At 69.9% G+C, this 100,129-nt stretch carries 101 protein-coding genes and 1 rRNA gene; 47 read left to right on the forward strand and 55 right to left on the reverse strand.

What is annotated here, in order from left to right; all coding sequences use genetic code 11:
• Positions 1-78: ribosomal RNA gene (rrf, locus tag DMB42_RS49140) — 5S ribosomal RNA — on the forward strand; the annotation flags it as partial.
• 538 nt (positions 79-616) lie between these two features.
• Here the strand turns inward: rrf and DMB42_RS49145 are convergent.
• Both DMB42_RS49145 and DMB42_RS49150 read right to left on the reverse strand, forming a co-directional pair.
• Positions 617-2,437 carry a PQQ-binding-like beta-propeller repeat protein gene (locus tag DMB42_RS49145; protein WP_125648018.1) on the reverse strand — a complete coding sequence of 607 codons (1,821 nt, stop codon included), beginning with the start codon at positions 2,435-2,437 and terminating at the stop codon, positions 617-619.
• Between the two features lie 14 nt (positions 2,438-2,451).
• Positions 2,452-3,801 carry a hypothetical protein gene (locus tag DMB42_RS49150; RefSeq protein ID WP_125648020.1) on the reverse strand — a complete coding sequence of 450 codons (1,350 nt, stop codon included), beginning with the start codon at positions 3,799-3,801 and terminating at the stop codon, positions 2,452-2,454.
• A 322-nt stretch (positions 3,802-4,123) separates the two neighbouring features.
• Here DMB42_RS49150 and DMB42_RS49155 point away from each other — a divergent pair, with 322 nt between their 5' ends.
• Entirely contained in the window at positions 4,124-5,053 is a 930-nt protein-coding gene (locus DMB42_RS49155) for a class A beta-lactamase-related serine hydrolase (RefSeq protein WP_260478390.1), read from the forward strand.
• Here the strand turns inward: DMB42_RS49155 and DMB42_RS49160 are convergent.
• The 5 genes from DMB42_RS49160 to pstS are packed head-to-tail and all read right to left on the reverse strand — an operon-like array spanning position 5,022 to position 9,510.
• Positions 5,022-5,747 (reverse strand): response regulator transcription factor, encoded by a 726-nt coding sequence (locus DMB42_RS49160; protein ID WP_125648023.1) that lies wholly within the window; start codon positions 5,745-5,747, stop codon positions 5,022-5,024. The genes DMB42_RS49155 and DMB42_RS49160 overlap by 32 nt on opposite strands.
• On the reverse strand, positions 5,747-6,523 hold the full coding sequence (gene pstB, locus DMB42_RS49165) for a phosphate ABC transporter ATP-binding protein PstB (protein ID WP_125648025.1): 777 nt from the start codon (positions 6,521-6,523) through the stop codon (positions 5,747-5,749). The genes DMB42_RS49160 and pstB overlap by 1 nt, the downstream gene beginning before the upstream one ends.
• 15 nt (positions 6,524-6,538) lie before the next feature.
• Entirely contained in the window at positions 6,539-7,411 is an 873-nt protein-coding gene (pstA, locus tag DMB42_RS49170; protein ID WP_125648028.1) for a phosphate ABC transporter permease PstA, read from the reverse strand.
• Positions 7,408-8,388, reverse strand: a complete 981-nt coding sequence (gene pstC / locus DMB42_RS49175; protein ID WP_125648032.1) for a phosphate ABC transporter permease subunit PstC — start codon at positions 8,386-8,388, stop codon at positions 7,408-7,410. Before pstC ends, pstA begins: the two co-directional genes overlap by 4 nt.
• A gap of 6 nt (positions 8,389-8,394) precedes the next feature.
• Complete coding sequence (gene pstS / locus DMB42_RS49180) at positions 8,395-9,510, reverse strand: phosphate ABC transporter substrate-binding protein PstS (RefSeq protein WP_125648035.1); 1,116 nt, start codon at positions 9,508-9,510, stop codon at positions 8,395-8,397.
• A gap of 137 nt (positions 9,511-9,647) precedes the next feature.
• On the opposite strand from pstS, the gene DMB42_RS49185 reads away from it, so the two are divergent.
• From DMB42_RS49185 to DMB42_RS49195, 3 genes are all read left to right on the forward strand, one after another.
• The gene (locus tag DMB42_RS49185; protein ID WP_125648038.1) at positions 9,648-10,121 is read left to right on the forward strand and encodes a low molecular weight protein-tyrosine-phosphatase; all 474 of its coding nucleotides are present in this window, start codon (positions 9,648-9,650) and stop codon (positions 10,119-10,121) included.
• Positions 10,108-10,893, forward strand: a complete 786-nt coding sequence (locus tag DMB42_RS49190; protein WP_125648041.1) for a fructosamine kinase family protein — start codon at positions 10,108-10,110, stop codon at positions 10,891-10,893. The genes DMB42_RS49185 and DMB42_RS49190 overlap by 14 nt, the downstream gene beginning before the upstream one ends.
• A 164-nt stretch (positions 10,894-11,057) precedes the next feature.
• Positions 11,058-11,429, forward strand: coding sequence for an Rv3235 family protein (locus DMB42_RS49195; protein WP_125648044.1), 372 nt, complete (start codon positions 11,058-11,060; stop codon positions 11,427-11,429).
• A gap of 7 nt (positions 11,430-11,436) precedes the next feature.
• On the opposite strand, the gene hisN is transcribed toward DMB42_RS49195, so the two are convergent.
• Complete coding sequence (hisN, locus tag DMB42_RS49200; protein WP_396986218.1) at positions 11,437-12,270, reverse strand: histidinol-phosphatase; 834 nt, start codon at positions 12,268-12,270, stop codon at positions 11,437-11,439.
• 45 nt (positions 12,271-12,315) lie between these two features.
• Here hisN and DMB42_RS49205 point away from each other — a divergent pair, with 45 nt between their 5' ends.
• Positions 12,316-12,780, forward strand: coding sequence for a DUF4442 domain-containing protein (locus DMB42_RS49205; protein WP_396986221.1), 465 nt, complete (start codon positions 12,316-12,318; stop codon positions 12,778-12,780).
• 9 nt (positions 12,781-12,789) lie between these two features.
• Here DMB42_RS49205 and rsgA read toward each other — a convergent pair whose 3' ends face one another.
• The 3 genes from rsgA to DMB42_RS49220 all read right to left on the reverse strand — a co-directional run bounded on the left by rsgA (position 12,790) and on the right by DMB42_RS49220 (position 16,373).
• Complete coding sequence (gene rsgA / locus DMB42_RS49210) at positions 12,790-13,824, reverse strand: ribosome small subunit-dependent GTPase A (RefSeq protein WP_125648053.1); 1,035 nt, start codon at positions 13,822-13,824, stop codon at positions 12,790-12,792.
• A gap of 160 nt (positions 13,825-13,984) precedes the next feature.
• Positions 13,985-15,259 (reverse strand): 3-phosphoshikimate 1-carboxyvinyltransferase, encoded by a 1,275-nt coding sequence (gene aroA, locus DMB42_RS49215; RefSeq protein ID WP_125648056.1) that lies wholly within the window; start codon positions 15,257-15,259, stop codon positions 13,985-13,987.
• Between the two features lie 85 nt (positions 15,260-15,344).
• Positions 15,345-16,373, reverse strand: a complete 1,029-nt coding sequence (locus DMB42_RS49220; protein WP_125648059.1) for an NAD(P)-dependent alcohol dehydrogenase — start codon at positions 16,371-16,373, stop codon at positions 15,345-15,347.
• A gap of 77 nt (positions 16,374-16,450) precedes the next feature.
• Between DMB42_RS49220 and DMB42_RS49225 the strand changes: the two genes are divergently transcribed.
• Together DMB42_RS49225 and DMB42_RS49230 are read left to right on the forward strand one after the other, a co-directional pair.
• Complete coding sequence (locus DMB42_RS49225; RefSeq protein ID WP_125648062.1) at positions 16,451-17,194, forward strand: SOS response-associated peptidase; 744 nt, start codon at positions 16,451-16,453, stop codon at positions 17,192-17,194.
• Between the two features lie 159 nt (positions 17,195-17,353).
• Positions 17,354-17,686 (forward strand): TraR/DksA C4-type zinc finger protein, encoded by a 333-nt coding sequence (locus tag DMB42_RS49230; protein ID WP_125648065.1) that lies wholly within the window; start codon positions 17,354-17,356, stop codon positions 17,684-17,686.
• Between the two features lie 67 nt (positions 17,687-17,753).
• Here DMB42_RS49230 and DMB42_RS49235 read toward each other — a convergent pair whose 3' ends face one another.
• Positions 17,754-18,494 carry a class I SAM-dependent methyltransferase gene (locus DMB42_RS49235; protein ID WP_125648068.1) on the reverse strand — a complete coding sequence of 247 codons (741 nt, stop codon included), beginning with the start codon at positions 18,492-18,494 and terminating at the stop codon, positions 17,754-17,756.
• A 122-nt stretch (positions 18,495-18,616) separates the two neighbouring features.
• Between DMB42_RS49235 and DMB42_RS49240 the strand changes: the two genes are divergently transcribed.
• The 7 genes from DMB42_RS49240 (at position 18,617) to DMB42_RS49270 (ending at position 25,155) form a co-directional block, all read left to right on the forward strand.
• The gene (locus DMB42_RS49240) at positions 18,617-19,333 is read left to right on the forward strand and encodes a sigma-70 family RNA polymerase sigma factor (RefSeq protein ID WP_379478553.1); all 717 of its coding nucleotides are present in this window, start codon (positions 18,617-18,619) and stop codon (positions 19,331-19,333) included.
• Positions 19,330-19,596, forward strand: coding sequence for a mycothiol system anti-sigma-R factor (rsrA, locus tag DMB42_RS49245; RefSeq protein ID WP_125648073.1), 267 nt, complete (start codon positions 19,330-19,332; stop codon positions 19,594-19,596). The genes DMB42_RS49240 and rsrA overlap by 4 nt, the downstream gene beginning before the upstream one ends.
• Before the next feature lie 10 nt (positions 19,597-19,606).
• Positions 19,607-20,545, forward strand: coding sequence for an NAD-dependent epimerase/dehydratase family protein (locus DMB42_RS49250; protein WP_125648076.1), 939 nt, complete (start codon positions 19,607-19,609; stop codon positions 20,543-20,545).
• Positions 20,546-20,770: 225 nt separating this feature from the next.
• Entirely contained in the window at positions 20,771-22,126 is a 1,356-nt protein-coding gene (locus DMB42_RS49255) for an HD-GYP domain-containing protein (RefSeq protein ID WP_125648078.1), read from the forward strand.
• On the forward strand, positions 22,123-23,421 hold the full coding sequence (locus DMB42_RS49260) for an HD-GYP domain-containing protein (protein WP_125648080.1): 1,299 nt from the start codon (positions 22,123-22,125) through the stop codon (positions 23,419-23,421). The genes DMB42_RS49255 and DMB42_RS49260 overlap by 4 nt, the downstream gene beginning before the upstream one ends.
• Positions 23,422-23,521: 100 nt before the next feature.
• Entirely contained in the window at positions 23,522-24,901 is a 1,380-nt protein-coding gene (locus tag DMB42_RS49265; RefSeq protein WP_260478391.1) for an acetyl/propionyl/methylcrotonyl-CoA carboxylase subunit alpha, read from the forward strand.
• A gap of 41 nt (positions 24,902-24,942) precedes the next feature.
• Complete coding sequence (locus tag DMB42_RS49270) at positions 24,943-25,155, forward strand: biotin/lipoyl-binding carrier protein (protein ID WP_125648083.1); 213 nt, start codon at positions 24,943-24,945, stop codon at positions 25,153-25,155.
• On the opposite strand, the gene DMB42_RS49275 is transcribed toward DMB42_RS49270, so the two are convergent.
• The gene (locus tag DMB42_RS49275; RefSeq protein ID WP_125648086.1) at positions 25,145-25,528 is read right to left on the reverse strand and encodes a thioesterase family protein; all 384 of its coding nucleotides are present in this window, start codon (positions 25,526-25,528) and stop codon (positions 25,145-25,147) included. The genes DMB42_RS49270 and DMB42_RS49275 overlap by 11 nt on opposite strands.
• Positions 25,529-25,766: 238 nt before the next feature.
• On the opposite strand from DMB42_RS49275, the gene DMB42_RS49280 reads away from it, so the two are divergent.
• Positions 25,767-27,503, forward strand: coding sequence for a serine/threonine-protein kinase (locus DMB42_RS49280; RefSeq protein WP_125648089.1), 1,737 nt, complete (start codon positions 25,767-25,769; stop codon positions 27,501-27,503).
• Positions 27,504-27,512: 9 nt separating this feature from the next.
• On the opposite strand, the gene DMB42_RS49285 is transcribed toward DMB42_RS49280, so the two are convergent.
• The 5 genes from DMB42_RS49285 to DMB42_RS49305 are packed head-to-tail and all read right to left on the reverse strand — an operon-like array spanning position 27,513 to position 32,600.
• On the reverse strand, positions 27,513-29,159 hold the full coding sequence (locus tag DMB42_RS49285; RefSeq protein WP_125648092.1) for an acetolactate synthase: 1,647 nt from the start codon (positions 29,157-29,159) through the stop codon (positions 27,513-27,515).
• A gap of 39 nt (positions 29,160-29,198) precedes the next feature.
• A complete protein-coding gene (locus tag DMB42_RS49290; RefSeq protein ID WP_125648094.1) occupies positions 29,199-29,975 on the reverse strand; it encodes an SAM-dependent methyltransferase in 777 nt (258 codons plus the stop codon).
• A 50-nt stretch (positions 29,976-30,025) separates the two neighbouring features.
• Positions 30,026-30,799 carry a DUF4097 family beta strand repeat-containing protein gene (locus tag DMB42_RS49295; protein ID WP_125648097.1) on the reverse strand — a complete coding sequence of 258 codons (774 nt, stop codon included), beginning with the start codon at positions 30,797-30,799 and terminating at the stop codon, positions 30,026-30,028.
• Complete coding sequence (locus tag DMB42_RS49300; protein WP_125648100.1) at positions 30,796-31,449, reverse strand: response regulator transcription factor; 654 nt, start codon at positions 31,447-31,449, stop codon at positions 30,796-30,798. The genes DMB42_RS49295 and DMB42_RS49300 overlap by 4 nt, the downstream gene beginning before the upstream one ends.
• On the reverse strand, positions 31,440-32,600 hold the full coding sequence (locus DMB42_RS49305; protein ID WP_125648103.1) for a sensor histidine kinase: 1,161 nt from the start codon (positions 32,598-32,600) through the stop codon (positions 31,440-31,442). The genes DMB42_RS49300 and DMB42_RS49305 overlap by 10 nt, the downstream gene beginning before the upstream one ends.
• Positions 32,601-32,740: 140 nt before the next feature.
• Here DMB42_RS49305 and DMB42_RS49310 point away from each other — a divergent pair, with 140 nt between their 5' ends.
• A complete protein-coding gene (locus tag DMB42_RS49310; protein WP_125648106.1) occupies positions 32,741-33,316 on the forward strand; it encodes a hypothetical protein in 576 nt (191 codons plus the stop codon).
• A gap of 2 nt (positions 33,317-33,318) precedes the next feature.
• Here the strand turns inward: DMB42_RS49310 and bioD are convergent, their stop codons facing one another.
• Complete coding sequence (gene bioD, locus DMB42_RS49315; protein WP_125648109.1) at positions 33,319-34,026, reverse strand: dethiobiotin synthase; 708 nt, start codon at positions 34,024-34,026, stop codon at positions 33,319-33,321.
• A gap of 35 nt (positions 34,027-34,061) precedes the next feature.
• On the reverse strand, positions 34,062-34,781 hold the full coding sequence (locus DMB42_RS49320) for a GntR family transcriptional regulator (RefSeq protein WP_125648113.1): 720 nt from the start codon (positions 34,779-34,781) through the stop codon (positions 34,062-34,064).
• Positions 34,782-35,254: 473 nt separating this feature from the next.
• Between DMB42_RS49320 and DMB42_RS49325 the strand changes: the two genes are divergently transcribed.
• Positions 35,255-36,724 carry a PAS domain-containing sensor histidine kinase gene (locus tag DMB42_RS49325; RefSeq protein WP_125648116.1) on the forward strand — a complete coding sequence of 490 codons (1,470 nt, stop codon included), beginning with the start codon at positions 35,255-35,257 and terminating at the stop codon, positions 36,722-36,724.
• Positions 36,725-36,894: 170 nt separating this feature from the next.
• Here DMB42_RS49325 and DMB42_RS49330 read toward each other — a convergent pair whose 3' ends face one another.
• Both DMB42_RS49330 and DMB42_RS49335 read right to left on the reverse strand, forming a co-directional pair.
• Positions 36,895-37,149: a WhiB family transcriptional regulator gene (locus DMB42_RS49330; RefSeq protein WP_125648118.1), complete on the reverse strand. Its 255-nt coding sequence runs from the start codon at positions 37,147-37,149 to the stop codon at positions 36,895-36,897.
• Between the two features lie 274 nt (positions 37,150-37,423).
• Positions 37,424-38,389 (reverse strand): diacylglycerol kinase family protein, encoded by a 966-nt coding sequence (locus DMB42_RS49335; protein WP_125648120.1) that lies wholly within the window; start codon positions 38,387-38,389, stop codon positions 37,424-37,426.
• An 89-nt stretch (positions 38,390-38,478) separates the two neighbouring features.
• Between DMB42_RS49335 and DMB42_RS49340 the strand changes: the two genes are divergently transcribed.
• A complete protein-coding gene (locus DMB42_RS49340) occupies positions 38,479-38,862 on the forward strand; it encodes a hypothetical protein (RefSeq protein WP_125648123.1) in 384 nt (127 codons plus the stop codon).
• On the opposite strand, the gene DMB42_RS49345 is transcribed toward DMB42_RS49340, so the two are convergent.
• The 3 genes from DMB42_RS49345 to sodN all read right to left on the reverse strand — a co-directional run bounded on the left by DMB42_RS49345 (position 38,859) and on the right by sodN (position 40,611).
• Positions 38,859-39,638, reverse strand: a complete 780-nt coding sequence (locus DMB42_RS49345; RefSeq protein WP_185845276.1) for an RNA polymerase sigma factor SigF — start codon at positions 39,636-39,638, stop codon at positions 38,859-38,861. The two genes, DMB42_RS49340 and DMB42_RS49345, sit on opposite strands and share 4 nt — an antisense overlap.
• Positions 39,639-39,655: 17 nt before the next feature.
• Positions 39,656-40,081, reverse strand: coding sequence for an anti-sigma factor (locus tag DMB42_RS49350; protein WP_125648126.1), 426 nt, complete (start codon positions 40,079-40,081; stop codon positions 39,656-39,658).
• Positions 40,082-40,209: 128 nt separating this feature from the next.
• Positions 40,210-40,611, reverse strand: a complete 402-nt coding sequence (sodN, locus tag DMB42_RS49355; RefSeq protein WP_125648129.1) for a superoxide dismutase, Ni — start codon at positions 40,609-40,611, stop codon at positions 40,210-40,212.
• A gap of 89 nt (positions 40,612-40,700) precedes the next feature.
• Here sodN and DMB42_RS49360 point away from each other — a divergent pair, with 89 nt between their 5' ends.
• Positions 40,701-40,994: a S24 family peptidase gene (locus DMB42_RS49360; protein WP_125648131.1), complete on the forward strand. Its 294-nt coding sequence runs from the start codon at positions 40,701-40,703 to the stop codon at positions 40,992-40,994.
• Positions 40,995-41,028: 34 nt separating this feature from the next.
• On the opposite strand, the gene DMB42_RS49365 is transcribed toward DMB42_RS49360, so the two are convergent.
• Genes DMB42_RS49365 through DMB42_RS49380 form a run of 4 tightly spaced genes read right to left on the reverse strand, consistent with a single transcriptional unit; the run spans position 41,029 to position 43,941 of the window.
• A complete protein-coding gene (locus DMB42_RS49365; protein ID WP_125648136.1) occupies positions 41,029-41,457 on the reverse strand; it encodes a CGNR zinc finger domain-containing protein in 429 nt (142 codons plus the stop codon).
• Between the two features lie 55 nt (positions 41,458-41,512).
• Positions 41,513-42,256, reverse strand: a complete 744-nt coding sequence (locus DMB42_RS49370; protein WP_125648138.1) for an amino acid ABC transporter ATP-binding protein — start codon at positions 42,254-42,256, stop codon at positions 41,513-41,515.
• Entirely contained in the window at positions 42,253-43,080 is an 828-nt protein-coding gene (locus DMB42_RS49375) for an amino acid ABC transporter permease (RefSeq protein ID WP_125648141.1), read from the reverse strand. Before DMB42_RS49375 ends, DMB42_RS49370 begins: the two co-directional genes overlap by 4 nt.
• 3 nt (positions 43,081-43,083) lie before the next feature.
• The gene (locus DMB42_RS49380; protein ID WP_125648144.1) at positions 43,084-43,941 is read right to left on the reverse strand and encodes an ABC transporter substrate-binding protein; all 858 of its coding nucleotides are present in this window, start codon (positions 43,939-43,941) and stop codon (positions 43,084-43,086) included.
• A gap of 290 nt (positions 43,942-44,231) precedes the next feature.
• Between DMB42_RS49380 and DMB42_RS49385 the strand changes: the two genes are divergently transcribed.
• Positions 44,232-45,422: an NADP-dependent malic enzyme gene (locus DMB42_RS49385; RefSeq protein WP_125648147.1), complete on the forward strand. Its 1,191-nt coding sequence runs from the start codon at positions 44,232-44,234 to the stop codon at positions 45,420-45,422.
• A 276-nt stretch (positions 45,423-45,698) separates the two neighbouring features.
• Complete coding sequence (locus DMB42_RS49390) at positions 45,699-47,057, forward strand: hypothetical protein (protein ID WP_125648150.1); 1,359 nt, start codon at positions 45,699-45,701, stop codon at positions 47,055-47,057.
• A 150-nt stretch (positions 47,058-47,207) separates the two neighbouring features.
• On the opposite strand, the gene DMB42_RS49395 is transcribed toward DMB42_RS49390, so the two are convergent.
• From DMB42_RS49395 to DMB42_RS49420, 6 genes are all read right to left on the reverse strand, one after another.
• Positions 47,208-48,752, reverse strand: coding sequence for a serine protease (locus DMB42_RS49395; RefSeq protein ID WP_125648153.1), 1,545 nt, complete (start codon positions 48,750-48,752; stop codon positions 47,208-47,210).
• Between the two features lie 181 nt (positions 48,753-48,933).
• Entirely contained in the window at positions 48,934-50,538 is a 1,605-nt protein-coding gene (locus DMB42_RS49400; protein ID WP_125648156.1) for a hypothetical protein, read from the reverse strand.
• Between the two features lie 438 nt (positions 50,539-50,976).
• Positions 50,977-52,581 (reverse strand): serine protease, encoded by a 1,605-nt coding sequence (locus tag DMB42_RS49405; protein ID WP_125648159.1) that lies wholly within the window; start codon positions 52,579-52,581, stop codon positions 50,977-50,979.
• Positions 52,582-53,093: 512 nt separating this feature from the next.
• On the reverse strand, positions 53,094-53,888 hold the full coding sequence (locus DMB42_RS49410; protein ID WP_125648162.1) for an inositol monophosphatase family protein: 795 nt from the start codon (positions 53,886-53,888) through the stop codon (positions 53,094-53,096).
• Between the two features lie 45 nt (positions 53,889-53,933).
• Entirely contained in the window at positions 53,934-54,338 is a 405-nt protein-coding gene (locus tag DMB42_RS49415; protein ID WP_125648165.1) for a hypothetical protein, read from the reverse strand.
• Between the two features lie 75 nt (positions 54,339-54,413).
• On the reverse strand, positions 54,414-54,629 hold the full coding sequence (locus DMB42_RS49420; RefSeq protein WP_125648168.1) for a DUF397 domain-containing protein: 216 nt from the start codon (positions 54,627-54,629) through the stop codon (positions 54,414-54,416).
• A gap of 120 nt (positions 54,630-54,749) precedes the next feature.
• On the opposite strand from DMB42_RS49420, the gene DMB42_RS49425 reads away from it, so the two are divergent.
• Positions 54,750-55,001, forward strand: a complete 252-nt coding sequence (locus DMB42_RS49425) for a GntR family transcriptional regulator (protein WP_125648171.1) — start codon at positions 54,750-54,752, stop codon at positions 54,999-55,001.
• A 60-nt stretch (positions 55,002-55,061) separates the two neighbouring features.
• Here the strand turns inward: DMB42_RS49425 and DMB42_RS49430 are convergent, their stop codons facing one another.
• The 3 genes from DMB42_RS49430 to DMB42_RS49440 all read right to left on the reverse strand — a co-directional run bounded on the left by DMB42_RS49430 (position 55,062) and on the right by DMB42_RS49440 (position 57,857).
• Positions 55,062-55,256, reverse strand: coding sequence for a hypothetical protein (locus tag DMB42_RS49430; protein ID WP_125648174.1), 195 nt, complete (start codon positions 55,254-55,256; stop codon positions 55,062-55,064).
• Positions 55,257-55,400: 144 nt separating this feature from the next.
• Positions 55,401-56,561 (reverse strand): serine protease, encoded by a 1,161-nt coding sequence (locus DMB42_RS49435; protein WP_125648177.1) that lies wholly within the window; start codon positions 56,559-56,561, stop codon positions 55,401-55,403.
• Positions 56,562-56,759: 198 nt separating this feature from the next.
• Positions 56,760-57,857 (reverse strand): serine protease, encoded by a 1,098-nt coding sequence (locus DMB42_RS49440; protein WP_125648180.1) that lies wholly within the window; start codon positions 57,855-57,857, stop codon positions 56,760-56,762.
• A 199-nt stretch (positions 57,858-58,056) separates the two neighbouring features.
• Between DMB42_RS49440 and DMB42_RS49445 the strand changes: the two genes are divergently transcribed.
• From DMB42_RS49445 to DMB42_RS49465, 5 genes are all read left to right on the forward strand, one after another.
• A complete protein-coding gene (locus DMB42_RS49445; protein WP_185845277.1) occupies positions 58,057-58,446 on the forward strand; it encodes an SSI family serine proteinase inhibitor in 390 nt (129 codons plus the stop codon).
• Between the two features lie 289 nt (positions 58,447-58,735).
• A complete protein-coding gene (locus DMB42_RS49450; protein ID WP_125648186.1) occupies positions 58,736-60,175 on the forward strand; it encodes an acetyl-CoA synthetase in 1,440 nt (479 codons plus the stop codon).
• Between the two features lie 142 nt (positions 60,176-60,317).
• Positions 60,318-61,199 carry a hypothetical protein gene (locus tag DMB42_RS49455; RefSeq protein ID WP_125648189.1) on the forward strand — a complete coding sequence of 294 codons (882 nt, stop codon included), beginning with the start codon at positions 60,318-60,320 and terminating at the stop codon, positions 61,197-61,199.
• Positions 61,200-61,250: 51 nt separating this feature from the next.
• Positions 61,251-62,207: a zinc-binding dehydrogenase gene (locus DMB42_RS49460; protein ID WP_125648192.1), complete on the forward strand. Its 957-nt coding sequence runs from the start codon at positions 61,251-61,253 to the stop codon at positions 62,205-62,207.
• 75 nt (positions 62,208-62,282) lie between these two features.
• A complete protein-coding gene (locus DMB42_RS49465; RefSeq protein ID WP_125648195.1) occupies positions 62,283-63,140 on the forward strand; it encodes an oxygenase MpaB family protein in 858 nt (285 codons plus the stop codon).
• A 6-nt stretch (positions 63,141-63,146) separates the two neighbouring features.
• On the opposite strand, the gene DMB42_RS49470 is transcribed toward DMB42_RS49465, so the two are convergent.
• The 5 genes from DMB42_RS49470 to DMB42_RS49490 all read right to left on the reverse strand — a co-directional run bounded on the left by DMB42_RS49470 (position 63,147) and on the right by DMB42_RS49490 (position 69,534).
• Positions 63,147-63,875 carry a PadR family transcriptional regulator gene (locus DMB42_RS49470; RefSeq protein WP_125648198.1) on the reverse strand — a complete coding sequence of 243 codons (729 nt, stop codon included), beginning with the start codon at positions 63,873-63,875 and terminating at the stop codon, positions 63,147-63,149.
• Complete coding sequence (locus DMB42_RS49475; protein ID WP_125648201.1) at positions 63,872-64,675, reverse strand: DUF4097 family beta strand repeat-containing protein; 804 nt, start codon at positions 64,673-64,675, stop codon at positions 63,872-63,874. Before DMB42_RS49475 ends, DMB42_RS49470 begins: the two co-directional genes overlap by 4 nt.
• A gap of 99 nt (positions 64,676-64,774) precedes the next feature.
• Positions 64,775-64,954 carry a DUF6104 family protein gene (locus DMB42_RS49480; RefSeq protein ID WP_125648204.1) on the reverse strand — a complete coding sequence of 60 codons (180 nt, stop codon included), beginning with the start codon at positions 64,952-64,954 and terminating at the stop codon, positions 64,775-64,777.
• A 92-nt stretch (positions 64,955-65,046) separates the two neighbouring features.
• Positions 65,047-68,685: a multifunctional oxoglutarate decarboxylase/oxoglutarate dehydrogenase thiamine pyrophosphate-binding subunit/dihydrolipoyllysine-residue succinyltransferase subunit gene (locus DMB42_RS49485; protein ID WP_125648207.1), complete on the reverse strand. Its 3,639-nt coding sequence runs from the start codon at positions 68,683-68,685 to the stop codon at positions 65,047-65,049.
• A 204-nt stretch (positions 68,686-68,889) separates the two neighbouring features.
• Positions 68,890-69,534 carry a B3/4 domain-containing protein gene (locus DMB42_RS49490; RefSeq protein ID WP_125648210.1) on the reverse strand — a complete coding sequence of 215 codons (645 nt, stop codon included), beginning with the start codon at positions 69,532-69,534 and terminating at the stop codon, positions 68,890-68,892.
• A 75-nt stretch (positions 69,535-69,609) separates the two neighbouring features.
• Here DMB42_RS49490 and DMB42_RS55775 point away from each other — a divergent pair, with 75 nt between their 5' ends.
• On the forward strand, positions 69,610-70,215 hold the full coding sequence (locus tag DMB42_RS55775) for a helix-turn-helix domain-containing protein (RefSeq protein WP_125648213.1): 606 nt from the start codon (positions 69,610-69,612) through the stop codon (positions 70,213-70,215).
• Positions 70,212-71,501 (forward strand): MFS transporter, encoded by a 1,290-nt coding sequence (locus DMB42_RS49500; RefSeq protein ID WP_125648216.1) that lies wholly within the window; start codon positions 70,212-70,214, stop codon positions 71,499-71,501. The genes DMB42_RS55775 and DMB42_RS49500 overlap by 4 nt, the downstream gene beginning before the upstream one ends.
• On the opposite strand, the gene DMB42_RS49505 is transcribed toward DMB42_RS49500, so the two are convergent.
• Positions 71,449-72,294: a glutathione S-transferase family protein gene (locus DMB42_RS49505; RefSeq protein WP_125648218.1), complete on the reverse strand. Its 846-nt coding sequence runs from the start codon at positions 72,292-72,294 to the stop codon at positions 71,449-71,451. The two genes, DMB42_RS49500 and DMB42_RS49505, sit on opposite strands and share 53 nt — an antisense overlap.
• 45 nt (positions 72,295-72,339) lie before the next feature.
• On the opposite strand from DMB42_RS49505, the gene DMB42_RS49510 reads away from it, so the two are divergent.
• The 8 genes from DMB42_RS49510 to DMB42_RS49545 all read left to right on the forward strand — a co-directional run bounded on the left by DMB42_RS49510 (position 72,340) and on the right by DMB42_RS49545 (position 81,377).
• Positions 72,340-73,398 carry an MBL fold metallo-hydrolase gene (locus DMB42_RS49510; protein ID WP_260478392.1) on the forward strand — a complete coding sequence of 353 codons (1,059 nt, stop codon included), beginning with the start codon at positions 72,340-72,342 and terminating at the stop codon, positions 73,396-73,398.
• A gap of 56 nt (positions 73,399-73,454) precedes the next feature.
• A complete protein-coding gene (locus DMB42_RS49515) occupies positions 73,455-74,327 on the forward strand; it encodes an SDR family oxidoreductase (protein WP_125648224.1) in 873 nt (290 codons plus the stop codon).
• 179 nt (positions 74,328-74,506) lie between these two features.
• Entirely contained in the window at positions 74,507-75,664 is a 1,158-nt protein-coding gene (locus tag DMB42_RS49520) for an ROK family transcriptional regulator (protein ID WP_125648227.1), read from the forward strand.
• Between the two features lie 11 nt (positions 75,665-75,675).
• Positions 75,676-77,160, forward strand: coding sequence for a sugar ABC transporter ATP-binding protein (locus DMB42_RS49525; protein WP_125648230.1), 1,485 nt, complete (start codon positions 75,676-75,678; stop codon positions 77,158-77,160).
• Positions 77,160-78,167 (forward strand): ABC transporter permease, encoded by a 1,008-nt coding sequence (locus DMB42_RS49530; protein WP_125648233.1) that lies wholly within the window; start codon positions 77,160-77,162, stop codon positions 78,165-78,167. The genes DMB42_RS49525 and DMB42_RS49530 overlap by 1 nt, the downstream gene beginning before the upstream one ends.
• Positions 78,164-79,210: an ABC transporter substrate-binding protein gene (locus tag DMB42_RS49535; RefSeq protein ID WP_125648236.1), complete on the forward strand. Its 1,047-nt coding sequence runs from the start codon at positions 78,164-78,166 to the stop codon at positions 79,208-79,210. The genes DMB42_RS49530 and DMB42_RS49535 overlap by 4 nt, the downstream gene beginning before the upstream one ends.
• 11 nt (positions 79,211-79,221) lie before the next feature.
• The gene (locus DMB42_RS49540; RefSeq protein WP_125648239.1) at positions 79,222-80,376 is read left to right on the forward strand and encodes a Gfo/Idh/MocA family protein; all 1,155 of its coding nucleotides are present in this window, start codon (positions 79,222-79,224) and stop codon (positions 80,374-80,376) included.
• Positions 80,373-81,377, forward strand: a complete 1,005-nt coding sequence (locus DMB42_RS49545) for a sugar phosphate isomerase/epimerase (RefSeq protein WP_125648242.1) — start codon at positions 80,373-80,375, stop codon at positions 81,375-81,377. Before DMB42_RS49540 ends, DMB42_RS49545 begins: the two co-directional genes overlap by 4 nt.
• A gap of 552 nt (positions 81,378-81,929) precedes the next feature.
• Here the strand turns inward: DMB42_RS49545 and DMB42_RS49550 are convergent.
• Positions 81,930-82,679 carry a metalloregulator ArsR/SmtB family transcription factor gene (locus DMB42_RS49550; protein ID WP_125648245.1) on the reverse strand — a complete coding sequence of 250 codons (750 nt, stop codon included), beginning with the start codon at positions 82,677-82,679 and terminating at the stop codon, positions 81,930-81,932.
• 118 nt (positions 82,680-82,797) lie between these two features.
• On the opposite strand from DMB42_RS49550, the gene DMB42_RS49555 reads away from it, so the two are divergent.
• The 3 genes from DMB42_RS49555 to DMB42_RS49565 all read left to right on the forward strand — a co-directional run bounded on the left by DMB42_RS49555 (position 82,798) and on the right by DMB42_RS49565 (position 85,137).
• Positions 82,798-83,325 carry a DUF2231 domain-containing protein gene (locus DMB42_RS49555; RefSeq protein WP_125648248.1) on the forward strand — a complete coding sequence of 176 codons (528 nt, stop codon included), beginning with the start codon at positions 82,798-82,800 and terminating at the stop codon, positions 83,323-83,325.
• A 69-nt stretch (positions 83,326-83,394) separates the two neighbouring features.
• Complete coding sequence (locus tag DMB42_RS49560) at positions 83,395-83,844, forward strand: hypothetical protein (protein ID WP_125648251.1); 450 nt, start codon at positions 83,395-83,397, stop codon at positions 83,842-83,844.
• A gap of 72 nt (positions 83,845-83,916) precedes the next feature.
• The gene (locus DMB42_RS49565; protein WP_125648254.1) at positions 83,917-85,137 is read left to right on the forward strand and encodes an NAD(P)/FAD-dependent oxidoreductase; all 1,221 of its coding nucleotides are present in this window, start codon (positions 83,917-83,919) and stop codon (positions 85,135-85,137) included.
• Between the two features lie 135 nt (positions 85,138-85,272).
• On the opposite strand, the gene DMB42_RS49570 is transcribed toward DMB42_RS49565, so the two are convergent.
• From DMB42_RS49570 to DMB42_RS49585, 4 genes are all read right to left on the reverse strand, one after another.
• Positions 85,273-85,596, reverse strand: coding sequence for a hypothetical protein (locus DMB42_RS49570; protein WP_125648257.1), 324 nt, complete (start codon positions 85,594-85,596; stop codon positions 85,273-85,275).
• Between the two features lie 144 nt (positions 85,597-85,740).
• Positions 85,741-86,829, reverse strand: coding sequence for a Zn-dependent alcohol dehydrogenase (locus DMB42_RS49575; RefSeq protein ID WP_125648260.1), 1,089 nt, complete (start codon positions 86,827-86,829; stop codon positions 85,741-85,743).
• A gap of 22 nt (positions 86,830-86,851) precedes the next feature.
• Entirely contained in the window at positions 86,852-87,043 is a 192-nt protein-coding gene (locus tag DMB42_RS49580; protein WP_125648263.1) for a ferredoxin, read from the reverse strand.
• Positions 87,040-87,492, reverse strand: a complete 453-nt coding sequence (locus DMB42_RS49585; RefSeq protein ID WP_125648266.1) for a pyridoxamine 5'-phosphate oxidase family protein — start codon at positions 87,490-87,492, stop codon at positions 87,040-87,042. Before DMB42_RS49585 ends, DMB42_RS49580 begins: the two co-directional genes overlap by 4 nt.
• A gap of 73 nt (positions 87,493-87,565) precedes the next feature.
• On the opposite strand from DMB42_RS49585, the gene DMB42_RS49590 reads away from it, so the two are divergent.
• A complete protein-coding gene (locus DMB42_RS49590; RefSeq protein ID WP_125648269.1) occupies positions 87,566-88,207 on the forward strand; it encodes a class I SAM-dependent methyltransferase in 642 nt (213 codons plus the stop codon).
• Positions 88,208-88,214: 7 nt separating this feature from the next.
• Here the strand turns inward: DMB42_RS49590 and DMB42_RS49595 are convergent, their stop codons facing one another.
• From DMB42_RS49595 to DMB42_RS49610, 4 genes are all read right to left on the reverse strand, one after another.
• Complete coding sequence (locus DMB42_RS49595) at positions 88,215-89,183, reverse strand: DUF1702 family protein (protein WP_185845278.1); 969 nt, start codon at positions 89,181-89,183, stop codon at positions 88,215-88,217.
• 176 nt (positions 89,184-89,359) lie between these two features.
• A complete protein-coding gene (locus tag DMB42_RS49600; protein ID WP_125648275.1) occupies positions 89,360-90,415 on the reverse strand; it encodes a prenyltransferase in 1,056 nt (351 codons plus the stop codon).
• Positions 90,412-91,122: a class I SAM-dependent methyltransferase gene (locus DMB42_RS49605; RefSeq protein WP_185845279.1), complete on the reverse strand. Its 711-nt coding sequence runs from the start codon at positions 91,120-91,122 to the stop codon at positions 90,412-90,414. Before DMB42_RS49605 ends, DMB42_RS49600 begins: the two co-directional genes overlap by 4 nt.
• Before the next feature lie 46 nt (positions 91,123-91,168).
• The gene (locus DMB42_RS49610; RefSeq protein ID WP_125648278.1) at positions 91,169-92,440 is read right to left on the reverse strand and encodes a glycosyltransferase family 4 protein; all 1,272 of its coding nucleotides are present in this window, start codon (positions 92,438-92,440) and stop codon (positions 91,169-91,171) included.
• Between the two features lie 263 nt (positions 92,441-92,703).
• Between DMB42_RS49610 and DMB42_RS49615 the strand changes: the two genes are divergently transcribed.
• The 3 genes from DMB42_RS49615 (at position 92,704) to DMB42_RS49625 (ending at position 95,618) form a co-directional block, all read left to right on the forward strand.
• Positions 92,704-93,732: a GDP-mannose 4,6-dehydratase gene (locus tag DMB42_RS49615; RefSeq protein ID WP_125648281.1), complete on the forward strand. Its 1,029-nt coding sequence runs from the start codon at positions 92,704-92,706 to the stop codon at positions 93,730-93,732.
• A 496-nt stretch (positions 93,733-94,228) separates the two neighbouring features.
• On the forward strand, positions 94,229-94,786 hold the full coding sequence (locus tag DMB42_RS49620) for a transcriptional regulator (RefSeq protein ID WP_125648284.1): 558 nt from the start codon (positions 94,229-94,231) through the stop codon (positions 94,784-94,786).
• Entirely contained in the window at positions 94,779-95,618 is an 840-nt protein-coding gene (locus DMB42_RS49625; RefSeq protein WP_125648287.1) for an SRPBCC family protein, read from the forward strand. The genes DMB42_RS49620 and DMB42_RS49625 overlap by 8 nt, the downstream gene beginning before the upstream one ends.
• Before the next feature lie 73 nt (positions 95,619-95,691).
• Here DMB42_RS49625 and DMB42_RS49630 read toward each other — a convergent pair whose 3' ends face one another.
• Entirely contained in the window at positions 95,692-96,183 is a 492-nt protein-coding gene (locus DMB42_RS49630) for a MarR family winged helix-turn-helix transcriptional regulator (protein WP_185845280.1), read from the reverse strand.
• A gap of 126 nt (positions 96,184-96,309) precedes the next feature.
• Between DMB42_RS49630 and DMB42_RS49635 the strand changes: the two genes are divergently transcribed.
• Together DMB42_RS49635 and DMB42_RS49640 are read left to right on the forward strand one after the other, a co-directional pair.
• Positions 96,310-97,101, forward strand: a complete 792-nt coding sequence (locus DMB42_RS49635) for an LLM class flavin-dependent oxidoreductase (RefSeq protein WP_185845281.1) — start codon at positions 96,310-96,312, stop codon at positions 97,099-97,101.
• A 228-nt stretch (positions 97,102-97,329) separates the two neighbouring features.
• Positions 97,330-98,151 carry a hypothetical protein gene (locus DMB42_RS49640; protein ID WP_125648293.1) on the forward strand — a complete coding sequence of 274 codons (822 nt, stop codon included), beginning with the start codon at positions 97,330-97,332 and terminating at the stop codon, positions 98,149-98,151.
• A 107-nt stretch (positions 98,152-98,258) separates the two neighbouring features.
• Here the strand turns inward: DMB42_RS49640 and DMB42_RS49645 are convergent, their stop codons facing one another.
• On the reverse strand, positions 98,259-99,443 hold the full coding sequence (locus DMB42_RS49645) for a cytochrome P450 (RefSeq protein WP_125648296.1): 1,185 nt from the start codon (positions 99,441-99,443) through the stop codon (positions 98,259-98,261).
• Positions 99,444-100,129: the final 686 nt, after the last annotated feature.

Below are 100,129 nucleotides of genomic sequence, written 5' to 3' on the forward strand. Positions count from 1 at the left end.
CCGAACCCGGAAGTTAAGCTTCTCTGCGCCGATGGTACTGCACTCGGGAGGGTGTGGGAGAGTAGGTCACCGCCGGACAATCTTTGGGAAGGGCTCCGACCGTTTGGTCGGGGCCCTTTCTGCGTTTCCGGGGCATGTTGCCGGCCGTGCAGATCGCGCTGTTGGGCGCGGTTGCGGATGCGCGCCGGCCTGAGGTGCGGCACCTGTGGTGCAGCCCTGACGGTGGCTCGTCGGTGGCTCGACGGTGGGTGGTTCGGGGTGTGCTGGGGCGATGGCACCAGGGGCGGGGGAGCTCGTGGCTTGGGCAGGTTGGCGCCTGTGGGTTGGTGGAAGCTTCCCTCAGCCCGCAGCTGACATGGCGCCCTGCAACATGCAGCACTGCCAGGGCCTGAAGAACACCGCACGCCACTGACAGCGAGCTTTCCGGTGAGGCAAGAGCGCATGCATCCCCGGTCCGAAGCGCGCCTAGTTCAGCGCGGAAAGCGCCCTCGCAGCTCCGAACCCGGACGTCCGCCCTGCCAGGGCTCCAAGGCTGTGGACATCTGTTTCACCGGCCGAAGGGGAGACATGGGAAAGGCTCCGCGCATTGTGCGCGGAGCCTTTTTGGCTTTGGGGGTTAGCGGGTGTTGACGTAGCTGATGGCGTTCTTGGTGGCTACTGAGGTCCAGGGGATGATGATTACTGCGCCGTTGCGTTCGAAGACGCGGGCCTTTTCGGCCTCGGTGCCGTACTTCTGGGGGAGGGTGGCCAGTTCGGTTGCCTTGCCGGTGGTGGCGTTCAGGCGGATGAGGCGGGGGGCCAGGTCACGGCGGTCGCCGGTTTCCACGGCAAGCAGGCCCTGGTCGTCGGCGCGTACGTAGGTGAGGATCGTGTCGTGGGTGTCGGACGATTCCCACAGTTGTTTGCCGGTCTTCAGGTCGTAGGCCAGGGCCTTGTTGCTGGAACGCATTTGCTGCGGCACGTTCTGCGGGAACGAGGCGAGGTAGAGGCGGTCGCCGTGGATGACGTACCGGTGTTGTTCGAACATGCCGGTCACGAAGGCCACGGTGTTCATGGCGAGCATGTCTATCTCGGGGGTCTTGAATTCGGTGACCTTGGTGGCGGTGTCCGAGTAGACGGTGAAGCTGTTCTGGCCGCCGGACTCGTTCTGGACGATCGCGGGGTCGGCGGACAGGAGGCTGCTCATGAGGCCCAGGTCGCCGACGGGGGCCTGCTTGGTGACCTTGCCGGTCTTCGGGTCGATGAACTGGAGGCGGGTGCCGCCCCTGAACGTGCAGTCGAGGATGGCCGCGACGCGGGTGGGGGAGGCGCTGATGTCCTTCAGGTGGCAGCCGTCGTCCCGGGAGGCGGTCGCGCTCCACACTTTGCGGCCGTCGGAGAGGCGGTAGGCGGTCACCGTGTCGCTCAGCTCGACGATGGCCACGCCGTCGGAGCTCATGATGCGGGGGACGGTGAGGGAGTTCGAGAGGCGGGACTTCTCGGCGGGGATCTTGATTTTCCAGATGAGTTTGCCAGTGGCCGTGTCGACGCCGGCGAGGTGGTCGCACAGGGTGTTGCTGCCGTACGCGACGGCGGCCTTGCCTTGCGACAGCTCCGGGGTGGCGCCGCAGAGCTGGGCTCCCGGCGCGGGGACGCCCCAGGCGCGTTTTCCGGATCCGAGGTCGTAGGCCAGGACGCCGTCCTTCTGGGCGCGGATGACGACCTTGTCGGTCAGCCAGCTGCCGAAGGCCAGGCCGGTGGTGAAGTCCGAGCTGCCGGCGTTCGCGAGGGGGACGGCCCATTCGTCCGCTCCGGCGCCCGTGTCGTCGCCGGAACCGGTGCCGTCGGCGCCGGTGGTCGTTCCGGTTGTGGCGACGAACCAGGCGGTTCCTGTGCTGACGGAGAGGAGTACGACGGCCGCGCCGGTTGCGAGCAGGGCGGTCTTCCACTTCGGGCGGCTCTGGTGCGGTTGTGCGGGCGCGGGGGAGCCGCCGTACGGGGTGCCGGTGTCGGGGTGGTGCGGTGGTTGTCCGTATGGCGGCTGGTTGCCGAAGGTGGGGGTGTTCGGGGGGTATGTGGGTGGGGCTCCCGGTGGCGGTGCCGGTTGCGGGGGATAGGTGGCTGGGCCTGCTGCGGCTGAGGGGGAGAGGTAGGGGGTGGCGCCTGTGGCCGCGTTCCCCGGGGGGTAGGCGGCGGGGTCCTGACCGGGCGGGTAGGCGGCGGGGCCTGAAGGCGGATAGGCGACGGGGCCCGAAGGTGGGTAGGCGGTGGGGCCCGAAGGTGGGTAGGTCGCCGGGCCCGGGGATGAGGGGTAGGTCGCCGGGCCTGAGGGGGGATAGGCCGCGGGGCCTGACGGTGGGTAGGGCGCGGGGCCTGACGGTGGGTAGGGCGCGGCTGAGGGGGGTGGGTAGGCGGGTTGGCCGTACGGGTTGGGTGGGGTTTGGGAGTGGTCGGTCATTGTTGGTTCCCCGTTCAGGCCAGCTGCCGGCGGACGTACGACGCCCACTGCCGTTCGAAGTCCGCCTTGGTCACGCCCAGTTCCTTGAACAGCGCAGCCTCGCTGTCGTCGCCCTTGCCCCGGTAGGTCGCGACCACCGCGCTGGTCAGCTTCTTGTCGCCGTACCGCTGGGCTATGTAACGCATGGCCAGGTGTCCCATCAGGTAGTTCACGCTCGTCATGCCCTTGAAGTCCCAGAACGTGTTGTCGGGGAGGCGGCCGCTGAAGGGCGCGGCGAGGCTGCCGGCCAGGTAGGCGCGGCCTTCCTGGTAGCGGACGTTCCGGTTGATCGGGACGCCGCGGTTGGCGGCGTACTCGGCGAAGCCCTCGATGACCCAGTTCGGCTTGCCGAACAGGGAGAACTCGGCGCTGTCGAGGCCGGCGAGGAGGGAGTGGGCCAGCTCGTGCGTGCTGATCTCCTGGATGCCCGCCGAGGTGCGGAAGAAGGCGGTGGTGGTGTCCATGACCACGCGGGTGCCGCCGATCTTCACGTCGTCGCCCAGCGAGGCCCAGGCGGGCATCGGGATGGACACGCCCGCCTCGTGCGCCTTCTCCTTGCGGAACAGGTTGCCGAGCTGGCTCTGTCCCTTCACCAGCGCGACCACGAACCCGGCCGGTACGGGCGCCGCCGGGTCGCCGTTGCGCTTCCAGAAGTCCAGGTTCTTCTTGGCCGCCCCGGCGACCACCGGGGCGATACGCCTGGCCAGCGCGGCGTCCTGGGGGTGGGCCAGGACGACGCTGGCGCCCGCGCGGGCCACGGTGATGTCCGGCCAGATGTCCCACGGGCCCGGGTAGTACATGGATTTGGAGCTGCCGCTCAGCATGGGCGGCGGCGCGCCGTCCACCTTGGTGACGATCAGCGGCGCGCTCGCGGACGCCTTCTCCAGCGTCCAGCGGTACCACTCGGAGACCGGCCGCAGGTCGATGCCGGCGAACCGGTGAACGAACGCGACATCCTGCGTGAACTTCACGGCTCGTCCGAAGCTGTCCTCGGCGCGGCCCTCGCGGTGCAGCACCCGGTACGACACCTCGCTGAGCGGCACTTTGCGCAGGTTCGCGAAGACCTTGCGCTGGTCGCGGATGAGCGTCGTGTTGCCCTTGTCGAAGATGGAGGTGAACGCGTCGACGTTCCCGCTGCTCAGTGCCTTGCCGTGGGAGTCGACCAGCTTGTTGATCTCCTCGTCGGTGACGACCACGGCGTTCGGGTCGCTCTTGCCCGACGCCTCCTGGCGGCGCAGCGGGTCCTGGACACCGATCCGGCCCCGCAGGACGAGACCCACTCCCGCGCCCACGGCGATCGCCACCACGAGCGAGACGACGCCCATGGTCAGCCAGAAGCCGGTCCGGCGCCTGGGAGGGAGTGGAGGAGGAAGAGGAGGTGGTGGAGCTGATTGAGGTGGTGGGGGCGGCGGCATGGCTTGCCATGGTTGCTGCCCTTGCGGGTGGAACTGCGGATGTTGCTGCGGATAACTCGGCCCCGTTGTCACTTTCGCCCCGATAGTGCTGGGAAACCCCGAAAGAGGGGAATCGTATCAGCGGTCACTTCGCTTACTATCGGGCGGGTGCCCGTGCCGTAGGAGAAGCTGGCGAAAATGATTTCCAGCAACTTCTAGCGGGTTGTCGCCTTTTTTCGTGATAATGCACCGCATGATCGCGGGCGGCGTGTGCACGCTTCCACGGCTGGTCATCGGGCTCGCCCTCCTGATGCCACCGTTCGTCCCGGAAAAGACCTCAGCAGAGCCTCGGGCACGCCCGCAGGTGGCGACTCCCGTGCGGGTGCTGCGGTACACACACCCTGCCGCGCCGGTCGAGGCCGGGCGGGTGACGAAGCGGCGGCGCGTACCGGCGAAGCAGATCAGCGAGCGGCTCGACCGCTTCCTGGCGGGCCGGCCGGGCCCGGTCTCGGCCATGGTCGAGGACCTGACCACCGGGCGGGTCTACCGCTACCGTCCGGGCGAACGGCTGATCACGGCCAGTACGGCGAAGGTCCAGATCCTCATGGGATTGCTGCTCAGGACCCCGTGGCGCAGGCTTCCCGGGCCCGTCAGGCACGACGCCGATCTCATGATCCGCCACAGCGACAACCACGCGGCCGACCGTCTCTGGTTGCGGATCGGCGGCGCGGCGGGCTTCACCGAGGCCGGCCGGAGGTTCGGGCTCAGGCACACTCAGGGCGTCCCGGGAGACTGCGTCGACCTCTACTGCTGGGGCATCACCAGAACGTCCGTGGAGGACCAGGTTCGCCTGATGAGGGGACTCGTGTCCGGGAAGAGCCCGTTGGCGGCGAAGGAGCGTGCGCAGGCGCTCAGGCTGATGGGCGCGGTCGCCGGCGACCAGGACTGGGGCGTCTCCGCCGCGGCCTGCGAGGGCGAGCGCGTGCACCTGAAGAACGGCTGGCTGCGGCGCGTGTCCACCAAGCGCTGGGCCACGGTCAGCGTGGGGCTGATCCGGGGCCACGGCCACGACTACGCCGTGGCCGTCCTCACCGAGGGCAGCACCGACGTGCGGTACGGCATCGCGACCGTCGAGGGCATCGCCCAGCGTGTCATGCGGAGCTTCCGGAGGTGCTCGGGGTGACCAGCCGGTAGCCGACGCCGCGTACGGTCTGGATGAGCTGGTCGTCGTTGTCGCCCAGCCGCGCCCGCAGCCGTTTGACGTGCACCGCGATGGTGTTCGTCGAGGTGGTCGCGGCGGCGTTCCACACGTGCCGCATGATCTGCTCGCGGGTGACCGTACGGTCGGCGTTGCGCATGAGGTACTGCAGCAGCTCGAACTCGCGCAGCGGCAGGTGCACCGCGCGGCCCTCGACGCGCACCTGGTACGCCTGGACGTCCAGTTCGACGCCGCCGACGGCCAGCACCTTGCGGGTCTCGGGGGAGGCCGCCTGGATGAAGGGCAGCAGTTCCGGTACCCGGTACGGCCGGGCCACGCAGGCCGCCGCCCCCGCGGCGAGCGCGCGTACGGCCTGCTCGGCGTTCCCCTCGCCGACGCCGAGCAGGACCGGTACGGCTCGCGCGAGCCGTACCGCACGGACGAAGTCGACCGCGTCGATGACGGGGAGCGTGGCCGACACGAGCACCACGTCCGGCTGCAGCGCCCCCGCCTGCAGCAGCCCTTGGGCGCCGTCCGGCGCGCCGGTGACGGCCACGCCCTCACGTTCCAGCGCCGTGGCCAGGTCATCGACCACGGCGTCGTCGGGGTCGGCGATGAGCAGTACGGGCTTGGTCCTCGTGTCCCCGTTCATCGTGGATGCCGCCTGCTGTGGGGTCATCAGCCGAAGCGTCCCGTGATGTAGTCCTCGGTCGCCTTCTCTGACGGGTTGGTGAACATGCGGGAGGTGTCGTCCATCTCGATGACCTTGCCGGGCTTGCCCTGCGCGGCCAGGTTGAAGAACGCGGTCCGGTCGCTGACCCGGGCGGCCTGCTGCATGTTGTGGGTGACGATCACGATCGTGAACTCTTCCTTGAGCTGGGCCATCAGGTCCTCGATGGCCAGCGTCGAGATCGGGTCGAGTGCCGAGCACGGCTCGTCCATGAGCAGGACCTGCGGCTTGACCGCGATGGCGCGGGCGATGCAGAGGCGCTGCTGCTGACCGCCGGACAGGCCGGCGCCGGGCTTGTTCAGCCGGTCCTTGACCTCGTTCCAGAGGTTGGCGCCCTTCAGCGAGTCCTCCACGATGCCGTCGAGCGTGGACCTGCCGATCCGGCCGTTGAGGCGGAGCCCGGCGGCCACGTTCTCGTAGATCGACATCGTCGGGAACGGGTTGGGGCGCTGGAAGACCATGCCGACCATCCGGCGGACCGAGACGGGTTCGACGGTGGGGGCGTACAGGTCCTCGCCGTCGAGCAGGACCTTGCCCTCGACGCGGGCGCCGGGGATCACCTCGTGCATACGGTTGAGCGTGCGCAGGAACGTCGACTTGCCGCATCCGGACGGGCCGATGAACGCGGTGATCGAGCGCGGCTCGATGGTCATCGACACGTCCTCGATCGCCTTGTGCGATCCGTAGTACGCGTCGAGGCCCGAGATCTGGATCTGCTTGGACATTGTGGCGGTTACCCCCTATCGGCCCCTGGCGGGCCTGCGCCACCAGGCGATCAGGCGCGCCACCAGGTTGAGCAGCATGACGATCAGGATCAGCGTGAGGGCTCCGGCCCAGGCGCGGTCGATGGCGGTGTCGTTGGGACGGGCCGCCTGGTCGAAGACGAAGAGGGGAAGGCCCATCTGCGGCCCGCTGAACGGATCGTTGTTGATGGAGTCGGTGAAGAACACCGTCAGCAGCAGCGGCGCGGTCTCGCCGGCCACTCGCGCGACGGCCAGCATGACGCCGGTGACGATGCCGGTGAACGCGGTCGGCAGCACGACCTTGAGGATCGTGCGCCACTTGGCCACGCCCAGCGCGTACGAGGCTTCGCGCAGGTCGTTGGGCACCAGCCGGAGCATCTCCTCGGCCGATCTGACCACAGTCGGCATCATCAGGATCGACAGCGCGAGCGCGCCGGCGAAGCCGGAGAACGGGTTGCCCAGGAAGAGCACCCAGAAGGCGAGGATGAACAGGCCGGAAACGACGGAAGGGACGCCGGTCATGACGTCCACGAAGAAGCTGATGGCCCGGCTCAGGCGGCCGCCGTTGCCGTACTCGACCAGGTAGATGGCGGTGAACAGGCCGATCGGGACCGAGATGAGGGAGGCCAGCAGGACCTGTTCCAAGGTGCCGATGATGGCGTGGTACGCGCCGCCGCCGACGTCGCGGGCGCCGATGTTCCGCATCGAGTGGGTGAGGAACTCCAGGTCGAAGCGGGCCAGGCCGTTCGAGATCACCAGCCACAGCACCGAGATGAGCGGTACGACGGCCAGCGCGAACGCCAGATAGACCAGCCCCTGGACGAACCTGTCCTTGATCCGGCGGCCGGTCGAGATGTGCTGGATGGTCATGCCCCTACCGCCCTGAACTCCTTGCGCCGGTTGATCACCATACGAGCGCCCATGTTGACCAGCAGCGTGATCACGAACAGCACCAGACCGGAGGCGATCAGCGCGCCCCGGCCGACCTGCGTGGCCTCGCCGAAGCCGTTGGCGATGTTGGCCGCGATGCTGTTGGCGTGCGGGGTGAGGATCTCGAAGCTGAGGTCGAAGGTGGCGGGGAAGATCAGCGCGACCGCGATGGTCTCGCCCATCGCGCGGCCGAGGCCGAGCATGGCGGCGCTGATGACGCCGGGACGGCCGAACGGCAACACGGCCATCCTGATCATCTCCCAGCGGGTGGCGCCGAGCGCCAGGGCCGCCTCCTCGTTCATCTTCGGGGCCTGGAGGAAGACCTCGCGCGAGATGGCCGCGATGATCGGCAGGATCATGATCGCCAGGACGATGCCGCCGGCCAGCATGGTCTTGCCGCCGATGGCCCCCTCGCCGGAGAACAGCGGGAACCAGCCGAGGTTCTCGTTGAGCCACTGCGACGGCGTGCGCAGCAGCGGCACCAGGAACGTCACGCCCCACAGGCCGTAGACGACGCTGGGCACGGCGGCCAGCAGGTCGACCAGGTAGCCGAGCGGCCCGGCCAGCCGGCGGGGCGCGTAGTGGGAGATGAACAGCGCCACGCCGACCGCGATGGGGGTCGCGATGACCAGCGCGATCGTCGAGCTGAGCACGGTGCCGAACGCCAGCGCGCCGATGCCGAACACCTGGCTGCCGTTGGGCTCCCAGATCAGGTCGGTGAAGAAGTTGCCCTTGTTCGCCTGCAGGGCCGGCACGGCCTCGCTGATGAGGAACACGGCGATGGCCGCCATGATCGCCAGCAGCAGGACGCCGGCACCGGTGGAGACGAACTTGAAGGGGCCTTCACCATGGCTGCGCCGCGAGGCGGACCGGCCCGTGGCCGGCCCGCCCCCACGGGTACGAACGTTGGTCGTCATCTGCTGCTAGGAGATCGCGCCGACGGCGGTGCGGACCTTGGTGAGCAGCTCGCCCGCGAGCGGGGCGTAGCCGAGGTCCTTCAGCGCGGCCTGGCCCTCGTCGCTGGAGGTGTAGGTGAGGAACTCCTTGACGAGCTTGGCCTGCTCGGGCGCGAGGCCCTTCTCGCAGGTGATCTCGTACGTCACCAGCACGATCGGGTACGCGCCCGCCGTCTTGGTGGCGTAGTCGATGCTCAGCTTGAGGTCGTTGCCGGTGCCGGTGATCTCGGCGGTCTCGACCGTCTTGGCCGCGCTGTCGGCGGTCAGCTCGACGAACTCGCCCGCGCCGTTGGCGACCTTGGCCTTGCTGAGCTGGGAGTTCTCGGCGTAGGAGAGCTCGACGTAGCCGATGGAGCCCTCGGTGCTCTTGACGCTGGCCGCGACCTGGTCGGAGCCCTTGGCGCCCTGGCCCTTGGCCTCGGCGGGCCACGCCTTGGCGGGCTCGTACGGCCAGCCGGCGGTCGCCTTGAGGAACTTGGTGAAGTTGTCGCTGGTGCCCGACTCGTCCGAGCGGTGGAAGGCCGAGATCGGCGTGGACGGGAGCTTGGCGTCAGGGTTGTCGGCCTTGATGGCCGCGTCGTCCCACTTGGTGATCTTGCTGTCGAAGATGCCGCCGATGGTCTTGGGCGACAGCTGCAGACCGTCCACGCCGGGGACGTTGTAGACGACCGCGACCGGGCCGGTCACCATCGGGATGTTGATGGCCTTGCCGGTCTTGCACCGGGCGTCGGCCTGGGCGGGCTCGCCCTTGTCGTCCTTGAGTGCGGAGTCCGAACCCGCGAAGTCGACCGTGCCCGCGATGAACGACTGCACACCGGCACCCGAACCGCTCGGCTGGTAGTTCAGGCTGACGCCCGAGTTCTTGGCCTGGAAGTCCTTCTTCCACTGGTCGATCGCGTTGGCCTGGGCCGACGAACCGGCGGCGTTGAGCGTGCCGCTCAGGCCGTTGTCGTTGCCCGCGGCGGGAGCGCTGGCAGAGGTGGTGCTGTTCGTGCCCCCGGAGCTGTTGTCGTCTGTGCCGCACGCAGCGAGCGAGAGCGCGCCGACGACGGCGACGGCGGCGAGCCGGCCTGCATACTTCACGGTTGGGTTCCCCTCACTTGGTCCTTAGTCGTCCATGAAGTTATGCAGGCAAAGTGACTCAGACCCCCCAACAAGGGTGAACGTTCGGTGAACGCGCCTGGTCATCTCCATCAATGTGACCAGCGAAAATGGGATACATGAGCTATCGCGTGTGTCTCGTGTGCATGGGCAACATCTGCCGGTCGCCGATGGCGGAAGTGGTGCTCCGCCGGACCCTTGAGGAGCGCGGGCTCGGCGGCCGGGTCGTCGTCGAGAGCGCGGGCACGGGCGGCTGGCACGCCGGCGACCCGATGGACGAGCGGGCGCTCGGCGCCCTCGCCGAGCACGGCTACGACGGCGCCGCCCACCGCGCCAGGCAGTTCACCGAGGACTGGTTCGACCGCTACGACCTGGTGCTGGCCATGGACCGCGACAACGTGGCCAACCTGCGCCGCCTGGCGCCCACCGGAGTGGAGGTGCGGCTGTTCCGCTCGTTCGACCCCGGCGCGCCGGACGGCGCCGAGGTGCCCGACCCCTATTACGGCGGTCGCGAGGGCTTCGAGGAGGTGCTGACCATGCTGGAGACCGCCTCGGAGGGCGTGGCCAAGCACATCGCCGATGAGATCGGCTGAGGACCTCGGCTCCTCCCACGGCCGGCGGCTGCGGCGTGGCGTGCTGGAGGACGGGCGGCAGGTGTTCGCCAAGACCGGTGCGGCCTCCGACGTGTTCGCCTCCGAGGCCGCGGGGCTGAGGTGGCTGGGCGAGGCGATCACCGTGCCCGAGGTGGTGGAGGTCGGCCCGGACCGGCTGGTGTTGTCGTGGGTGCCGGAGGAGCCGCCCACCGCCGGGGCGGCCGGCCGGTTCGGCGCGGACCTGGCCCGCCTGCACCGCGCGGGGGCGGCCGGGTTCGGCGCGCCCTGGCCGGGGTTCATCGCCGACCTGCCCATGGACAACTCGCCCGCCGGCGACTGGCCGGACTTCTACGCGACCCGGCGGGTGTTGCCGTTCCTGCGCCGGGCGCGGCTGCCCGCCCGGGACGTGGCGCTGGTGGAGCGGGCCGTCGAACGTCTTCCCGAGGTGTCCGGGTCGCCCGAGCCGCCCGCCCGCATCCATGGGGATCTGTGGAGCGGGAACGTGTTGTGGTCCGGGGGCACGGGGGTGCTCGTCGATCCGGCGGCCCATGGCGGTCATCGGGAGACGGATCTGGCCATGCTGGCCCTGTTCGGGCTGCCGTACCTGGATCGGGTGATGCGGGCGTACGAGGAGGAGTTCCCGCTCGCGCCGGGTTGGCGGGAGCGGGTGCCGCTGCACCAATTGCATCCGCTGCTGGTGCACGTGGTCCTGTACGGCGGTTCCTACCGGGACGCGCTGATGAATGCGGTCACGCGGGTGTTGTCGCTCTGAACAACCGATATGAAAAAAAGGGATCCAGCTCCGGGACGCCTTTCTCCGCCCATGGGGACGAAATTGGACAAGGGCCGGGTAAAGTTGGCGGATTTCGTATCCGGCGGCCCGGCCCGAAAACTCATTAAGGCGTTTCTTTCTTCCCCCGAGAAATTGGAGGGCGCATGCCGGACGAGCCCACGCACGGCGCGCTGGCCCTGACCCCGCTGGTCTGGGGACCGGCCGGAGCCAGGCCCGACGAGCGCAGACTACGCCAGCTCGGGCAGGCGCTGGCCGAGGTGCTGACCGGCCGCCGGCCGCCGGAGTCGGTGGCCGACCGGCTCACCGCCCGAGCCTATCGGGATCTCGTCAGGGCCGGGCGGATGATTGTCGCCGAACGCCCGCCGTTCGTCGGGAGCCCGCACGTCAAGGAACCGCGGGAAGGGGCCGTGGAAATGTGCGTGCTGGTGCATTGCGGCGAGCGTAGTCACGTTCTGGCCGTACGCCTGGAGCGGCACGGCCTTCAGTGGTTGTGCACCGATTTCGAGACGGCGTGAACCGGCTCTAGGAGATGATCGTCGTGCCGTTGAGGCGGTTCAGGACGTCGTCGTGCAGGGCGCCGTTCGTGCAGACCAGGCTGCCGCCCTCCAGGCCGCGTACGCCCGCGAGGTCGGTCCAGACGCCGCCGGCCTCCTCGACGATCACGGTGAGGGCCGCCATGTCCCACGGTGACAACTCCGGCTCGGCGGACACGTCGACCGACCCCTCGGCGACCATCATGTGCGACCAGAAGTCCCCGTACGCGCGGGTGCGCCAGCAGGCACGGCCGAGGTCGAGGAAGTTGTCCAGCTTGCCGAGCTTGTCCCAGCCGCCGAAGCTGGAGTAGGAGAAGGAGGCGTCCTCCAGCCGGGTGATCGAGGAGACGTTCATCCGGGTGGCCTTCGTCAGGTTCCGGCCCGTCCACGCGCCGCCGTCGGCCGCCGCCCACCAGCGCCGGCCGAGGGCGGGGGCCGACACCAGGCCGACGACGACCTTGCCGTACTCCATGAGGGCGATCAGCGTGGCCCACACGGGGACGCCGCGCACGTAGTTCTTGGTGCCGTCGATGGGGTCGATGATCCACGAGCGGGCTCCCCAGCCCGTCTTGCCGAACTCCTCGCCCACCACCGCGTCGCGCGGCCGGGCCCGGCGCAGCGTGCCGCGGATGGCCTCCTCGACGGTGCGGTCGGCGTCGCTGACCGGCGTGAGGTCGGGCTTGGTCTCGACCTTGAGGTCGACCGCCTTGAACCGCCGCATGGTCAGGTCGTCGGCGGCGTCGGCCATGACGTGAGCGAGGCGTAGATCGTCGTTGTAACCCTGCACGATCGCCCACGCTACCGCGTCGGGGCCGCCGAACATCAGTCACCAACACCTGTTTTCTGGTAACTCCCCTTTCACCTACTGATGAGTAACATGTCTCCTATGTCCTTTGATGTAGGTGCCTTGCTTCTCGAAACCGTTCCCTTCGCCCGTACGTTGGGGATCGTGTTCGACTCGGTCGAGGACGGCCGGGCGGAATGCCGGTTGCCGGACCGGCCCGAGCTGCACAACCACGTGGCCGGGCCGCACGCGGGCACGCTGTTCACGCTGGCCGAGTCCGCGTCGGGGGCGGCGGTGTTGTCGCGGTTCGGGGATCAGCTCAGCCGGTGTGTGCCGCTGCCGACCACGGCGACGATCGAGTTCCGGAAGGTGGCCCTGGGGGAGGTGCGGGCCGAGGCGCGGGTGGCCGCCTCCAGGGAGGAGGTCGTCGGCAAACTGGACGCGGGTGAGCGGCCGGTCTTCGACGTGGTGGTCGACGTCCTGGACGCGGCCGGCACGCAGGTCTCCACCCTCACCGTCACCTGGACCCTGCGCCCGAACCGCCCCTGAGCCAGGGGATCAGGCGGGCGGCTCGTCGGGGGCGCCCTCACGGCTGGCCAGCAGGCGGCGCAGGGACTCGAGGCGGGCCGCGTCGGCGTGGCCCGCGGCCACCCAGGCGTCGAGCGCGCAGCCCTCGCCCAGGTGGGTGCAGCCCTTGGGGCAGGTGACCGTGCCCTCGACCAGGTCGGGGAAGGCGGCCCGCACGGTCTCGACCGACACGTGGGCCAGGCCGAAGCTGCGCACCCCCGGCGTGTCGATGATCCAGCCGCCCTCGGGCAGCTCAAGAGCGACGGCCGAGGTGGAGGTGTGCCGCCCGCGGCCGGTGACGGCGTTGACGTGCGAGACCGCCCGGTTGGCGTCGGGGACCAGGGTGTTGACCAGGGTGGACTTGCCCACGCCCGAATGGCCCACGAGCACGCTGATGCGGCCGGCCAGGTGGTCGCGCAGCTCGTCGAGTGAGCCGCCCTTGTGGACGACGATGTGGGACACGCCCAGCGGTTCGTACAGGGCCACCAGTTCGTCGGGCGGGGCGAGGTCGGACTTGGTGAGGCAGAGCAGGGTGTCGATCTCGGCGTCGAACGCCGCCACCAGGATCCGGTCGATCATCCGGGGCCGCGGCGGCGGGTCGGCCAGCGCGGTGACGATCACGAGCTGGTCGGCGTTGGCCACGACCGGACGCTCGATGCCGTCGGTGTCGTCGGTGTCGTCGGCCGAGCGGCGCAACATCGAGGTGCGCGGCTCCACCCGGACCACCCTGGCCAGGGTGTCGGGGCGGCCCGACACGTCGCCGACCAGGGCCACCCGGTCGCCGACCACGATGCCCTTGAGGCCCAGCTCGCGGGCCTTCATGGCGACCACGAGCCGGCGTTGTTGCTGCTGCTTGCGCTTGTGGCCGCGTTCGGGCTCGACCAGGGTCGTGTAGCGGCCCCGGTCGACGGCCACCACGAAGCCTTCGACGGCGTCCTCGTGCGCGGGACGGATGCGGGTGCGCGGGCGCGAGCCCTTGCCCGGTCTGACCCGTACGTCGTCCTCGTCGTACTGCCGCTTGCTCAGCGGTCCGCTCCCATACGCTCGCCCTCTCTCATGGATGTCGGAAGTCCTGGTCGCGGGGCATGCCCCGAGGTGGTCGCGCGGCGAGGGCGGCGTGTCACCACGGGCGACCCTCCTGCGACGTGCCCGAGCCGCCTGCCGCGAAACGCCTGATCGCCGCCGCTCATCGGGAGCCCAGCATCGCTGCCCACATCTGGACGAACTCGGGCAGCGTCTTGGCGGTCGTCGCGATGTTCTCCACCTCCATGCCCAGCACCGCGAGGCCGATCACGGCCCCCGCCGTGGCCATGCGGTGGTCGTCGTAACTGTGGAACACGCCGCCGCGCAGCGGGCGCGGGCGGATGATCAGGCCGTCGGCCGTCTCCTCGACGTCGCCGCCGAGGGAGTTGATCTCGGTGGCCAGCGCGGCCAGGCGGTCGGTCTCGTGGCCGCGCAGGTGGCCGATGCCGCGCAGGCGGCTGGGCGTGGTCGCCAGGGCGGCCAGCGCGGCGATCGTGGGGGTCAGCTCGCCCACCTCGTGGAGGTCGGCGTCGAGGCCCTTGACCTCGCCCGTGCCGGTGACGACCAGGTCGTCGCCGTCGCGGGTCACCGTGGCGCCCATGGCGGTGAGCAGGCCGCGCAGCGCGTCGCCCGGCTGCGTGGTCTCCTCCGGCCAGCCGGGGACCGTGACAGTGCCGCCCGTGACCAGCGCGGCGGCCAGGAACGGCGCCGCGTTGGACAGGTCGGGCTCCACCGTCATGTCCCTGGCCGCGATCGGGCCCGGCTCGACCCGCCACACGTCGCGCTCGGCGTCGTCGACCCGGACCCCGGCCTCCCGCAGCATGTGCACGGTCATCTCGATGTGCGGCTGGGAGGGCACCGGCGGGCCCACGTGGCGGATCGTGACGCCCTTCTCGAACCGCGCCGCCGTCAGCATCAGCCCCGAGACGAACTGCGAGGAGCCGGAGGCGTCGATCGTGACCTCGCCGCCGGTCAGCGGCCCGCTGATGGTGAACGGCAGCGCGTCGTTGTCGATGCGCGCCCCGAGCGCGCGGAGGGCGTCGAGGATCGGGCCCATCGGACGCTTACGGGCATAGGGGTCACCGTCGAAGAAGACCGGCCCGTCGGCCAGCGCCGCCATCGGCGGGACGAACCGCATGACCGTGCCCGCCAGCCCGGCGTCGACGCGCGCGCCGCCGCGGACCGGGCCGGGCGTGACCTCCCAGTCGACCGAGTCCGTGGTCTCGCGCACGGCCGTCAGCGTGGCGCCGAGCGCGCGCAGGGCCGACACCATGAGGTCGGCGTCGCGGCTGCGCAGCGCCTGGCGTACGACGCCGGGACCGTCGGCCAGCGCGGCCAGCAGCAGCGCGCGGTTGGTGACGGACTTGGAGCCGGGCAGGCGGACGGAGGCGATGACGGGAGCGGCGGCCGTCGGCGCGGGCCAGTGCGGAGCGGGCATGGTCAAAGCCTACTGGCCCGGGTACGGAGCGTTCACAGCCTGTGGACAACGCGTCGCGCCGCTCCCGAGGAGGGGCGGCGGGCGGTCAGGGGGTCAGGACCGCGCGGCCCTCGATCGTGCCGGCCTCCAACTCCGCCAGCACGGACGTGGCCGCGGCCAGCGGCCGGCGCTGCACACGTGCCCTGATCCGCCCCTGCCGGGCCAGGGCCAGCACCTCGTGCAGGTCGCGCCGAGTCCCCGCGTAAGGCTTGGTCACCGCCGCGCCCCACGGCAGTCCTTGGGGCGGGCTCGCGGCGGGGAACGCCAGAGTCCCGCCCGCCAGCCCCACGACCGTCAGGCACCCGTAGGAGGACAACACCCTGGCCGCCAGCGACAACGTCGGCCCGGAGCCCACGAAGTCGAGCACCACGTCGGCTCCCACGCCCTTGGTCAGCTCCAGCACGCGCCCGGCCGCGTCCTCGTCCGAAAGGACGGTCTCGTCGGCGCCGTAGCCCTCGGCGGCGGCCAGCCTGGCGGGATCGACGTCGACGGCCACGATCCTGCTGCCCGTGACCGCCCGCAGGATCTGCACCGCCAGGTGCCCGAGGCCGCCCACCCCGATCACCACCGCGGTCGCGGCCGGCGTGAGCAGCGCGCGGCACCGGTCGATCGCGTGGTACGGCGTGAGCCCCGCGTCCGCCAGCGGCGCCGCCTCCACCGGGTCGAGCCCGTCGAGCGGCACCAGCGAACGCGCGGGCGCGACCATGTACTCCGCCATCGCCCCCGGATACCCCAGCCCCGGCCCGGGGACGAGCCCACGCGGGAACCGTTCGCAGGCGTTCTCGGCCCCCTCGGCGCACCGGCGGCACATGCCGCAGCCCCACACGATGTACGCGAGCGCGCCCTGGCCGACCTCCCACCCGTGTACGCCGGCCCCCAGCTCCGCCACCGTGCCCGCGGGCTCGTGCCCGAGCGTCATCGGGTACGGCAGTCCGGAGGCGTGCAGCAGGTGCAGGTCCGAGTGGCACACGCCGCACCCGGCCACCCGCAGCAGCACCTCGCCGGGACCGGGCGAGGGCACGTCCACGTCGGTCAGCCCGGCCCGGCCCGGCGCGAGGAGCTGGTAAGCCTTCATGCGTGCACGCCTACCCCGTCGCGCGGGGGCGGAAGCAAACACGCGAGCCGAACCCGGGCGTGTGGCAATGTGGGGACATGTGCGGTAGATACGCCTCGGCGCGCAAGAAGCACGAGCTGCTGGAGGAGTTCCAGGTCGAGCTCGACGGCGAGCCCGACAAGGAACTGGGCGCGGACTTCAACGTCGCCCCCACCAAGAACGTCTACGCGGTCATGAGCCGGGCGTCCAAGGAGGACGAGCACCCGGTACGGCAGCTCAGGATCGTCAGGTGGGGGCTCGTGCCCGTCTGGGCCAAGGACCCGTCGATCGGCTCCCGGCTGATCAACGCCAGGGCCGAGACGCTGGCCGAGAAGCCGTCGTTCCGGCAGGCGTTCGCCAAGCGCAGGTGCCTGATCCCGGCCGACGGCTACTTCGAGTGGATGGCCGTCGAGGGCGAGAAGAAGAAGCAGCCGTACTTCATCCACCCGGAGGACGGCGGGGTGCTGGCCATGGCCGGCCTGTACGAGTTCTGGAAGGACCGCACCCGCGACGACGACGACCCGCTCAAGTGGCTGGTGACCTGCACGGTCATCACCACGGACGCGGAGGACCAGCTCGGGCGCATCCACGACAGGATGCCCATGATGATCGAGCGCGACCGCTGGGCCGACTGGCTCGACCCCGGCCTCACCGACACCGAGGCGGCCTCCGGACTCCTGGTGCCCGCGGAGGCCGGGAGACTCACGGCATATGCAGTTTCTACTGATGTCAATAATGTCCGGAACAATGGCCCGGATCTCATCAAACCGCTGCCCGATGAGGAAGAAGCGGGCCTTTTCTAAAGGTGTAAGAAGCGCGGTAAGTGGGCATTCGGTGAGGAAAGCGATGCGACCGTTCACTCGGTGTCACCGCCACAACATGCCCCTAATTGCGCCGGGCGGGACAACCGGGGAGTCCCAGCCGCGGGCTGCTCCCCCCTTTGCACCCGGAGGTGCGGATTCGTGGACGTCACGACCGCTCGTAAGCGGCTCCAGGACATGCTCGCGGAGCTGGACCGTTCGATCGGGGTCCTCCAAGGCGACCCCGTCGCGATCCGTGAGCACTCGGCGGCCGACGCGGGCTCCGACCTCACCGACGCCGACCGAGCGCAGGCCATGATCACCGTGGCGAACGCGCAGCGCCGCGCGGTGACCGAGGCGATGGTACGCCTGGACGAAGGCGCGTACGGCAGGTGTGTCGACTGCGAGAAGCCGGTGCCGGACGGCAGGCTGGAGGCCCGCCCTGAGGCCGCCCGCTGCGTGCAATGCCAGGGAAGACGCGAACGCCGCCGCTGACCGCGCGGAGCCGCCGCCGCCGTCCACGGCGTGCCGGGGGACGGCGGCGGCTCGTCCGGTGTGTCGCTCAGCTCTTGCGGGCGCTCGCCACCAGGTGGATCCCGACCGTGTCGTCGTCGTCCGGGTGGGCGTCGAGCTCAGTGCGCACGAGCCATGTCAGGGCCCGCCCGTCGGACCCGAGCACGTGGTCGACCGTGGACGGCGACAACACCGTGCGCGGCCGCATCCACTCCACCTCCAACCCGGCGCCCATCAGCAGCTCGCGCAGCTGACCGCTGCTGAAGCAGCGCGTGATGCTGCCGTCGGGCCACGGCACCAGCATGACCTCGCCGGTCTGCCGCAGGTGTTGCCACTGCTCCTGCTCGGCCAGGATCGCCATGCCGAGCACCAGCGAGTCGACGCACACCAGCGCCCGCCCGCCCGGACGCAGCACCCGGGCCACGTCGCTCATCGCCGACTCGGCCATGAGCTCGATCGACATCGCGCGTTCCTCGGCGAGCACCGCGTCGACGCTCGCATCGGGAAGAAACGCCAGATCATCGGCGCGTACGTGCCGGACCCGGTCGGCGTCCCGCAAGCGGGACTGCGCGTCCACGGTCCGGCGGAAGTCGAGCACCTCGATCACCCGGTGTCCCGCCCTCGCCGCCTGGCCGGACCAGCGCCCGCGGCCGCCGGACAGATCGAGGATCACGGAGGGTTCGCCGGGGAGCCAGCGGTTCAGTTGTTCGGCGGCGACGGCGCGGTAGAAGGTCCAGTACGGCCCGAGCGTCCCTGAGCCGTTCAGTTCCTCGGCCGGAATGGGCAGCACACGCGACTCCTGAGTTCCGGAAAAAGGGCTACCAGCCGGTACGTATGACGTTCCCCGCACCGGGTCCTCTGTACCTTCTATCTTGCGGGAACAGACAAGGGCGCGGGTGTGTTGCGACGAGCATGCTCATATTGGAAAGACCGCGCCCCGATGACCAGGTGGTCATCGGCCAGCGGGTATTCTCCCCTGAGTACGGTGTACCGCCACAGCCGGCCACCGGTGATCTTAGGGGGGTGGGTCCGGTGCCCGCGACAGGCGCGGAGACTCTGGAGCAGCGCAGCGAGCGGTTCGAGCGCGACGTGATGCCGTATCTCGAACAGCTTTACTCCGCCGCGCTCCGGATGACCCGGAACCCCGCTGACGCGGAGGACCTGCTTCAGGAGACCTTCGCCAAGGCGTTCGCGTCGTTCCATCAGTTCCAGGAGGGCACGAACCTCAAGGCGTGGCTCTACCGGATCCTGACGAACACGTTCATCAACAGCTACCGCAAGAAGCAGCGTGAGCCCAAGCAGTCCGGCACCGAGGAGATCGAGGACTGGCAGCTCGCGCGCGCCGAGTCCCACACCTCCAGCGGGCTGAAGTCGGCCGAGGTGGAGGCGCTCGAACACCTCCCCGACGGCGACATCAAGCAGGCGCTCGCGGCGCTGCCGGAAGAGTTCAGGATCGCCGTCTACCTCGCCGACGTCGAAGGCTTCCCCTACAAGGAGATCGCCGACATCATGGGCACCCCCATCGGCACCGTGATGTCCAGGCTGCATCGGGGACGCAGGCAGCTCCGGGGCCTCCTTGAGGACTACGCCCGCGAGCGCGGCCTGGTCCCATCGGAGGGATCGAAATGAGCTGTGGCAACCCGCACGACACCGACTGTCGCGAGGTGCTGGACAAGGTCTACGCCTACCTCGACGGCGAGCTGACCGAGGGCGATGTCTCCGACATCCGCGTGCACCTCGACGAGTGCAGCCCTTGCCTGAAGGAATACGACCTGGACAAGGCGGTCAAGGCGCTCGTGGCCAAGCATTGCGGCTGCGACCCCGTCCCCGCCGACCTGCGGTCGAAGGTGCTGGAGAGGATCGCTCAGGTGAGGGCGGACCTGGCGGACTAGGATTCACGCCATGCGCGTGCTAGTCACCGGTGGTGCCGGTTTCATCGGGTCGAACCTCGTCGACCGCCTGCTCGCGGACGGACACGAGGTCGTCGCCGTCGACGACCTGTCCTCTGGGAGCAGGGACAATCTGGCCAGTGCGGCCGAGAGCGACCGTTTCAGCCTGCACGTGCTCGACGTGCGCGATCCGGCGATCATCGGGCTGGCGGCCGAGCTGCGGCCTGAGGTGATCTGCCACCTGGCCGCCCAGATCAGCGTACGCAGGAGCGTCGCCGATCCCGTCCATGACGCCCGGCTCAACGTCGAGGGCACCGCGTCGGTGCTCACGGCGGCCAAGGAGGGCACCACGCGCAAAGTGGTGTTCGCCTCGTCCGTGGCGGTCTACGGCCGTCCGTCCACAATTCCCGTGCCTGGTGACGCGCCGACCGACCCGCGCTCGCCGTACGCGGCCTCCAAGCTGAGCGCCGAGATCTACCTGTCCACCTTCCGTGCCCTCTACGGCCTGGAGTACACCACGCTGGTGCTCTCCAACGTCTACGGCCCCCGCCAGTCGCCCGACGGCGAGGCCGGCGTGGTGTCGATCTTCACCGACGCCCTGCTCAACGGCACCCCCACGGTCCTCTACGGCGACGGCACCCAGACCCGCGACTACGTCTACGTCGACGACGTGGTCGACGGCTTCGTCAGGGCCTGCGGCCAGGACGGCAACGGCCGCCGCTTCAACCTCGGCACCGGCATCCAGACCGCCGACAGGCGCCTGCACTCGCTGATCGCCGACGCGGCCGGGGCCCAGGACAAGCCGGGGTTCGCGCAGCCGCGCGTCGGCGACCTGCCCGCGATGGCCGTTGACCCGGTGCCCGCGTACGAGGGGCTGCGCTGGGAGCCGCGTACCGACCTGCCGACGGGCGTCAAGAACACCGTGGCCTGGGCTCGGAGTCGCGCCAGGTAGTTGCTTGATTACACTTTGCTTGCGATTTCCCACTCCGCCCGTACGGTGACGTCCTCTTCTGTAGCGTGAACGTCAGCAGACGACGTGGAGGCATGTGGGATGTTGAAGGACAGGATCGCCCGGTCGCTCGCAGCCATCATCCTGATCACCTCGGTGGTGGCCCTGACCGGCATCGGCGCGCTGCCCCCCGGGGTTTCCTGGACCTGACCGCCGTAGGGGGCCGCAATGCGTGACCTGCCCTGGCCCGCGAGGGTCTACCTGGTCGCCGTGATCGCGGCGGCGGCCGCTCTCATCGGGCACAGCGCGATGGTCTCCGGCCCTCTCGTGGCGCCGGAGAATCTCGACATCCTGCTGGTGCTCGCGCTGCTCTTCCTGGTGTGCGAGTCGATGCCGACGTTGCTCAACGTCGAGCAGTTCGCGGTCTCGGTGAGCTTCTCGGCGTCGCTGGCCGCGGTCGTGCTGATCGGGCCGGAGGGCGCGGCGCTCGTGGGCCTCACCGCCGCGGTCAGCGTGCGGCCGGGGTTGCCGCTGATCAAGCGGCTGTTCAACGGCGCCCAGTTCGCCGTCTGCGGCTACGCCTCCGGCTGGGTCTACGAAGGGCTCAACGGCACGATCGGGGTGCCGCGGGTCAACGAGTTCGACAGCCTCATCGGGCCCTACGCCGCCGCCACCGCCGTCTTCGTGCCGCTCAACATCGTGCTCACGCTGACCATGATCAGCCTGGCGACCAGCGTGCGGGCCACGGAGGTGCCGCTGCGCGGCATGGTCCAGTTCCTGCTGTCCTACCTCGGCTACGGCACGTTCGGGTTGCTGGTGGCCGGGCTGTGGGCGACCGTGCAGTCGATCTCGGCGGTGCTGGTGCTGATGCCGCTGTTCGTGGCCCGGTGGGCGTTCGGCCAGTACCACGCCCAGCAGCGCTCGTACGACGCCACCATCGCGGCGCTCTGCCAGGCGGTCGAGACCAAGGACTACTACACCCGCGGCCACTGCACCCGCGTCTCGCTCGCCTCCAGCATGATCGCCCAGGAGATCGGCATGGGCCTCGAACGTGTACGCGCGATCCGTTACGCCGGCATGCTGCACGACGTCGGCAAGCTCGGCGTGCCCACGAAGGTGTTGCAGAAGGACGGGCCGCTCACCGAGGCGGAGCTGGCCGCGATCCAGCTCCACCCGATGCGCGGGCTGGAGATCGTCCGCGGCATCGGCTTCCTCGACGAGGCCTACGCCGGGATCATGCACCACCACGAGCGCCACGACGGCACCGGCTACCCGATGGGCCTGGCCGGGGACGAGATCCCCGAGTTCGCCAAGGTGATCGCGGTGGCCGACGCGTTCGACTCGATGACCTCCGACCGCTCCTACCGCGGGGCGCGGCCGGTCGAGGTGGCCGTGGAGGAGCTGCGCAAGTGCTCGGGCACACACTTCGACCCGGTCATGGTGGCCGCGTTCATCAGGGCGCTGGAACGTAATCCGTGGCAGCCGCCGCGCCGCGTCGAGACGCCGCCGCCCGACGCCGCCGAGGCCGCGATCAAGGACCACGACGACCCGACGATGCCCATCCAGGTCGTGAGCGGGCCATGACGACCGCAGAGCGCGTCCGGCGCAGCGACAGGGCGGCGACCACCGTCCTGCGCAGGCTCGACTCGGGCCAGTTGTTGCTGATCTGCGCGGCCGGCCTGGTGGCCGTCGCGGGCGTGGCGCACACGGCGGCCGTCGGGCTCGACCGTCCCGAGATCGCCATCGGGTTCGGCGCGCTGATCGCGGTCGGCGAGCTGGCCCGGCTGACCATGCCGGGCAACAGGGAGGTCGCGCCCATCGGCGCCGCCGCGGCGCTCGGCTACACCCTGCTGCTCGACCTCAGCCAGAACCAGTTGCGCCACTCCGCGTTGCAGGTCGTGGCCGTGATCGCGGCCGGGATGATCGCCGGGGCGCTGCCCCACCTGGCCGTCGGCCGCCCGCCGCGGCTCGACGCGATGGCCCGCCGCCTGCTCACCGGCGCGCTGCTGGCCTTCGCCTTCCGCCCGCTGGCCGACCCGCTCTACCAGCTCACCAAGCCGCCTCCCGGGCCCCACACCTGGTGGCCGGCGCTCGTGGTGATGGTCTCGCTGATCACGGTGACGCTGCTGGTCGACGTGCTGATCGCCGCGCTGCTGCGGGCCGAGCGGCTGCGCACCGCGTTCCGGGTGGCCGTGCGCGACGAGATCAACATGGCGTTCCCGCTGGGGGCCGCCGTGGCCGCCTCCGGCGTGCTGCTCGCGCTCGCCACGCACAGCATGGACCTGGTGGCGCTGCTGGTCTTCGCCGCGCCGCTGCTGGTCACGCAGGTGGCCTTCCGCAAGTACGCCGGCATCCGCGCCACCTACCTGCAGACCGTACGCGCCCTGTCGCGGGTGACCGAGGTGGGCGGCTACGTCGAGCCCGGCCACTCGCGCCGGGTGTCGCGGTTGTCCGTGGCAGTCGGCAGGGAGCTGGGCATGGCCGAGCCCGAGCTGCTGGAGCTGGAGTACGCCGCGCTCATGCACGACATCGGCCAGCTCTCGCTGCGCGACCCCATCCCCGGGGGCGCGACCGTGCTGACCGATCCGGAGCAGGCACGGCGCATCGCCGAGCTGGGGGCCGAGGTGATCAGGCAGACGGGCGTGCTCGACCGGGTGGCCGAGGTGGTCCGCCGGCAGTGTGAGGAGATCGCCGACGACCCGCCGCTGTCCAGCCGCATCATCAAGGTCGCCAACGCCTACGACGACCTGGTGGGGCCGTCCACCGATCGTGACCGGTCCGGGGCGGCGCTGGAGCGGATCAGGCTCACGGCGGGCAGCTCGTACGACGCCGACGCGCTCGACGCCCTCGCCCGGGTGGTGGGCAGGGGCCGGATCTGACCGGTATGCCGGCCTTTGTGGGGTTCCTACAGAACGTGCTCTCCTGATCGGTGCGCCCGAGGGAAGGGGACAGCCCGGCGGCGGCCATAGGGTTGTCCGCGTGATTGCTGAGACGCTCGGACCCGTTCTGATCGCCAACCGGGGGGAGATCGCGCGGCGCGTCATCCGTACGGTCAAGCGGATGGGGCTGCGTGCCGTCGCCGTCCACTCCGAGGTCGACGCCGGGTTGCCGTTCGTACGCGAGGCCGACGAGGCCGTGCTGATCGGCCCGGCCGACCCCGCCCAGAGCTATCTCGACCCCGCCAAGGTGCTGGAAGCCGCCCGCGCCACGGGAGCGGGGGCCGTCCACCCGGGTTATGGCTTCCTGTCGGAGAACGCCGCGTTCGCGCGGGCGGTGATCGAGGCCGGGCTGGTGTGGATCGGGCCGTCGCCGGAGTCCATCGACCGGATGGGCGACAAGATCGACGCCAGGAACCTCATGGAGGCGGCCGGCGTGCCGGTCGCCGCGGGCACCAGGGAGGCGGTCACCGACCTGATCTCCGCGCTCGACGCGGCCGAGCTGATCGGCTATCCGGTCATGGTCAAGACCGCCGGCGGGGGTGGCGGGGTCGGCATGAGCGTGGCCCGCGACGACGCCGAGCTGGCCAGGGCGTTCGAGCAGGCGGCCAGGGCGGCGGCCAGGTTCGCCGCGGCGGCCGCGGCGGGCGGCGCGGGTGACGCGCTGGCCGGGCCCGCGGTCCTGCTGGAGCGCTACGTCGAACGCGCCCGCCACGTCGAGGTGCAGATCCTCGGCCTGCCCGACGGCCGGGTGCTGGCCCTGGGCGAACGCGACTGCTCGGTGCAGCGCCGCCACCAGAAGGTCGTCGAGGAGTCGCCGTCCCCCGGGATCAGTGCCGAGCTGCGCGAACGCATGCTGGCCGCGGCCGTACGGGCCGGCGAGGCCGTCGGTTATGTGGGGGCGGGCACGGTCGAGTGCCTGGTCGACGCCGACGCCCAGGACTTCGTGTTCCTGGAGATGAACACCAGGCTCCAGGTCGAGCACCCGGTCACTGAGCTGGTCACCGGCCTCGACCTGGTGGAGCTGCAGCTTCGCGTCGCCGCGGGGGAGAGCCCCGAGGTCGCCGGCCAGCGCGCCGGGCACGCGATCGAGTTCCGGGTCTACGCCGAGGACCCCAAGCGCTTCCTGCCGGGGCCCGGCAGGATCAGCACCTGGGAGGAGCCCGCCGGAGACGGCATCCGCGTCGACTCCGGCTACGAGGCGGGCAACACGGTCACGATGTACTACGACCCGCTGATGGCCAAGCTGTGCGTGGTGGGGGCCGACCGTACCGAGGCGCTGGAGCTGGGACGGAAGGCGGTCGCGGAGTTCACTGTCGAGGGGCCGAGGAGCAATCTGGCATTCTGTGCCGAGTTGCTGGAGAACGCCGAGTTTGTCGCGGGAGACTACGACACGGGTCTGGTCGGCCGGATGCGGGCCTGAGCCACGTGACATTGTCGGTCGGTCGGAAGAGGGGAGTCCCGGTGGCTGAGGTACGCGCCGAGATGGTGTCGAACGTGTGGAAGGTGGTCGTCCGCGAGGGCGACACGGTCTCCGAGGGCGACACGCTGGTCATCCTGGAGTCCATGAAGATGGAGATCCCGGTGCTCGCAGAGGACGAGGGCGTGGTGACCCAGATCAAGGTGGCCGAGGGCGACGTGATCCAGGAAGGCGACCTGATCGCCGTCATCGAGTAGCGCGCTCCACGAACTTGGCGCGGTCGACGACCACCCGCTCGACCGTGCCCCTGCCGACGACCGTGCCGCGTGTGTCGCGGGCCTCGAAGGCGAAGACCAGGCGTCGTCCGTCGACCTCGGTGAGCTCGGCGGCGAGCTCGACGTGGGCGCCGAGGGGGCTGGCGGCCAGGTGTTCGAGCTCGACCCGGGTGCCGACCGAGGTCTCGCCCTCGGCCAGGTGGGGGCGTACGGCCTCGACCGTGGCCCGTTCGGCCAGGGCGAGCAGCCGGGGAGTCGCCAGCACGGGCACGTCGCCGCTGCCGATTTTCTCCGCCGTGTCGGACCTTTCGACCATGGTGAGGAGTTGGGAGCGGAGTCCTGGTGCGAGCGTCATGAGGACCAGCGTACCCAGGGCAATTCTGATCTCCAGGAAACGCGGACAACCGCGCCTATAAGGCCCCAGGATAGGGTTTGTACGGCTTGCGGCATATGAGTGGCATGTGGGACTGCTGAGACCGGTACACTCTCGGAGTTTCCGTGACCACTGTGTTACCTCACCGCGACAAAAGTTCGCTTTGTTGGAGAACCGCGGGGTGGGCGAGGTATCGATGTAGGGGGGTAGCGGGGGAGTCATGGTGGCCCAAGGGACGACGCTGGCCGGGCGGTATCGACTGGATACCCGCATCGGCGCCGGCGGCATGGGCGAGGTGTGGAGAGGCGAGGACATCGTGCTCGCCCGCACCGTCGCCGTCAAGGTGCTGCTCCCAGGCCGCATGGATGACCGTGGATTCGTCGCCCGCTTCCAGGGGGAAGCGCGGGCGATGGCCACGATCAACCATCCCGGCGTGGTCGATGTCTACGACTACGGGGTGAGCGGGGACACCGTCTACCTCGTCATGAAGTTCGTGGACGGCGAGCCGCTCGACCGGCTGCTGGCCCGGCTCGGCCGGATCCCGCCTCAGGCGGCCATGGAACTCATCGCGCAGGCCGCCTCGGCGCTTCAGGCGGTGCACGACCAGGGGATCGTGCACCGTGACGTGAAGCCGGGCAACCTGCTGGTACAGCGCGACGGCACGCTGGTGCTCACCGACTTCGGAATCGCGCGTTCCGATCTGGCCAACCGGCTCACCGACGCCGGCATGGTGCTGGGCACGGCCGCGTACTGTGCGCCCGAGCAGGCCGAGGGTGCTCCCGTCACGCCGGCCGTGGACATCTACGCGCTCGGCGTGGTCGCCTACGAATGCCTGGTGGGACAGCGGCCGTTCGACGGTGACAGCGCGGTCACCATCGCGCTCAAGCACATCCGCGAGGCTCCGCCGCCGCTGCCCGCCGACATCCCGCCGCCGATCCGGACGCTGGTCGAGGTGGCGCTGTCGAAGGATCCCGTCCGGCGGTTCCCGACGGCGAAGGCGATGAGCGAGGCGGCCCGCGCGGCCGGGTCGGGCCAGGCGGTCACGCCGCTGGAGGTGATCGCGCCGCCGGCCACCGGCGCCACGATGCCGCCGCCCGCCGAGTCCTACCAGACGGGTGCGTACCAGGCCGGGTCCTACCAGCAGGGACAGAGCGGCCCGACCGGCGCGTACCAGCAACCACAGACCGGCGCGTACCAGACCGGGCAACCTCCCGGCTACCAGGGCGGGCAGCCGGCGGGCGGGCAGGGGGCGTTCCAGACGGGGACGCACCTGCCGGCGTCGGCGGAGGAGACCACCGCGGCCGTGGGCGAGCGCCGCCCGGGCGGCCGCCGCGCCGCCAAGGCGCCGCGCAGGACCGGGCTGGTCGTGGGCCTGGCCGTCGCGGTGGTGCTGGGGGTCGGCGCGGGCGCGGTCGCGCTGACGGGCATGGTGCCGGGCGAACCGACGCCGACGGTTACGGCCACGCACAAGGGCAACGTCGACGACGAGCCCGACCCGACGAAGACCGGCGGCAAAAAGCCTCCCAAGCCCACGCCGACGTCGGCCACGAAGCCGCCCGTGCAGATCACCACCAGGCCGCCCACGCACGTCCCGACCGAGGAGCCGACGGAGGAGCCGGAGCCGACGACCACGCCCACCGCCACCCCGACCACCACGAAGGGCTCGACCAAGACGCCGACGAGCACGCCGACGCCGACGGTCAAGAACATCACGGTGCCCAAGGTCGCCGGGCTGCCCTTCCTCAAGGGACAGGAGATGGTCGAGGCCGCGGGGCTGATGGTACGCGTCCGCGACACCTCGGTGACCACCGACGACCCCGCCTGCCGCCGGATCACCAAGACGGTGCCGGCCGGCGGCACGGTGGTCCCGGAGACGAAGGTGGTCACGCTCTACGTGATCGACGGGGTCTGCACGACGCCGACCCCGTCTCCGACCCCCTCGGCCGCGTCGAAGTAGTCGTGGGGGTCAGATCCCCGTCGTGTTGCGGGGGTAGGCGACCTGCGGGTCGGTGGCGATGTTGACCATGTACGGGACGCCGGAGTCGAACGCCCTGCGCAGCGCGGGCCCGATCTCCGACGGCTTGGTGACCAGCTCGCCGCCGCCGCCCAGCGCGGTCACGACCTGGTCGTAGCGGCACTGGGGTTGCAGCTCGGCGGCCACGTCGTAGCCGTACAGGAGTTGCATGGGGTGCTTCTCCAGGCCCCAGATGCCGTTGTTGCCGCAGATCATGACGACCGGCAGGCGGTGGCGTACGAGGGTGTCGACGTCCATCAGGGAGAAGCCTGCGGCGCCGTCGCCGAGCAGGAGCACGACCTGCGAGGACGGGCGGGCCAGGCGGGCGGCGATGGAGTAGCCGAGCCCGGTGCCGAGGCATCCGTACGGGCCGGGGTCGAGCCAGTTGCCCGGCTGCCTGGGCTCGACGTACTTGCCGGCGTAGGAGACGAAGTCGCCGCCGTCGCCGATCACCACGGCGTCCTCGGCCAGGACCTTGCCCAGCTCGCCGTAGATGCGCATGGGGTGGATCGGGTCGGAGTCGGCGGCCAGGAGCTCGGCGTCGCCCGCGATCGCCGCGGCGGCGGTGTCGGACAACTTCGACAACCAGGAGGCGTACGAGCTGGGCTTGACGCCCGCCTCGCCGCAGGCCGCGTCGAGGCTCCACAACACCACCGACAGGTCGCCCGCGGCCTTGGCGGCGGGCTGCATGTGGGTGGCGAGCTGCGAGGGCGCGTCGGCGATGTGCACGACGCGGGCCAGCGGCGCGCCGTCCTTGCCGCCGAACCAGCCGTAGCCGAGGCGGAAGTCGAGCGGGGTTCCGATCACGACGACCAGGTCGGCCTGGGCGAACGCGGTGCCGCGGGCGCGGGTGACGAGCAGTTCGTGCCCGGCGGGCAGGATGCCGCGGCCCTGGCCGTTGGGGATGACCGGCAGCCGCCAGGTCTCGGCGAAGTCGCGCGCGGCCTCCTCGGCCCGGTCCATCCACACGTCGGAGCCGTAGACCAGCACCGGGCGCTCGGCCTCGGCCAGCAGCCGGGCGATGGCGGCCAGGTCGCCGGGGTCGGGCTCCAGCGGCGAGGGCGACTGCGTGCGCACCTCGTGGGCGGGCGAGGGGGCGAACAGGTGGTCCATGTAGAAGTCGACGAAGACCGGGCCGCGGTGGGGCGCGACGGCGGTGCGGAAGGCCGACTCGACGTCCTGGCCGACGGAGTCGGCGCCGGAGGCGGTGAACGACAGCTTGGTGATCGGGCCGAGCAGTGGCGGGTGGTCCATCTCCTGCAGCGCGCCGCTGCCCCAGCGCGACTGGGGCGCCCGGCCGCCCATGACGACCACGGGCGAGCCGTTGAAGTGCGCGGTCGCGATGCCGCTGACGCCGTTGGTGATGCCCGGGCCCGCGGTCAGCACGGCCAGACCGGGATTCCTGGTCAGCCTGGCCGTCGCCTCGGCGGCGAAGACGGCGCTCTGCTCGTGGCGTACGTCGAGGATGCGCATGCCCTCGTGCACCGCGCCGTCGTACAGCGGGAAGACGTGTCCTCCCGAGAGCGTGAACATGGTCTCGACGCCATAGGCCTTGGACACGGCGACGGCGACGTCACCGGCGTGCTTCGCAGACTCCATGCCGGGAACTTACCAACCAGTCACAAGAGTAAACAGACCTTAAGGCTTGCGTGCGACCGCGCCGTAGCCCTCGACCTCCTCGGGCAGGCCCACAGTGGCCGGACGCCAGCGCGACACCGACACCAGACCGGGCTCGACGAGCTCCAGGCCGTCGAAGAAGCGGGCGATCTGCTCGGGGCTGCGCTGGACGTAGGGCAGCGCGCCGCTCTGGTTGTACTGGTCGTGGGCGTCCCTGTTGGCCTGGCTGTGCACGTTCGTGCCGTCGTTGAGGGCCAGGTGGCTGCCGGCGGGCAGGGCGTCCATGAGCTCGCCGACGATCGCGAGGGCGGTGTCGTCGTCGGTCACGTGGCCCATGATGCCGCTCAGGTTGAGCGCGATCGGCCGGCCGAAGTCGAGCGTCTTCCCGGCCGCGGCGAGGATCGCGCCGGGCTCCCGTACGTCGGCGTCGATGTAGTCGGTCGCGCCCTCGGGCGTGCCGACCAGCAGGGCGCGGGCGTGGGCCAGCACGAGCGGGTCGTTGTCCGCGTAGACGACCCTGGACTCCGGCGCGAGCCGCTGGGCGATCTCGTGGGTGTTGTCGGCCGTGGGCAGGCCGGTGCCGACGTCGAGGAACAGCCGGATCCCGGCCTCGGCCGTCAGGTACGTGATCGTGCGCCCGAGGAACGCCCTGGACTCGCGGGCGCCCTCGCGCATGCCCGGGAAGATCTTCAGGAACTCGTCGCCCGCGATCCTGTCGACCTCGTAGTTGTCCTTGCCGCCGAGCCAGTAGTTCCAGATGCGGGCGGAGTGGGGGATGCTCGTGTCGATCCCGGCCATGGAGCCTCCTTTGGGTCATGTCACCGGGTTACAAACCTAGACGATCTTCGCTATCCGCAGCAGACGCGAACCGAGCCCAGTGGCGCCCGCGCCTCGATCTTCCGGGGCGCGCCCTTCGCCGCGTCGACCTCCACCTCGGTACGCCGGCCCTCGGCCGTCACGTCGTAGGTCTCCGCCGGCATCCGCAGCTCGACGTCGCCCGTGGCCCGCGCGACGGCCCTGACCGAAAGAGGCGGATTGGCGAAGTCGAGCTGTACGTCGCCCGAGCCGGTCTCCACGTCGGCCCGGCCGCCGAGCAGCGAGTTGCCGCGGATGGTCCCCGAACCCGACCTGGCCCAGACCTCGCCGGTGACCCCGTCGGCGAGCACGTCCCCCGACACGGTCGTCAGCCGTACGGCGCCGATCACCTGGCCGACCATGAGGTCGCCGATGGTCGTACGGGCCTCGACCTCGGTCTCGAACGGCACCAGGAGGGTGTAGTCGGCCCGGCACATGGGACCGTTCGGCTGGCGCGAGCCCCGGCACCGGATGTCGAGCCGCAGGGTGTCGCCGTTCCAGTCCTCGGTGATCATCGGCCGGTCGATCGAGGTCCAGCCCACGGACCGGTCGAGCGTGAGCTCTCCCGCCGGGCCCGGCACGATCTCCAGGTTCACCTCGCCGCTGCCCGTCGTGACCTTCAGCTTGTCCAGCGCGAACGGGATCGACCTGAGACGCCTCTCCTGCGGCGCGGTGGCCCGCGCGAACCCGTTCCAGACCAGGATGGTGGACAGCAGCAGCGCGGCCACGGTCGCCAGGGCCCCCGCCGTCAGCCAGACGGCTCTCACGGCATGCTCCTGATCTTGAGGAACTGCAGGACGGCGAGCACCCGGCGGTGATCCCCCTCCGCGGGGGACAGGTCGAGCTTGGTGAAGATGTTGCCGATGTGCTTGCCCACGGCCCCCTCGCTGAGCACGAGCGACTGGCCGATGCCGGCGTTCGAGCGGCCCTCGGCCATGAGCTTGAGCACCTCGTGCTCGCGTGGCGTCAGCCGTTCCAGGGGGTCGCTGTTGCCGCGCAGCAGGAGCTGGGCCACCACCTCGGGGTCGAGCGCGGTGCCGCCGCCCGCGACCCTGCGCAGGGCGTCGATGAACTCCGTCACGTCGGCCACCCGGTCCTTGAGCAGGTAGCCGACGCCGCCGGTCGCCGAGGCCAGCAGGCGGGCGGCGTAGCGTTCCTCGACGTACTGGGAGAGCACCAGCACGGCCAGGCCGGGGTGCTGGCGGCGCAGCACGAGAGCGGCGCGCAGCCCCTCGTCGGTGTGCGTGGGCGGCATCCGCACGTCGGTGATCACCAGCTCCGGCCCGTGCTCCTCGACGGCCCGCAGCAGGCTCTCGGCCTCGTCCACGGCCGCCACCACCCGCATGCCGGACGCGTCGAGCAGCCTGATCAGGCCCTCGCGCAGCAGGACCGAGTCCTCGGCCAGCACTACTCGCACGGAAGATCCACCTCGATCGCGGTCGGCCCGCCGAACGGGCTGGACAGGCGCAGTGTGCCGTCCACGGAGTCGATGCGCTGGGCCAGGCCGCGCAGCCCGGTGCCGCCGTCCAGCCGGGCGCCGCCGCAGCCGTCGTCGTGGACGAGCACGTGCAGGCGGTCGCCCTCGCGCCGGACGGTCACCTCGGCCCTGGTGGCCGCGGCGTGTTTGGCGATGTTGGTCAGTGCTTCGGACACGATGAAGAAGGCCACCGCCTCGATGGTCGGGGATGCGCGCCGGTCGATGTCGACGCGCAGGCGTACGGGCAGGGGGGCGCGGGCCGCGACGCCGGAGAGCGCCGCGTCGAGCCCCTGGTCGTTGAGCACGGCCGGATGCAGGCCGCGGACGAAGTCGCGCAGTTCCTTGAGCGCCTGCTTGGCCTCCTCGTGGGCCTGTGCGATCGCCTCGCGGGCCGGCTCGGGCAGGTCGGTGAGGGTGGCCCTGGCCAGGCCGAGGTTCATGGCGAGGGAGACCAGGCGCTGCTGGGCGCCGTCGTGCAGGTCGCGCTCGATCCTGCGGCGCTCGGCGTCGGCCGCGTCGATCACGCCGGCCCGGCTCTCGGTCAGCGTCTCGATGCGCTGCCCCAGCTCCGTACGGCTGGGGCCGAGCAGCGTACGGGCCACCGACAGGTCGAGCGTCGCCATGCCCCTGGCCAGGACCGGGGCGAGCAGCAGCAACACCAGCCCGACGGCCATGGAGATCCCCACGATGACCGGATTACGCAGATCGACGAGGAACACCAGCGGCGGCCCCTGCACCCGCGGCGGGATGAACGACAACAACCCCACCACGGCCCCGCCCCACGCCAGCGCGACCAGGACGGCCGCCACCGCGCCCACGAACGGCGACAGCAGGTGGTAGGCGATCTGCCGCCATGTGGACGCGCCGCGCCAGTCGACCGGCGCCGGCACCGGCGGGATGCGTACGCCGAGGAAGGCCGCGAACCTGGACCGCTGCACCCGGGTGAACACCGGCACGCCGCGCCGCAGCACCGGCGGGGCCACGGCCAGCATCAGCGTCAGCCCGCCGAGCACCACGGCGACCGGCAGCCCGATCATCACGTGGGACGTGTCGAGCCAGGTGCGCGCCGACCAGGGACGGGGGACTTTCATGGGTCAAAGGTATTGACCGGGTGGACCACCACGAAATGGGCCTGGTGTGCCGGTGGACGGTAGGGCTAGCCCCACCCTCGAACCTTTCCCGCACACCGGACATCTCACCTCCAGAACGGGATCGCCAACGGGAGGTTCGCATGTTCGCAGCAGGGGTCGCCGCGCTGGCGGCCGCGTCCACGATCGCCGGCGGGTTACCGCACGGCATGTTGTTCCTGGAGAAACACCCGCCCGCCGAGCGGTGGGAGACGTACACGGTCAAGAACTCCATGACGCTGCCGCTCCAGCTCAACCCGTGCCTGTCCCGCCGTCAGCGCGACGGCGGGCGCCTGGAGACGCGCGCCGTGCTCTACTCCAACGAGGACGAGATGAAGTACGAGCAGCTCGTCGTCTACCGGGACGTCCGGCACGCCGAGGCCGCCATGCGCCTGCTGCGCGCGGACCTGAGACGCTGCGCCGACGTGGGCAAGGGCCACAACCGCTACCGCTACTTCACCAAGCCGCTCGACGTGGGCGACGACGGCCTGCGCGCCGGCGGGCGCTTCTTCGAGAGCGGCGAGCACGCGGTGGCGGTCAGGCGCGGCGCGGCGCTCTACATCGTGGGCGAGTCGGCCTGGCCGACCAGGAGCCTGCCGCTGAAGGGCTTCAAGGGGCTGCTGGGCCAGGCCCGCGCGATGACCGTCAAGGTCTGCCGCCTCCCCGAAGCCGCCTGCTGAAGCTACGGCACCCCGAGCCGCCGCTTGAAGGCGGCCGGATCGAACGAACCGCCCAGTACGGCGCTCAGCCCCTCGCGCGCCACCTGAGCGAACGCCTCGCGGCCGAGTCGCCCGGCTCCTTCGGGCAACACTCCCGCCAGCGGCCGCGCGGCCAGCATCTCCAGATCGCCGACGTCGCTCCGCTCGGTGATCCCGGCCTCCCGCGGCCAGCGCCCGATCACCACCCCCGCTAGGTCCAGCCCCCGGTGCGCCAGCGCCTCCAGGGTCAGCGCGGTGTGGTTGAGCGCCCCGGGCCCGGCTCCCGCCACCACGAGCACCTGCGCGCCCACCAGCCGGGCCAGGTCGGCGATCGTCGCGCCGTCCTCGTCGAAGCGCACCAGCAGCCCGCCTGTGCCCTCGACGACGACCAGCCGGTTGCTCTCGGCCAGCTCCTCGACGAACCGGGCGGCCGCCGGCACCGACAACGGCGGCACTCCGGCCAGCCGCGCGGCGGCGGCGGGCGACAGCGGCTCCTCGAAGCGCGTCAGCTCGAACGTGGTGCCCACCCCGGAGAGCCGGATCACCTCGTCGAGGTCGTGGCCGCCGCCGGTCTGCGCCGGCTTCACCACCGCGACGGACGCCCCGCGCTCTTTCGCCAGTACGGCCAGCGCGGCGGACACGACGGTCTTGCCCACGCCGGAGTCGGTGCCGGCCACGACGAGAACGCTCATCGTCACAGCCTAGAAGCCGCCGCCCGCCAGGCCGGTCAGGGACGCCGCAGGCGCGTGACGAACTTGTACCGGTCGCCGCGGTAGAGGGACTGCGCCCACTCCACCGGGTGGCCGTCGGCGTCGAAGGCGTGGCGGGTCAGCAGGAGCATCGGCAGGCCCACGTCGACGCCGAGGGCCTTGGCGTCGTACGGGGTGGCGAGCACGGTCTCGATGATCTCCTCGGCGTCCGTGAGCCGTACGTTGTAGGCGTTGTGCAGCGTCTCGTACAGGGAGGCGTGCACCTCCAGCTCGCGGCGCAGGCGGGGGAAACGCCGGGCCGACAGGTGGGTGGTGTCGATCGAGACCGGCTCGCCGTTGGCCAGGCGGAGCCGGTGGATGCGCAGCACCCGGCCGCCGGGGTTGATGGCCAGCCGCCGCGCCAGCGCCTCGTCGGCCGTGATGTAGCCGATCTCCAGGATCTTGGTGTCCGGCTCCAGGCCCGCCGTGCGCAGGTCGCCGATGTAGGAGGTGAGCTGGAGCACCTGCGCCACCTTCGGCTGGGCCACGAACGTGCCCTTGCCCTGGATGCGCAGCAGCCTGCCCTCCACGACCAGCTCGGTCAGCGCCTGCCGGACGGTGGTGCGCGAGGTCTCGAACCGCACGGCCAGCGTGCGCTCTGGGGGCAGGGCGGTGCCCGCGGGCAGGCTCTTGGTGAGCTCCAGAAGACTGCGCTTCACGTCGTAGTACTTGGGAACGCGGGGGCCGTCGTCGGTCACGCTCTCACCTTCACTTCTGGCACGGCGGTGAGGGCGTGTCTGATCACCGCGAGATCATCGGAACTCATATCGGCCCGAGCGGTCAACCACCTGGGAGGGCGGCATATCCGCACGGAGCGCGCAAACCGCCAAGTACGCGCGAATCCGGGCAGCTCAGACTGATTGTGAAGGATATCCACAGCAGCGTGCGCGATCGCAACCGAGGCCGGTACGCGGCCCGCGTCGTCGAGGAGCCACCCGCCCGTGTCGATCACCTCCGGCATGCCCGTGAAGTCCCGTCTTGGGAATCGAGCGATTCCACCGTGTGACGGTTCTCACACTATGAGATTCCCCGAAAGTCCCGCCGGGCGCACGATGCCGCACCCGTGCCGCACCCGTGTCCCGCCGTGCGGAGTCCTTCCCCGGCCAGGAGCTGCGCATTCGATCAGGGGGTCGGTTTGGCTGTTGGCGGGGAAAGCACGCATGATGCACTCGTGCCGACTCTCAGCGACCTCGTCGCCCGCCACACCGCACTCGACGAGGCGGACCTCGACTGGCTCCACTCGCTGGTCTCCGACTGGCAGCTGCTGGCCGACCTGTCCTTCGCCGACCTCATCCTGTGGGCGCCGCTGCTCGGTGAGAACGGCTGGATCGCCATCGCCCAGATGCGCCCCACCACCGGCCCCACCGTCTACCACGACGACATCGTCGGCAGCGTGGCCGCCAGAGGCGAACGCCACCTCATCGACACCGCCTGGAACGAACGCCGCATCTGCCGCGAGGGCGACCCCGACTGGTCCACCGGCGTCCCGGTCCGCGAGGAGACGATCCCGGTGCGCCGCGCGGTCGACAACGGCGAGGGCCGCTTCCTCGGCGTGATCCAGCGCTCCACGAACCTGTCCTCGGCCCGCACCCCGTCCAGGCTGGAGCTGACCTACCTCCAGAGCGCGTCCGACCTGGCGCAGATGGTCGCCGAGGGGCGTTTCCCGTTCTCGGGGGAGGAGCCGATCCTGGTCCGCTCGCCCCGCGTCGGCGACGGCCTGCTCAGGCTCGACCGGGCCGGGCGCGTCACGTACGCCTCGCCCAACGCCCTGTCGGCCTACCGCAGGCTGGGCCTGCACGCCGACCTGGTCGGCTCGGCGTTGGGCCGGGTGACGGCGACGTTGTGCTACTCCGACGAGCCGATCAACGAAGACCTGATGATCGTGGCCAGCGGACGGGCGGCCAAGGAGACCGAGGTCGAGTCGGGCGGCACGATCGTGCAGCTCAGGGCGATCCCGCTGATCGTGGGCGGCGGCCGCATCGGCGCGCTCGTACTGATCAGGGACGTCACCGAGCTGCGGCGGCGCGAGCGCGAGCTGATGACCAAGGACGCGACCATCCGCGAGATCCATCACCGCGTGAAGAACAACCTGCAGACCGTCGCCGCGCTCCTGCGCCTCCAGGCCCGGCGCCTTCAGGTGCCCGAGGGCCGCGAGGCGCTGGAGGAGGCCGTACGCCGCGTCGGCTCGATCGCCATCGTGCACGAGACGTTGTCGCACGCGCCGGAGGAGTTCGTCGACTTCGACGAGATCGCCGACCGGGTGATCGCGATGGCCGGCGAGGTGTCGGCGGCCGAGGCGGCGGTCATGCCCCGCCGGGTCGGCGCGTTCGGCGTGCTGCCCTCGCTCATCGCCACGCCGCTGGCCATGGCGCTGACCGAGCTGCTGCAGAACGCGTTGCAACACGGACGCCCGAGGCGGCTGGAGGTGCTGGTCGAGCCCGCCCTCGACCGGCTGAACGTCACCGTCTGGGACGACGGGCGCGGCCTTCCTGAGGACTTCGACCTGGACAAGTCCACCAGTCTGGGGCTGCAGATCGTCCGCACGCTGGTGGAGGGGGAGTTGTCGGGCAAGCTCACGATCGAGCCGCGTGAGGGCGGCGGCACGCACGTCGGGTTGTCGATCCCGCTGCCGGCCGCCTGATACGAGGTTCGGCCGGGCGATCCGCTTGGGGGCGGCGCGCCCGGCCGGTTGCGAACCTGTCCGCCGCGTGCTCGACGCGGCGGGGTCTTGGCGGAAACGTCGATCACGCCAAGCTGGGCGGCTCTGGTGGAGAAAGGCTGGTGGAGAGAGGCTGGTGGAGAGAGGTCGGGTCAGGCGGAGGCGCGGGCACGCGCGCGGGCGGTGCGGCGCTTGAGGGCGCGGCGCTCGTCCTCGCTCAGGCCGCCCCAGACGCCGGCGTCCTGTCCGGACTCCAGCGCCCACTTCAGGCAGGCGTCCATGGCCGGGCAGGACCGGCAGACCTGCTTGGCCTCGTCGATCTGCGACAGGGCGGGGCCGGTGTTGCCGATCGGGAAGAACAGCTCGGGGTCCACGTCACGGCAGGCAGCTCGGTGGCGCCAGTCCATGCGTCCACTCCTTAGTAGATGGAACCTTTGGTCGGCTCCGTGCGGCTACTACTTTGTGAAGAGTTTCACTAACTCGCGCGAACATTACCCGGGACCAGGTATTGGGCCGGGGTTGTCCGCCTGACCGCCGGAGGGCCTCGGGGTTGTTAAAGGTCCTACGTTCCGACGTCAGTGTTGAGCTTTTCAGCCACGCAGAGTGCACGCAAGAGGGTTAGGGCGAAGTTTTGGCGGTTATGGATGTCGGATGCGTCACACAATGACCGAATGTAACCGGCTAGACCAGAACTTGTAACGCGTTCGGGGTAGACCGGAACTTTACGGTTTCGCGTTCGCCCAGGTAGTCCCCGTCCAGCTGGAAGGCCACGGGACGGTCGGCCGTGAGGGTGAACTCGGCCTCGTCGTGCAACTGGACCAGGTGTTTGCCGGACGGGAGGGCGTCACTCTCCGTGAGGATACGCCGGATCAACGCGGCGATCGGCAGGGGGCCCATCCGCTTCAGCCCGAGCAGGTCGAGGCCGGTCTCGAAGCTCGCCCAAGGCGTCGGCGTCACCGGCTTGACGCCCACGTACGTCCACGGCGAGGTGTTGGAGATGATCGCCATGAACACGCCCTCGACCGCCGGGATGCCCGGGCCGGTCAGCCTCATGGCGGGATGCCGCTTGTCCGTGGCCAGATAGTGCCGCAGAGCCGTGTTCACATACCGGGTCGGGGTAGCTTTCCGTCCGGTCCCCCGCAGGCCCTCCACGGCCCGTACGACCTCGGCGTCGTACCCCATGCCCGCGCAGAACGTGAAATACCTGCTGTGCCCCTCCCAAAGGGCCTGACCCAGCCCCACGGTCCTGCGCCGGCCCTCCCTGAGCGCCTCCAGGACCGCGCCGGTGGCCTCGACCGGGTCGTTCGGCAGGCCCAGGCCGCGGGCGAACACGTTCGCGCTGCCGCCGGGGATCACGATGAGGCCGGGGCGGCCGGCGCTGGGATCGTTGCCCACCGGGCCGTCGGGGCTGTCCACCGGGTTGAGCAGGCCGTTGACGGTCTCGTTGATGGTGCCGTCGCCGCCGAGCACCGCCACCACGTCGAAGCCCTTGGCGTGGGCCGTGGCCGCCGTCGCCGCCGCGTGCCCCCGGTAGCCGGTCTCCTCCACCGACAGCTCCACGGCCGCGCCGAGCGCGCGGATCAACACGTCCCTCGTGCGGGCGTTGGTGGTGGTGGCCTTGGGATTGACCAGCAACATTGCGCGCATATCGCCAGCGTAGCCGCTGATCGCCGGCCTGCTCGGGGTGGGGGAACATCCCCGGCGGGACCGGGCCGTGGGGCGAGTAGGGTTTGGCTGTGTCGAAGCGTCCGTGGAGTTTGCTCGTCGCCGCCGTCGTCGTGGCCGTGGAAGGGCTCATCGCCCTCGGCCTCGGGGTCTACGTCGCGGTGGAGACAGTGGTGAGCACGCCTGACAACGTCACGACGGCCCTCGCCGAGTCGGCGTTCGGGCTGCTGGTCGGGGCCGGGCTGCTCTGGGTCGCCTGGGGCGGGCTGCTGCGGGCGGAGCGGTGGGGGAGGTCGCCCGGCGTGCTGGCGCAGATCTTCCTGCTGCCCGTCGGGGTCACGCTCATCCAGTCGGACCAGCCACAGATCGGCGTACCGCTGATCGTGGTCGCCCTGACCGGGCTGGTGGCGCTGCTCGCGCCCCCCACCACCCATGCTCTCTACGGGGACGGTTAGTCCTCCGCGGTCAGCCCCTCACGCAACTGGGCGAGGGTACGGGCCAGCAACCGGGACACGTGCATCTGCGAGATGCCGAGCTCGGTCGCGATCTGCGACTGCGTCATGTTGCCGAAGAACCGCAGCAGCAGGATGCGCTTCTCGCGCGGCGGCAGCCGTTCGAGCAGCGGCTTGAGCGACTCGCGGTATTCGACGCCCTCCAGCGACTCGTCCACGATGCCCAGCGAGTCGGACACCGCGGGGGCGTCGTCGTCGCCGGAGTCGGGCGCGTCGAGGGAGACCGTGGAGTAGGCGTTGGCCGACTCAAGGCCCTCCAGCACCTCCTCCTCGGTCATCTTGAGGTAGGAGGCCAGCTCGGCGACGGTGGGCGCGCGGCCCTCGCGCTGCGACAGGTCGCTGATGGCCTTGGTCAGCGAGAGCTTCAGCTCCTGCAGGCGGCGCGGCACGCGGACCGCCCAGCCCTTGTCGCGGAAGTGCCGCTTGATCTCGCCGACGATGGTCGGCGTGGCGTAGGTGGAGAACTCCACCCCGCGCTTGAGATCGAACCGGTCGATCGACTTGATCAGGCCGATCGTGGCGACCTGGGTGAGGTCGTCGAGCCACTCGCCCCTGTTGCGGAAACGACGGGCCAGGTACTCGACCAGTGGAAGGTGAAGCTCGACCAGCTCGTCCCTGATGCGCTGGCGGCGCGGTTCCTCGGGACCCAGCTCGGCCAGCTCGGCGAAGAGCATGCGGGCGCGAACCCTGTCGGGCACGGCGTGTTCGCTGGTGGCCATGGCTCCAGTCCTTTCCGTCACGCCGGCCTCGCTGCGCCTCGGCGCTTACGCAGGACGATCGCCATGCGGTCGGGGGAGTCGGTCACGGCGTCGACGTCGTCGGCGCCGGCGGTCAGCACCATCCAGGCGAAGTCGTCGCGCTTGGGGGCCGAGCTGCCGACCGTGGCCACCTCGACGCTGACCTTCATCTCGTCGCCGGTCAGCTCGAACTCGGCGGTCAGGTCGGTGCCCGGGACCGCCTCGCTCAGCAACATGGCGCACGCCTCGTCGACCGCGATGCGCAGATCTTCGATCTCGTCCAGGGTGAAGTCAAGCCGGGCGGCCAGTCCGGCGGTAGCCGTACGCAGCACAGACAGGTAGGCACTCGCGGCCGGGAGCCTGATGCTCACCACGTCACGGATGCCGGCCACGCCCTCCGTACGCGTCTCGGTTTCCTCGGTCACGTTCCTCCTCGCGTTTCCGACGCCAACTGCAACTTACCGCCCCTGAGAGGTGCTTGGCGGATTCAGACTCGCCATCAACGGAAAAGGCTCTGTGCGGTCTGGAACCACACAGAGCCTTATGTGCCGTTTTAGGCGGCCTTGGTCTCCCAGAAGATCTTGGAGATCTCGTCGATCTTGCCCAGGAGCTCGTCGGCCTTGCCACCGTCGACCGTGCCCTTGGCGGCCGCGGCGCCCGCGAGCTTCGTGGCCTCCCAGAAGAGCTGGTGCAGCTGGGGGTACTGCTCCAGGTGCGGAGGCTTGAAGTAGTCGGTCCAGAGCACCCACAGGTGGTGCTTGACCAGCTCGGCGCGCTGCTCCTTGATGATGAGCGCGCGAGTACGGAAGACCGGGTCGTCGCTGGCCTCGTACTTCTCCATGATCGCCTTGACCGACTCGGCCTCGATCCGGGCCTGGGCGGGGTCGTAGACCCCACAGGGCAGGTCGCAGTGGGCGGAAGCGACATGCTTGGGTCGTAGCAGTCGTGCGAGCATCAGAAAGTCCTTCCTTGATGCTGAATCAGCTTGGTCCACAACCGACCTTACTCGGGTCCCAAGGCCCGTGGAGTAGGGGGTCTCCGCCCATGAGAGTGCGTGTCGAGGGCGATTCGATGCGTCCCGCGCTGGTCCCCGGAGACTGGCTTCTCGTACGCAGGGGAGCGGTCGTCCACCCGGGTGACCTCGTCGTGGCCAGGCTGCCCGGCGATCCCGATCGGCTGATCGTGAAGCGCGCCCAATGGCACGGCGCGGACGGCTGGTGGCTGGAGAGCGACAACCAGCAGGCGAGCGGCCGGCGCGACAGCTGGGACTTCGGGCCGGTCGAGGAGATCGTCGGGCGTGTCGTGCTGCGCTACTGGCCGCTGATGCGCCGAGGATGACCCTCCGGCCCCTTCGGCGCCCGTACGTGACCGTTCAGCTCTCTTGGGCGCTCCTGCGGCGCCGGTAGGCGGCCACGTTGGCGCGCGTGGCGCAGCGGGGGGAGCAGTAGCGGCGGGAGCGGTTGGAGGAGGTGTCGAGGAAGGCGCGGGCGCAGCGCGGCTCGTGGCAGCGGCCCAGCCGGTCGGCGCCCAGCTCGGCGACGACGGCGGCCAGGCCCATCACCGCGCTCGCCGCGGAGTCCTCGGCCAGGTGGAGGTGCCAGCCCTGGCCGTCGTGGTCGGACAGCCGCGGGTGCACGGGATAGCGTACGAGCAGGGCATTGAGGCGTTCGGCCACCGCCCGCGCGTCTCCCGCGACGTCGAACACGGAGGCCAGCTCGGCGCGCAGGCCGGTCAGCTCCGGGGGCGGGGCGGGGTCGTTGATCAGGCGGACCGCCCACTCGGCGTAAGAGGTCAGGTCCATGCGGGAGTATTACACGAGTTGCCGGGCCCCCGGGACTCCCCGGGGGCCGGGCGGTTCACTCCTCCGGGTGCAGCACCCGGTGCAGGAACGCACGGGTGCGCTCGTGCTGCGGGTCGCCGATCACCTGGGCGGGGTCGCCGTCCTCGACGATGACGCCGCCGTCCATGAACACCACGCGGTCGGCCACCTGGCGGGCGAATCCCATCTCGTGCGTGACGACGAGCATGGTCATGCCCTCCTCGGCCAGCTTGCGCATGACCGTGAGCACGTCCCCGACCAGTTCGGGGTCGAGCGCCGAGGTGGGCTCGTCGAACAACATCAGGTCGGGGTTCATCGCCAGGGCCCTGGCGATGGCCACCCGCTGCTGCTGCCCGCCGGAGAGCTGGGCGGGGTAGGAGTCGCACTTGGCGCCGACGCCCACCTTCTCCAGGTTCTCCCGGGCCACGACCTCGGCCTCCCGCTTGCCGCGCTTCAGCACGCGCTGCTGAGCGATCATGACGTTCTGCAGCGCGGTCATGTGCGGGAACAGGTTGAACTGCTGGAAGACCATCCCGATGCGGCGTCGTACGGCGTCGATGTCGGCGTCGGGGTCGGTCACCTCCACGCCCTGCACGCACACCTGGCCCCTGGTGGGCTGCTCCAGCAGGTTCACGCAGCGCAGCAGCGTGGACTTGCCCGAGCCGGACGGCCCGATGACGCACACCACCTGGCCCGGCTCGACCGTCATGTCGATGCCCTTGAGCACCTGGTTCCCGCCGAAGTACTTGTGCAGGTCTCGTAGCTCGATGGCGTGCGTCATTGGCTCCTCCGCTTACGCCCCTCAAGCCGGGACGCGAGGTACCCCAGCGGGATCGTGACGATCAGGTACGTCACGCCGGCGACCATGATGGGCGTGGCGTTGGCGTACTGGGAGGCCAGGTCGTTGCCGAACTTGGCCAGCTCGACGTACTCGCCGGAGACGCCCAGGAACAGCACCAGCGAGGAGTCCTTGAGCAGGGACACGAACTGGTTGGTCGTGGGCGGGATCACCATGCGGATGGCCTGCGGGATGACCACCGTCACCTGCGCCCTGGTCGCCGACATGCCGAGCGACCTGGCCGCCTCCGTCTGGCCCCTCGGGACCGCCTGGAGACCGGCCCGGAAGACCTCCGCCTGGTAGGCGGCGCCGACCAGGCCGAGGCCCAGGATGCCCTGTCCGTACGTGCCGAACGGCACCTGGAACCCGGGCAGCGCCAACGGCAGGAAGGTGATCATCAGGAAGATCAGCAGCGCGGGCAGGCCACGGAAGATCTCGATGTAGACGATCGCGATCCACCGGTACGGCCGCACCTGCGACAACCGCATGAGCGCGAGCAGCAACCCGAACACGAACGAGACGAGGAAACCGCCCACCGTGTAGATGATCGTGTTCCGCAACGCGACCGTGAACAGGTCGGGCAGCGCCTGCTTGGCCACGTCGACCTTGGCGAAGTTCTGCGCGAGCCCGCCCCAGTCGGCGTACAGGGCCACCGCGACGAGCGCGGCGGCCAGCACGACGTACTGGACGGCACGGGTGATCCGCTGCCTCTTCCGGGGGCTGAGCCTGGCGCGGCCAGGCTCAGCCGTCTTCGGCTGTTCGGCCATGGATCAGCCCAGCTCGCCGGGCTTCTTGCCGAACCACTTCACGTAGATCTTCTCGTAGTTGCCGTCCTGCTTGGCCTTGGTGATCTCCTCGTTGATCGTCTTGAGGAGGGTGGGGTCGGCGCCCTTCTTCAGGCCGATGCCGTACTGCTCGCCGGTGTCCAGGCTGGCGATCAGCTCGAACTTCTCGGCGATCTCCGGCTTCTTCAGCCAGGTCAGGACCACGGGGAGGTCCTGGACGATCGCGTCGGCCTGCCCGGCCTGGAGGGCCAGGAGCTCCTTGGCCGAGTCGGCGTACTCGGTGGGGTTGAAGCCCTGCTTCTTGACGTAGTCGAGGCCGGTCGTGCTGGCCTGGGCGCCCAGCTTGAGGTTCTTGGCCTTGATGTCCTCGAGCGACTTCGCGCCCGTGCCCTTCTTGGCGAGCAGCGCCTGGGTGGCGTCGAAGTAGGGCTCGGAGAAGTCGATGTTCTGCTTGCGCTCGTCGGTGATCGTCATGCCGGCGGCGGCCACGTCGCACTTGCCCGCGGCCATGGCGGCACCACTCTTGATCACCGCGAAGTCGATGTCCACGATGTTCTGGGTCACGCCCAGCTTCTTCGCGGCGAGGTCGACGATGTCCACGTCGAACCCGACGATCTTGCCGCTGTCGTCCTTGAACTGGAACGGCTCGTACGGGATGTTCGTGCAGACCGTGAGCTTGCCGGGCTGGACGAGCTTCACGCCGCCGGCCGCGGACGCACTCGCGCCGGTGGTGCCGGAGGAGGAGCCTCCGGACTCGCTGCCACAGGCGCTGAGGGCGAGAGCGGCGGTCAGAGCGAGCGCGCCGACAGCGTAGCCACGGCGGCCCTTGGGGCTGAGGGCCATGTACGGCCTCCTCGAAGAGTTATGCCACGTAACTTGCGTTTTGTGCAGTTTAAAGGGGGTTTAGCTGCGGTCCGTCATCCCGCGTTTAACAATGCGTCAACGGAACGGCGTCGGCTCCGACACCATCGGCCATCGGTCCATCTCACCATGTGGCACTATGGGGAGACGGGTGACCCCCGTAACCCCTCAGAGACGACCGACGAGGGGGAGCTTGGCGACTACCGAAGCCAGCCCACTCGCGCTCGTACGCCGAAGGTTTCTTCCGCTCCGATTGACTTACAGGGGTCGCCGTGGCTGCCACGCCCGCTTCTGCATCCGTCGAACCGCTCGACCTCGACCCGGCCTTCGCCCTGCACCGCGGGGGCAAGCTGGAGGTCCGGTCGACCATTCCCGTCCGCGACGCCGACGACCTGTCGCTCGCCTACACGCCCGGCGTAGCCCGGGTCTGCACCGCCATCGCCGACAATCCGTCGCTGGTCAACGACTACACCTGGGTCTCCAACGTGGTCGCCGTCGTCACTGACGGCACCGCCGTGCTCGGCCTGGGCGACATCGGGCCGTCGGCCGCCATGCCCGTCATGGAGGGCAAGGCGCTGCTGTTCAAGGAGTTCGGCAACGTCGACGCCGTACCGATCTGCCTCGACTGCACCGACGTCGACGCGCTCGTCGAGACCGTGGTGCGCCTCGCGCCGTCGTTCGGCGGCGTCAACCTGGAGGACATCAGCGCCCCGCGCTGCTTCGAGGTCGAGGACCGGCTGCGCGAACTGCTCGACATCCCCGTCTTCCACGACGACCAGCACGGCACCGCCATCGTCGCGCTGGCCGCCCTGCAGAACGCGGCCCGCCTGACCGGCCGCACGCTCGGCGACCTCCGCGCCGTCGTGGCCGGCGCGGGCGCCTCCGGCGTCGCCGTCACCCGCATCCTGCTGGGCGCGGGCATCGGCGACATCGCGGTCGCCGACTCCAAGGGCATGATCTACGAAGGCCGCGAAGGGCTCAACCCGGTCAAGGAGGCCCTGGCCCGCGAGACCAACCGGGCCGGCCACACCGGCTCCACCGAGGACGCCCTGGCCGGCGCCGACGTCTTCCTCGGCCTGTCCGGATCGACCGTCTCCGAGGCGGCTATCGCCTCCATGGCCGCCGACTCCATCGTCTTCGCCCTGTCCAACCCCACACCCGAGGTCCATCCAGAGGTGGCCGCCAGGCACGCCAAGGTGGTCGCCACCGGGCGCTCCGACTTCCCCAACCAGATCAACAACGTCCTGGCCTTCCCCGGCGTCTTCCGCGGCGCGCTCGACGTGCGGGCCACGACCATCACCGAGAACATGAAGGTGGCCGCCGCCGCGTCGGCGGCCGCCGTCGTCGGCGACGACCTCTCGGCCACGTACGTGATCCCGAGCCCGTTCGACCGGCGGGTGGCTCCCGCGGTGACCGCCGCCGTGGCCGCCCAGGCCCGTGCCGACGGCGTGGCCCGCGCCTGACCATTTCCATGAGCGGGGGCCGACCGGCCCCCGCTCAGCTGTTTTCGCGCTACGTCGCAGGTCGGCGAACATTTCCGTTTTCCCGCCACGTCCTGGGTAGTTGAGTTCCCCGTCCAGGAGAAACGGATCCAGGTCCTGATCCCGAGCAGGACCTGCGAAGGGATTGCGATGGAGTTCGCGTGACCTTTGGGAACCGCCAAAAAGCCTTTACACAACGTGCTATAACAAGAGCTCTCTGTAAGGTTGTGGGCGCCGACTCCTGTGACGAGGAGAGCGATGGAACGCGAGCCTAATCGACTGCTGCAGCAGCTCATCGCGGAGGCGGGCTTCTCCCACAAGGGATTGGCCAGGCGCCTCAACGATCTGGGAGCCGCGCGTGGCACGCCGGGTCTCAAGTACGACCACAGCTCTGTGCTGCGGTGGATCGGGGGCCAGAAGCCACGGGATCCCGTCCCGTGCCTGCTCACGGAGATCTTCGCGCTGCGGCTCGGCCGCCCGGTGAGCTCGGAGGACCTGGGCATGCCGACCAACATCACGCCCCTCGATCTCGGTCAGGAGTTCACGCACACGTGGCAGGAGGGGGTCGCGACCGTGACGGCGTTGTGGCGGGCCGACGTGGAGAGACGGAGGTTTCTGATCGACTCCACCTTCGCGATCGGAGCCGGCTCCGTAGGAGCCATACGCTGGCTGACGGCGCCCCCGGAGGGGCGTCCCAGCGGCACCGGCGCGCGCCGGGTGGGCAGGGCCGACATCGCCGCCATCCACGAGGTGACGCGGTCCTTCGGCGAGCTCGACAACCGCTTCGGCAGCGGCCGGGTGCGCTCGTCGGTCGTGAAGTACCTCGACACGGCCGTCTCCCCCCTGCTCAAGGACGGCGGCTACGGCGAGTCCACCGGCAGGCAGCTCGCCGCCGCGGCCGCCGAGCTGACCCGCCTGGCCGGCTGGATGGCCTACGACATGGAGCAGCACGGCCTCGCCCAGCGCTACCTCATCCAGGCGCTCCGCCTGGCCAGGGGCGCCGACGACCACACCCTGGGCGGCGAGATCCTGGCCGGCATGGCCCACCAGGCCATCTACATGGGCCAGCCCGCCCACGCCCTCGACCTGGCCAGGGCCGCCCAGCTCGCGGCCCGGCGGGCCGGCGTCGCGACGCTGCTCGCCTCCGCGCACGTCCTGGAGGCCCATGCCCACGCGGGGCTCGGCGACCCGAAGTCCTGCGGCGGCTCCCTGCACCAGGCCGAGCTCGCCTTCGACGCCCGCAGGCCCACCGAGGAGCCGCGCTGGCTCAGCTACTTCGACGAGGCCTACCTGTCGGCCAAGTTCGCCCACTGCTTCCGCGACCTGGGGGAGGGGGAGCGCACCGTACGGCTGGCGCGCCGCTCCCTCGACATGGACACCCGGTACGTACGGGGGCGCATGTTCAACCTGTCGCTGCTGGCGGCCGGGTTGCTGGACTGCGGCGAGCTCGACGAGGCGTGCCAGGCGGCGGGGAGCGCGCTGACGCTGGCCGGGGAGCTGCAGTCGGCACGGTCGCGGTCGTACGCGGCCGATCTGCGGCGGCGGCTGGAGCCGTACAAGAACGAACGGGCCGTGATGGCGTTGCGCGAGCGTACGCGGGAACTCACGTCGGTGTGACGGCTCCCTGAGTTGAGCCGCGTGACGCAGGGCTCCGGCGCCGGAAGGTGAACGACCTCAGGGGCGTCGTGCCGTTCTGAGGCCGGGTGACGGGCCCCGGGCCGCTTCGGGCGGGCCGGGGCCTCGTCGTCTCCGCTGTTTGAGCAGTACCTACTTGAGCAGTTCGCCGTTCGGGCCGACGATGCTCTTGGTCTCGGCGTAGTTGGCCTTGTTGTAGACGTCGGCCACCTCGCCGTCGAAGTAGGCCGAGCTGATGAAGTCGATCCGGTCGTTGCCGTCCTGGTCGTGGAACATGCTCGTCACGCCGTTGACGTAACCGGTGCGCTTGCCGTTGTCGTACTTCATGAGCCAGGGGCCGCCGTCGGCGCCGCCGGTCATGGAGCACTTGAGCACCTGGTGCTCCTCGACCCGGAAGGTGTTGACCTGGTACGTCTTGGTGCCGGTCTTGCCGGAGCACCACTTGGGGGTCACGCCGGTGTAGGGCTTGTCGCCGTCGGGGTGCGGGTCACCGGGGTAGCCGAAGACGGTGACCTTCTGGCCACGCGGCTGGTTCCACGCGAACCCCTGGCCGCCGACCACGTCCCCGAGCCGGCCGGTGTCCTTGGCCATGCCGATGAAGTAGTGGTCGCGGAAGTAGCGGACCGTCTTGCCCGCCTTCACCCACTGCTTGAGGAAGTAGTGGGTCTCGAACCAGCCGGTCTCGTTGCCGTTCTTGTCCTTGGTGACGTCGAGCTTGCCGAGGACCTTGCCGTCGGCCTTGTCCGCCACGAGCTTCTTGTACGTCTCCTGGCTGATGGGCGTGGGGCCCACCTTCTCGTACTGCTCGCCGTTCTTGTCGTCCGCCGTGTCCTTTGCGGCCTTCTCGTAGTCGGCCTCGGTGACCTCGACCCTGGTCAGGGCCTTCTCGCCCTTGTAGTCGTGGCCGACCTTCTCCGGGGTGACGTCGAAGTCCTTGGACCAGAACGGTCCCGCCGAGCCGTACTTCTCCAGGCCGGCGTCGTACTCGTCCTTCTTGATCTCTTCCTGGTCGATCCACTTGTCCCCGCCCCAGGCGGCGAACTCGCTCTTGTTGACCTCTTTGCTCCCCGTCAGGGAGAAGCCGTTGTGCACCGCCACGAACGCGAAGTCGCCGTCGTAGTCGTCGTAGGTGTCGAGGTCGTAGGCCGTGAAGGCGTAGGCGCCGACGTAGACACCCCAGGGAGCCTTGCCCTGGTAGTAGCCGGGCACGAAGACCCACTTGGAGTAGACGTCCTTGCCGGTTTCGTAGACGCAGTGGCCGGCGGTGGCGACGAGGTTGCGGTAGCGGGCCTGGATGGAGGTGGCCGAGCACCAGCGGTAGCGGCCCGCGCTGTCGACGAAGAAGACCTTGCCGATGGTCTTGGGCAGATTGACGTTCTTGCTGGCGGAGGGCTTCGGCGTGCCCGTGGGGGCGGTCAGTCCGGGCTTGCCGTCGGGGGCGCCGTCCTTGCTCTGCGTGGCGACCAGCTTGGAGACGTTCTTGGCGTCCCAGTGGTACTGCGTCGCCTTGCGCAGGGCCGCGCCGTTCGCGCCCAGCCAGAACTTGGCGGTGCTGTACGCGTCGGCGGGCTTCGGCATGAGGTTGTCGCTGACCCAGCTGGGGACGGCGCTGGAGGGGTGGGCAAGCAGGGCGGCGCTCAAGCCGGCGGCGGCGAGGGGGATGAGCAGGCGCTTCAAGGGAGGCTCCACGAAGTTGTCAAGAAGGGTGTCAAAACCCTATCGACCCTCTTGTCACTCTGGTAAGGGTTCGTCTCAGTTTTCGCCGGAAATGGCCGAAGGGCCCGGCAGATGCCGAGCCCTTCGGGTGAAGCTAGGTTGAGCGGAGGTTTGGACCCTCAGCCCGGTATCCGTCCGAAGATCAGCTGTCGGCCTTCGGAAGGATGGTGCCCGACCACACGTTCGCCGCGGCGGCGTAGACCGAGTTGGTCTCACCGTCGAAGTACGGCGAGGACATGTAGTCCCAGCGGTCGTTGCCGTCCGTGTCGTACAGAACGCTGGTCACGCCGTTGACGTAGCCCATGCGCTTGGCGTTGCTGTACTTGAGGAGCCACGGGGCGCCGTTGTAGCCGCCGGTGACGGCGCACTTCAGCGAGATGTGCTCTTCGATCTTCAGGCTCGGAACCTTGGTGGCCTTCGCACCGGTCTTGCCGTAGCACCACTTCGGCGTAACGCCGGAGTAGGGCTTCGAACCGTCGGGGTGCTTGGCGTAGGGGTAGCCGAAGGTACGGACGTACTTACCGGTCGGCTGGTTCCACGCGAAGCCCTGGCCGCCGACGTTGTCGCCGAGGCGACCGGCGTCGGTGAGCGAGAGCTCCTTGACGAAGTAGCTCTCGACCCAGTAGCGGGTCTGAACGGTGCTCTTGACCCACTTCTTGACGTAGAACTGCTGCTTGAACCAGGCGGTGGCGTTGCCGTTCTTGTCCTTGGTGACCGAGAGCTCACCGAGGTACTTGCCGTCAGCCTTGTCCTTCGACAGCTGGTCGTAGTCTTCCTTGCTGATCGAGATCGGGCTGCCCGTCAGGCCAAGGAACTTGGCGTTGTTGTCCAGGCCGTCAGGAGCAGCGGTGTAGACGCTCTTGGTGACCTCGACGCCGGTCAGCTTGACGCCGTTGTAGCCCTCGGGCTTGAGGTACTCGGCGAGCTTGGCCTGCGCGTCAGCCGGCTTGGCGACGCTCTCGACCTTGGGGTCGACAGCCTTGGACTTGAACGGGCCGTTCTCGCCGTACTTGTCGACGCCAGCCTTGTACTCGTCCGCGGTGATCGTCTTCTCGTCGACCCACTTCGCGCCCTTGAAGGCGTCGTACTCGGACTTGCTGACCTGCGAGACCTTGCCGGAAGCGCCGTGGACACCGTTGTAGACGGTGACGAACGCGTAGTCGCGGTCGAAGTCCTCGTAGTTCGAGAAGTCGTAGTGCGTGAAGGCCTGCTTGCCCACGTAGATGCCCCACGGGGTCTTGCCCTGGTAGTAACCCGGGACGAACACCCAGCGGGAGACGACCTCGTCGTTGGCAGCGATGTCGTACACGCAGTGACCAGCCGTCGCAACCAGGTTGCGGTAGTTCGACTGGATCGAGGTGCCGGAGCACCAGTACAGCTTGCCGTCACGACCCTCGAAGAACACCTTGCCGATGGACTTCGGCAGGTTCACGTTCTGCGACTTGACCGTGGTGGTCTTCTCGGCGCCGATCGGCGGGGTGGAGCCGGGCTTGCCGTCAGCGACGTACCCGCCCTTCTGCACGATCTTCTTGACGTCCTTGTTGTCCCAGTAGTAGGCCGTGGCCTGCCGCAGGGCAGCGTTGTCGGACTTGGTCCAGAAGTCCAGGATCTCAGCGGCCTTCTGCTGGCTGGCAGCCAGAGCAGCAGCGTCGACGTCCGGGTCGGCCTGGGCGGCACCGGCGAGACCGGCAGCCAGCAGACCAGTGGCCAGCAGGGCGCCACCGGCGGGGAGGAGGATGCGCTTCAAGGTAACTCCTTGCGCTGTCGTGGAACGCCTCTTGCGTCCCATGCGTCAGTAAAGGGATAGCCAGGAACATACAGTGTCGATCTTGAAATCCGGTAGCCGCTTTGAAAGGAAAAGATGCGGCATGTCGGGCGTTATCGTTCTGTGATGTTTAGGCACCCGGTGCGCAGGAGTTCGGTGAAGCCGGGCTTGACGCTGTTTGCCCTGATCAACATAAAGAAGATGTCAGTGGTACAACGGTGAGTGTCATGCGCGCTTGATCCGGTTCGCCGGAGAGGTGTGACGCAGATCACATTGGGTTGATGGCACCGATTCGGCGTCGCGTGCGTCCAAACGGCTTCACTTTCCGGCCCGGAAAGGCTGAAGGGCCCGGCGGATGCCGAGCCCTTCAGTGACTAACGGTTCGTACGAACGGTCAGGACCGGTCGTCCCGAGCCGTCATCAGACGATCTTGCCGGACCAAACGTTGGCAGCGGCCTTGTAGACGACGTTCGTCTCACCGTCGAAGTACGGCGAGGAGATGTAGTCCACGCGGTTGTTGCCGTCCTGGTCGTTGAAGGTGCTGGTGACACCGTTCAGGTAGCCCAGGCGCTTGGCGTTGCTGTACTTGAGGAGCCAAGGACCACCGTCGGCGCCCTCGGTCATGGCGCACTTCAGCGCCACGTGCTCCTCGATCTTCTTGGCGGCCGAACCGACCAGCTTCTTGGTGGTCTTGCCGTAGCACCACTTCGGCGTGACGCCGGTGTAGTTCTTGTGGCCGTCAGGGTGCGCCGAGGCCGGGTAGCCGAAGACGCGGACGTCCTTGCCGGTGGGCTGGTTCCACGCGAAGCCCTGGCCACCGACGTTGTCACCGAGGCGACCGGCGTCCTTGGCGGAGATGTCGACGGCGTAGTAGTCCTCGACCCAGTACTTGATCTGAGCGGTGGACTTGATCCACTTCTTGATGAAGAACTGCTGCTTGAACCACGCGACCTCGGACTTGCCGTCCTTGCCGAGCTGGGCGCGAACCTCGCCCATGAACTTGCCGTCAGCCTTGGCGGCCTTCAGCGAGTCGTAGTCCTCCTTGCTGATGGGGACTTCGGTGCTCAGACGCTCGAACTTGGCGTTGTTGTCGAAACCGGTCGGAGCCGCGGTGTACTGCGACTTGTAGACCTCGGCGCCGGTGAGCTGGACACCCTTGGTGGGGCCCTCGCCCTTGATGTAGGCGTCGACGTTCTGACCGGTCACGTCAGCCGGCTTGGCAACGGTCTCGACCTTGGGGTCGACCGCCTTCGACTTGAACGGACCGTCCTGGCCGTACTTCTCGAAGCCGGCGTCGAACTCTTCCTTGGTGATCGTCTTCTCTTCGACGTAGCCGACGCCGCCCTTGGCCACGTGCGACTTGTACTCGCTCGGCGTGACCTTGGTGGTCTTGCCGCTGAGGGAGGCGCCGTTGTACACGGTCACGAACGCGTAGTCGCGGTCGTAGTCCTCGTACACGTCGAAGTCGTAGTGGGTGAAGGCCTGCTTGCCCACGTAGATGCCCCACGGGGACTTGCCCTGGTAGTAACCGGGGACGAAGACCCACTTGGACATGACGTCGGCGTTGGCGCCGGTGTCGTAGACGCAGTGGCCGGCCGTGGCGACCAGGTTGCGGTACTTCGACTGGAGCGAGGTGGCGGAGCACCACTTCTTCTCGCCCTTGCCGTTGACGAAGAACACCTTGCCGATGGTCTTCGGCATGTTGACGTTCTGCGTCTTGGCGGTGGTCTTCTTCTCCTCACCAATCGGGGCGGTGGTCCCCGGCTTGGTGTCGGCGCTGTAGCCGCCCTTGCTCTGCAGCTTGGCGACGTCGGTCTTGTCCCAGACGTTGGACTCGGTGGCGGCCTTGAGGGCGGCACCGTTGTTCTCGGCCCAGAACTGGGCGATCGCCTTCGCGTTGGCCGCGCTCGCCGCCATCGCGTCGGTGGAGATGTCGCTGTCGGCCGAGGCCGTACCGGCGAGGCCGGCGGCCAGGAGGCCGGTAGCCAGGATGGCGCCACCGGCGGGGATGAGGATGCGCTTCAAGGGAACTGCTCCTTGGTCTGTCGTGGGTCGCAACATGCGTCCCATGCGTCAGTAAAGGGATAGCAAGGAACATAGCGCGGTGATCTCCGCAGGTGAAAGCCGTTCTGAGGGGGCCGGTATCCCCTCCTTTCGCCGTTACCGTGCTGTTATCTGTCAGAGGCTTGAGCGTGATGTTATCGGAACGAGACGTTCTTCCTGGGTAGGTAGGAGATTTGACGGATGGGAGGAAAGTTCCGTTAGTGGCTCGTCACCCTCCGTGGTCGGTTGAATGTGACTCGGATCACAGGAACCAGAATCGGGTCTCATCCGTCTAAATCACTCCCTCATTCACAGGTGATCTTCAGGTTCGCGTCAGAACCCCTCAGGATTCGAGAATCTGGGCGAGTTCGCGGCCTTCTCGGGCGCCACGGGACGCGGTGGGGGTGGTGGCCGTTTGCGTCGTTTGTCTGTTTTGGGCATGACGGCATGGCGGAGAACGCCGCAGGTGGCCCTGGGCGTCGGCGAGGAGGGCTTCAGGGGAGAAGGAGTGAGCGCACCGTGCGCCAGCAGGCGCTGTCGGCGGCGTCCAGCAGGCCCTGCTTCGGAACGGACGGGCTGTACGGGGTGCCGTCGAGGTGATGGGCGGTTCCGCCCGCTTCCGTCAGGAGCAGGACGCCCGGCGCGTGGTCCCAGGGGAGCGTCCGGTGGAAGAGGAGGAAGTCCTGGTCACCGTTCAGGAGGCGGGGATAGTCCACGCCCGCGCATTTCGTGCCCGGTGTGAGGGCGGCGAAGTGGTGCGCGGCCGTCGCGATGTGGGCCTTGGCGGCGTCGTCCAGGAAGCGGGTGAGTACGGCGCCGCGGAGCCGGGACGGGTCGGCGGGGGCGGGGGCGCGGTTCACGCGGACGCCGTTCCGCCAGGTGCCGGAGCCGAGCTCGGCGACGTGGACGTCGTCCTCGGCCGGGCGTACGACCCAGGACGCGACAGTCCGGCCCGACTGGACCAGGGCCGCCATCACCGCGTATTCGGGACGGCCCGCGACGAAGTTGGCCGTGCCGTCCAGCGGATCGACGAGCCAGGCCGTGGGGGCGTCCCGCAGTGCCGAGAGGAGCGTGGGGTCGGCGGCGGTCGCCTCCTCGCCGACGACGGGGGCGTCGATGAGGTCGCGCAGGCGGCGGCTGATCAGTTCCTCGGCCTCGCGGTCGGCGACGGTGACCACTTCGCCCGGTGTCTTCTCGCAGACGTCGCCGGCGGCGAGGGCGCGGAACCGGGGGAGGATCGCGACCTCGGCGGCCTCGCGAAGGATGTCGGTGACCGCGTCGATCAGCATGGTGTTCATGCTAAACACCGGGCCGTACGTCGCCGGAAGGGGTGCTCAGCCGGAGGGGCGGCGGATCGGGCACGGATGGGTGACGTGCCGGTTCGGGCAGCAGATGACGCCGATGGTGAGGAAACGGCCGCTCTGCAGCCATTCGCCCCACTGGACGTCGACGCCTCGGGGGAGCAGGTCGAGGGCGCTGTCCAGGCGGCCTTCGAGGGGGAGCTCCTCGGGCGGGTGGAGCTGGTCGCGGGTCTTCGTGTACTCGGCCGCCATCCACGTCGTCGCCTGGCCGGCTTCCTCGAACGTGGCCGCGACGCGGGCCGCCGGTTTGGCCAGCCAGTCGCCCGTCCGCATCGGCGGCAGCGGCGAGGTGGCGAAATCGGGGGAACTGGGACGGCGTTCCGCCTCGCTCGCCCGGTCGGTGCCGGCGCCGGTCCACAGGTAGGCGTGCCAGTGCATGGATGCTCCCCTATGGTCGGCGGGGCGGCCCCTGCCCGGTCGGACCCGGCAGGGGCGGGCCGTCTCGGCTCCTGCCTAGATGGTGGCGATTCCGGCGGCGCGAAGCTCGGTACCGGTGAAGCGGAGAGTCCCGGCGTCCGGGTTCTTCGAGTCACGGAGCGCGTAGGCGTCCTCGATGCCGGGAATCCGGGCGATCAGGACACAGCTGTCCGAGTGCTCTTCCAGCCGGTCGCCGCCGCACAACTTCGTGAAGGGCACCTCGTCGAGGTTGCAGCCGTACAGGTCAGTCATGAGCGTTTCCTTCCGTCCGGGCCGGGCAAGGTACAAGTAGTAGACATGATAGGACCTCTCCATACCTATGAAGAGGTAGACGCTCGTCCTCGTAGGTCCTTGTTCCAATACCGTTTACGTATGGCCTTGCAGGACAGGAGAGACCGCATCGATCACGTCGGGCCGGACCTGGTGTGGCGGCAGGTGGCCGAGGACGTCGAGAGTGACATCTCCTCCGGCGCGCTCGCTCCGGGCGCCAAGCTGGCGACCGAGCTGGAGATGGCCGGTCAGTACGGCGTCTCACGGGTGACGGTTCGCCGGGCGGTCAAGGATCTGGCGGAGCGGGGCCTGCTGGTCGTCGTCCATGGGCGTGGGACGTTCGTGACCCGATAGCCCCCGTCGGTGCGGGGACGCGAAGAACGGGCGCCTTCGGCTCTCGTACGCTCGAAGTGCTCACCAGCTGCGGACGCGGGTACGGCGGCGCATCCGTTCCAGCATCGCCTCGTTGAAGGCGGCGGACACCGATTCGAAGTCACCGTCCTCGACCGCTCGATCGACGTACGCCTTGACGTGAGGGTCGAGAGTGATCGTGACCTGTAGGTCCGTCGTGCCGGGAGCGGTCTTGGTCTGGTCGTGATCCTCGGTCATACCGACATCTTGCGCCACAAGGGCTGGCGAATCACGTCCCGAAACGCTCAACTCAATTGATCGGAAAGCGCGAGGGGCCGGAAAACAGGTGAGGGCCCCGGCGGCAAGGAGCAACGCCGGGACCCTCGTTCCCCTGGTGAGGGCTTACTTGAACAGCTCGCCGTTAGGGCCCACGATCTTCCCGGACGGGTAGTTCGTGGCCGCCTTGTACACGGCCGCCGTCTCCCCGTCGAAGTAGGGGGACGTGATGTAGTCGATGCGGTCGTTGCCGTCCTGGTCCGCGAACGTGCTGGTCACGCCGTTCACGTAGCCGAGACGCTTGGCGTTGTTGTAGTTCAGCAGCCACGCGCCGCCGTCGTACCCGGGGGTGACGGCGCACTTCAGGCCGACGTGCTCCTCGATCTTGAGCCAGGACGCGCCCACGGCCTTGGACGTGGTCTTGCCGTAGCAGTTCTTCGGCGTGACGCCGCTGTACGGCTTGCTGCCGTCGGGGTGCGGGGCGGCCGGGTAGCCGAAGGTGCGGACGTACTTGCCCGTCGGCTGGTTCCAGGCGAAGCCCTGGCCGCCCACGGCGTCGCCGAGCCGGCCGGCGTCCTTGGACAGCAGGATGTAGTAGTGGCCGCCCCAGGCGCGCTTCGGGCCGCTGAAGCGGTCGAAGTCCTTGCGGTCCACCTGCTTGACACCGTCGAACTGGATGCCGTTGTAGACGGTGACGAACGCGTAGTCGCGGTCGTAGTCCTCGTAGGTGTCGAAGTCGTAGTGGGTGAAGGCCTGCTTGCCCACGTAGATGCCCCACGGAGCCTTGCCCTGGTAGTAGCCGGGGACGAAGACCCACTTGGACAGCGTGTCGCTGTTGCTGTCCGTGTCGTACACGCAGTGGCCGGCGGTGGCGACCAGGTTGCGGTTGCCCGACTGGATGGAGGTGGCCGAGCACCAGCGGAACTTGCCGGAGCCGTCGACGAAGAAGACCTTGCCGATGCTCTTGGGCAGGTTCACGTTCTGGGAGGCGCCGGCCTTCTGCTCGCCGGTGGGCGCGGTCATGCCGGGACGGCCGTCGGGGTCGTAGCCGCCCTTGGAGACGACCTTCCGCACTTCCTTGGAGTCCCAGGTGTACTGCGTGGCCTGGCGGAGCGCGGCGCCGTTGGAGGCGATCCAGAAGGAGGCGATCGAGGCCGCATCGGAGTTGCTGCGGGCCAACGGGTCGTTGGAGATGTCGCCGTCGGCCTGGGCGGTGGCGGACAGCCCGGCGGCCAGGAGGCCGGTGGCCAGGACGGCACCGCCGACGGGGAGAAGGATTCGCTTCAAGGTAACTCCAGGTTGCGCTGACAGGAGGCGCCTCGTGCACCCCAAAACTCAGCAAACGGACGACCCGGAACCTATAACGCTGACTGGGCTAATGGAAATTTTCGGGAGATCGTGTCAGCGCTCCCACGCCTCGCCGTTACCGTACCGAGATCAATGGATCGGCTGATCACGTGCAGTGATCACATAGTTGCATGTGACTTACGTCACATTTCCCGGTGTGGTGAGGGCTGCGGCGCGCCGGTAGACCTCGCCGGTGGTGGTGTCGAAGTACGGCGAGGACACCGCGTCGTAGGCGCCCTTGGCGTCCCTGTTCCAGGTCAGGCTGTTGACGCCGTTGAGGTCACCGAGCCTGCGGGTCGCGTCGTAGTCCACCAGCCAGGGGCCGCCGCTGGCGCCGGGGCTGAAGTCGCACGGCTGGAGCCGTACGCCCTTCTGCAGGTCGAGCGCGGGGGCCGCGGTCCAGTACGTGACGCCGCCCTGGCACGTACGCAACGTCTTGCCGTCGAACGGCCGGGTGCCGTCGGGTTGCGCGCCGGCCGGGAAGCCGAACGCGGCCACGACGTACGCGGCCGGCTTCCTGTTGACCTCCAGGCCCTGGCCGCCCACGTTGTCCTGGAGCCTGCCGACGTCCTTCATCGAGTACGTGCCGTCCTTCGCCTGATCCCAGACGAACCCGCGGTGCACGGTCACGAAGGCGTAGTCGAAGTCGTAGTCGCCCTTGCCGGCCCAGTCCTCGTGCATGGTGATCGCCGCGCCCACGTAGATGCCGTCGGGCGTCTCGCCGTTGGGGCCGGGGTTGGGGACGAAGATCCAGTATTCGGCGGGCTTGGCCTGCCGCGAGTCGTACGCGCAGTGTCCGGCCGTGGCCACCACGCTGCGGTTCCTGGAGGCGACCGCGCTGGCCGAGCACCAGTACTCCTTGGCGCCGAACCTGAAGAAGACCTTGCCCATGGTCTTGGCCGCGCCGCCCTGCTTGGGCGCGACGGGCGTCACGTCCTGCCCTGCGGACGTCCGCTGCGACGTCGTGGCGGGCGCGTTCGGCCCGGAGGCGGCGCCCGCCGAGGAGGTCGGGGCGGCCTGCGCGCCCGGCGTGGCGGGGCTGTAGTTGTCGGCCTGCTTGAGCCGGTCGGGCCGCCAGTAGTCGGCGACCTTCTTCATGTCGGTGGCCGTCCTGGCCAGGGTGACGCTGTAGACCTTGCTGGCCGGTGCGGCGTTCGCGATCCCCGTGAAGGCAGGCAGCAGCAGCAGCGCGGCGCCCAGGGCGGCCGCCGCCAGTTGCCTGGCCCGGGAGATCATGAAATGCCTTTCTTAGGGTCGTAAGGGTGGATTTTTCCAGATCAACTGCCTGTATTGCAGCCCGGATAGAGATTCGTTACCTGATCAAGAGTGGACCGTGTGCGATAAGGACACCATCAGCCGATCCCTCCCGATACGTCTAAATGATCACGCGTGTCGGTCGTTGCCGCAGGTCAGGGGCGTGATGGAGGCTGCCCGTATGCACCGAATTCTCGCCATGGCCGCGCTTTCCTGCGCGGCATTCGCCGCCGCTCCAGTGGCGAACGCCACGACCGGCCCACCCGATGTCGAGGCGTCGTTCAAGAGCCAAAGGCATTTCCGGATCAGCGTGGGAGATCGGCAAGGAGTGCTGGAGTGCACACCCGGCCGGGTCGTTCCCGGGCAGGTCGACGCCTGCCTCGCGCTCGAACACGTGGGCGGGAACCCGGCCCGGTTGAGCCGGCGCGGGGACGTTTCCTGCACCGCCGACTATCAGCCCGTGGACGTACAGGCGTGGGGTGTCTGGGACGGCGCCCGGTACCGGTACTCCCACAGGTTCCCCAACGCCTGCGAGCTCGCCGTCTCGACCGGGCCGGTCTTCCGCGTCTGACGAGGGGACCGGCCGGGGAAGGCCCCGGATCCCACCGAGGGGACCCCGGGGCGTCGTGCGCGGGCAGTACCGCCAGTTCCTCGATGGGCACGCCGATGAATGGCGCAACCGCCGATCAGTAATCGACGCGAAAGGTCTGGCCGGTTCTGTTCCGTTATGGAAATAGGTATTTCTGAAAGGCGTTTCTGCAGGTCAGGGCCACGATAAATGGCCTTCAGCAACAGTCGTAGCGCTGATTGTCGACGCCATTTACTTATCAACCGAATGTTGTTCTGGTTAGATGGTTGACATGGATCCACGCACCCCCTGTCTCATCGGCATCGCGCAGCGGACCGTTCGCGAACAACCCGGCCCGGAGCCGCTCGACCTGTGGGAGTCGGTCGCCCGTGAGGCGGCCGACGACGCCCGCCTTCCCGTCGGGCGGCTCGACTCGATCCAGATCGTCCACACCGACTCCTGGCAGTACGACTCGCCGACCGGGCGGCTGGCCGAGCGCCTCGGGGCCACGCCGCGCCACCACGCCTACTCCAAGGTCAGCGGTACGGCCCCGCAACTGCTCATCGGCGCGGCGGCGGCCGGGATCGCGGCGGGCGAGCTGGACTGCGCGCTGGTCACTGGGGCCGAGGCGCTGGCGACGCGGCGGGCCTACCGGCGGGCGGGCGAGCACGTGCCGTGGAGCCACGCCGCCGATCCCAAACCGCCCTACGCCTGGGAACGCCCGCCGCACCCCGCCGAGCTGGCGCACGAGCTGTTCCTGCCGGTGCACACGTACGCGATCATGGAGACCGCGCGGCGGGCGGCGGCCGGGATGACGGTCGAGGAGGAGATGCTCGACCGGGGGCGGATGATGGCGCCGATGACCGAGGTGGCCGCGGCCAACCCGTACGCGTGGCGGCGGGTCGTGCGCACGCCCGAGGAGCTGGTGAAGGGCAACCGGTTCGTCGGCTGGCCGTACACCAGGAACACCGTGGCCGTCATGGAGGTCGACCAGGCGGCGGCCGTCGTCCTGGCGAGCGCGTCCCTGGCCGACCGGCTGGGGGTGCCGGAGGAGCGGCGGGTGTACCTGCGCGGCTGGGCGTATGGGGAGGACACCTGGGAGGTGGCGGCGCGGCCCGCGCTCGGCTCCTCGCAGGCGATCGGGGCCGCCGCCCGGGCCGCCTTCCGGCGCGCCGGGCTCGGGCTCGCCGACATGGACGCGCTCGACCTGTACAGCTGCTTCGCCGTCGCGCTGCGGCAGGCGTGCGACGCGACGGGGCTCAACCCGTACGACCGGCGTGGCCTGACGGTGACCGGCGGGCTCCCGTACGCCGGCGGCCCGGCCAGCGACTACGTGCTGCACTCGACGGCCACGATGGCCGGCCTGCTGCGGGCGCAGTCGGGGCACGGGCTGGTGACCGGCGTGGGGATGCACCTGACGAAGCACACGTACGCGGTGTGGTCCAGCGAGCCGGGAGGACACCTGGGGGACGCGACACCGGTGTTCACGGCCTCCGGGGTGCCTCTGGCGGACTCCTACGTGGGGCCCGCCACCGTGGCCGGGTACACGGTCGCCCACGGCCGGGACGGCGCGGCCGAGAAGGGCGTCCTCGTCGTGGACCTGCCCGGCGGCGCGCGGGCGCACGCGCACGTGCTGGAGGCGGAGCTGTTGGCCGACGCCATGTCGCGGGAGCTGGTGGGGCAGCGGGTCGACCTGGTCACCGACGGACGGCTAAACCGGGCGACCTGGTGATCTGGCGACGCCCGTCGGTCGAGGTTGTGAAGTTGTGACCTCGGACCGCGATTTCGCCCGGTTCCAGGGCTTGCGCGGGTGGATGTCACTCCACTGAACTTAAGTAAAGGGCGCAACCCGCACTAACCCGGCGAGGCACGTCGTGTCCGACCAGTTCGACGTCATCGAGGCAGGTGGGCGCGGCCGCCGCCGGTGGATCGGGCTCGCGGTGGTGCTGACTCTCCTGGTGATCCCGGCCGTCAGCCTGTTGCTCAGCCGGGACCCCGGATCGGGGCTGCCCGCGCCGTCGTCCACCGCGCCCATCCGGTCGCTGACCAGGATCGACAACGGCCCCCATGCTCTGCGGGTCCCGGCCAGGACCAAGGGCCACGACGAGATCATCGACGTCGTCTTCCCCGACGGCCGCAGGGCCGAGGTGCGCTACCCGGCCGACCTCGACCTCAACGAGCTGGGGGTGCGGCCGTTCCAGGGGGCCTGGATCGACGGGCAGTTCCGGCGGTTGGGCGTCCCGTACAACGGGGTGGCCGAGGTGACCGGCGGGGGCCGGCCGATCAGGAGCTACGGGCCCGACGTCACCCTGTGGCCGCGCCAGCCGGGCAGCGGGGGCGAGGGGCAGCCGCTGCTGTTCGTGTTCGGGCAGTGGCGGGTGGTGATGCAGGACCCGGGCCAGGGGCTGACCTTCGACCAGCGCATGGCGCTGGCGCGGGAGCTGCACGGCAGGACGACCAAGGACGGCTTCCTGGTGTTGTCGGGCAAGGGATCGGTACGGCTCGCCGGGCCGGGGGCCACGGCGCAGGGTGATCCGGTCGGCCCGCAACTGTGGTTCGGCGGGGGAGTGCGGGAGGTGGTCGCGCTCGTGCCCATACCCGACTGCGCCAGGAAGGCCCGGCTGCCGTCGGTGATCGCCGGACGCGGGTATCCGGGCGAATGGACCTGCCAGGGGGACGTGGAGATCGCCGTCGCCGGGTCGACGGACTTCAGGAAGCGCGCGCTCGCCGGGATCCGGGTGACGCTCGGGCGGTGAGAGGCGGGGCGGCGCCGTGGTCGCCGAGGGGTCCGTTAGTAGGGTTCGGCCATGTTCGCCGTAACCGCCACACAGACCGATCCCGACAATCCGCTCGCCGGGCTGACGCTCGGGGAGCACCCTGAGCCCGAGGCGCCCGACGGCTGGACGACCGTCTCCGTACGGGCCGCCGCGCTCAACCACCACGACCTGTGGACGCTCAAGGGCGTGGGCATCCGTCAGGACCGCCTGCCGATCGTGCTCGGTTGCGACGCCTCCGGCGTGGACGAGGACGGCAACGAGGTCATCGTGCACGCCGTGATCGGCACCGGCGCGGACGAGACCCTCGACCCCAAGCGCTCGCTGCTGTCGGAGGTACACGACGGGACGTTCGCCGAGCGGGTGGCCGTGCCGCGGCGCAACCTCGTGCCCAAGCCGGCCGCGCTCAGCTTCGAGGAGGCCGCCTGCCTGCCGACGGCCTGGCTGACCGCCTACCGCATGTTGTTCGACAAGGCCGGGCTCGAACCGGGCTCGACCGTGCTGGTGCAGGCGGCGGGCGGCGGTGTCGCCACCGCGCTGATCGCGCTCGGCCGGGCGGGCGGGTTCCGCGTCTGGGCGACCAGCCGCTCGGAGGAGAAGCGTGAGCGGGCCCGCGCACTCGGCGCCGACCAGGTCTTCGAGCCGGGCGCGCGGCTGCCAGAACGGGTGGACGCCGTCATGGAGACCGTCGGCCAGGCCACCTGGGACCATTCGCTCAAGTCGCTCAGGCCGGGCGGGCGCGTGGTGGTCTCCGGGGCCACGAGCGGCGCCGTACCGTCCGCCGACCTCAACCGCGTCTTCTTCCTGCAGCTCTCCGTGGTCGGCACCACCATGGGCACCCGCGACCAGCTCCGCAGGCTGGCGGTGTTCCTGGAGCAGACGGGCGCGCGGCCGGTGATCGACCGGACGCTGCCGCTGGCCGAGGCGCGCGACGGGTTCGCGGCCATGGCCGAAGGGGAGATCTTCGGAAAAATCGTCTTTACGAGCTGAATAAGTGAAGGGTTACTTCTGCGTCTCCTGGGTGATACAGAGAGGATGAGGTGGCATCACCCGGGAGGCGGCACGATGGACGTTCAGCCCTTCGGTCCAGGTTCGATGCACTGGGACACCGCGGGCGAATACCGCAACCTGCTCGTGGCCGGCAGCGCTCTGGTCCTCCAGACCATGCATCCGGCGGTCGGCGCGGCCGTGGCGCAACACTCGACGTACAAGGACGACCCGTGGGGGCGGCTCAACCGCACGCTCGCCTCGATGCAGAAATGGGTCTACGGCGGCACCGGCGGCCTGGCCGAGGGCAGGCGGCTGCGCGAGCTGCACAAGTCCATCAGCGGCGTGGACGAGTACGGCCGCGCATACCACGCGCTGAACGGCGAGGCATGGGCCTGGGTGCACCTGTCGCTGTTCGAGCGTTTCGTCACGCTCAACCGCTACTTCGGCACCCCGTACACCGTGGAGCAGCAGCGCCGCATGTACGCCGAGTCGCGGCAGCTCGGCGCGATCCTGCGGGTTCCTGAGCGGGAGATGCCGGAGGACCTGGAGGCGTTCTGGCGCTACTTCGACACGATGATCGCCGAACGGCTGGAAGCGCACCCGACCGCGCTGGAGGTGCTGGCCGTCATGCGCGGCACGCCGGCGCCGCCCGGCCTGCCGAGGCCGCTGCGCCGGTTGTGGACGCCGGTGGGGGTGGGCTCGGGGGAGTTCAACCACTTCGTGACGGTCGGCACGCTGCCACCGGCCGCGCGCAGGAAACTCGGCCTGCGCTGGACGGCCCGCGACGAACGGCGGTTGCGGCACCTCGGGCACGCGGTGGCGATGCTGACGCCGCGCCTGCCCGAACGGCTGCGCTACATGCCCGTCGCCTACCACGCGCGCCGGGCGGCCCGGAGCGTCAGGCACGTGGAACGGTCGCTGCGCTCCGCCTAGGACGGCTCAGCGTTCGAGGATGTCGCGGACGCGGGCGGACGCCTCGTCGAGCACCGTGCGCAGCTCGGCCAGCTTCTGCGTGGTCAGCGCGGCGTCGGTGGCCTCCTGGCGGGCCTGCGCCACGAAGTCGGCCAGCAGCTCGCCCAGCTCGTTGTCGAGCTCGGTCCGCCGTACGGTGTCGCCGCCGAGCGTGCTCCAGATGTCCGACCAGATCCGCCGCCACTCGCCGGCCAGCCGGTCGCCCTCCACCTGCCACTGGTTGGCGTGCGCCATCCACTGCCGCTTCTGCTGCTCCTTGAGCCGTTTGATGTCTTCGGCCCGGGTCTGGGCGCTGTCGCGGGTGCCGGTGCGGACGTCCTTGGCCATCCGGGTCAGCTCGTCGCGCAGCGACTTCACCGTGTCGCGGACGTCCTCCTTGACCTCGCGGGCGATGTCGCGCACCGAGGCGGAGATCTCCTGCTCCAGGTCGTCGAGCTCGTCGAGCCGGGCGTTGAGCTCCTCGCGGCCCTTGTCGGTGATGGAGAACACCTTCTTGCCCTCGACCACCTCGTGGGTGACCAGGCCCTCCTCCTCCAGGCGGGCCAGGCGCGGGTAGATCGTGCCGGGCGAGGGCGAGTAGACGCCGAGGAAGCGGTCCTGGAGCAGCCGGATGACCTCGTAGCCGTGCCGTGGGCTCTCCTCCAGCAGCTTGAGCAGGTACAGCCGGAGCCGGCCGTGACCGAAGACAGGGCTCATTCCTTCTCTCCCTTGAGCAGCGCGACCTCACCCGAGACCGTGACCGCCGACAGCGAGGCCATGCCGCCGCCGAGGCGCCCCGACAACGTCTTGGAGCCGGGACTGTTGTTCGCGGACAGGCCGTCGAACGTCGAGCTCAGCCTGCCGGACGTGGACCTCACGCTGACGTCGGACTCGACGTTCTCCGGCACCCGCACCAGGATGGCACCCGAGACGCTGTTGAACGTCACATGACTCGTCGGGCGCAGCCGCAGGTCGGCGGTGATGCGGCCGGAGACCGTGCTGGCCTTGAGCCGCCTCGGGGTGCCGTCCGCCAGCGTCAGCTCGCCGGAGACGGTCTTCAGCGCCAGGTCGCCGTCCATGGCCCGGCTCTCGATCGAGCCGGAGACCGTCGTGGCGCTCACCTCGCCGCTCACACCGTCGAGGACGACCTCGGAGGACACGCTCTTGACCCGGGTGGACCGCTCGAACCCGGCCAGCACCGTGGACGCCGAGACCACCTCCGTGCTGACCCGGCAGCCCTTGGGCACGGTGATCGTGAGGTTGGTCCTGCGCCGGTCGCGCTTCAGCCAGCCGAGCAGGCCGTCCCACGTCAGGCCCTCGTAGGCGACGATCAGTTCCTTGGTCAGCTCGTCGTAGCTGACCAGCAGCGGCGCGGCCGACTCGATCTCGGTCAGCTCCATCGTGGGCGGGCCCTCGCTGGCCAGGACGGCCAGCACCCCGGCGACGATCCGCACGACAAGTGACTCGACCGGCCCGAACGTGAGCTGCTCCGGAGCCTCCAGCGTCCACTTCTCCATGAACGTATGCCTCCTCGACGAGTACGTCTCCTACGAGACACGATATGTCGCGTCTCGCGAAAACTCAAGATGTATCGCGTCCCGGGAGGCCGGGTCGCGTCAGTCGTCGTCCTCGTCGTCGAGCCGGGCCAGCCAGGTGGCCAGCCGCTCGATCGGGGTCTCGAACTCGGGGTTGAGATCGACGAACTCACGCAGCCGCTCGCCGAGCCAGAGCAGGCTGACCTCTTCCTCGCCCCGCCGAGCGACCAGCTCCTCGATCCCTCGATCGGTAAAGTACATGGGTGTCTCTCCTTCGTGCGGGCAGGGACCTCACCCTGCCGGTCAACACAGAAGCCCCCGGCCGGACGGCCGGGGGCTCACTGGCGGCCTGCTCAGCCGAAGAGCTGGTGGAGGATCTCCTCCAGCTCGGTGTCGTGCGAGTTGTGCGAACCCGTCGCGGGCGAGCTGTTCGGGGTACGCGAGACGCGGCGCAGCGACCGGCCGCCGAGCGTCTGCGGGTCCTCGGCCAGCTTCAGCGTCAGGTAGGGCCACGGGCCCATGTTGACCGGCTCGTCCTGCGCCCACACCAGCTCGGCCTGCTGCCCGTAGCGGGCCAGCTCGGCGGTGAGCTCCTCGGTCGGGAACGGGTAGAGCCGCTCAAGCCGGACGATCGCGACGTCGTCGCGGCCCGACTTCTCACGATGGGCGGCCAGGTCGTAGTAGAGCTTGCCCGAGACCAGGACCACCCGGGTGACCTTGGCCGGATCGACCGTGGTGTCGCCCAGAACCGGCTGGAAGGTGCCCGTCGTGAAGTCGGACGCCTTCGAGGTGGCCGCCTTGTGCCGTAGCAGCGACTTGGGCGTGAAGACCACCATCGGCTTGTGCCGGTTGGACTCCACCTGCCAGCGCAGCAGGTGGAAGTAGTTGGCCGGCGTGGACGGCTGCGCGACCGTCATGTTGTCGAGCGCGCAGACCTGAAGGAACCGTTCGATCCTGGCCGAGGAGTGGTCGGGCCCCTGACCCTCGAAGCCGTGCGGCAGCAGCAGCACGACCGAGGAGCGCTGGCCCCACTTCTGCTCACCGGACGAGATGAACTCGTCGATGATCGTCTGGGCGCCGTTGACGAAGTCGCCGAACTGCGCCTCCCAGGCGACCAGGGCGTCGGGGCGTACGACGCTGTAGCCGTACTCGAAGCCGAGCGCCGCGAACTCGCTGAGCAGCGAGTCGTAGACGTAGAACTTCGTGGTGCCCTCGTTGAACGTCTTCAGCGGCGTGTGGTCGGCGCCGGTCATCCGGTCGACCAGCACCGCGTGCCGCTGGGTGAACGTGCCGCGCCGGGAGTCCTGGCCGACCAGGCGGACCGGGTGGCCGTCGATCAGCAGCGAGCCGAACGCCAGCGTCTCGCCCATCGCCCAGTCGATCGAGTCGGTCTCGACCATCTGGCCGCGGCGCTGCAGCACCGGCGCCAGGCGCGGGTGCGGCGTGAAGCCGTCGGGCAGGTTGAGCTGGGTGTCGACGATGCGCTTGAGCGTCTCGTCGCTGATCGCCGTCGCCGTGTCGGCGTGGGACCACTTGACGACCTCGGCCGGCGGCACCCGCATGGCGGCCGCCTCCTTGGGCTTCTTGGCCGCCTCGCGCGTCTCGGTGAAGGCCTGCTCCAGCTTGGCCTGGTAGTCGCGCAGCGCCGACTCGGCCTCCTCGACCGTGATGTCGCCCCGGCCGATCAGCGCCTCGGTGTAGAGCTTGCGGGTCGAGCGCTTGGCGTCGATCAGGTCGTACATCAGCGGCTGGGTGAAGGCGGGGTTGTCGCCCTCGTTGTGGCCGCGGCGGCGGTAGCAGATGAGGTCGATGACGACGTCCTTGCGGAACGCCTGGCGGTACTCGTAGGCCAGCTGGCCCACGCGCACCACGGCCTCGGGGTCGTCGCCGTTGACGTGGAAGATCGGCGCCTGGATCATCCGCGCGACGTCGGTCGCGTAGACCGACGAGCGGGAGGAGGCGGGCGAGGTGGTGAAGCCCACCTGGTTGTTGACCACCACGTGCACGGTGCCGCCGGTGCGGTAGCCGCGCAGCTGCGACAGGTTGAGCGTCTCGGCCACCACGCCCTGGCCGGCGAAGGCCGCGTCGCCGTGGACGAGGACGGGAAGGACGGTGAAGCCCTCCTCGCCGCGCTCCAGGAGGTCCTGCTTGGCGCGGACGACACCCTCCAGCACCGGGTCGACCGCCTCCAGGTGGGAGGGGTTGGCCACCACGGAAGCGGTGATCATCTTGCCACTGGGCGCGGTGAACTCGCCGCTCGCGCCCAGGTGGTACTTGACGTCGCCGGAGCCGTGGGCGGTGCGCGGGTCGATGTTGCCCTCGAACTCGCCGAAGATCTGGGCGTAGGACTTGCCCACGATGTTGGCCAGCACGTTGAGGCGGCCGCGGTGGGCCATGCCGATGACGACCTCGTCGAGGCCCTCGTCGGCGGCGTCGCTGATCACCGAGTCGAGCAGCGGGATCAGGGACTCGCCGCCCTCCAGCGAGAACCGCTTCTGGCCGACGAACTTCGTCTGCAGGAACGTCTCGAACGCCTCGGCGGTGTTGAGCCGCGACAGGATGTTGAGCTGCTCGTCGCGCTCGGGCGAGGCGTGCGGCTTCTCCACCCGCGCCTGGATCCAGGCCCGCTCCTCGGGGTTCTGGATGTGCATGTACTCGATGCCGACCGTGCGGCAGTAGGAGTCGCGCAGCACACCCAGGATCTCGCGCAGCTTCATCAGCGCACGGCCGCCGAAACCGCCGGTGGCGAACTCGCGCTCAAGGTCCCAGAGGGTCAGCCCGTGGGACTGGATGTCCAGGTCCGGGTGCTTGCGCTGCTTGTACTCCAGCGGGTCGGTCTCGGCCATCAGGTGGCCGCGCACGCGGTAGGCGTGGATCAGCTCTATGACACGGGCCGACTTGGCCACGTCGTCGTCGTGGGAGGCCGAGATGTCCTGGACCCAGCGCACCGGCTCGTACGGGATGCGCAGGGCCTCGAAGATCTCGTCGTAGAAGCCGTTCTCGCCGAGCAGCAACCGGTGGATCTGGCGCAGGAAGTCGCCCGACTGGGCGCCCTGGATGATCCGGTGGTCGTAGGTGCTGGTCAGCGTCATGACCTTGGAGACGGCCAGGCGCGACAGCGTGTCGGGCGAGGCGCCCTGGTACTCGGCCGGGTATTCCATCGCGCCGACGCCGATGATCGTGCCCTGGCCGGGCATCAGGCGCGGGACCGAGTGGACGGTGCCGATCGTGCCGGGGTTGGTCAGCGAGATCGTGGTGCCGGAGAAGTCGTCGACGCCCAGCTTGCCCGCGCGGGCCTTGCGGACGACTTCCTCGTAGGCCACCCAGAACTGGCGGAAGTCCATCTCCTCCGCGCCCTTGATCGAGGGCACGAGGAGCTGGCGCTCGCCGTTGCTCTTCTGCACGTCGATCGCCAGGCCGAACCCGATGTGCTCGGGCTTGACCAGCGTCGGCTTGCCGTCGATCTCCGTGTAGGAGTGGTTCATCTCCGGCATCGCCTTCAGCGCCTTGACGATCGCGAAGCCGATGAGATGAGTGAAGGAGATCTTGCCGCCACGCCCCCGCTTGAGGTGATTGTTGATCACGATGCGGTTGTCGATGAGCAGCTTGGCCGGGATGGCACGGACGCTGGTCGCCGTCGGGACCGACAGTGACAGGTCCATGTTGGCGGCCGTGCGCGCCGCGGCGCCGCGCAGCTTCACCTCCTCGGCGCCCTTGGGCACCGGGGTGGCCGGCTGCTTCGGCTTCTCGGCTGCCGGAGGCGCCTTCGGGGGCGCCTTGGGAGGAGCGGGCGCGGTCGCAGTGCCGTTCGCCGCCTCCCTGACCGGGGTCCGGCCCGCTCCGCTTTCAGGGTTGTAGTCAGCGAAGAAGTTCCACCAGGCCTTGTCGACAGACTCTGGATCTTGAAGATACTTCTGGTACAGCTCGTCGACAAGCCACTCGTTCTGACCAAAGCTTGCCAGCGGGTTTGTCCGCGACGACTCAGACGACACGGCGGAAATCGCCCTCTTCCGCAGATCGGCGTTGATGTTAGAGAACCTGTCCAAGGCTACTCGCCCGGACCGGCAGCGCGCGCCGAAGAGCACGTGCCGCCTCGAACGATCCTCTCAGGACAAGCCGTAGAGGTCACGCGCGCCTAGTCAATCCAGGGAGAGCCGTCTTTGTTACTGTTTGGTATCAACATGCGGGCAGCGGGTTTACTTCCCGCCGGACACGATCCGGCTGGTGATCCGCACCTCGGGTGACAACTCCGACAGCAGGTCCGCCAGCTCCTTGCCGGCCTGCTGGAGCTCCTCCATCGACATCGGCTCCAGGCGTTCGAGTAGGAAGATCGCGTTGGTCGTCTCCTCGGTGAGCCGGGTGCGCGCCACCTGACGCCAGTTCCAGCGGCGGCAGGTCACTCCGGCGTCGTCGCGCCAGATCACCTCGCCGGGCTCGGGCTGCCCGAGCGCCTCCTCCGACGCCTCGTCGCCGGTCGCCCGTACCAGCCGGGCCGGGCCCGCGTAGTGGTCGAGGTCCTCGCCGCCGATGGGCAGCGCGTGCTTCACGCTGATCGTGTTGTACGCGTCGACCACCCGGTTGATCTCCGGCAGCGGCATGCGGCGGGTGAGCGCGTCGACCGAGGGCCTGGTGCGCTGCGGCTTGGCGCCGAAGGCGCGGTAGGCGTCCTTCCAGGCGTCGATCTTGTCGGTCTGCACCTCGGCCGCCGACGCCTCGGCCAGCCAGGCGCGGGTGCGGTCGTCCGTCGGGCCGTTGCGCAGGCCGTGGGCGAACATGACCAGCACGGCGAAGTCGGGGCGCAGGGCGAGGACGGCGTCGTCCACCTGGATCTCATCGAGCATCCGCCCAGTTTAGAAGGCCGGGGAAACCGCAAAAATCACTTTGCAAAATTGTCTTTGTGGTTTAGGGTCGTGCTCATGGAAGAGCAGTACAAGATCAGTGACCCGCAGGTGCTCAAGGTGGTGGCCCATCCGCTGCGGGTGCGGTTGCTCGGGCTGCTGCGCAGCGACGGCCCGGCCACCGCGAGCGAGCTGGGGCGCAAGGTGGGGGAGAGCTCCGGCTCGACCAGCTACCACCTGCGCGAGCTGTTCAAGTACGGCTTCATCGAGGAGGACCCCGAGCGCGGCGACGGCCGCGAGCGGCGCTGGCGGGCCCGCCACCGCTACACCTCGTGGGACAGCGGCGAGCTGATCGGGACCGACGAGGGCCGCGAGGCGGTCAGGATCATGCGGATGCGCCAGGTCGAGACACTCGCCCGCGTCGTCCAGGACTACGACGAGCGCGACTGGTCCCCCGAGTGGGTGAGCGCGGCCGGGATGAGCGACGACTTCGTGGAGCTGCCCCCGGCCGGGCTCAAGGAGCTGGACGAGAAGGTCGAGGAGCTGATCCGCGACCTGGCCGCCCGCCACGCGGGAGACCCCGAGGCCCGGCAGGTCCACGTCTGGATCGGCGGCTTCCCCCGAGCCAAGGGCCGGGCCAAGGACCGTGCCGAGAACCCTGAGATCGAGGAGCAGGACCGATGACCGCCCGATCCGCCTTGCGGCGCTACATGCTCGTCAGCTTCCTGACCTGGCTGCCCCTGGGCCTGATGGTCGCCAGCATGGTCCTGCTGATGACAGACCGGGGGCTCAGCCTGACCCAGATCGGCCTGTCCGTGACCGTCTTCTCGATCGTCACCGCGACCCTGGAGCTGCCCACGGGCGGCCTGGCCGACGTCATCGGGCGGCGGATGGTGCTGGCCGCCTCGGCCGTGTTCACGGCGGCGGCGCTGGCGCTGATGAGCGTCTCCACGGTGTTCTGGATGTTCCTGGTCAGCGGCGTGCTCAAGGGCGTGGCCAGAGCGCTGTCCAGCGGCCCGGCCACCTCCTGGTACGTCGACACCCTCCACGGCATCGAAGGCGGCGACGCCGACCTCAAGCCCGGCCTGGCGCGCGGCAACGCGATGGAGTCGGCGGCCCTGTGCGCGGGCGTGCTGGTGGGCGGCGCGGTGCCGCTGCTGGTGCCGCCCGGTCTGATGACGCCGCTGGCCGTGCCGTCGCTGCTGGGGGCCGTGGCGGCCGTCGTCCTGCTGGTCGTGGTGGTGTTCGCGCTGCCCGAGCCGGCCCATGGCCGGCGGTCGCTGGGGAGCGTGCTGCGCGAGGTGCCGGCCACGATGGTCTCCGGGGTCCGCCTCGCCGCCGGGAACGCGGTGCTGCGCCGCCTGATGGCCGCCGCCGCCGCGTCCGGCGTGCTGCTGATGACGATCGAGCTGCTGACCCCCGGGCGCCTGGCCGAGCTGGCGGGCACGGCCGAGCGCGGCAGCCTCGCCTACGCCGTCGTCGCGGCCCTGGGTTACGCCGCCAGCGCCTTGGGCAGCGCGCTCGCGCCCCGCGTGGCGCGGCTGGCGGGGAGCTCGGCCCGGGGCGCCGCGGCGGGCGCGGTGCTCTGCGCGCTGTCGGTCGGCTCGCTGGCCGCCACCGCCGGGCTCGGCGGGGCGCCCGGCCTGGTGGCGGCCGGGCTGGCCTACCTCGTCATGTTCGCCGGGTTGTCGGTGACCGCGCTGCTCTGCATGGAGATGCAGCACAACGCGGTCTCGGCCGCCGAGCGCACCACGGTCACCTCGACGTCCTCGCTGTCCCTGCAGGCCGGGGGGGTGCTGGCCAACTCCACGCTGGGCGTGCTGGCCGCGCAGGCGGGCGCGGCCGCCGCCTGGTGGGTGGCCTCCGGCGTGGTGCTGGCCTCGGCGCTGCTGTTCGCCGCGATGCCGAGGCCGGGTGTCACGCGCTCCAGTCGAGCTCAGGTCCTACCGGAACGATCCTGCTCGGGTTGATGTTGGTCTGCGTCATGTAGTAATGGCGCTTGATGTGGTCGAAGTCCGTGGTGTCGCGGAAGGCGGGGATCGCGTAGAGCCTGCGCGTGTACGCCCACAACGCCGGATAGTCCGCCAGCCGCCTGATCGAGCACTTGAAGTGGCCGTGGTAGACCGTGTCGAACCTGACCAGCGTCGTGTAGAGCCGTACGTCGCTGTCGGTGAGCGTGCCGAAGAGGAACTCCGACTCCGCCAGGCGCACCTCCAGCAGGTCGAGCGTGGTGAACACGCGGGCGACGGCCTCCTCGTACGCCTGCTGCCCGCGGGAGAAGCCGGCCTCGTAGACCGCGTTGTTGAGGCCGTGGTAGAGGCGGTCGTTCATGATGTCGATGTCCGGGCGCAGGCGTTCCGGATACAGGTCGGGTGAGGTGCCCCACGACGTCTCCAGATCGAGGGTGATCTGCGGGAAGTCGTTGGTGACGATGCGTTCGTCCCGGGTGTCCCAGACGCACGGCACGGTGTAGCGGCCCGTGTAGCCCGGATCGGTCGCGTGGTAGAGCTCCGACAGGTACAGAGGGTCCCCGTCGGGGATCCGCCAGCCCTTGTCGTCGCGGATGGGGTCGACGATCGTGACGTCCAGCAGGTCCTCCAGGCGGAGCAGGGCGCGGACGATCAGCACGCGCTGTGCCCAAGGGCAGGCGTAGGAGGCGTAGAGCCGGTAGCGGCCGGGCTCGGGCGGCCCGAGCCGTTCGGTGAAGCGGTTCGGCTGCCGGACGAAGCGGCCATCGTCTGAGATCTCGCGGCTCAGCTTCATGACCCCTAGTAGAACATGATTCGGGACCAGAACTATATTCGGGGCATGGCGAAGTTCGTGGTGACTCCTTCCAGCGCGGCGCAGCGCGAGGCATGGCTGAGCGGGGCGGTTCCCGAGGTCGAGCGGGTACGTCCGGGGCTGTGGTCCATCCCGGTGCCCATCCCGATCAACCCCCTCCGGTACGTGCTGGTCTACGCCCTGGAGTTGCCCGACGGCGTGGCGATCGTGGACGCCGACGGGAACACCGACGAGGCGTACGACGCCCTCGCCGCCGGGCTGGCCGTGGCCGGTTACGGGATCGCCGACGTCAAGGCCGTCCTGGTCACCCACCTGCACCCCGACCACTACGGCCTGGCGGGACGCGTCCGCGAGGCGTCGGGCGCCTGGATCGGCCTGCACCCGGCCGACGCGGGCCTCGTGCGCGAGCGGTACGACGACGCCGCCATCGACTCGCTCGTCCAGCGGGAACGGGCCCTGCTGCGGCGCTCCGGCGTGCCCGAACTGAGCCTGGACGAGCTGGCCGGGGCATCCATGATGATCAGGCACATGGTCACGATGGCCCGTCCGGACCGGCTGATCGAGGACGGCGAGGACCTCGGGCTGCCCGGCTGGGACCTGCGGGCCCTCCACACCCCCGGGCACACCCCCGGCCACCTGTGCTTCGTCTCGCCCGCGCGCAGGTTGTTGTTGTCCGGCGACCACGTGCTGGCCAAGATCACGCCGATCGTGGCCGTGCATCCCCAGTCCGGCCCGAACCCGCTGGCCGACTACCTCGACTCGCTGGCCGCCGTACGCAAGCTGGAGGTCGACGAGGTGCTGCCCGGCCACGAGTACCGCTTCCTGGAGCTGGCCGGACGCGTCGACCACGTCATTGCCCACCACGACGAGCGGCGGCCCGAGATCGAGCGGGTCGTCGGCGCGGACGACGGCGTGACCTGCTGGGACGTCGCCACCCGGCTGAGCTGGTCGCGGCCCTGGGAGACGATCCCGCCGTTCATGCGCCGGGCGGCCAACAACGAGACGCTGGCCCACCTGGTATGGCTGGCGGCCCAGGGCAGGGTACGCAGGGAGGAGGGCGAGCCCGAGCTCTGGAGACGCGCCTGAGCGGGTCGGTTATCGTACTCCTACCAGAATGTTGTTCTCTTGCTCTGGAGGGTTCGATGCTTCGGTTCGATGACAGGGTCGCCATCATCACGGGCGCCGGGCACGGTCTCGGCAGGGCGCACGCGCTCCTGCTCGCCGAGCGGGGCGCCCAGGTCGTGGTCAACGGCCTCGGCGGCGCCCTCGACGGCACCGGCGCGTCCACGGGCCCCGCCGCCGAGGTGGTCGAGCTCATCACCAAGAACGGCGGCCGGGCCGTCGCCAACACCGACAACGTGGCCACCCCCGAGGGGGCCCTGGCGCTCGTGCAGACGGCCGTCGACGCGTTCGGCAAGGTCGACATCGTCGTCAACAACGCCGGCATCCTGCGCGACAAGTCGTTCGGGAAGATGACGGTCGAGGACTTCGACAGCGTGCTGGCCGTGCACGTACGCGGCTCGTACCTGGTCAGCCAGGCCGCGTACCCGCTGATGAAGGAGGCCGGCCATGGGCGGATCGTCAACACCTCCAGCCCGGCCGGGCTGTTCGGCAACTTCGGCCAGGCCAACTACTCCACGGCCAAGATGGGCCTGGTGGGCCTGACCAAGACGCTGGCCATCGAGGGCGCGCGCAACGGCATCAAGGCCAACGCCATCGCGCCCATCGCCTGGACCAGGATGACCGAGGCGCTGCTGCCCGCCGAGTTCGAGGAGAAGTTCACCCCCGAGCGGGTGAGTGCGCTCGTGGCCTACCTCGTGCACGACTCGTGCGAGTCGAGCGGCGAGGTGTTCACCGTCGGCGGCGGGCGGGTGGCCCGCGTGTTCGTGGCCGAGGGGCCGGGCTGGAAGACCGACGACCTCACGCCCGAGTCGATCGCCGGCAACTGGGGGTCGGTGATGGCCGAGCAGCCGTACGTGCTGACGGCCGGCGACTCGATGAAGGCCATGCTCTAGCGTCCGCGACCTGCGCGAAGCCGGTCATCGCCCGTCCGGGCGGCGGCCGGCTTCCGTGCGTTCCGGGGACGTTTGACGGACGCCGTACGTCAGGCTTTGTTCGATCTTCGGCATAAGTCAGCCAAGTTCGGTCGAATCAGACTCTTGATTTGCCGCATCAGTGATCTTATTGTCTCCGCATGACCCCCCAGCCGGGCTCGGCTGCCGACGTACTGACGCTCATCAGCGCCGGATCGGCGACCACCCGTTCCGATCTCGCGCGCCTCACCGGACTGGCCAGATCCACGATCTCCCAGCGGGTGGACGCGCTCATCGAGCGCGGCCTCGTCGAGGAGACCGAGAGCGGCGAGTCCACCGGCGGCCGGCCACCGCGCCAGCTCCGCCTGCACACCGAGCAGCACGCCTTCGCCGGCGTCGACCTGGGCGCCACCCACTGCCGGGTCGCGCTCATGGACATCTCCGGCGGCCTGCTGGCCGAGTGCGAGGACCCGGTGGTGATCGGCGAGGGCCCCGAGAAGGTGCTCGCCCACGTCGACCAGCGGCTCGACCGGCTGCTCGGCGAGGCAGGACGGCCACGCCGGGCGCTGCGCGCGATCGGCATCGGCGTGCCCGGCCCGGTCGAGTTCGCCACCGGCCGCCCCAACAACCCGCCGATCATGCCCGGCTGGAACGACTACCCCGTCCCCGAGTACTTCGACGGCATCGAGGTGCTGGTCGACAACGACGTCAACGTCATGGCGCTCGGCGAGCACCGCAACGCCTTCCCCGGGACGAACCACCTGCTGTTCGTCAAGGTCGGCACCGGCATCGGCTGCGGCATCGTGGCCGACGGCAAGCTGCACAGAGGCGCCCAGGGCTCGGCCGGCGACATCGGCCACATCCGGGTCAGCGGCCACGACGACGCCGGCTGCCGCTGCGGCAACAGCGCCTGCCTGGAGGCCGTGGCCGGCGGCGCCGCCATCGCACGGCGGCTCACCGAGCTGGGCCTGCCCGCCGAGAGCGGCGCCGACGTCGTGGCGCTCGTCCAAGGAGGCGACACCCAGGCGCTGCGGCTGGTCAGAGAGGCCGGACGGCTCATCGGCGAGGTGCTGGCCGGCCTGGTCAACTTCTTCAACCCCGAGGTCATCGTCATCGGCGGCGCGCTGTCCCGGGTCCACGAACACCTCCTGGCCGGGATCAGGGAGACGATCTACCGCAGATCGCTGCCGCTGGCCACCCATCAGCTGTCCATCACCCCGAGCCGTACCGGGATCAACGCCGCAGCGCTCGGCGCCGGCCTGCTCGCCATCGAGCACTACCTGTCACCGGACAACATCAACCGCATCGTCAACGCCTGAAGGGGACCCCGATGCTGGTCATGAAGGGCATCGTCAAGCAGTTCCCCGGAGTGCGCGCGCTGGACGGGGTCGACCTCGACGTACGGGCGGGCGAGGTGCACTGCCTGCTCGGCCAGAACGGCGCGGGCAAGTCCACCCTGATCAAGGTGCTGGCCGGCGTCCACCAGCCCGACGAGGGCACGATCGTCTTCAACGACGCGCCGGTGCGCCCGAACAGCCCGATCGACGCCATCAGGCTCGGCTTCGCCACCATCTACCAGGAACTCGACCTGGTCGACGGCCTCAGCGTCGCCGAGAACATCTTCCTCGGCCATGAGCACGCCCGCTTCGGCTTCGTCAACCGGCAGGCCGCCCGGCGCGCCGCCCGCGAGGTGCTGGAACGCCTCGGCCACGGCGAGATCCGCCCGTCGGCCGAGGTCGGACGGCTCTCGCCGGCCGCCAAACAGGTCGTCTCGATGGCCCGCGCCCTCTCCCACGACGCCCGCCTGATCATCATGGACGAACCGTCGGCCGCCCTCGCCCACGACGAGGTCGCCAACCTGTTCCGCATCATCCGCGAGCTGACCGCCCAGGGCGTGGCCGTCGTCTACATCTCCCACCGGCTGGAGGAGATCCGCGAGATCGGCGACCGCGTCACCGTGCTCAAGGACGGGCGTACGGTCGCCGTCGGCCTGCCCGCCCGCGACACCCCCACCGCACGCATCGTCTCCCTCATGACCGGCCGCAACGTCGAGTACGTCTTCCCGCCCCGCCCCACCCGGCCCCCCGGCGAGGAGGTGCTGCGCGTGGAGAACCTGACCGCGCCCGGCCTGTTCGCCGACGTCTCCTTCACCGTGCGGGCGGGCGAGATCGTCGGGCTGGCCGGGCTCGTCGGCAGCGGCCGTTCGGAGATCCTGGAGGCCGTCTACGGAGCCCGTCCCGCCGCCGGCCGCGTCACGCTCGCGGGCAGACCGGCGCGGCGCGGCGTCGTCGGCACCGTCCGGCAGGGCATGGGCCTGGCCCCCGAGGAACGCAAGGCCCAGGCCCTGCTCCTCGACCAGAGCGTCACCGCGAACATCACACTCGGCACCCTGCCGGGATTCGCCAGGTTCGGGTGGATCGACCGCAAGCGCGAGCGGGCCGAGGCCAAACGCCTGGCCGAACTCCTCGACATCCGCCCGCCCGACCCAGAACGCCCGATCAGGACGTTGTCGGGCGGCAACCAGCAGAAGGCGGTGCTCGCCCGCTGGCTGCTCGGCGGACGCAGGCTGCTGCTGCTCGACGAACCGACCAGAGGCGTCGACGTCGGCGCCCGCGCCGAGTTGTACGCCGTCATCCGCGACCTGGCCGACCAGGGCATCGGCGTGCTGCTGGTCTCCAGCGAGGTGCCCGAGGTGCTGGGCCTCGCCGACCGGGTGCTCGTGCTGCGCGAGGGCGCCGTCATCCACGAGGGCGAGGCGGCCGGCCTGGACGAGCACCGCGTACTGGACATGATCATGGATGGGAGGGCCGCGTGATGAGCGACCCCATTGAAGCGCCCGAACGTCCCGCCACCGGGATCGCCGGGCCGAGACCGTCCCTGCTGAACGGATTCGCCGAGATCCGCCACGTCGGCCTGCTGGGCGCGCTCGCGCTGCTCGTCGTCGTCGGCCTGGTCACCCGGCCGGAGAACTTCGCCACCGCCTCCAACCTGGTCAGCATCCTGGCCCTGGCCGCCACCATCGGCGTGATCACCGTCGGGGCCACGTTCGTGATCATCGGCGGCGGCATCGACCTGTCCGTCGGCGCGGTCATGGCGCTGGCCTCGGTGTGGGCGACCACGCTGGCCACGCAGTCGTACGGGCCCGTCGTCATGGCGATCTGCGCGATCCTCGTCGGCACCGGGGCCGGGCTGGTGAACGGGCTGCTGATCGCCTACGGCCGCATGGTGCCGTTCATCGCCACCCTGGCGATGCTCGTGGCCGCGCGCGGCCTGGCCCAGCGCATGTCCGACAGGAAGACCCAGCTCATCCAGGTCGAGGGCATCGTGCAGCTGTCCACCACGCGGCTGCTCGGCATCCCGCTGCTGGTCTACGTGTTCGCCCTGGTCGTGGTGCTGGGGTGGATCGTCCTGAACCGCACCACGTTCGGCCGCCGCACGTACGCGGTCGGCGGCAACCCCGAGGCGGCCAGGCTGGCCGGCATCGACGTACGCAGGCACACGATGCTCCTGTACGCCCTGTCCGGCTTCTGCTGCGGCGTCGCCGCGATCCTCATCATGGCCCGCACGACCACAGGCTCGTCCACCCACGGCGACCTGTACGAACTCGACGCCATCGCCGCCGTCATCATCGGCGGCACCCTGCTCACCGGAGGCCGGGGCACGATCATCGGCTCGATCCTGGGCCTGCTGATCTTCACCCTCATCACGAACCTGTTCATCCTCAACGGGCTCAACACCAGCGACCAGCTGATCGCCAAGGGCCTGATCATCGTCGTCGCCGTCCTTCTCCAGCGGCGGAACCTGAAAGCGAGAGCAACATGAGTGAGAACGTCGCGCGCAGGGGATTCCTCGTCGGCGGGGCAGTGCTGTTAGCGGCGGGCTGCACCAGCAACGAGCCCGCGGCCGCGCCCGCGGCGGCGGCGCCCGTCCCCGCCCCCGCCGCCGGCGGCAACGACGAACCCGGCCAGAAGGTGACGATCGGCTTCTCCGCGCCGGCCGCCGACCACGGGTGGATCGCGGCCATCGCCAAGAACGCCGAGAGCGCCGCCAAGCAGTACGCCGACATCGACTTCAAGCCCGTCGAGCCGACCAACGACATCAACCAGCAGATCTCCGCCGTCGAGTCGCTGATCGCGGCCAAGGTGAACGCCCTGGTCATCCTGCCCAACGACGGCCAGCAGCTCAACCAGGTCGCGCTCCAGGCCGCGCAGGCCGGCATCCCGGTCATCAACCTCGACCGGGTCTTCCCCGACAAGCTGGCCTACCGGACCTGGATCGGCGGCGACAACTACGGCATGGGCGTCGCGGCCGGGCACTACATCGGCAAGCAGCTCAAGGACAAGGGCGTCGCCAACCCGGTGATCGTCGAGATCCAGGGCATCGCCACGCTGCCGCTGACCCAGGACCGCAGCAAGGGCTTCGCCGACGCGCTGAAGACGTACGGGTTCAGCGTGACGGCCAAGCAGGACGCCAAGTTCACCGTGGAGACCGGCAACCAGGTGGCGACCTCGCTGCTGCAGGCCCACAAGAAGATCGACGCGCTGTGGAACCACGACGACGACCAGGGCGTCGGCGTGCTGGCCGCCATCAAGGAGGCCGGCCGCGACGAGTTCGTCATGGTCGGCGGCGCCGGCTCGCTGAACGCCATGAAGGAGATCCAGGCCGGCACCTCGGTGCTGAAGGCGACCGTCACCTACAGCCCCACGATGGCCTCCTCGGCCGTCAAGCTCGCCAGGTTGATCGCACAGGGCAAGGGCATGAGTGACCTCGTGGAGAACCAGGTCCCGCAGTCGATCACCCTCGCGTCGGAGACGATCACCAAGGAGAACGTCGACAAGTATCTGGCGCTCGGATTCGAATCCTGATCGGGGGTTGCATGTCAGACAAGACCACCATCGGCGTGGGCATGATCGGGTACGCGTTCATGGGCCGCGTCCACTCCCAGGCCTGGCGTAACGTCGGCGCGTTCTTCGACCTGCCGCTCGCGCCGCGCATGGCGGTGCTCGGGGGCCGGTCGAAGGAGCACACCGCCGCCGCGGCCGCGCGGCTCGGCTGGGCCGACGTCGAGACGGACTGGAGAGAGCTCGTACGGCGGGACGACGTGCAGATCGTCGACATCTGCACGCCGGGCGACTCGCACGCCGAGATCGCCGTCGCCGCCCTGCGCGCCGGCAAGCACGTGATCTGCGAGAAGCCGCTGGCCAACACCGTCGCCGAGGCCGAGGCCATGGTCGCGGCGGCGGCCTCGGCGCCGGGCAGGAGCATGGTGGCCTTCAACTACCGGCGGGTCCCCGCGGTCGCGCTGGCCCGCCGGTACGTCCAGGAGGGCAGGCTCGGCGAGATCCGGCACGTACGGGCCCAGTACCTCCAGGACTGGATCGTGGACCCGGAGTTCCCGCTGGTGTGGCGGTTGCAGAAGGACAAGGCGGGGGCCGACGCGCTCGGCGACATCGGCTCGCACATCGTGGACGCCGCCGAGTTCGTCACCGGTCAGCACGTGGTGGGCGTGTCGGGGCTCATGGAGACGTTCGTCAAGGAACGTCCGCTGGCCGGGGAGTCGGCGGGGCTGGGCGGCTCCCGTACCGAGGAGAGGGGCGCGGTCACCGTCGACGACGCCGCGCTGTTCATCGGGCGGATGTCGGGCGGCGCGCTGGCCTCGTTCGAGGCCACCAGGTTCGCGACCGGGCGCAAGAACGCGATGCGCATCGAGATCAACGGGCAGCTCGGCAGCCTGGCGTTCGACTTCGAGTCCATGAACGAGCTGTGGTTCAGCGCGGGCGGGGGCGGCTTCGAGCGGATCCTGGTCACCGAGCCCGACCACCCCTACGTCGGCGCGTGGTGGCCGCCGGGGCACGGGCTCGGCTACGAGCACACCTTCACCCACGAGATCAAGGACTTCCTGGAGGCCGTCGCCACCGGCACCGACCCCGAGCCGTCGTTCGCCGACGGGCTGCGGGTGCAGCGCGTGCTGGCGGCGGTGGAAGCAGGCGCGGCTGACGGCAGCCGATTCACCACTGTGGAGGACTCATGAGACCAGTCACGCTGTTCACCGGGCAGTGGGCCGACCTGCCGTTCGAGGAGGTGTGCAGGCTGGCGGCCGAATGGGGTTACGACGGCCTGGAGATCGCCTGTTCGGGTGACCACTTCGACGTGGCCCAGGCCGTGGCGGATCCGTCGTACGTGGAGCAGAAGCGCGCCCAGCTCGACAAGCACGGGCTGCAGGTGTGGACGATCTCCAACCACCTCGTGGGCCAGGCTGTCTGCGACCACCCGATCGACGAGCGGCACAAGGCGATCCTGCCCGCGCGTATCTGGGGCTCGGGCGACCCGGAGTCCGTACGCGGGGCCGCGGCCGAGGACATGAAGAACACGGCCAGGGCGGCGGCGGCGCTCGGCGTGGACACGGTGGTGGGGTTCACCGGGTCGTCCATCTGGCACACCGTGGCGATGTTCCCGCCGGTGCCGGCGTCGATGGTGGAGGCCGGCTACCAGGACTTCGCCGACCGCTGGAACCCGATCCTCGACGTGTTCGACGAGGTGGGGGTGCGCTTCGCGCACGAGATCCACCCGAGCGAGATCGCCTACGACTACTACACCACCCAGCGGACGCTGGAGGCGATCGGGCACCGTCCGGCGTTCGGGCTGAACTGGGATCCCTCGCACATGGTGTGGCAGGACCTGGACCCGGTGGCGTTCATCCTGGACTTCAGGGACCGGATCTACCACGTGGACTGCAAGGACACGCGGGTCCGGATCGGGGACGGGCGCAAGGGGCGGCTGTCGTCGCACCTGCCGTGGGCGGACATGCGGCGGGGCTGGGACTTCGTCTCCACCGGGCGGGGGGACGTGCCGTGGGAGGACTGCTTCCGGGCGTTGAACTCGATCGGGTATGACGGGCCGATCTCGATCGAGTGGGAGGACGCGGGGATGGATCGGCTGGACGGGGCTCGGGAGGCGTTGGGGTACATCCGCCGGCTGAACTCGATCACGCCCCCGGCCTCGTCCTTCGACGCAGCCTTCTCCGCCGGCTAGAAGGGCCTCCCGGGGCGCGCCCCGGACGGGCTTCGCGCTGGGGCGCTGGCGCGCCGGGGGCTCAGGCTGTCGTTCCTTCGGGCGCCTGCGGCGCACCCCCCGCGCCTCCGGCGCCCTGGCGTCCACCCTTCACCTGGTTACCGGCTTGACGACGGGAGCCCACCCCGCCGGTTTCCGCCTCACGGCAGTCGACCACGGCGAGCCCCACAGCTGTCGGCGGCCCGAGCGTCACGACGTTGACACCGGCGAGCCCCAGGCGCGTCGACGACACTGTGCCCGAGAAGCGTCGACCCGGTCTCAACAGGGCCGCACACACGCCACCAGGAAGCGGCCTGGCCCGCCGCAACCCGCCCCCCGGCCCGGAGTGAAGCAGCGCTCCCTCACGGACGGCCAGGGGCCTTCGGGGCACCGCCTGCCCGCCTCCCCGCGAACGTCCTCAGCGCGTCGCCGCCGTGGAGTCAACGCTCCGGCATCGGCCGTCGATCCCCCCTCGGGTGATCGGCCGAGAGGGCCGCAGTCCGTACGGCCCCCTCTCGTGGCCGCCGGAGCCGGTCAAGGGCTCTCTGGGGGCACGTCCTTGCCGCAGGCCGCCTCCTGATCCCCCGCCGCGCCGGGGACGCCGAGTTCCACGCAGCAGTGGCCCGGACGGGGGATGAGCGTGGCCTGTACGGCCGGGGCGTCCAGGCCGGTGAGGAAGCCGGTCAGGAAGGCGTGGTTGATGCCGCACACCAGCTCGGGCGCCTTGGCCGCGAGGGGATGGAACGGGCAGTTGCGCAGCCGGACGAGCGTGGGGGTGTCGCGGCTGGGCTCGAAACCATGACGTTCCAGGACGTGCTGGGCGCAGGTCAGGGCGCGTTCGGGGCCGAGCCTGGCGCCGCGGAGGCCGGCGCGTTCGGTGTGGCCGAGGTGTCGGCCGCGTTCGCCGGCGAGGCGGCGGGCGGCTTCGCCGGCGCTCTCGCCGGGGGTTTCGGCCAGGACGGCGTCGACCAGGATGTCGGCGAGGAGGACGGGTTCGCGCTGGGGGATGCTGACCTGGACGTCCAGCGCGGAGGGCTCGTAGACCTTGGGGGTGCGGCCGACGCGGCGTAGCCCGCCCGGTTGTTCGTAGCGGGTGGTGAGCAGCCCGGCGTCCACCAGTTTGTCCAGGTGGAAGGCGGCGAGCTTGCGGGAGACGCCCACGCTCTGGGCCGCCTCGTCGCGGGTGACGGCGCGTCCGGCCCGGCGGATGAACTCGTACATGCTGCGGCGCAGGTCGTCGCTGAGCTCGGCGACCGCCGCGAGGCTCGTGGAGTCGGACGTCACACATCCACGATAACGCCTAAGAAATCATGTGAAACACCTGAAGGCATCTCTTTGTGCGCGGGAGGTTGACGGCGATCGGGAATATGTCCAAGACTTGTTGGTGAAATAGGAGGTGGTCATGGACGAGCCGACCCGACAGGCCAAGCAGCCGGTGACGGTGCTCGCGGGCCCGTATGGCCATCCGGTGCACCCGATCCTGGTCACCGTGCCGATCGGGGCGTGGGTGGCCAGCCTGGTCTTCGACGTCGCCTCCCACCTGGTGTCGCCGGGCGGCTTCCTGGCGCAGGGGTCGGTGTGGCTGATCGCCCTCGGCGGGATCGGCGCGCTGGCCGCCGCCTCGGTCGGATTCCTGGACCTGTTCGCCATTCCGCCGCGTACGCCCGCGTTCCGGACCGGCCTGGTGCACATGGGGCTCAACCTGGCGGTCACCGCCGGGTACGCGGCCGGGTTCGCCTGGCGGCTGAGCGAACCAGGCCGCGAGGCGGGGCCCGTACCGGCGGGACAGATCGTGTTGTCGGCGGTGTGCCTGGCCGTGCTGGCGGTGTCGGGCTACCTGGGCGGCAAGCTCGCCTTCCGCTACGGGGTCCGCGTCGCCGACGAGCACACCCAGGCCGAGGGGTTCGGCACCGCGCGCACCACCGGCTGACCGCCCGGCGGGCGAGGTTTAGCGCCACCTCGGACATACGAATGCCTTCGTCTGGAAAGAAGGAGAATCATGGAGATCGCCGCACTGATCACCTGGCTCGTCACCGCCCTCGGCGGCTTCTACATGCTCGGCACGTGGATCGCCCGCGGCGGCGTACGCCAGCAGAAGACCGGTGAGTCCAAGCTGCCCGCTCCGGTGATCTTCGGGCACTTCCTGCTCGCCGCGGCCGGCCTGGTCGTCTGGATCATCTACCTGTTCGCCGACGCGACCGCGCTGGCCTGGCTCGCGTTCGGGCTGCTCGTGCCGGTCGCGCTGCTCGGGTTCGTGATGCTGGCGAGGTGGATCCCCGTCCATCGTGGCCGGGTCGCGCGGCTCGGCTCGGGCCCGGCCCCGGCGGAGGGGGCCCCGGTGCCGGCCGAACGGGGTTTCCCCGTTCCGGTCGTCGCCGGGCACGGCCTGTTCGCCGTCGCGACCGTCGTACTGGTGCTGCTCAGCGCGCTCGGCGTCGGCGGGAGCTGACGTGCGCCGCGATCCTCACGCCACCTGCCGGCAGTCCGTTGAATCCTTCGTCCAGGAACAGGAGATCCGACCATGCCCGGACCCGCAACCTTCGTGATCGCCGGCGGCGGCCTCGCCGCCGCCAAGGCCGCAGAGACCCTGCGCGGCGAGGGCTTCGACGGCCGCCTCGTGCTGGTCGGCCGGGAGACCCATCTGCCGTACGAGCGGCCGCCGCTGTCCAAGGACTACCTCCAGGGCGCGGGCGAGCGCGACAAGATCTTCGTCCACGACCGTTCCTGGTACGCCGAGCACGACGTCGAACTGCGGCTCGGCGTCGAGGTCACCGGCATCGACCCGGCCGCCCACCGGGTCACCCTCACCGGCGGGGAACAACTCGGCTACGACAAGCTGCTGCTGGCGACCGGTTCCGAGCCGCGCCGTCTCAGCATCCCCGGCGGCGACCGTCCCGACGTGCTCTACCTGCGTACCGTGGACGACAGCGAACACCTGCGCGCCACCCTCGCCCGCGTCGGCCGCATCGCGATCATCGGCGCCGGCTGGATCGGGCTCGAGGTCGCCGCCGCGGCGCGGGCCGCGGGCGTGGAGGTCACCGTGATCGAGACGGCGTCCGCCCCGCTGCTGCGCGTGCTCGGTCCGTACGTCGCGCAGGTGTTCACCGCGCTGCACCGCGAGCACGGCGTCGAGTTCGTCTTCGACGCCCACCCCACGGAGATCACCGACTCGGGTGTCCTGCTCGGCGACGGCACCCGCATCGAGGCCGACGTGGTCGTGGCGGGAGTGGGCGCGGCCCCGGACACCTCGCTCGCGCGGGCCGCCGGGCTGACCGTGGACGACGGCGTCCAGGTCGCGGCCGACCTGCGCACCTCCGACCCCGACATCTTCGCCGCCGGGGACATCGCCAACGCCTACCACCCGCTGCTGGAACGCCACGTCCGGGTCGAGCACTGGGCGAACGCGCTCAACCAGCCCGCCACCGCCGCCCGTGCGATGCTCGGCCGCGCGGACGCCTACGAGAACCTGCCGTACTTCTACACCGACCAGTACGACCTGGGCATGGAGTACGTAGGCCACATCCCGCCCGGTGAATCCCCGGACGTCGTGATCCGCGGCGACCTGGACGCCCGCGAGTTCATCGCCTTCTGGCTGGCGGAGGACAAGGTGCTGGCCGCGATGAACGTCAACATCTGGGACGTCACCGACCACACCCAGGCCCTCATCCGCTCCCGCAAGCCCGTGGACCGGGCCGAGCTCGCCGACCCCGACGTCCCCCTCGACCGCCTCCTGCCGTCCTGACCTCCGGCTCCCGTCGTCCTCGTCGTCCTCGGAGGTGGGCGCGGCGCCGTGCGGGGCGCGCGCTCACTCGCCGAGGACGACGGCGTCCCGCGGCGGCCGGATCCGGCGCCGCCGGGACGTCTCACCGGAGCCGGATCAGCGGACGACGCGGCAGACCAGGGCGTTCGACTGGCCGCGCAGGGCGGTCATCACCACGTCGGTGGTGAGGTACTTGCAGGCCAGGTAGGGGTCGCCGGACCCGGCGTACTGCAGGGTGCCGCCGGGGCCGTCGATGTAGCAGCGCAGGCCGCTGGACTCGTAGAAGCCGATCCACGAGGACGAGCTGACCTTGGCGTGACAGTATTCGCCGATCGAGAGGGGCCCGAAGGGCACGTCCACGACGGCCGCGTGGGCGGGCGCCGCGACGCCGAGCAGGGCGGCGGCGGCGAGTGAGAGCAGAGCGAGGCCGCGACGAAGCATGGATACTCCTTGGGGGGGTGTGGGCACTCAACCCGGAGTATCTATTAGGAAACTTTCCTGTGCAATGGCCCGCAGGTGACCAGTACGGCCGATCGCCCGGCCCCCGTCCCAGGGCGCGAGGGGACAGGGGCCGGTCGTTCGGCGTCAGTCCATGATGACGATCTGGCGGAGCACCTCGCCGCCACGCAGCGCGGCGACCGCGTCGTTCAGGTCGCTCAGCCGGATGCGGGCGCTGATCATGGACTCCAGGTCGAGTTGTCCCGCCTTGTGGAGCTTGGCGAAGTACGGGAAGTCGTGCCGCACGTCGGCCTCGCCGTACAGGCTGGACAGCAGTTTCTTGCCCTCGAACAGCAGGCTGAAGGCGGAGATCGAGACCATGTCGTCCAGCGCGCCGGCGCCGACCACGACGACGTCGCCGCCCGCCCGCGTGACCTGCCAGGCGCTCTGGATGGTCGCCGCCTTGCCGACGACCTCGAAGCCGTAGTCGAAGCCGCTGCCGCCGGTCAGCTCGTTCAGGGCCTCGGGGACCTGCTCGGGCGTGACCGCGTGGGTCGCGCCGACCTTCTTGGCCAGGGCGTGCTTGGACTCCAGCGGGTCGATCGCGAGGATCGTCCTGGCGCCGGAGAGGCGGGCGCCCTGGATGACCGACAGGCCGACGCCGCCGCAGCCGATCACCGCGACCGTGGAGCCGGGACGCACCTTGGCGGTGTTGATCGCGGCGCCCACGCCGGTCGTGATGCCGCAGCCGATCAGGGCCGCCGCCTCCCACGACACGTCCTCGTCGATCTTGATGGCGCCCTGCCAGGGCACGATGATCTCCTCGGCCCATGTGCCGCAGCCCGCCATGCCGAACGCCGTCGCGTCGTCGCCGCCGAAACGGAAGTAGCCCTTGCTGAACGACTCGATGACGTACTTCATGCACATGTACGGCTGCCCGCCCACGCACAGGTCGCAGGCCCCGCAGGCCGGGCGCCAGCTGATGACCACGTGGTCGCCCGGCGCGACCGACGTGACGTGCTCGCCCACCTCGACCACCTCGCCCGCGCCCTCGTGGCCGGGGACCAGCGGGACCGGCTGCGGCAGCACACCGGACATGGCCGACAGGTCCGAATGGCACACGCCCGTGGCTCTGATCCGTACGCGGACATCGGTCGGCCCGACGGGGGCCAAGGTGATGTCGTCGCGGATGTCCAGCTTGTCGTTGCCTACGGCGTGCAGGATCGCGGCGCGCATGGGGTTCCTCCTCCGGCTACGGCTAGTCCTCTAGCGACAGGGCGGCTTTCGGGCAGGACCTGACCGCGCTGCGGACGCGGTCCTGCATCTCGGGGGGTGGTTCGGGGAGCAGAATGTGCAGCTGGTCGTCGTCGTCCAAGTCGAACACCTCGGGCGCGAGCCCCATGCAGACGGCGTTGGCCTCGCAGACCAGTTCGTCGACCTTGACCTTCATGTGAGCCTCCTGTGATCCCATGAGACCACTTTGGTGCGCTCGACGACGTAGGCGATCCTTTTCCGCCCGGTCTGCTCGACGTACGGGGTCAGCAGGTCGTCCGGTACGCCCGGGGTCATCCGGCGCGCGATCGCCATGCCGATGCCGAGCACGCGGTCCCGGTCGTCGACCTGCTCGGCGACGCCGTACACGAGGACGCCCCGGAGCTCGTCGTAGTCGTCGCCCGCCTCGACCAGGCAGCTCACCCGAGGGTCGCGTGCCAGGTTGCGTGCCTTCTGCGCCTTCCCGTACGTCCAGAAGGCGATGCGGCCCTCGTCCAGCCCGTAGAACATCGTCACGAGGTGCGGTGTCCCGTCGGGGTTGATGGTCGCGAGCTGGACCTTGCGCGAACCCTCCAGGAACGCGGTGACCTCGTCGTCGGACATCGCGATGCGAGCGCGCTGATTCACGTGCCAAGTAGAACAGGTTGCAGAGAAGCCCGGCAAGAGGTCGCCGGAATGTTGTTCGGTTCGGCTAGGGTGCATGCCTATGACGATGCCGCCCGAGCTGCTCCGCGCAGCGGAGCACGCCAAGGGATTCATGCCGCCGAAGGAGGGGCTGGCCCTGTACGAGGCGGCCTGCCACTACGGCGGCCGGGGCCCGGTCTGCGAGATCGGCACCTACTGCGGCAAGTCGGCGATCTACCTCGGCGCGGCGGCCCGGCAGGTCGGGTCGGTGGTCGTCACCGTCGACCATCACCGCGGCTCGGAGGAGATCCAGCCCGGCTGGGCCCACCACGACCCCACGCTGATGGACCCGCGCTTCGGGAAGATGGACTCGCTGCCGGTCTTCCGCGCCACGATCGCCGCCGCCGGCCTGGAGGACGAGGTGGTCGCCGTCGTGGGCCGGTCCGACCGCGTCGCCGCGTTGTGGAACACGCCGCTCGCCCTGCTGTTCATCGACGGCGGCCACTCCGAGGAGCCGGTGACGCGCGACTACGAGGGCTGGGCGCCGCACGTCATGGAGGGCGGCGCGCTGGTCTTCCACGACATCTACCCCGACCCGGCCGACGGCGGCCAGGCGCCCTACCAGGTCTACCTGCGGGCCCTGGAGTCGGGCGCGTTCCGCGAGGTGTCGGTGGAGGGGTCGCTGCGCGTGCTCGAACGCACCGGCCCCGGCATCTGAGTCGCGTTCAGCTCCGGTGGCGGCGGGTCCACGACCTGCGGGTGTGGGCCTGCCAGCGCTGGAAGTCCTCGTGGGTGTGCGCGTCGTGGCCGAGGGCCAGCAGCGCCTGGTCCGTCCACGCGGCCGCCTCGTCGGGCGGGACGTCGGCCAGGATCGGCACGGCCAGCCGGGCGTGGTCCGGCAGCGCCCCCGACCGCAGCCGCGCCGCGACCGCGAACGCGCAGCCCTGCGCCAGGTGGGCGCGGAAGCCGTCGGCGCCGGCGTGCTCGCTCAGCCACCACAGCTCGTCGCTGTCGGCCCCGCCCGTGTACGTGGCCGCGAACCCCACGCCGCTCCACAGGTCGGCCCGCCGGGAGGCGGGGAAGCCGGCGACCCGCGCGCCGACGTCGTCGGGCGAGGCGCACTCGTGGTACCACAGCAGCCGTCCGAGCCCCTGGTCGAAGACCGCGCAGTGGGCGCGGGTGAGCAGGTCGGGCATGCTCCTGCGGCCCACCATGCGGTCGGCGCGCGACAGGCTCCATTGGAAGCCGAACCCGTCCACGGTCAGCCAGCGCAGCAGCGGATGGGCACGCCGCGCGCCCCACACCGGACGCATCCGCAGCAGCGCGTAGCCGCGTCCGGCGCCGACGTAGGCGGCGTGGCGGTGATGCTGGGCGGGGCCGGCAAGTAGCTCGTGAAGGCGCCGGCCCCGGGTCAAGGTGAGCAGGTCGAGCACGGTGCAGGCCGCCGCCGCGCCCTCGTAGCCGAAAGGCCGCTGCTCAGGTACAAGGTCTTCGATCTTCTCGACTTCCCGCGACATCACCGCGTTGAAGCCGAACACGTACGAGTTCTCGGCATCCGCGAAGACTGTTCGGGGAGCCCCGCCGCGCAGCCGGAACCTGCGCCGGCCCAGATCGGACTCCGACGGATCCTTGGTCAGAAACCTCCGCAGTCCCCGTGCCGGGGACAGTGTCGGCTCGATCCTGACCTGATCCAAGAACGCTGTTGTGCCCGTGTCGCCCACGCTTCCCCCGAAGACGCCTCCTACGGCCAGACACGAAGCTAGTAACCCCATTGCGCCATTCACCGGCGGCGCACCGGATGTCCCCGGCAAAGAACCCGCAAAAGCCCTTGCGTCACCTCTTCGGCGGCCGAGGCGTCCGCGGAGGGGGCTCAGCCGGGCGGCGCCGACCTGAACGACGGCCGTTCCACGCACCCGCACACCTCGGGGTCGGACACCGACGTGCCCGCGATGTCGCGGAACAGCCCGGACCCGGGGGAGAAACGCTGCAACGCGTCCGCGGCGAGGACGACCGCGGCCGCGGTGTAGCCGGACCGCTCGTGCGGGAAGTGCTTGCGGTTGGCGAACTGCCAGCCGGTCCAGTACGAGCCGTCCTCGTGCCGCAGGTGCTGCATGTCGGCGAAGAGCGCGGCGGCCCGCGTACGGTCGCCCACGGCGTCCAGCGCCAGCACCAGCTCGCACGTCTCGGCCCCGGTCACCCACGGCTGGTCGGACACGCACCGGATGCCGAGCCCCGCCACCACGAACGTGGACCACTCGCGGTCCAGCAGCTCGAACGCCTGCCGCCCGCGCACCGCGCCGCCGAGCACCGGGTAGTACCAGTCCATCGAGAACCGGCTCTTGTCGGCGAACGCCTCCGGATGCGCCGACAACACGTGGGCGAGCCGGTCGGCGGCCAGCTCCCAGTGCGGCTGCGGGTCGCCGAGGTGGTGGGCCAGCAGCACGCCGCAGCGCAACCCCTGGTGGATCGAGGCGCACCCGGTCAGCAGCGCGTACGCCGCCGCCCTGCCGTGGGCGTCGCGCTCCCACACGATCTCGCCCCGCTCGGTCTGCAGCCCCACGACGTAGTCGAGCGCGGCCTTGACCATGGGCCAGTACCGCTCGGCGTGCTCGCGGTCGCCGGTCACGAGGTGGTGGTGCCAGACGCCGGCGGCGACGTAGGCGGCGTGGTTGGACTCGCCGCCCAGCTCGGTGGCCACGCCGCCGGCCAGCTTCATCGGCCAGGAGCCGTCGGGGCGCTGGTGACGGGCCAGCCATTCGTAGCCGCGCCGTACCGGCTCGGTCAGCCCGGCCACGGTCATGGCCATCAGGCACTCGACGTGGTTCCAGGCGTCGACGTGCCCCTCGGGCCAGGGCACGCCGCCGTCGTCCTGCTGAAGGGCCGCGATGCTGAGGGCCGTGCGGACGGCCTCCTCGCGGGAGATCATGGCTTCTTGACGTAGAGGACCACGCTCTTGCCGATGATCGGGTTGAGCAGGGCCTCGGCGATCCTGGTGGCGGCCGGACGCTTCATGATGTCCCACACCAGCAGCTCGTGATAGGCCTTGGCGACCGGGTGGTCGTCGTTGTTGACGCCCACCGCGCACTTGATCCACCAGTAGGGCGCGTGCAGGCCGTGGGCGTGGTGGTGCGGGCCGATCTCGAAGCCGATGGACTTCAGCTTGGCCGACAGCTCGGCCAGCGTGTAGATCCGTACGTGGCCGCCGGGGGCGGTGTGGTAGTCCTCGTCCAGGGCCCAGCAGATGCGCTCGGGCAGGAAGCTCGGCACGGTGATCGCCGCCGTGCCGCCCGGCTTGAGCACGCGGAAGATCTCCCGCATCGCGGCCATGTCGTCGGGGATGTGCTCCAGCACCTCGGCCGCGATGACCCGGTCGAAGACGCCATCCTCGAACGGCATGTCCAGCGCCGTGCCCTGGACCGTCTCGCCGGTCGCGCCCAGCGGCACCTCGCCCGCCTTGTCCATCGCCACGAACATGGCCGCCACGTTGTCCAGCTCGGACTGGTCCATGTCGAACGCGATCACGTCGGCGCCCTGGCGCAGCACCTCGAAGGCGTGCCTCCCGCCGCCGCAGCCCAGGTCGAGCACGCGCACGCCGGGGCCCACGGGGAGCCGGGCGAAGTCCACGGTCAGCACTTTGTCGCTTCTCCTTGATCAGCTCTTGGGGGCTTTCGTACGGGGGTCAGCGACGGCCCTTGTGCGCGGCCATCGCCTCGCGGTACGCCTCGACCGTCCGCTTGGCCACGACGTGCCAGGTGTAACGCTCCATGACCCGGTCGTAGCCGGCCTTGCCCACCCGCTCGCGCTCCTCGGGGGAGTCGTGCAGACGGCGCAGTACGGCGGCCAGCTCCTCGGCGTCGCCCGGCGGCACCTGGACGGCAGCGTCCCCCACGACCTCGGGCAGCGCCCCCGTACGGCTGGCCACCAGCGGCGTGGCGCAGGCCATGTGCTCGACGGCGGGCAGCGAGAAGCCCTCGTACAACGACGGGACCACCGAGATCTCCGAGGTGGCGATCAGCTCGCCCAGCTCGTCGTCGGAGATGCCGTGGACGAAACGCACCCGGTCCTGGAGGGAGAGCTCCTGGACGAGCCGCTCGGTCGGCCCGCCGGGGGTGGGCTTGCTGACGACGGTCAGGTTCACGTCGCGCTCGGTGGCGAGCTTGGCGACCGCCCGCAGCAGCGTGGCCACGCCCTTCATCGGCGAGTCCGCGCTGGCGACCGCGACGATCGAGCCCTTGCGGCGGGGTTTGTCCGGACGCGGGTGGAAGTAGCGGGTGTCCACGCCGAGCGGGATCAGCCGCATGTTGGCCTGCGGGACGTTGAAGTCGCGGTGGATGTCGGCCAGCGACGACTCGCTGACCGTGAGGATCGGGCTGAGCCGGGGGGCGACGCGGGCCTGCATCTTCACGAACCCGTACCAGCGGCGCATGGTGAGCTTCTTGTAGCCCGTGGCGGCCTCCAGCTCGATCCGCCGGTCCACGCTGATCGGGTGGTGGATCGTGCCGACCACGGGGAACAGCTTCTGGATGCCGAGCAGGCCGTAGCCGAGTGTCTGGTTGTCCTGGACGACGTCGAAGTCGCCGACCCGCTTCTTCAGCTCGCGGTAGGCGCGCAGGGTGAAGGTCAGCGGCTCGGGGAAGCCGGCGGACCACATGGTGCCGACCTCCAGGAGGTCGATCCAGTCGCGGTACTCGGCCAGCTTCGGCGTCCTGAACGGGTCCTCGTCGCGGTAGAGGTCGAGACTCGGCACCTCGCGCAGGATGACGCCTTCGTCCAGCTCCGGGTAGGGCGGTCCGGAGAACACCTCGACGTGGTGCCCGAGCGCGACCAGCTCACGGCTCAGGTGCCGGAGATAGACGCCCTGACCGCCGCAGGTGGGCTTGCTGCGATAGGACAGCAGCGCGATCCGTAGCGCCTCGCTCACGGACACCCCTTTCTCCGCCGGTAGGCCCATGTTTTCTGCGGTAGGTCCCAAGAGGCGGGCGTGTACCGTGAAAGATGACCTTAGTCCGAGAAGGCTACCATTCGGTAGGTCACCTGGAATTGTTCACAACGGCATCCATAAGCCGTGCGAACTGCGACATTAAGGTAACCGAGCGTGGTTCGGTGGAACGCGTTCTAGGTGGCTTGGTGCTGTGTCCAGGCGCTTAGCTGTACATTCCCGTCCCAAAGGGACGCGGTGCGGGCGACCGTACCCACGTGATAGTTGGAGGACCCTTGGCCAGGCGCGCTCTGATCACCGGCATCACCGGCCAGGACGGTTCCTACTTGGCCGAGCACCTGCTCGACCAGGGGTATGAGGTGTGGGGGCTGGCCCGCGGGCAGGCGAACCCGCGCGTCTCGCGCATGCGCAAGCTGCTCGCCGACGTCCAGGTCGTCCGCGGTGACCTGCTGGACCAGGGGTCGCTGATCTCCGCGGTGGAACGCGTTCAGCCGGACGAGGTCTACAACCTCGGGGCGATCTCGTTCGTGCCCATGTCGTGGGAGCAGGCCGAGCTGACCGCCGAGGTGACCGGGATGGGCGTCCTGCGGATGCTTGAGGCCATCCGGGTGTGTTCGGGCGTGTCGCGGGGTGGCGCGGCGTCGCCGTCCGGGCAGATGCGCTTCTATCAGGCTTCGTCGTCCGAGATGTTCGGGCAGGTCACCGAGACGCCCCAGAACGAGCGCACCGCCTTCCACCCGCGCTCCCCGTACGGGGTGGCCAAGGCGTACGGGCACTTCCTCACCCAGAACTACCGCGAGTCGTACGGGATGTTCGCCGTGTCGGGGATCCTGTTCAACCACGAGTCGCCCCGGCGCGGGGCGGAGTTCGTGACCAGGAAGGTCACGCTCGGGGTGGCCAGGATCAAGCTCGGACTGGCCACGGAGCTGCGGCTGGGCAACCTGGAGGCGCGCCGCGACTGGGGCTTCGCCGGCGACTACGTGAAGGCGATGCACCTGATGTTGCAGGCCGCCAGCCCCGAGGACTACGTGATCGGCACCGGGCGGATGAAGTCGGTGCGCGAGCTGGTGGAGGCCGCCTTCTCGGCCGCGGGGCTGGACTGGGAGCAGCACGTGGTGGTCGACCAGGCGCTGCACCGGCCGGCCGAGGTGGACCTGCTGTGCGCGGACCCGAAGAAGGCGCGGGCGCAGCTGGGGTGGGAGCCGAGCGTGTCGTTCGACGAACTGGTCGCGATGATGGTCGAAAGCGACCTCCGCCTCCTCTCCGCCGGCGGCGACCCCGATCAGGACAGCTCTTGGCCGTGATCGTTCCCCTCCTCTGACAGCGCCCCCATGCACGGGCCCGCTTCCACGCACGGGCCCGCTTCCACGCACGGGCCCGCTTCCACGCACGGGCCCGCTTCCACGCACGGGCCCGCTTCCACGCACGGGCCCGCTTCCACGCACGGGCCCGTTCTCATGTGCGGGCCCGTTCCTCCCTTCTGTCCTTCCGTTCTTTACGGCTTCGCGTGGTTTCACCACCCGCTGTACTTCGGCTGAGGGCCCTCCAGGGAAACGCCCTCTGACCCTTCACCGGCGCACCACCGCCACGGGGCGCACTGTGGGCCGCCCGCGTGGTCAGCCGCCGCCCACCACCGTCCGCGTCACTCGGTGTCCGGCCCCGTCACCCCGCCCTCGGACCGTCGCTCTCTGTCCTCCTGTGCTTGATCTCTCCAGGGCACGGCCACCTCCTTGCTGGGCCGGGGGGATCTCTACGGAGTCATTGACAAAAGGGATTTTTACGTAAAGGATTGTTTTTGCGATGAGAGATGTCCTGTATCTGGAACACATCGAGCAGGCCGAGGCGCTGCTCAAGCCCCAGCGTGTCGAGGTGCTGAGGCAACTGGCCGAGCCGCGTACGTGCTCGGAGGTCGCCGAACGCCTCGGGCAGACGCCGCAGCGGGTCTACTACCACGTCAAGCGCCTGGTCGAGGCCGGTCTCGTGGATCAGGTGTCGGAGCGCAAGGTGCGCGGCATCCACGAGGGCATCTACCAGGCCGGCGCCCGTTCGTACTGGTTGTCGCCGCGTCTGGTGGGTCGGATCGGGCTGCGTAAGGCGCGTGACGAGCTGAGCCTGGGCTACCTGCTCGACCTCATGGAGGAGGTCCAGGCCGACATCGCCGCGCTCGACCGGGACGCGCCCGAGCTGCCGTCCATCGGTCTGTCCGGCGAGATCCACGTGCGTCCGGAGAACCGCCAGGAGTTCCTGAACGACCTGCAGTCGATGTTGCAGGACCTGTTCGCCCGATACGGCGGCGCCGAAGGTGATGCCTTCAAGCTCGCCGTCGCCTGCTACCCCAAGGGAGATGAGCATGAGTGAGCCGATGATCGTCCGGGTCCGCGTCCAGGCGCCGGTCAAGGAGGTGTGGCACGCGCTCACCGATTCGGCCGAGGCGCGGGTCTGGCTGGCCGAGCACGCCGAGGTGGACCTGCCGGCCCGGTACGAGTTCTGGGGCCGTACGACGCCTGAGGGCGACGCGCCGCACCAGCGGGTGGTGGCGGCCGGCGAGCGCACGGTGCGGTTCGCCTGGCTGCTGGACGGCGTCGAGACGACCGCCGAGCTCGCGGTTGAGGAGGACGGCGAGGCCGCGACGATCGTCTCGGTGTCGCAGTCGCACTTCGACTTCCAGGACGTCGTCACCGGCAAGAGCATCAGAGGTGTGCTGCAGACGTACTGGTACCAGGTGCTGGGCAGCCTGGCCGAGCACGTCGAGGGGCGGGAGCTCACGCCGCGTACCGACTTCACCGCGCGCGAGTTGCGCGCGGAGGTCACCATCGACGCCGCGCCCGCTCAGGTCTTCGAGTCGCTGATCGACTCGGAGACGGTGACGAAGTGGTTCGGGTTCCCGATCGAGATCGAGCCGTACGTCGGCGGGCGGTTCGCCATGGGCGGGTTCGCGAACGATCCGGCGCCGGCCAAGGTGCTGGAGCTGGAGCCGGAGCGCCGGTTCAGCGTCGACTGGGGCGACACCGGGGTGGGCACGTGGGAGCTGGAGGGCTCCGGCGGCAGGACGCGGCTGACGCTGGTGCAGAGCGGGTTCGACGCCGCGCAACCGCCGTACGCGGCCTGGGGCGGGATGCTGGCCGGGGTGGCGGAGCTGCGGCGCTACCACGAGGTGCCGGACTGGCGGCCGATGTGGGTCGAAGCCTGACCGTACGGACTGCCAGGGCTCGGGGGAGGGGCCGGGAGGTCCCTTCCCCGGCTTTTCACCTCTGACCGTCGGGTCAGCCGAGCTGCTCCCCGTCGCCGTCCGAACTGTCTGAGTCGTCCGACAGATGGTCGAGGACGGTCTCGGCGATCGTCGCGAGCACCTCGACCTGCTCGCGCGAGAGCAGGTCGATGAAGTTCCTGCGGACGGACTCCACGTGGTCGGGCGCCGCCTCCCGGATGGCCCGCAGCCCACCCTCCGTCAGTACGACCACGGCCCCGCGCCCATCGCCCTCGAACCCCTCCCGCCTGACGAGTCCCCGCTGTTCCATCCGGGAGATGTGCCGCGAAAGGCGGCTCTTCGACCAGAGCATGCGGTCGGCCAGCCTGGTGAGCCGCCAACGGTGGTCGGGCGTCGAGGTCAGCGCGGACAGTACGTCGTAATCCGGGGCAGACAATCCCGAGTCGCGCATGAGATCGCGGCTGACCTGCGCGTCCAGCAGCAGGCGCATCCTGCGGTATCCGATCCAGGCCCGGAACTCGGCGTCGTCCAGCCAGCGTGGCTCCATGTCACGGCAGTTTAGTTGACGTGTAACCGACCTCGGTTTAGGTTACATGTAAACCAATCTGATGCTTGGGGGCGCGGCATGTTCGGACTGGGCATTTCGACTTCGGCGGGCCCGGGGGCCGATCCCGTGGGGGACGCCCGTGCGGCGGAGGAGCTGGGCTTCGACTTCGTCTCGGCCTCGGACCACCCCTGCGGGAGCGAACCGTCGTACGAGGTGTGGACGATGCTGACCTGGGTGGCCGCCGCGACCTCGCGGATCAGGGTGGCGACGAGGGTGCTGGGGGTGCCGTACCGGCCGCCCGCGATGGTCGCCAAGATGGCCGAGACGCTGCACCGGCTCTCGGGCGGCCGGCTGATCCTCGGGCTCGGGGGCGGCTACTCCGACGAGGAGTTCCGCGCGTTCGGGCTGGGGGTGCCGACGCCTCGGGAGAAGGTGGACGGCATGGTGGAGGCGATCGACATCATGCGCGGCCTCTGGTCGGAATCGGACTTCACGTACGAAGGCTCTCGTTACCGTACCGAGGGTGCCACCATCGAGCCCAAGCCGCTCAGTCCCATCCCGATCTGGCTGGGCACGTACGGGCCGCGCGCTCTGGAGGCCACCGGACGGCTGGCGGACGGCTGGATCCCCTCCTTGGGGTTCGCGCCGCCGGAGCGGGCGGCGGCGATGAGGGAGCGGATCCTGTCGTCGGGGCGGACGGTGGAATGCGTGTACAACGTCCCCTTCCGCCTGGACGGTCGTGCGGAGGGTGAGGGGGTGGTCGCGGGATCGGTGTGGGAGGTGAGCGATCGGCTGGCGGAGTTCGTACGCATGGGCTTCACGTCGATGAACTTCATGCCCGTCGGCCCCGACCCCCGCGCACAAGCAGAACGCCTCGCCACAGAAGTCCTCCCCACCCTCCGCCCCCAAGCTGCTTGACCCCTCTCCAATCTCCAGTCCACTCTCCACCTGCAGAACCGCCCTGTCGCCTCCGCGCCCTCGCCTCCGGCCCCGTCCCTGATCCCCAGCCGTTGTGCCCTGGCGCCCTCGCCTCCCGGCGCCTCGGCTCGGGGGCCTTGTCCACAGGGTTCGGCCTGGCTCGGCCCTCTTTCCACAGAACCCGATTCGGACCGGTGGCGTCCCGGCCGAGCCGCCACCCTGGACGGCGTGAACGCCTCACTCTCCTTGCTCCACCGCGCCGAGCGCATCACCCGTTCAGTCCGGCAGGCCGTCGCCTGCCGGCAGACGGCCGCACACGTCTGGGGCCTGAGCGTGCTCTCCGTCCCGGAGCCCGACTGGCCGGTGGAGGTGATCGCCCCCGCCCACCTGACGGTCCCCGGCTGCGTCACGTACGTGGGCGAGCTCCCCGCCGACGACGTCACCGAGCACAAGGGCGTCCGCCTCACCACCATGGCCCGTACGGCCCTCGACTGCGCCCGGTCACTGCCGCGCCTGGACGCCGTGGCGGCCCTCGACCAGTTCGCCCGGCGGGGCGTCGACATGGAGGCTCTGTGGCGTCGTCCGCTCAACTCCTGGCGCCTGCGCGACACGCTGAGCCTCGTCGATCACGGCGCCGCCTCACCCCGGGAGAGCTGGCTGCGGGTGATCCTCGTCGAAAGCGGCCTGCCCCGTCCCGCCACCCAGCTCGGTGTGGACCTGGGCGGGGGCAGGCGGGCGTACCTCGACCTGGGGTGGGAGCCGTACAGGCTGGGGGTCGAGTACGACGGCCAGGAGCATCACACCTCACCCGAAGACCGGCGACGCGACACCGACCGCCGCGAGGAGCTGCGGCGGCTGGGCTGGCGCGTGATCGCCGTACGCCGCGATGTCATCCCCGGCCAGATCGCCGACCTGCTCCGCAGCGTGGCCGACGCCCTGATCCAGCGCGGCTGGCAACCCGGCCCGGAAGGCACCACCCGCATCCTGCGCCAGATCCGCGCAGCCCGCCGCAAAGTCCCCCGCCATCCCAGACACAGACGCTTCTCATGAAGCGGCCATCCTGGACGCGCTCCCTTCCCGACAGGGACCGCCGGAGGCGAGAGCCTGGGACGGGAGCCTGGGATTGAGGGCTTGGGGCGGGCTGGTGTCGAGCGGGGTCAGGCGATGGTGACCGGCAGCTCCTTGATGCCGTTGATGAAGTTCGAGCGGAGGCGGCGGGCCGGTCCGGCCTGGCGGATCCGGGGCCGGCGTCGGGCCAGTTGCTCGAACAGGACACGCAGTTCCAGCTTGGCGAGATGGTTGCCGAGGCAGAAGTGTGCGCCGCCGCCGCCGAAGCCGATGTGCGTGTTGGGGGTGCGCCCGATGTCGAAGACGTCCGGGTCCGGGAAGACGGAGGCGTCCCGGTTGGCGGAGGAGTAGAAGACGACGACCTTGTCGCCGTCCTTGATCTCCTGCCCGCCGAGCACCTGGTCCGCCATGGAGGTACGCCGGAACAGGTTGACCGGCGACACCCACCGTACGATCTCGTCGGCCGCCGTCCTGGCCAACGAGGGGTCGGCGACCAGGCGGTCCCACTGGTCGGGGTGGTCGAAGAGGGTGAGCATGCCGCCGGAGGCCGCGTTGCGGGTGGTTTCGTTGCCCGCGACGATCAGCAGGAGCACGAAGAGGTCGAACTCGTCCTCGCCGAGGGTTTCGCCCTTCTCGTCAGGTTGCAGGAGCTTGGTGATGATGTCGTTCTTGGGGGTGGCCCTGCGCTGCGCGGCGAGTTCGTTGGCGTAGGCGTACACCTCCATGGCGGCGCCGGAGCCCTCGTCGGGGGTGGACGCGTAGTCGGGGTCCTGGGCGCCGATCATGCGGTTCGACCAGGAGAACAACTTGTCGCGGTCGGTCGCCGGGGCGCCCAGCAGCTCGCAGATCACATACAGGGGGAGGGGGGCGGAGACCTCCGTGACGAAGTCCACGTCGCCGGAGCACTTGTCGAGGAGGTCGTCGCAGATGTCGCGGATGTGCTGTTCGAGGGCGCCGATCGTCCGGGGCGTGAAGCCCCGGTTGACCAGGGAACGCCGCCTGGTGTGCTCGGGCGGGTCCTGGTTGAGCATCATCAGCCGCTGGAGGGCGATCTGGTCCTCGGGCAGCTCTTCGAAGAGGGCGAGCTTCTTCGACGAGGAGAACAAGTCGGAGTGGCGGGACACGTGCACGACGTCCTCGTAGCGGGTGACCGCCCAGAAGCCCGGCTCGCCGTCGTGCCAATGGACGGGGGAGTTGGCACGGAGCCAGGCGAGCTGTTCGTGGGGTGGGCCGGAAGTCGCGTAACGGTCCCTGTCGACAAGGTCGATATGCACGCGCGGTCACCTCTTGATCAAGCGCTTGGTTTAAGCGTACTGAAACGTGTTCTATTACGTCACTGTACGGTCGTCAAGTAGCCCGCCGTCGCCGTATGCCCCGCCCGACAACAACAACACTGTCCCACCCCCGCAAGGAACACCCGAGCCGCTACCCCGTTCCCGCCCCCGTCCGCCAACCAGACCCCACCTCCCACATGCAGACAGACGCCCCATCAGCCACACCCCAAGAGCCGGCCCACCGCCCGGCCACCCCCACAGCCGCCCGACCAACAACCCGGAACTTCCGTTCACAACCCACCCCCACATCCGCGGCCCATGCCCGCGGCATCCCGCGGCCGCGGCATCCGTGCCCCGCGGCATCCCGCGCCCACGGTCCCCCCGCACCCGCACCCGCGGCCATCCCGCGCCCATGCCCACGGTCCATGCCTGCGGCACCCTGCGCCCACGGTCCACCTGCAACCATGGTCAACTTCTCACCCACGGCCCCACCCGCACCTACACCCGCGCCCGCGGCTCACCACCCGCAGCTCGTGGGCGCCTGGCTGTCGGACGCCTGACCTAGTGAGCCGGTCGCGAGTATCCGGGACGCCACATGAGGTGTGTCTCGTTTCAGATTGTCCGTGAAGTGGTGACGGTCTCTGGCGGCTGAGGTCTGCTGGAGAGATGGCAGACAGCAGACTCGA

It is taken from the genome of Nonomuraea sp. WAC 01424 (assembly GCF_003947315.1).
In the GTDB taxonomy this organism is placed as follows: domain Bacteria; phylum Actinomycetota; class Actinomycetes; order Streptosporangiales; family Streptosporangiaceae; genus Nonomuraea; species Nonomuraea spiralis.

What these genes read in the sequence shown, in the direction of transcription:
- DMB42_RS49470 (WP_125648198.1), bottom strand. Translation starts at nt 63,875, where the DNA reads ATGAGCCCTGTCTTCGGTCACGGCCGGCTCCGGCTGTACCTGCTCAAG.
- DMB42_RS49510 (WP_260478392.1), top strand. Translation starts at nt 72,340, where the DNA reads ATGGCGAAGTTCGTGGTGACTCCTTCCAGCGCGGCGCAGCGCGAGGCA.
- DMB42_RS49205 (WP_396986221.1), top strand. Translation starts at nt 12,316, where the DNA reads ATGAGTAACATGTCTCCTATGTCCTTTGATGTAGGTGCCTTGCTTCTC.
- DMB42_RS49310 (WP_125648106.1), top strand. Translation starts at nt 32,741, where the DNA reads ATGTTCGCAGCAGGGGTCGCCGCGCTGGCGGCCGCGTCCACGATCGCC.
- hisN (WP_396986218.1), bottom strand. Translation starts at nt 12,270, where the DNA reads ATGTTCGGCGGCCCCGACGCGGTAGCGTGGGCGATCGTGCAGGGTTAC.
- DMB42_RS49155 (WP_260478390.1), top strand. Translation starts at nt 4,124, where the DNA reads ATGATCGCGGGCGGCGTGTGCACGCTTCCACGGCTGGTCATCGGGCTC.
- DMB42_RS49575 (WP_125648260.1), bottom strand. Translation starts at nt 86,829, where the DNA reads ATGCGCGCCGCGATCCTGCACGCCGTAGGCAACGACAAGCTGGACATC.
- DMB42_RS49345 (WP_185845276.1), bottom strand. Translation starts at nt 39,638, where the DNA reads ATGGCCACCAGCGAACACGCCGTGCCCGACAGGGTTCGCGCCCGCATG.
- DMB42_RS49365 (WP_125648136.1), bottom strand. Translation starts at nt 41,457, where the DNA reads ATGGACCTGACCTCTTACGCCGAGTGGGCGGTCCGCCTGATCAACGAC.
- DMB42_RS49520 (WP_125648227.1), top strand. Translation starts at nt 74,507, where the DNA reads ATGACCCCCCAGCCGGGCTCGGCTGCCGACGTACTGACGCTCATCAGC.
- DMB42_RS49515 (WP_125648224.1), top strand. Translation starts at nt 73,455, where the DNA reads ATGCTTCGGTTCGATGACAGGGTCGCCATCATCACGGGCGCCGGGCAC.
- DMB42_RS49145 (WP_125648018.1), bottom strand. Translation starts at nt 2,437, where the DNA reads ATGACCGACCACTCCCAAACCCCACCCAACCCGTACGGCCAACCCGCC.
- DMB42_RS49240 (WP_379478553.1), top strand. Translation starts at nt 18,617, where the DNA reads ATGCTCATATTGGAAAGACCGCGCCCCGATGACCAGGTGGTCATCGGC.
- DMB42_RS49305 (WP_125648103.1), bottom strand. Translation starts at nt 32,600, where the DNA reads ATGAAAGTCCCCCGTCCCTGGTCGGCGCGCACCTGGCTCGACACGTCC.
- DMB42_RS49290 (WP_125648094.1), bottom strand. Translation starts at nt 29,975, where the DNA reads ATGGCCGGGATCGACACGAGCATCCCCCACTCCGCCCGCATCTGGAAC.
- DMB42_RS49220 (WP_125648059.1), bottom strand. Translation starts at nt 16,373, where the DNA reads ATGAAGGCTTACCAGCTCCTCGCGCCGGGCCGGGCCGGGCTGACCGAC.
- DMB42_RS49535 (WP_125648236.1), top strand. Translation starts at nt 78,164, where the DNA reads ATGAGTGAGAACGTCGCGCGCAGGGGATTCCTCGTCGGCGGGGCAGTG.
- DMB42_RS49450 (WP_125648186.1), top strand. Translation starts at nt 58,736, where the DNA reads ATGGATCCACGCACCCCCTGTCTCATCGGCATCGCGCAGCGGACCGTT.
- DMB42_RS49260 (WP_125648080.1), top strand. Translation starts at nt 22,123, where the DNA reads ATGACGACCGCAGAGCGCGTCCGGCGCAGCGACAGGGCGGCGACCACC.
- bioD (WP_125648109.1), bottom strand. Translation starts at nt 34,026, where the DNA reads ATGAGCGTTCTCGTCGTGGCCGGCACCGACTCCGGCGTGGGCAAGACC.
- DMB42_RS49565 (WP_125648254.1), top strand. Translation starts at nt 83,917, where the DNA reads ATGCCCGGACCCGCAACCTTCGTGATCGCCGGCGGCGGCCTCGCCGCC.
- DMB42_RS49425 (WP_125648171.1), top strand. Translation starts at nt 54,750, where the DNA reads ATGGCCTTGCAGGACAGGAGAGACCGCATCGATCACGTCGGGCCGGAC.
- DMB42_RS49630 (WP_185845280.1), bottom strand. Translation starts at nt 96,183, where the DNA reads ATGGAGCCACGCTGGCTGGACGACGCCGAGTTCCGGGCCTGGATCGGA.
- pstA (WP_125648028.1), bottom strand. Translation starts at nt 7,411, where the DNA reads ATGACCATCCAGCACATCTCGACCGGCCGCCGGATCAAGGACAGGTTC.
- DMB42_RS49255 (WP_125648078.1), top strand. Translation starts at nt 20,771, where the DNA reads ATGCGTGACCTGCCCTGGCCCGCGAGGGTCTACCTGGTCGCCGTGATC.
- DMB42_RS49440 (WP_125648180.1), bottom strand. Translation starts at nt 57,857, where the DNA reads ATGATCTCCCGGGCCAGGCAACTGGCGGCGGCCGCCCTGGGCGCCGCG.
- DMB42_RS49480 (WP_125648204.1), bottom strand. Translation starts at nt 64,954, where the DNA reads ATGTACTTTACCGATCGAGGGATCGAGGAGCTGGTCGCTCGGCGGGGC.
- DMB42_RS49505 (WP_125648218.1), bottom strand. Translation starts at nt 72,294, where the DNA reads ATGAAGCTGAGCCGCGAGATCTCAGACGATGGCCGCTTCGTCCGGCAG.
- pstB (WP_125648025.1), bottom strand. Translation starts at nt 6,523, where the DNA reads ATGTCCAAGCAGATCCAGATCTCGGGCCTCGACGCGTACTACGGATCG.
- DMB42_RS49420 (WP_125648168.1), bottom strand. Translation starts at nt 54,629, where the DNA reads ATGACTGACCTGTACGGCTGCAACCTCGACGAGGTGCCCTTCACGAAG.
- DMB42_RS49275 (WP_125648086.1), bottom strand. Translation starts at nt 25,528, where the DNA reads ATGACGCTCGCACCAGGACTCCGCTCCCAACTCCTCACCATGGTCGAA.
- DMB42_RS49625 (WP_125648287.1), top strand. Translation starts at nt 94,779, where the DNA reads ATGAGTGAGCCGATGATCGTCCGGGTCCGCGTCCAGGCGCCGGTCAAG.
- DMB42_RS49160 (WP_125648023.1), bottom strand. Translation starts at nt 5,747, where the DNA reads ATGACCCCACAGCAGGCGGCATCCACGATGAACGGGGACACGAGGACC.
- DMB42_RS49530 (WP_125648233.1), top strand. Translation starts at nt 77,160, where the DNA reads ATGAGCGACCCCATTGAAGCGCCCGAACGTCCCGCCACCGGGATCGCC.
- DMB42_RS49375 (WP_125648141.1), bottom strand. Translation starts at nt 43,080, where the DNA reads ATGGCCGAACAGCCGAAGACGGCTGAGCCTGGCCGCGCCAGGCTCAGC.
- DMB42_RS49555 (WP_125648248.1), top strand. Translation starts at nt 82,798, where the DNA reads ATGGACGAGCCGACCCGACAGGCCAAGCAGCCGGTGACGGTGCTCGCG.
- DMB42_RS49360 (WP_125648131.1), top strand. Translation starts at nt 40,701, where the DNA reads ATGAGAGTGCGTGTCGAGGGCGATTCGATGCGTCCCGCGCTGGTCCCC.
- DMB42_RS49380 (WP_125648144.1), bottom strand. Translation starts at nt 43,941, where the DNA reads ATGGCCCTCAGCCCCAAGGGCCGCCGTGGCTACGCTGTCGGCGCGCTC.
- DMB42_RS49600 (WP_125648275.1), bottom strand. Translation starts at nt 90,415, where the DNA reads ATGATCTCCCGCGAGGAGGCCGTCCGCACGGCCCTCAGCATCGCGGCC.
- DMB42_RS49330 (WP_125648118.1), bottom strand. Translation starts at nt 37,149, where the DNA reads ATGGACTGGCGCCACCGAGCTGCCTGCCGTGACGTGGACCCCGAGCTG.
- DMB42_RS49415 (WP_125648165.1), bottom strand. Translation starts at nt 54,338, where the DNA reads ATGCACTGGCACGCCTACCTGTGGACCGGCGCCGGCACCGACCGGGCG.
- DMB42_RS49195 (WP_125648044.1), top strand. Translation starts at nt 11,058, where the DNA reads ATGCCGGACGAGCCCACGCACGGCGCGCTGGCCCTGACCCCGCTGGTC.
- DMB42_RS49185 (WP_125648038.1), top strand. Translation starts at nt 9,648, where the DNA reads ATGAGCTATCGCGTGTGTCTCGTGTGCATGGGCAACATCTGCCGGTCG.
- DMB42_RS49460 (WP_125648192.1), top strand. Translation starts at nt 61,251, where the DNA reads ATGTTCGCCGTAACCGCCACACAGACCGATCCCGACAATCCGCTCGCC.
- DMB42_RS49610 (WP_125648278.1), bottom strand. Translation starts at nt 92,440, where the DNA reads ATGGGCCTACCGGCGGAGAAAGGGGTGTCCGTGAGCGAGGCGCTACGG.
- DMB42_RS49280 (WP_125648089.1), top strand. Translation starts at nt 25,767, where the DNA reads ATGGTGGCCCAAGGGACGACGCTGGCCGGGCGGTATCGACTGGATACC.
- DMB42_RS49525 (WP_125648230.1), top strand. Translation starts at nt 75,676, where the DNA reads ATGCTGGTCATGAAGGGCATCGTCAAGCAGTTCCCCGGAGTGCGCGCG.
- DMB42_RS49540 (WP_125648239.1), top strand. Translation starts at nt 79,222, where the DNA reads ATGTCAGACAAGACCACCATCGGCGTGGGCATGATCGGGTACGCGTTC.
- DMB42_RS49465 (WP_125648195.1), top strand. Translation starts at nt 62,283, where the DNA reads ATGGACGTTCAGCCCTTCGGTCCAGGTTCGATGCACTGGGACACCGCG.
- DMB42_RS49390 (WP_125648150.1), top strand. Translation starts at nt 45,699, where the DNA reads ATGGAACGCGAGCCTAATCGACTGCTGCAGCAGCTCATCGCGGAGGCG.
- sodN (WP_125648129.1), bottom strand. Translation starts at nt 40,611, where the DNA reads ATGCTCGCACGACTGCTACGACCCAAGCATGTCGCTTCCGCCCACTGC.
- DMB42_RS49560 (WP_125648251.1), top strand. Translation starts at nt 83,395, where the DNA reads ATGGAGATCGCCGCACTGATCACCTGGCTCGTCACCGCCCTCGGCGGC.
- DMB42_RS49445 (WP_185845277.1), top strand. Translation starts at nt 58,057, where the DNA reads ATGCACCGAATTCTCGCCATGGCCGCGCTTTCCTGCGCGGCATTCGCC.
- aroA (WP_125648056.1), bottom strand. Translation starts at nt 15,259, where the DNA reads ATGCCCGCTCCGCACTGGCCCGCGCCGACGGCCGCCGCTCCCGTCATC.
- rsrA (WP_125648073.1), top strand. Translation starts at nt 19,330, where the DNA reads ATGAGCTGTGGCAACCCGCACGACACCGACTGTCGCGAGGTGCTGGAC.
- DMB42_RS49590 (WP_125648269.1), top strand. Translation starts at nt 87,566, where the DNA reads ATGCCTATGACGATGCCGCCCGAGCTGCTCCGCGCAGCGGAGCACGCC.
- DMB42_RS49410 (WP_125648162.1), bottom strand. Translation starts at nt 53,888, where the DNA reads ATGCTGATCGACGCGGTCACCGACATCCTTCGCGAGGCCGCCGAGGTC.
- DMB42_RS49370 (WP_125648138.1), bottom strand. Translation starts at nt 42,256, where the DNA reads ATGACGCACGCCATCGAGCTACGAGACCTGCACAAGTACTTCGGCGGG.
- DMB42_RS49545 (WP_125648242.1), top strand. Translation starts at nt 80,373, where the DNA reads ATGAGACCAGTCACGCTGTTCACCGGGCAGTGGGCCGACCTGCCGTTC.
- DMB42_RS49490 (WP_125648210.1), bottom strand. Translation starts at nt 69,534, where the DNA reads ATGCTCGATGAGATCCAGGTGGACGACGCCGTCCTCGCCCTGCGCCCC.
- DMB42_RS49285 (WP_125648092.1), bottom strand. Translation starts at nt 29,159, where the DNA reads ATGGAGTCTGCGAAGCACGCCGGTGACGTCGCCGTCGCCGTGTCCAAG.
- DMB42_RS49475 (WP_125648201.1), bottom strand. Translation starts at nt 64,675, where the DNA reads ATGGAGAAGTGGACGCTGGAGGCTCCGGAGCAGCTCACGTTCGGGCCG.
- DMB42_RS49225 (WP_125648062.1), top strand. Translation starts at nt 16,451, where the DNA reads ATGTGCGGTAGATACGCCTCGGCGCGCAAGAAGCACGAGCTGCTGGAG.
- DMB42_RS55775 (WP_125648213.1), top strand. Translation starts at nt 69,610, where the DNA reads ATGGAAGAGCAGTACAAGATCAGTGACCCGCAGGTGCTCAAGGTGGTG.
- pstC (WP_125648032.1), bottom strand. Translation starts at nt 8,388, where the DNA reads ATGACGACCAACGTTCGTACCCGTGGGGGCGGGCCGGCCACGGGCCGG.
- DMB42_RS49335 (WP_125648120.1), bottom strand. Translation starts at nt 38,389, where the DNA reads ATGCGCGCAATGTTGCTGGTCAATCCCAAGGCCACCACCACCAACGCC.
- DMB42_RS49570 (WP_125648257.1), bottom strand. Translation starts at nt 85,596, where the DNA reads ATGCTTCGTCGCGGCCTCGCTCTGCTCTCACTCGCCGCCGCCGCCCTG.
- DMB42_RS49430 (WP_125648174.1), bottom strand. Translation starts at nt 55,256, where the DNA reads ATGACCGAGGATCACGACCAGACCAAGACCGCTCCCGGCACGACGGAC.
- DMB42_RS49190 (WP_125648041.1), top strand. Translation starts at nt 10,108, where the DNA reads ATGAGATCGGCTGAGGACCTCGGCTCCTCCCACGGCCGGCGGCTGCGG.
- DMB42_RS49620 (WP_125648284.1), top strand. Translation starts at nt 94,229, where the DNA reads ATGAGAGATGTCCTGTATCTGGAACACATCGAGCAGGCCGAGGCGCTG.
- DMB42_RS49150 (WP_125648020.1), bottom strand. Translation starts at nt 3,801, where the DNA reads ATGGGCGTCGTCTCGCTCGTGGTGGCGATCGCCGTGGGCGCGGGAGTG.
- DMB42_RS49580 (WP_125648263.1), bottom strand. Translation starts at nt 87,043, where the DNA reads ATGAAGGTCAAGGTCGACGAACTGGTCTGCGAGGCCAACGCCGTCTGC.
- DMB42_RS49250 (WP_125648076.1), top strand. Translation starts at nt 19,607, where the DNA reads ATGCGCGTGCTAGTCACCGGTGGTGCCGGTTTCATCGGGTCGAACCTC.
- DMB42_RS49500 (WP_125648216.1), top strand. Translation starts at nt 70,212, where the DNA reads ATGACCGCCCGATCCGCCTTGCGGCGCTACATGCTCGTCAGCTTCCTG.